This window comes from Kosakonia oryziphila, assembly GCF_900094795.1.
Taxonomy (GTDB): Bacteria; Pseudomonadota; Gammaproteobacteria; order Enterobacterales; family Enterobacteriaceae; genus Kosakonia; species Kosakonia oryziphila.
The window spans coordinates 1-99930 of record NZ_FMBC01000012.1; the positions used below are offsets into that span (position 1 = coordinate 1).

The 99930-nt window shown below is 52.5% G+C and carries 80 protein-coding genes and 2 pseudogenes; 43 read left to right on the top strand and 39 right to left on the bottom strand.

The genetic code is table 11. The annotated features are described in order from the left end of the window. Together GA0061070_RS07585 and GA0061070_RS07590 are read right to left on the bottom strand one after the other, a co-directional pair. A pseudogene (locus tag GA0061070_RS07585) lies at positions 1-284 on the bottom strand (transposase); the annotation flags it as partial. A 219-nt stretch (positions 285-503) separates the two neighbouring features. Then, a complete protein-coding gene (locus GA0061070_RS07590; protein ID WP_090134999.1) occupies positions 504-3617 on the bottom strand; it encodes a multidrug efflux RND transporter permease subunit in 3114 nt (1037 codons plus the stop codon). 934 nt (positions 3618-4551) lie between these two features. Here GA0061070_RS07590 and GA0061070_RS07600 point away from each other — a divergent pair. Then, positions 4552-5256: a response regulator gene (locus tag GA0061070_RS07600; protein WP_090135004.1), complete on the top strand. Its 705-nt coding sequence runs from the start codon at positions 4552-4554 to the stop codon at positions 5254-5256. Further along, a complete protein-coding gene (locus tag GA0061070_RS07605) occupies positions 5253-6323 on the top strand; it encodes an ATP-binding protein (RefSeq protein WP_090135006.1) in 1071 nt (356 codons plus the stop codon). The genes GA0061070_RS07600 and GA0061070_RS07605 overlap by 4 nt, the downstream gene beginning before the upstream one ends. A gap of 10 nt (positions 6324-6333) precedes the next feature. Here GA0061070_RS07605 and GA0061070_RS07610 read toward each other — a convergent pair whose 3' ends face one another. Both GA0061070_RS07610 and ptrR read right to left on the bottom strand, forming a co-directional pair. Beyond that, entirely contained in the window at positions 6334-7248 is a 915-nt protein-coding gene (locus GA0061070_RS07610; RefSeq protein WP_090135008.1) for an ATP-grasp fold amidoligase family protein, read from the bottom strand. A gap of 117 nt (positions 7249-7365) precedes the next feature. Then, positions 7366-8235, bottom strand: coding sequence for a putrescine utilization regulator PtrR (gene ptrR, locus GA0061070_RS07615; RefSeq protein ID WP_090135009.1), 870 nt, complete (start codon positions 8233-8235; stop codon positions 7366-7368). Between the two features lie 104 nt (positions 8236-8339). Here ptrR and sad point away from each other — a divergent pair, with 104 nt between their 5' ends. From sad to GA0061070_RS07665, 10 genes and pseudogenes are all read left to right on the top strand, one after another. Beyond that, positions 8340-9728 (top strand): succinate-semialdehyde dehydrogenase, encoded by a 1389-nt coding sequence (gene sad / locus GA0061070_RS07620; RefSeq protein WP_090135010.1) that lies wholly within the window; start codon positions 8340-8342, stop codon positions 9726-9728. A gap of 100 nt (positions 9729-9828) precedes the next feature. Further along, positions 9829-11418, top strand: coding sequence for a methyl-accepting chemotaxis protein (locus GA0061070_RS07625; protein ID WP_090135012.1), 1590 nt, complete (start codon positions 9829-9831; stop codon positions 11416-11418). A gap of 79 nt (positions 11419-11497) precedes the next feature. Next, the gene (gene glsB / locus GA0061070_RS07630) at positions 11498-12412 is read left to right on the top strand and encodes a glutaminase B (RefSeq protein ID WP_090135014.1); all 915 of its coding nucleotides are present in this window, start codon (positions 11498-11500) and stop codon (positions 12410-12412) included. Then, positions 12412-12774, top strand: coding sequence for a DUF4186 domain-containing protein (locus GA0061070_RS07635; RefSeq protein ID WP_090135016.1), 363 nt, complete (start codon positions 12412-12414; stop codon positions 12772-12774). The genes glsB and GA0061070_RS07635 overlap by 1 nt, the downstream gene beginning before the upstream one ends. An 83-nt stretch (positions 12775-12857) precedes the next feature. Beyond that, a pseudogene (locus GA0061070_RS07640) lies at positions 12858-14300 on the top strand (sensor domain-containing diguanylate cyclase). A 188-nt stretch (positions 14301-14488) separates the two neighbouring features. Further along, positions 14489-15481: a sensor domain-containing diguanylate cyclase gene (locus GA0061070_RS07645; RefSeq protein ID WP_090135134.1), complete on the top strand. Its 993-nt coding sequence runs from the start codon at positions 14489-14491 to the stop codon at positions 15479-15481. A 104-nt stretch (positions 15482-15585) separates the two neighbouring features. Continuing rightward, entirely contained in the window at positions 15586-16557 is a 972-nt protein-coding gene (locus tag GA0061070_RS07650; RefSeq protein WP_090135018.1) for a sensor domain-containing diguanylate cyclase, read from the top strand. Between the two features lie 79 nt (positions 16558-16636). After that, positions 16637-17161: a GNAT family N-acetyltransferase gene (locus GA0061070_RS07655; RefSeq protein WP_090135020.1), complete on the top strand. Its 525-nt coding sequence runs from the start codon at positions 16637-16639 to the stop codon at positions 17159-17161. Positions 17162-17276: 115 nt separating this feature from the next. Next, positions 17277-18728 carry a tagaturonate reductase gene (locus GA0061070_RS07660; RefSeq protein WP_090135022.1) on the top strand — a complete coding sequence of 484 codons (1452 nt, stop codon included), beginning with the start codon at positions 17277-17279 and terminating at the stop codon, positions 18726-18728. Positions 18729-18959: 231 nt separating this feature from the next. Further along, positions 18960-19874, top strand: a complete 915-nt coding sequence (locus tag GA0061070_RS07665; protein WP_090135024.1) for a bestrophin family protein — start codon at positions 18960-18962, stop codon at positions 19872-19874. 129 nt (positions 19875-20003) lie between these two features. Here the strand turns inward: GA0061070_RS07665 and pdxR are convergent, their stop codons facing one another. Further along, a complete protein-coding gene (pdxR, locus tag GA0061070_RS07670) occupies positions 20004-21461 on the bottom strand; it encodes a MocR-like pyridoxine biosynthesis transcription factor PdxR (RefSeq protein ID WP_244153058.1) in 1458 nt (485 codons plus the stop codon). Between the two features lie 91 nt (positions 21462-21552). Between pdxR and GA0061070_RS07675 the strand changes: the two genes are divergently transcribed. Beyond that, positions 21553-22032, top strand: a complete 480-nt coding sequence (locus GA0061070_RS07675; protein ID WP_090135026.1) for a carboxymuconolactone decarboxylase family protein — start codon at positions 21553-21555, stop codon at positions 22030-22032. 43 nt (positions 22033-22075) lie between these two features. Here the strand turns inward: GA0061070_RS07675 and GA0061070_RS07680 are convergent, their stop codons facing one another. The 6 genes from GA0061070_RS07680 to nifL form a co-directional block, all read right to left on the bottom strand. Continuing rightward, complete coding sequence (locus GA0061070_RS07680) at positions 22076-23641, bottom strand: methyl-accepting chemotaxis protein (RefSeq protein WP_090135027.1); 1566 nt, start codon at positions 23639-23641, stop codon at positions 22076-22078. A 260-nt stretch (positions 23642-23901) separates the two neighbouring features. Beyond that, positions 23902-25140 carry an EAL and HDOD domain-containing protein gene (locus GA0061070_RS07685; RefSeq protein WP_090135029.1) on the bottom strand — a complete coding sequence of 413 codons (1239 nt, stop codon included), beginning with the start codon at positions 25138-25140 and terminating at the stop codon, positions 23902-23904. A gap of 188 nt (positions 25141-25328) precedes the next feature. Further along, positions 25329-25838 (bottom strand): nitrogen fixation protein NifQ, encoded by a 510-nt coding sequence (locus tag GA0061070_RS07690; RefSeq protein ID WP_090135136.1) that lies wholly within the window; start codon positions 25836-25838, stop codon positions 25329-25331. Beyond that, entirely contained in the window at positions 25838-27244 is a 1407-nt protein-coding gene (gene nifB, locus GA0061070_RS07695; protein ID WP_090135030.1) for a nitrogenase cofactor biosynthesis protein NifB, read from the bottom strand. The genes GA0061070_RS07690 and nifB overlap by 1 nt, the downstream gene beginning before the upstream one ends. A gap of 166 nt (positions 27245-27410) precedes the next feature. Next, the gene (nifA, locus tag GA0061070_RS07700; protein ID WP_090135032.1) at positions 27411-28985 is read right to left on the bottom strand and encodes a nif-specific transcriptional activator NifA; all 1575 of its coding nucleotides are present in this window, start codon (positions 28983-28985) and stop codon (positions 27411-27413) included. After that, a complete protein-coding gene (nifL, locus tag GA0061070_RS07705) occupies positions 28982-30469 on the bottom strand; it encodes a nitrogen fixation negative regulator NifL (protein WP_090135034.1) in 1488 nt (495 codons plus the stop codon). The genes nifA and nifL overlap by 4 nt, the downstream gene beginning before the upstream one ends. A gap of 357 nt (positions 30470-30826) precedes the next feature. Here nifL and GA0061070_RS07710 point away from each other — a divergent pair, with 357 nt between their 5' ends. Further along, positions 30827-31357 (top strand): flavodoxin, encoded by a 531-nt coding sequence (locus GA0061070_RS07710; RefSeq protein ID WP_090135036.1) that lies wholly within the window; start codon positions 30827-30829, stop codon positions 31355-31357. A 111-nt stretch (positions 31358-31468) separates the two neighbouring features. On the opposite strand, the gene nifM is transcribed toward GA0061070_RS07710, so the two are convergent. The 14 genes from nifM to nifH form a co-directional block, all read right to left on the bottom strand. Continuing rightward, positions 31469-32263, bottom strand: a complete 795-nt coding sequence (gene nifM / locus GA0061070_RS07715) for a nitrogen fixation protein NifM (protein ID WP_090135038.1) — start codon at positions 32261-32263, stop codon at positions 31469-31471. Next, the gene (locus GA0061070_RS07720; protein WP_090135040.1) at positions 32260-32703 is read right to left on the bottom strand and encodes a nitrogen fixation protein NifZ; all 444 of its coding nucleotides are present in this window, start codon (positions 32701-32703) and stop codon (positions 32260-32262) included. Before GA0061070_RS07720 ends, nifM begins: the two co-directional genes overlap by 4 nt. Beyond that, entirely contained in the window at positions 32700-32960 is a 261-nt protein-coding gene (locus GA0061070_RS07725; RefSeq protein ID WP_090135042.1) for a nitrogenase-stabilizing/protective protein NifW, read from the bottom strand. The genes GA0061070_RS07720 and GA0061070_RS07725 overlap by 4 nt, the downstream gene beginning before the upstream one ends. Continuing rightward, positions 32960-34099: a homocitrate synthase gene (gene nifV, locus GA0061070_RS07730; RefSeq protein ID WP_090135044.1), complete on the bottom strand. Its 1140-nt coding sequence runs from the start codon at positions 34097-34099 to the stop codon at positions 32960-32962. Before nifV ends, GA0061070_RS07725 begins: the two co-directional genes overlap by 1 nt. Before the next feature lie 10 nt (positions 34100-34109). Beyond that, the gene (nifS, locus tag GA0061070_RS07735) at positions 34110-35312 is read right to left on the bottom strand and encodes a cysteine desulfurase NifS (RefSeq protein WP_090135046.1); all 1203 of its coding nucleotides are present in this window, start codon (positions 35310-35312) and stop codon (positions 34110-34112) included. A gap of 16 nt (positions 35313-35328) precedes the next feature. Beyond that, positions 35329-36168: a Fe-S cluster assembly protein NifU gene (nifU, locus tag GA0061070_RS07740; RefSeq protein ID WP_090135048.1), complete on the bottom strand. Its 840-nt coding sequence runs from the start codon at positions 36166-36168 to the stop codon at positions 35329-35331. A 207-nt stretch (positions 36169-36375) separates the two neighbouring features. Beyond that, positions 36376-36840 carry a NifB/NifX family molybdenum-iron cluster-binding protein gene (locus tag GA0061070_RS07750; protein WP_090135052.1) on the bottom strand — a complete coding sequence of 155 codons (465 nt, stop codon included), beginning with the start codon at positions 36838-36840 and terminating at the stop codon, positions 36376-36378. Further along, entirely contained in the window at positions 36827-38212 is a 1386-nt protein-coding gene (gene nifN, locus GA0061070_RS07755; protein WP_090135054.1) for a nitrogenase iron-molybdenum cofactor biosynthesis protein NifN, read from the bottom strand. The genes GA0061070_RS07750 and nifN overlap by 14 nt, the downstream gene beginning before the upstream one ends. A 10-nt stretch (positions 38213-38222) precedes the next feature. Then, the gene (gene nifE, locus GA0061070_RS07760; protein ID WP_090135056.1) at positions 38223-39596 is read right to left on the bottom strand and encodes a nitrogenase iron-molybdenum cofactor biosynthesis protein NifE; all 1374 of its coding nucleotides are present in this window, start codon (positions 39594-39596) and stop codon (positions 38223-38225) included. Between the two features lie 156 nt (positions 39597-39752). Next, positions 39753-40415, bottom strand: a complete 663-nt coding sequence (locus tag GA0061070_RS07765) for a NifB/NifX family molybdenum-iron cluster-binding protein (RefSeq protein ID WP_090135058.1) — start codon at positions 40413-40415, stop codon at positions 39753-39755. 11 nt (positions 40416-40426) lie between these two features. Further along, the gene (gene nifT / locus GA0061070_RS07770; protein WP_090135060.1) at positions 40427-40645 is read right to left on the bottom strand and encodes a putative nitrogen fixation protein NifT; all 219 of its coding nucleotides are present in this window, start codon (positions 40643-40645) and stop codon (positions 40427-40429) included. A 41-nt stretch (positions 40646-40686) separates the two neighbouring features. Then, entirely contained in the window at positions 40687-42249 is a 1563-nt protein-coding gene (gene nifK / locus GA0061070_RS07775) for a nitrogenase molybdenum-iron protein subunit beta (protein WP_090135061.1), read from the bottom strand. A gap of 55 nt (positions 42250-42304) precedes the next feature. Next, positions 42305-43753, bottom strand: coding sequence for a nitrogenase molybdenum-iron protein alpha chain (gene nifD, locus GA0061070_RS07780; protein ID WP_074779463.1), 1449 nt, complete (start codon positions 43751-43753; stop codon positions 42305-42307). 27 nt (positions 43754-43780) lie between these two features. Next, positions 43781-44662: a nitrogenase iron protein gene (gene nifH / locus GA0061070_RS07785; RefSeq protein ID WP_090135063.1), complete on the bottom strand. Its 882-nt coding sequence runs from the start codon at positions 44660-44662 to the stop codon at positions 43781-43783. A gap of 386 nt (positions 44663-45048) precedes the next feature. Between nifH and nifJ the strand changes: the two genes are divergently transcribed. After that, the gene (nifJ, locus tag GA0061070_RS07790) at positions 45049-48561 is read left to right on the top strand and encodes a pyruvate:ferredoxin (flavodoxin) oxidoreductase (protein WP_090135064.1); all 3513 of its coding nucleotides are present in this window, start codon (positions 45049-45051) and stop codon (positions 48559-48561) included. 187 nt (positions 48562-48748) lie between these two features. Beyond that, on the top strand, positions 48749-49588 hold the full coding sequence (locus tag GA0061070_RS07795) for an HAD family hydrolase (protein ID WP_090135066.1): 840 nt from the start codon (positions 48749-48751) through the stop codon (positions 49586-49588). A 91-nt stretch (positions 49589-49679) separates the two neighbouring features. Here the strand turns inward: GA0061070_RS07795 and GA0061070_RS07800 are convergent, their stop codons facing one another. Then, positions 49680-51152, bottom strand: coding sequence for an amidase (locus GA0061070_RS07800; protein WP_090135067.1), 1473 nt, complete (start codon positions 51150-51152; stop codon positions 49680-49682). A 14-nt stretch (positions 51153-51166) separates the two neighbouring features. Continuing rightward, on the bottom strand, positions 51167-52486 hold the full coding sequence (locus GA0061070_RS07805; protein WP_090135068.1) for an MFS transporter: 1320 nt from the start codon (positions 52484-52486) through the stop codon (positions 51167-51169). Between the two features lie 489 nt (positions 52487-52975). Between GA0061070_RS07805 and GA0061070_RS07810 the strand changes: the two genes are divergently transcribed. Both GA0061070_RS07810 and GA0061070_RS07815 read left to right on the top strand, forming a co-directional pair. Then, the gene (locus GA0061070_RS07810) at positions 52976-53887 is read left to right on the top strand and encodes a LysR family transcriptional regulator (protein ID WP_090135070.1); all 912 of its coding nucleotides are present in this window, start codon (positions 52976-52978) and stop codon (positions 53885-53887) included. 27 nt (positions 53888-53914) lie between these two features. Continuing rightward, positions 53915-54412: a cupin domain-containing protein gene (locus GA0061070_RS07815; RefSeq protein WP_090135072.1), complete on the top strand. Its 498-nt coding sequence runs from the start codon at positions 53915-53917 to the stop codon at positions 54410-54412. A 379-nt stretch (positions 54413-54791) separates the two neighbouring features. On the opposite strand, the gene GA0061070_RS07820 is transcribed toward GA0061070_RS07815, so the two are convergent. Then, positions 54792-55682, bottom strand: a complete 891-nt coding sequence (locus GA0061070_RS07820) for a LysR family transcriptional regulator (protein WP_090135073.1) — start codon at positions 55680-55682, stop codon at positions 54792-54794. A 97-nt stretch (positions 55683-55779) separates the two neighbouring features. Here GA0061070_RS07820 and GA0061070_RS07825 point away from each other — a divergent pair, with 97 nt between their 5' ends. Continuing rightward, positions 55780-56604, top strand: a complete 825-nt coding sequence (locus GA0061070_RS07825) for an SDR family oxidoreductase (protein ID WP_090135074.1) — start codon at positions 55780-55782, stop codon at positions 56602-56604. A 106-nt stretch (positions 56605-56710) separates the two neighbouring features. On the opposite strand, the gene GA0061070_RS25800 is transcribed toward GA0061070_RS07825, so the two are convergent. Further along, the gene (locus tag GA0061070_RS25800; RefSeq protein WP_279616070.1) at positions 56711-56836 is read right to left on the bottom strand and encodes a hypothetical protein; all 126 of its coding nucleotides are present in this window, start codon (positions 56834-56836) and stop codon (positions 56711-56713) included. Positions 56837-56880: 44 nt separating this feature from the next. Here GA0061070_RS25800 and bla point away from each other — a divergent pair, with 44 nt between their 5' ends. The 7 genes from bla (at position 56881) to glgX (ending at position 69008) form a co-directional block, all read left to right on the top strand. After that, positions 56881-57750, top strand: coding sequence for a class A beta-lactamase (gene bla, locus GA0061070_RS07830; RefSeq protein WP_090135076.1), 870 nt, complete (start codon positions 56881-56883; stop codon positions 57748-57750). 161 nt (positions 57751-57911) lie between these two features. Beyond that, positions 57912-60962 carry a formate dehydrogenase-N subunit alpha gene (gene fdnG / locus GA0061070_RS07835; RefSeq protein ID WP_090135078.1) on the top strand — a complete coding sequence of 1017 codons (3051 nt, stop codon included), beginning with the start codon at positions 57912-57914 and terminating at the stop codon, positions 60960-60962. Between the two features lie 12 nt (positions 60963-60974). Then, the gene (fdxH, locus tag GA0061070_RS07840; RefSeq protein WP_090135080.1) at positions 60975-61856 is read left to right on the top strand and encodes a formate dehydrogenase subunit beta; all 882 of its coding nucleotides are present in this window, start codon (positions 60975-60977) and stop codon (positions 61854-61856) included. Further along, a complete protein-coding gene (fdnI, locus tag GA0061070_RS07845; RefSeq protein ID WP_425256042.1) occupies positions 61849-62481 on the top strand; it encodes a formate dehydrogenase-N subunit gamma in 633 nt (210 codons plus the stop codon). Before fdxH ends, fdnI begins: the two co-directional genes overlap by 8 nt. A gap of 117 nt (positions 62482-62598) precedes the next feature. Beyond that, a complete protein-coding gene (gene treZ / locus GA0061070_RS07850; RefSeq protein ID WP_090135084.1) occupies positions 62599-64380 on the top strand; it encodes a malto-oligosyltrehalose trehalohydrolase in 1782 nt (593 codons plus the stop codon). Beyond that, entirely contained in the window at positions 64377-66887 is a 2511-nt protein-coding gene (treY, locus tag GA0061070_RS07855; protein ID WP_090135086.1) for a malto-oligosyltrehalose synthase, read from the top strand. The genes treZ and treY overlap by 4 nt, the downstream gene beginning before the upstream one ends. Before the next feature lie 54 nt (positions 66888-66941). Beyond that, on the top strand, positions 66942-69008 hold the full coding sequence (gene glgX, locus GA0061070_RS07860) for a glycogen debranching protein GlgX (RefSeq protein WP_090135088.1): 2067 nt from the start codon (positions 66942-66944) through the stop codon (positions 69006-69008). 42 nt (positions 69009-69050) lie between these two features. Here glgX and tehA read toward each other — a convergent pair whose 3' ends face one another. Continuing rightward, entirely contained in the window at positions 69051-70004 is a 954-nt protein-coding gene (gene tehA / locus GA0061070_RS07865; protein WP_090135090.1) for a dicarboxylate transporter/tellurite-resistance protein TehA, read from the bottom strand. 218 nt (positions 70005-70222) lie between these two features. Between tehA and yahO the strand changes: the two genes are divergently transcribed. The 3 genes from yahO to GA0061070_RS07880 all read left to right on the top strand — a co-directional run bounded on the left by yahO (position 70223) and on the right by GA0061070_RS07880 (position 72096). Further along, positions 70223-70498: a DUF1471 family periplasmic protein YahO gene (gene yahO, locus GA0061070_RS07870; RefSeq protein ID WP_090135093.1), complete on the top strand. Its 276-nt coding sequence runs from the start codon at positions 70223-70225 to the stop codon at positions 70496-70498. A 582-nt stretch (positions 70499-71080) separates the two neighbouring features. Then, positions 71081-71530, top strand: coding sequence for a hypothetical protein (locus tag GA0061070_RS07875; protein WP_090135095.1), 450 nt, complete (start codon positions 71081-71083; stop codon positions 71528-71530). 5 nt (positions 71531-71535) lie between these two features. Continuing rightward, complete coding sequence (locus tag GA0061070_RS07880; protein WP_090135097.1) at positions 71536-72096, top strand: RNA polymerase sigma factor; 561 nt, start codon at positions 71536-71538, stop codon at positions 72094-72096. 69 nt (positions 72097-72165) lie between these two features. On the opposite strand, the gene GA0061070_RS07885 is transcribed toward GA0061070_RS07880, so the two are convergent. From GA0061070_RS07885 to lysC, 3 genes are all read right to left on the bottom strand, one after another. Then, complete coding sequence (locus tag GA0061070_RS07885; RefSeq protein WP_090135098.1) at positions 72166-73464, bottom strand: glycoside hydrolase family 10-like protein; 1299 nt, start codon at positions 73462-73464, stop codon at positions 72166-72168. A 4-nt stretch (positions 73465-73468) separates the two neighbouring features. Continuing rightward, positions 73469-73759 (bottom strand): VF530 family protein, encoded by a 291-nt coding sequence (locus GA0061070_RS07890; protein ID WP_090135099.1) that lies wholly within the window; start codon positions 73757-73759, stop codon positions 73469-73471. A gap of 250 nt (positions 73760-74009) precedes the next feature. Continuing rightward, a complete protein-coding gene (gene lysC, locus GA0061070_RS07895; RefSeq protein WP_090135101.1) occupies positions 74010-75371 on the bottom strand; it encodes a lysine-sensitive aspartokinase 3 in 1362 nt (453 codons plus the stop codon). Positions 75372-76059: 688 nt separating this feature from the next. Here lysC and GA0061070_RS07900 point away from each other — a divergent pair. Both GA0061070_RS07900 and GA0061070_RS07905 read left to right on the top strand, forming a co-directional pair. Beyond that, positions 76060-77442 (top strand): diaminobutyrate--2-oxoglutarate transaminase, encoded by a 1383-nt coding sequence (locus GA0061070_RS07900; RefSeq protein ID WP_208598162.1) that lies wholly within the window; start codon positions 76060-76062, stop codon positions 77440-77442. Positions 77443-77455: 13 nt separating this feature from the next. Continuing rightward, positions 77456-78919, top strand: coding sequence for a pyridoxal phosphate-dependent decarboxylase family protein (locus tag GA0061070_RS07905; RefSeq protein WP_090135104.1), 1464 nt, complete (start codon positions 77456-77458; stop codon positions 78917-78919). 126 nt (positions 78920-79045) lie between these two features. On the opposite strand, the gene GA0061070_RS07910 is transcribed toward GA0061070_RS07905, so the two are convergent. Beyond that, positions 79046-80080, bottom strand: a complete 1035-nt coding sequence (locus GA0061070_RS07910) for a HoxN/HupN/NixA family nickel/cobalt transporter (protein ID WP_090135106.1) — start codon at positions 80078-80080, stop codon at positions 79046-79048. A gap of 182 nt (positions 80081-80262) precedes the next feature. On the opposite strand from GA0061070_RS07910, the gene GA0061070_RS07915 reads away from it, so the two are divergent. Next, entirely contained in the window at positions 80263-81219 is a 957-nt protein-coding gene (locus tag GA0061070_RS07915) for a D-2-hydroxyacid dehydrogenase family protein (RefSeq protein WP_090135108.1), read from the top strand. A gap of 11 nt (positions 81220-81230) precedes the next feature. Here GA0061070_RS07915 and GA0061070_RS07920 read toward each other — a convergent pair whose 3' ends face one another. Further along, positions 81231-81779: a winged helix DNA-binding protein gene (locus GA0061070_RS07920; protein WP_090135110.1), complete on the bottom strand. Its 549-nt coding sequence runs from the start codon at positions 81777-81779 to the stop codon at positions 81231-81233. A gap of 252 nt (positions 81780-82031) precedes the next feature. Here GA0061070_RS07920 and GA0061070_RS07925 point away from each other — a divergent pair, with 252 nt between their 5' ends. The 3 genes from GA0061070_RS07925 to GA0061070_RS07935 are packed head-to-tail and all read left to right on the top strand — an operon-like array spanning position 82032 to position 84759. Then, positions 82032-82754: a DUF969 domain-containing protein gene (locus GA0061070_RS07925; RefSeq protein ID WP_090135111.1), complete on the top strand. Its 723-nt coding sequence runs from the start codon at positions 82032-82034 to the stop codon at positions 82752-82754. Continuing rightward, positions 82751-83737, top strand: a complete 987-nt coding sequence (locus tag GA0061070_RS07930) for a DUF979 domain-containing protein (protein ID WP_090135113.1) — start codon at positions 82751-82753, stop codon at positions 83735-83737. The genes GA0061070_RS07925 and GA0061070_RS07930 overlap by 4 nt, the downstream gene beginning before the upstream one ends. Before the next feature lie 26 nt (positions 83738-83763). Continuing rightward, a complete protein-coding gene (locus GA0061070_RS07935) occupies positions 83764-84759 on the top strand; it encodes a DUF2891 domain-containing protein (protein ID WP_090135115.1) in 996 nt (331 codons plus the stop codon). Between the two features lie 58 nt (positions 84760-84817). Here GA0061070_RS07935 and GA0061070_RS07940 read toward each other — a convergent pair whose 3' ends face one another. The 4 genes from GA0061070_RS07940 to GA0061070_RS07955 form a co-directional block, all read right to left on the bottom strand. Beyond that, positions 84818-85468 carry a response regulator gene (locus GA0061070_RS07940; RefSeq protein WP_090135117.1) on the bottom strand — a complete coding sequence of 217 codons (651 nt, stop codon included), beginning with the start codon at positions 85466-85468 and terminating at the stop codon, positions 84818-84820. A gap of 10 nt (positions 85469-85478) precedes the next feature. Further along, complete coding sequence (locus GA0061070_RS07945; protein ID WP_167353552.1) at positions 85479-88673, bottom strand: response regulator; 3195 nt, start codon at positions 88671-88673, stop codon at positions 85479-85481. A gap of 65 nt (positions 88674-88738) precedes the next feature. Next, positions 88739-89965, bottom strand: coding sequence for an EAL domain-containing response regulator (locus tag GA0061070_RS07950; RefSeq protein ID WP_090135121.1), 1227 nt, complete (start codon positions 89963-89965; stop codon positions 88739-88741). Positions 89966-89969: 4 nt separating this feature from the next. Continuing rightward, positions 89970-92783 (bottom strand): ATP-binding protein, encoded by a 2814-nt coding sequence (locus GA0061070_RS07955; RefSeq protein WP_090135123.1) that lies wholly within the window; start codon positions 92781-92783, stop codon positions 89970-89972. A 399-nt stretch (positions 92784-93182) separates the two neighbouring features. On the opposite strand from GA0061070_RS07955, the gene GA0061070_RS07960 reads away from it, so the two are divergent. From GA0061070_RS07960 to GA0061070_RS25320, 8 genes are all read left to right on the top strand, one after another. Next, complete coding sequence (locus GA0061070_RS07960; protein ID WP_090135125.1) at positions 93183-93725, top strand: fimbrial protein; 543 nt, start codon at positions 93183-93185, stop codon at positions 93723-93725. A gap of 356 nt (positions 93726-94081) precedes the next feature. After that, on the top strand, positions 94082-96523 hold the full coding sequence (locus tag GA0061070_RS07965; protein WP_244153060.1) for an outer membrane usher protein: 2442 nt from the start codon (positions 94082-94084) through the stop codon (positions 96521-96523). Positions 96524-96622: 99 nt separating this feature from the next. Then, entirely contained in the window at positions 96623-97384 is a 762-nt protein-coding gene (locus GA0061070_RS07970; protein WP_090135128.1) for a fimbria/pilus periplasmic chaperone, read from the top strand. Positions 97385-97465: 81 nt separating this feature from the next. After that, positions 97466-97984, top strand: a complete 519-nt coding sequence (locus GA0061070_RS07975) for a fimbrial protein (RefSeq protein WP_167353553.1) — start codon at positions 97466-97468, stop codon at positions 97982-97984. Continuing rightward, the gene (locus tag GA0061070_RS07980) at positions 97981-98463 is read left to right on the top strand and encodes a fimbrial protein (protein ID WP_244153061.1); all 483 of its coding nucleotides are present in this window, start codon (positions 97981-97983) and stop codon (positions 98461-98463) included. Before GA0061070_RS07975 ends, GA0061070_RS07980 begins: the two co-directional genes overlap by 4 nt. 10 nt (positions 98464-98473) lie before the next feature. Next, a complete protein-coding gene (locus GA0061070_RS07985; protein WP_090135131.1) occupies positions 98474-98944 on the top strand; it encodes a fimbrial protein in 471 nt (156 codons plus the stop codon). Positions 98945-98954: 10 nt separating this feature from the next. Continuing rightward, positions 98955-99500 carry a fimbrial protein gene (locus GA0061070_RS07990; protein WP_090135133.1) on the top strand — a complete coding sequence of 182 codons (546 nt, stop codon included), beginning with the start codon at positions 98955-98957 and terminating at the stop codon, positions 99498-99500. Positions 99501-99562: 62 nt separating this feature from the next. Next, the coding region (locus GA0061070_RS25320) for a hypothetical protein (protein ID WP_208598161.1) at positions 99563-99930 on the top strand (368 nt) is incomplete at its 3' end.

Here is a 99930-nt window from a genome sequence, read left to right on the forward strand (position 1 = left end):
GTACCTCAGTCGGACAGCTTTGCGAAGTACGCCGCGGCTTTTTTTAATATGTCCCGTTCGTCAGTAACCCGCTTCAACTCCTTCTGGAGTCGGCGGATCTCGGCCTGAGCATCTGACTGTTCTTTGTTAGTGGATGAGTCCGGACCGTACTTCTTTATCCAGGCGTAAAGGCTGTGGGTGGTGATATCGAGACGTGTTGCAACGCTGGAAACAGAATGACCGCGATCAATAACCTGTTTGACTGCTTCAATTTTAAACTCTTCGGGATAACGTTTACCGCTCATGGGCACCTCTCTTTAAGTCATCTTAAATGACTCTGAGGTGTCTGTTAAACCCGTGGCGATTCAGTGCTGCCGCATCTTTTTCCTTAAAAGGGCGAATAACTAATCTTTGGGTGGTAATCATGTTCACGATGAGCTCAATTCAATATTAATAACTTCAGTGCTGATGTCGTGCCAGCAAGTCGCGAGATACTCAGAGCTGGCTGTTAAGCAGCACAGATATTAGTCGTTGTGTTTTTTTTGACTCTGTTTTCGCATTCCTGTAAATCGGGTAATTACCACGAAAAATACCGGAACAAAGAAAATTGCCAGTAGCGTTCCGCTAATCATCCCGCCGAAAACGCCAGTACCGATAGCATGCTGAGTGCTGTCACTGGCCCCAGAGGCAAGCATCAGCGGAACAACGCCTAATGTGAACGCCAGCGATGTCATGAGTATTGGACGCAAACGTTGCTTCGCCGCAGCCAATGTCGCATCAATAAGGTTCTTTCCCTCATTCATCAATTGCCTCGCAAACTCAATAATAAGAATCGCATTCTTGGCGGAAAGGCCTATCAGGGTTATCAACCCCACTTTGAAAAAAACGTCGTTAGTCATACTGGCCAAAGTGACGGCCAGTACGGCACCGAGGAGCCCCAGAGGAACAACAAGCATCACCGCGAAGGGAATGGACCAGCTTTCATACAGCGCGGCAAGTACCATAAAAACCACAAGAATCGACAGGACAATGAGCCCAGGGAGCTGTGAAGCGGACTCCTTTTCCTGTAGTGAACTCCCCGCCCATTCACCTGAAAATTCCGACGGTAAACGCGCTGCCAATTTTTCTATTGCCGCCATTGCGGTACCCGTAGACTCCCCCTGAGCAGCACTTCCGGTTATACGTATGGCAGGATATCCCTGATAGCGAGTGAACTGTTGCGGGACGACATTCCACGACAGGGTCACAAAAGTGGATAAAGGAAGCATCTGACCCTGACGATTCCTGACCGATAGAGCCAGTAAATGCTTTGGTTGCATTCGATACGGGGCATCAGCCTGAACGATAACCTGTTGAACCCGGCCATTATTGGTATAGTCATTGACATAATTGGAACCCGTAGCGACTGAAATGGTTTGATTAATCTCATCAAACGACACGCCCATCGATTCTGCTTTTTCCCTGTCTATATTGAGGGTAAGAGTCGGCCCTTCACCGAGTCCATCAATATAGACATCGGCCAATTGATGATTCTGATTTGCTTGCGCAACAAGGTCATCTGCCGCTTTTTTTAGCGCCTGATAACCTTTACCGCCCCTATCCTGTAAATAATAAGTGAACCCGGATGAGGTTCCCATATCAGAAATCGCTGGTGGCAGCAGGCTCATCGTGACTGCGTCGGGTACGCTCGCCATTGTGGACTGAATATGGTTAGCTTCATCCTGTGCAGTCGTCCCTTCGCGTTGCTTCCAGCCCTTTAGCGTGGTGAAAGCCATCGCCGTGTTCTGACCTGAGCCCGAAAAACCAAATCCCAGAATCATAATATTACTGTTCACCGCCTGACGAAGGGCTATTTCATCTTCAAATTTTTCGACAACCTTAAGCGTTCGCTGCATTGTGGCATCGGAAGGGAGTTGGATGGACGACATAAAATATCCCTGATCTTCATCGGGTAAAAATGACGAGGGCAAGGAAAACAGGCCGGCATACAGCGCGAGGCATAAAGCGGCATAGATCATCATCATACGGCCGGTACGCTTAAGAACAAATCCCAGGCTGGAGGCGTAAAACGCAGTCAGGCGATGAAAATGGGTATTAAACCACACGGAAAATGTTCTGCCTTTACTCTGATGACGGCGGTGAGGCTTGAGTATAGTGGCACAAAGCGCAGGGGTTAATGTTAGAGCCAGAAATGCCGAGAGTAAAATAGACACTGCCATCGAAATACAGAACTGTCGGTAAATAATACCTACAGACCCGCTGGCAAAAGCCATTGGAATAAATACTGCGGTAAGCACCAGCGTAATACCAATAATTGCTGGCGTAATTTCATCCATTGCTTCTCTCGTTGCATCCTGTGCAGACAGATTTTTTTCTTCGATCAAGCGTTCTACATTCTCGACGACAACAATGGCATCGTCGACGATAATTCCGATGGCCAGCACCATGCCGAACATGGTCAGAATATTAATGGAATAACCACTTAATAACATAATCGTAAAGGTGCCCAATAGCGCCACAGGGGCCACAATCGCAGGAATAAGCGTACAGCGAATCTTGTGAAGAAATAGCAGCATAACGAGGAAGACCAGCACCATTGCTTCTACAAATGTCTCAATCACTTTCAGGATAGAAAACTTAACAAACGGTGCTGTGTCAAAAGGAACGGTAAATTCCATACCTTCAGGAAGTACACCTGATAGCTCTGCCAGTCGTGAGCGGATACCCGATGCTGTGTTAATAGCATTTGCCCCTGGAGAAAGCTGAATCGCAGCGGCCGTTGCGGGCACGCCATTTTCACGAATTCCAAATGCATAACTTTGTAACCCGGATTCTACACGAGCAATATCAGCCAGCCTCAGACGGGCACCGGAAGTTTCTGATTTAATCGTGATATTGCGAAAGGCCTCAACCGAAGAGAGCTGCCCTTTGACAGTTATCGGGTAAGTCACCCGCTGCCCGTTGACTGCGGGTTCGTCTCCCGTTCTGCCCGGTGAGACAATCACGTTTTGTTGACTGACAGCGGTTAATACATCAGTAACAGACAGCCCATAGCCGTGTAGCTTCATCGGGTCCAGCCATATGCGGAGTGCCTTTTCTCCGCCAAAAAGTTGGACCTTCCCTACACCGGATACGCGTCGGAGTTCATCCGTCACATTTCTGGCAAAATAATCGCTTAAATCAGCCTCCTGATACTTTCCGTTTCGGGATTTTAATCCCACCATCATCAAAAAACCGGAATTGGCCGCTTCAACATTTATCCCATTTTGTCGTACAGCCTGTGGCAAGCGAGGCTCCACAATCTTAATTTGGTTTTGCAGATCCATCTGTGCGAGTTTGATATCGGTTCCGGGTTTGAAGGTTACCGTAATTGATGCCATACCGGTGGTGTCACTGGCGGATTCAAAATAGAGTAAATTGTCCACGCCAGATATCTCACGCTCAATCAGTGATACGACGGAGGTGTTCATTACATCCGGGCTGGCGCCTGGGTAACTGAGCGAAATAATAATCCCTGGCGGCGCCACAGCAGGATATTGTGCTATCGGTAAACGAGGAATAGATAACATTCCTGTCAGGACAATAAACAGAGCGACAACCCATGCGAAAATAGGACGTTCAATGAAAAAATGCGGCATCAGATGTACTTCCAGTCAGCATACAAAGGGGCAAAAAAATCAACATGGATCATCAGCAAAGCGGGTTTTATTGTCAGTTGAGGCCCGCTTAACGATCTCCCTGAGTTGGGCGGATTCCTCAAGGCGTTGCGGGCATCATTCAGGCTCATCGCAACCCCATATTGAAAACATACCGCAGGAATTAATATAAATTGATATCTAAGACATTCTCATAAACAAACATATGGGCAAACTACAAAAAAATAATAAGGCGAAACACTCATAATAAAATACAAAGTCGTATATGTCCGGCATGGCCATTAGGTATGAGTTAAAAAATATAACACACGTTGCAAATATTGATAATAACCATAGCGTTATCTCAACAAGAACTCTAAGTACTCCTGATTCTTTTTGAACAAGAATGGCTACCGCGGCGGTAATTATAAAAATAAATATTAATGGTGATGAGAGTTGCGTCGATGCTACGCTCTCACCAATAGAATGTACGAGGATGAGCCAGACATATAATAACCCCCATGATATTAAGGAGAATAAGATCGCGCTTATGATATTTTCACAGCGGTTTTTCCTCATCTCCACTATTCACCTCAAAATGATACAGTAACCATACCGCATGGTTGCGCCTTTCGCCACTGACCCTTGATTTATGTGACAAATCATTATGTCGCTGATCCCGCCATTAGCTGGTTAACGATTATCGTCCTGGTTTGTTGCTTGTTTATTCACGTATTATGTAGGTAGTGTGGAGATGCTTTAAATTAAACGTTAATCACCATGAAACTTTATTTTGACTTGTATTGTAAGATAAGCTTATGCATTAATATCCTTTGGTCATGGCTTGTTCAGGTTGGACTCAATCATGTGCGCACAAGTATGACAGACGATACCTTAAAGGTATAATAAATATATTATCGGTGCTATGGAGAATAAAATGAACAAAAGCAATATGATCATTGTCGCTGAAGACGATAATGAGATAGCTTCTATACTGATCGCCTATTTACATAAGGCAGGAATGAAAACACTAAGAGCTGAGGATGGTGAGCAGGCGATCGAACTGACCCGCCGGCATAAACCTGACCTTGTCTTACTGGATAATCACCTGCCTGTGTATGATGGCTGGTACGTTCTGACTGAACTGCGAAAAGAGACCAATGTACCTGTCATCATGGTTACAGCACTGGACCAGGACGTTGATAAACTGATGGGCTTACGGCTCGGCGCCGACGATTATGTTATAAAACCCTTTAATCCATCAGAGGTTATCGCCAGAGTTGAGGCAGTGCTCCGCAGAACCAAAGGGAACGCAGATGCTACACATTCAAAGCCATTAAGAACGCCTTTTCTGACAATTTACCCGGATGAATTCTATGTGGAAATCACTGTCGCAAGTGAGAACGCTACGCCCACGTTGACCACCACTGAATTTAAACTTCTGAGCTATCTGGCGAGAAACCCGAGAAAAGTGTGTTCACGTGAAGAGCTACTTGACGCCTGCCTGCCCGAGGGAGATTCCCTTGATCGCACTGTTGATAGCCACATGAGTAAGCTTCGGAAAAAGCTTGAGCATGCCGGACTTAAAGGTGTTCCTGAAAGTATCAGAGGTCTTGGTTACCGATTGGGGGAGAATAAGTGAATAAAGACGCGATCCTGAGTCGTCAGATATTGACTTATATGCTGTCGCTTACTTTTATTATTATTGGTATCTCGATACTGGGCTCTTACTTATTCTATAGTTTTTTAATTGATTATCTGCCAGGCGGAGCCATTGCAGGAAATGAAGAAAGTATGACCTTGCTGGATTGGTTGTGGATCCTGATAGTTTCAATAATCAGTCTGGTTGTATCACTCTTTTTTGCAGTTAAACTGTCTGGCAGAATTTTAAACCCTTTAAATGCTGTCGCTTATAGCCTGAAACAAATTTCTCAGGGAAATCTTGATGCAAGAGCGTCTGGTGGCAGCTCTCAGTTAGGAGAGGTGAACAATCTTGTAAACGATTTCAATGAAATGGCAGAAAAACTACAGACTTTGGATATCCAGCGGAATTTATGGAATGCGGCAATCGCGCATGAACTCCGAACGCCGGTTACCATTCTACGAGGGAGATTACAAGGGCTGGTTGACGGTGTTTTTGCGCCAGAACCTGCTTTATTCCGAAACCTGCTCAAACAGACCGAAGGCCTGACAAATTTAATTGAGGATCTTCGTGTCGTAAGCTCTTCTGGAGGGGCCGGGTATACGCTAATGCTCAGTGAGGTTGATCTCAAAGTCATCATCACCAACGCCCTTGAAAACTTTTTACCTGAATTTCAAGCCAAAGAATTTATCCTTACCACAGACATTAAGCATCAACATTGCATCTGCGACCCTTTGCGTATAATTCAGTGTCTGACAGTTCTCTTTGATAATGCTCTGAAATATTCTTCACCGAAAGCATTGTCAATTAAGAATGGTATGTCGGCGAGCGGAAATTTTATTATCGTTCAGGATAAGGGGCCTGGGATCCCTGAAGAGTTTCAGCGTTTTTTATTTCAGCCTTTTCAGCGAGAAGAATATGCTAAAAATAATAATCCTGACGGGTGTGGCTTAGGGTTATCGGTCGTCAAAGCCATTATGCACGCCCATGGAGGAAGTGCAAGCTATCACTTAACCCGAGAAAATCACTCTGTGTTTAAACTATTCTGGCCTGCCCGACAACTCTGATCAAACAGGCTCAACTGAGCCTGTTTTTGGATAAGGATAAATCCCACATCTCTCCTAATTTGGCATCCCAGAAAGCAGGCGTAATTTTGAGTTTACCTCTTCTCGGGCTTAATGTAATTTCACTAAAATAGATCTCTTTTCCTTTAAGCATAAGATCGACACGGCAATAGTCTATTTCTTTTGCCAGTTCCTGAGCGCCAGTGATGGCATCGTAAAATGATTCTGGTTCCGGAACTGGTTCTGGCGTATTTGGATGCTCCATCTGGAATGGCTGTAACTTCCATGACCTGTCATAGGTATTGATAAATTCATTGTCACTGTCATCCGTGAAATCCGCTTCAATAAAACAGGCAACACCATGAAAACAGTGTATTCTTAATATTTCCGGCGTAGTACTTTTATCCTTTCCTGAAAATAAATCGACATAGTTTTCGCAGAGAATAACTGGTTTAATATTCTTATATTGCCATTCTCTGGTTGTATAATACATGTTCTTTTTAAGAGAAAACTTTAGTTTCTTTAATGCGTTAGAGAAATTGAATTTATTCCTGTCGGTACATATCACGGAACTGCCACTATCATGATTACACTTCAAGACAAATTGAACAGGTAGTGCGTTAACATCGATATCATCAACTCGATTATAAACACCAATCAAAGGAACCGTTTTGACCAGCTTCGTTCTTTGCTGTACATATTCTCTGACAGCCAGTTTATCAGCAAGGAGTGTATAAAATGAATTATGATCAAATACGAGGCGATGACAAATTTTCTCACTTAGTGTTAATGGATTTTTTAAGTCGGAGTGCGTCCCGGTTACTTTATTTAGCCGGGTAGTATGAAAAGTGAGGTCTGATATAACAAGGCTTCGACATTTCCTGAAAAAATACTCAATATGTTTAATATGATAATTTGTGTTGTTCATATTTCCTCCTGTAAGAAGGCAGATTCTTACAGAGGATTATTTATTTATGTTGCACAGATAATGGAGAGTATATGGAGCGGCAAACCTTTATTGAGGGGAGGGCCGCGTTTTATGTTTTCATTGATCCTGTGAATCGGTGTTAAGTAATTCAATAAACGCGTCGAGATGGCGGGTTTTCGCACCGCGCCGCCACACCAGCCAGGTGGTGAGCCAGCGCCAGTTCTCCGCCAGCGGCCAGGCTTCCACCTGGTGATGGCCGGGCATGCTTTCCAGCATGCTTCGCGGGATCAACGCCAGCCCGGCACCAGCAATCACGCAGGCCAGCATGCCGTGGTAAGACTCCATTTCATGGATTTTGCCCGGCGTTGCACGATCGGCCTGGAACCAGCTCTCAAAATGGCGGCGGTAGGAGCAGTTGGCGCGAAAAGCATAAATGCTGGCGCCGTTGACCTGCGAGGCGTGGATAATTGTTTCATGGCCGACCGGAGCGACGATCATCATCTCTTCACGGTAGACCGGAATACCTTCCAGCCCCGGATGCATAATCGGTCCGTCAACAAACGCGGCGCTGAGTTGCCCCTCCAGCACGCCGTCGATCATCGTACCGGAAGGGCCGGTGGCAAGATCGAACTGAATACGTGGGTAGCGCTGGTTATACTTCGCCAGCGTCGCCGGAATACGCACGGCGGCGGTGCTTTCCAGCGAGCCGAGTGAGAACAACCCTTGCGGTTCGTCGCCTGCCACCACCATGCGTGCTTCATCGACCAGCGCCAGAATTTGCTGGCTGTAACGCAAAAAACTGTGCCCGGCGGGCGAAAGCCGCAGGCGTTGGTTTTCGCGGATAAAGAGATCGACGCCAAGATCGGACTCCAGTTGGCGAATGCGCGTGGTGAGGTTTGATGGTACACGATGTACCTTTTGCGCCGCCTGGGTAATGCTGCCGGTCTGCGCCACTGCGTTAAACATCTCAAGCTGTGTTAAGTCCATACCATTCTCTCATCGTGAATACTGGAGTTAATATTATTCAGTTTTAAGGAATAGCAAATTCAACCACTATTGAGCAAGTCCTGAACACCTTTATGGGAGACGTTATGTCAATTTCCGCGACAACACATGCGATTTCAGTCAATCCGACCACCGGGGAAACCCTGCGCGCGACGCCGTGGGCGAGCCGCGAAGCGGTGGATGCCGCACTTGAGCTGGCCGCCAGCGGTTATCGCCAGTGGCGACAGGTCGCCGTTACTGAGCGTGCGCAAAAGCTGCGCGATCTCGGCGTGGCACTCAGATCGCGAGGTGAAGAGATGGCGCAGATGATTAGCCAGGAAATGGGCAAACCCATATTGCAGGCTCGTGGCGAAGTGAATAAATCCGCTGCGCTGTGCGACTGGTATGCCGATCATGGCCCGGCGATGCTCGGCAGCGAAGCAACGCGGGTAGAAGAGAATTGCGCCACGATTGAGTATCGTCCACTGGGGCCGATTCTGGCGGTAATGCCGTGGAACTTCCCATTGTGGCAGGTGTTGCGCGGTGCAGTACCCATTTTACTGGCGGGCAACAGCTACCTGCTGAAACATGCGCCAAACGTGCTGGGCTGCGCGCAATTGATCGCGGAGATTTTCGTTCAGGCCGGGATCCCGCACGGGGTATTTGGCTGGGTGAATGCCAGCAATGAGGGCGTCAGCCAGGCGATTAACGATCCACGCATTGCCGCCGTCACCGTGACCGGCAGCGTTCGCGCCGGAGCAGCAATTGGTGCCCAGGCTGGCGCGGCGCTGAAAAAATGCGTGCTGGAACTCGGTGGCTCCGATCCCTTTATTGTGCTCAACGATGCTGATGTGGATCTGGCAGTGAAAGCGGCGGTGGCCGGGCGTTATCAGAACACAGGGCAGGTTTGTGCGGCGGCCAAACGTTTTATCATTGAAGAGGGCATTGCGCAGGCGTTTACCGACAAATTCGTTGCTGCGGTTGCCGCGCTGAAACAGGGCGCGCCGGACGTCGAAGAGAACTACCTTGGCCCGATGGCGCGTTTTGATCTGCGTGATGAACTGCATGCGCAGGTTCAGGCCAGCATTCAACAGGGCGCGAAGCTGGTGCTCGGTGGGGAAAAGGTAGCGGGCAAAGGCAACTACTACCCGGCCACGGTACTGACGCAGGTAACGCCAGCGATGACGGCATTCCGCCAGGAGCTGTTTGGCCCGGTTGCCGCCATCAGCATTGCACGCGATGCTGAGCATGCGCTGCAACTGGCAAATGACAGTGATTTCGGTTTGTCGGCCACGATATTTACCGCAGATTTTGCGCGGGCGCAGCGGTTTGCTGAGCGCCTGGAGTGCGGTGGGGTGTTTATCAATGGTTTCAGCGCCAGCGATGCCCGCGTAGCCTTTGGCGGCGTGAAGAAAAGCGGTTTTGGCCGCGAGTTGTCGCACTTCGGTCTGCATGAGTTTTGCAATATCCAGACCGTGTGGAAAGACCGGCTGTAAAGTAAACGCGCCCCGGCGGGGCGCATCTCCTCTGGCTGTAATGGAAGCGTCATGATCCTTTTGTAGACTCACGGCAACTTTGTGGTTACAGAAGAATATCATGAGTTTAATGCAAATTTTCCGCCGTATTTTTCGGCGTATTGCTCCACGACAGTTTGGTTTGTTGGCCGGAATTTTTTGCATCATCGGTCTCTTTTCCGCGCTACAAATCACCTCATCCATCGTCCTTTCTGCATCGTTACACGATGCGCAAACCAGCGAACAACGAAACCAGCAGGCGCATCTGCAACAAGTACGGGTCGATGAAGCCCGTATCGCGCTGCTGACTGCAAGCGATCTGCTGAACCGCGCGGGCGTCTATTTTATGCAGGATAAAGAAACCGGTTCAGATGGCAGTTGGCACAGCCTGATGGATGAAACCAAAAAAGCGCTCGACGATTCACAAAAAGCCTGGCAGGCCTGGCTGGCGCTCAATCCACCGAAAGACGAGGGGTTGATTAATAGCTACCAGATGTTTTATAGCGCGCTGAAAGAGCAGGCGGACGGACTGGTAAAAACCCAGGCGATTGATGCGTTTTTCGCCGTACCGGCGCAGGCGTTTCAGGCCGATTTTAACGACAATTACGCCCGCTTCCAGCAGGCCAGCGAAATGCGTGCGGAGCAGGGTAGACAGGCGCTAATGTCGACGCTTGCGCAGTTGCAGCATGTATTCATGCTGGTTCCGGCATTGCTGCTGGTGATTGCTGTGTTGGTGTGGTTTGCCATGTCGCGCTGGGTCATTACGCCGCTGCGCAGGCTGATTGCCCATATCAATGTGCTTGCCGCCGGGGATTTGGGGACGCCGTTGCCATCGGTACAGTGTTTTAACCGCGAAATTGATCAACTGGGCGTGAGTATCGGCACTATGCAACAGGGATTGCAACAACTGGTGATGCAGGTCAGTGATGCCACCGCTTCAATGGTTGAAACCATTGGCAGCCTGGCAGAAGGCAACCAGTCGCTGTATCAACAGTCGGCGAAGCAGGCGCAGGAACTGACTGATGTGACGGAACATATCGCCACGCTGGAGTCGCATGTGGAGGGCAACAGCGGTTTTGCCGAGCAGGCCCGTCAACAAGCGGATGAAGCGCGTAAAGTGGCGGAGGGTGGTGACCGGATGATGGATACGGTGACGCAGTCGATGCGTGAAATCGTCGAGCGTTCGGCAGAGATGCGCAACATTGTGTCGATGATTGATGGTGTCGCTTTCCAGACCAATATTCTGGCGCTGAATGCCGCTATCGAAGCGGCTCATGCCGGTAATCACGGCCGCGGTTTTGCGGTGGTGGCGAAAGAGGTCGGGCTGCTGGCGCGCAAAAGCAGCCACTCCACGCAAACCATTCAGCAATTGATCAACCACTCATTGCAGGGTATTAACGACGGCACTGCTGCCGTCAGTCGCCTGGAAGATAACCTGCAAAAGGTTACCGGGCTGGTAGGGCATTTAAGCGCAGTGCTGAGTGAAATATCGGCCGCTACGCTGAGCCAGGGGGAAAGCATCCACAAGATGACACGCCGCCTGCACACACTGAACAGCGTCTCCCGCCGTACCGATGAACTGGTCTCGACCGCCACGCAGGCTTCTGAGCAGTTGCATCATGATTCTCATCAGCTACTGCAAGCGGTTGCGCGTTTTCGTCTTCCGGCCTGACGCCGCCGGGTAGCTCTGTTATACTCGCAGGCCATTTTTGGCCTGTCGGTAAGGGGTTAACTTGGCAACGGTAACGGTGATGGGAAATGAGGTTCTGGAAGCGGTGCTTGCGCAGGTTCGTCCGCTGCTGGGGAAAGGTAAGGTCGCCGACTATATTCCGGCGCTGGCCTCGATCAGCGGCAACAAACTGGGCGTGGCGGTCAGCACCGTTAACGGCGAACATTTCCGCGCGGGAGATGCCAACGAGCGTTTCTCCATTCAGTCGATCTCTAAAGTACTGAGTCTGGTGGTGGCGATGAATCACTACGCAGAAGAGGAGATCTGGCAGCGGGTTGGTAAAGATCCCTCCGGACATCCATTTAATTCTCTGGTGCAACTGGAGATGGAGCAGGGCAAACCGCGTAACCCGTTTATCAATGCCGGGGCGCTGGTGGTCTGCGACATGCTGCAAAGCCGTCTCAGCGCGCCGCGCCAGCGGATGCTGGAAGTGGTGCGCAAGCTCTCCGGCGTGCCCGATATCACCTACGACAGCGCGGTGGCCCGCTCCGAGCTGGAACACTCGGCACGCAATAACGCCATCGCCTGGCTGATGAAATCCTTTGGCAACTTCCATAATGATGTCCCGACGGTTTTACAAAACTATTTTCACTACTGCGCACTCAAAATGAGTTGTGCGGAGCTGACACAAACCTTCTTGTTTCTCGCCAACGGTGGCCATGCTGCGCATATTGCTTCCCCGGTGATTTCCGCGTTACAGGCGCGTCAGGTAAATGCGCTGATGGCAACCAGTGGCATGTATCAGAATGCAGGAGAATTTGCCTGGCGCGTCGGTTTACCAGCGAAATCAGGCGTTGGTGGTGGTATTGTTGCGGTTGTGCCGCAAGAAATGGTGATTGCCGTCTGGAGCCCGGAGCTGGACGCGGCGGGAAACTCGCTGGCCGGTGTCGCGGTGCTGGAGGCGTTAACGCAAAAACTGGGGAGATCTGTCTACTGATGGCTGATTTAACACCGTTGTTTGCGCGTCTGGGGCGTTCCACGTTTCGCTCCCGGTTTCGCCTTGGTGTGAAAGAGCGGCAATATTGTGTGGATAAAGGCGCGGAAGTGATTGCCCGCCACGCGGCAGAGTTCGTCGCGCAGCGGCTGTCACCCGCCAAACCGCAAAATGATGGTAAGCAGACACCCATGCGCGGCCATCCGGTATTTATAGCCCAGCACGCAACAGCTACCTGCTGTCGCGGCTGTCTGGAAAAGTGGCACCATATTGCGTGCGGTCAACCATTAACAGAAATGCAACAAAAGTACATTGTTGACGTTATTTATCAGTGGCTGATTATTCAGATGAATTCGCCGCGCTAAGTGCGATCGCGCCAGCGCGCCTCCGCAGGAGGTTAAACATGTTATCGAACGTGTCTCCTGCCTGTGATATGGATTGAGATTTGATGCGTGCATTTTTTTCCTCCCCTTTCCGCCTGTTGCGGGAGGAGGCTCCGCTCACTAACGCGGTAGTTATTTTTATCCTGACCACACTGTTCTATTTTCTCGGCGCGATGATGCGCCTTGTCGAAGAGTTGTCGCTGTTCTGGCCGCTCAATGCGGTGATGGCCGGGGTGTTTGCCCGCTACGCTTTTCTCCGCCGCTGGCACTACTACCTTATTAGCTACGCCGCGATGCTGGTTTACGATGCGATTACCACCAACTGGGGTATGGCCTCGCTTATCATCAACTTCTCCAACATGGTGTTTATTATCACCATGGCGCAACTTATTGGCGCAAAACGACGCCAGATGCTTAAGACGCCTGAACCGACCAGTGTCCTGAAGTTGTTTGGTTATTGTCTGCTGGTTGCACTGTTGTGCGGTTTGGTCGGCGCGATAGGGGCCGTTGGCATTAACGGCGAAGGGTTCTGGCCGTTGCTGGCCGACTGGTCTGGCGAACAGTTCTCTACGGGCGTACTGATCCTGCCGGGTGTGCTGACCATGAGGTGGCCGCGCAAGCCACCGCAATTCTCCCTGCAACGAGGCATTCCGGTTGTCACTGTTGTCGTCTCGGCGATTGCGTCGGTAGTGATCGGCGGGGCAGGCAGTCTGGCGTTTCCATTACCGACATTGATCTGGTGCGCGGTACGCTATTCCCTGCCGTTTACCTGTTTGATCACGCTATTAACCGGTGCTGCGGAAATTATCCTCGTCTCCAGCCATGTGATTGATATCTCGATCGCTTCGCCAATGGAGATCCCGCATATGCTCTCTGCACGCCTGGGGATTGCCACCATGGCTATCTGCCCGGTGATTGTCTCCGTCAGCGTCGGGGCGGTTAATCGCCTTATGCGCTAGGTCTCTCTACGTGCGAATTTCGATTTTCTCACCCGCGTTTATTCACGTTCGGGGCTGTATGAAGTACTGAACCACAAGGACAAACGTTTTGCTGATAAGCATGTGTCAGTGATGCTGTTGGATATTGATTATTTTAAAAGCGTGAATGACAGCTACGGCCATGAGTGTGGCGACCAGGTACTTGCCTCCTTTGCCCGGCAGATAAAGCAGGTGCTGGGCGATCGCGGGGTGGTAGCGCGCATGGGGGGCGAAGAGTTTGTAGTGGTGGCGACCACACGTGATCCGCAAGAGGGTGTGCAACTGGCGGAAATGCTGCGTCTTTCGGTGGCGAACCATTCTTTCCAGTGGCGGCAGCAGACACTGCATTTGACGGTCAGTATCGGTATCAGCAGCGGCAAAACCAATGCCTGGCAGTTAACGGAGATGTTTAATTCGTTGTTGGCGATCGCTGATGAAAATCTCTACCGGTCGAAAAAACAGGGGAGAAATCGCACTACCCAGAACGAGGTTGCGGAGAAACCCTCCGCGACTTCGTTGCGTGATAATTAACGCTGCATTCTGAACCCACGATTAATACCAGAAATGGATTAATATTTTTAAGTTATTAAATTACTTGCTACTCATTTTTAAGGTTAATACTATTGACTTCTGTACGCAGCGGGATGTAACGCGACATGATCGAGCCGGACAAGTTGAATAAAAATGAGCGTGTTGTTGGCAGTCGTTATGTCAGGCGAATGTATCTGATGCGTATTCTGGGAACACTGCTGTGTTTTTTCCCTATTCTTTCTGTTCTGCTCGAATTACAGCGTCCGCTGTGGTGTATTCTCTTGCTGGCTGCGAATGCCTTTCTCTGGCCGACTCTTGCTTTCCTGCGCGCGCGCAAAGCGCAACTGCCGCTACAAATTGAGCATCAGAACCTGGTGATCGATGCGGGCGCGGGAGGTTTGTGGATCGCACTTATGGCGGTGAATCCGCTGCCTTCAGTGGTGATTGCTACCATTCTGCTTAGCGATCGTTTATCGGCAGGCGGTTTTGTTTTGATGCGCAAAGCGGCACTGGCGCTACTGTCGGTATTTATTCTGAGCTGGATTGTGCTTGGTACCCCGTTCGATATGCTGGTCACCCAGCGTACAATGTTCGCCACATTGCCGCTGATTGGTATTTATATGCTGGCGCTGAGTGCACTGACCAACAGCATGGCGGTGAAATTGCGGATGAAAAGCCGCGAGCTGGAGCACATCGCGATGATGGATCCGCTACTTGATATCGCGAACCGCCGCCTGCTGGAAAAACGTATCCAGTATGAACTGGACAAATTGCGCACCACGCCAGGCCACTCATCGCTGATGTTTATCGATATTGATAATTTCAAAGAAGTCAATGACCGGTTTGGTCACAAAGTCGGCGATGCTCTGCTGGTAGCGGTGTCAAAGATTTTGCATATCTCCACCCGTAAAATAGACACGCCCGCGCGCCTGGGCGGCGATGAGTTTGTGATCCTCTTGCCGGACATGCCGCAGGAAGAGGCGCATACCATCGCAACGCGCATTATGGATGCGGCAGCAGTGATGACTGTCGTGCAGGATTATGACTTTAAATGCACTTTAAGCATTGGCATTGCCCGCGCACTTCCGGGCATGAATGACGTAACTGACTGGTTAAAAGCGGCGGATGACGCGCTGTACCAGGCAAAAAGACTGGGTAAAAACCAGATCTACTCCCACTGACAAACGTGCCGAATAGGCTAAGCTTTACGCTGTATCCTGCGAATTGATCGACACTTTTTTCTGTTTGCGGAAACGGCCCGAAAAAATAAAGAGATCGACATCCTATGCAAATACCTGCTACTCCCGTGGATGAAGAACAACGTCTTGCTTCACTACACAATTCCGGGCTGCTTGAAGGTTGTGTCTCCGAGCGGCTTGACCGCCTGACCCGGCTAGCTAAACGCATGTTTAACGTGCAGGCAGCGATGATTACGCTATTGGACAAAGATACCCTGTATTTTAAATCCTGCGATGGCTACCCCCGTGAAGAAACGATACCCCGAAAAATTTCCTTTTGCGGCCATACCATTTTGCACCCGGAACCGTTGATCATCCTGGATAGCTCTCGTGATGAACGCTTTGCCGATAATCCACTGGTTATCGGTGACAAACCGATCCGTTTTTATGCCGGGTATCCGCTGCGTCTGCCGGATGGCGCGGTGGTGGGATCGTTTTGTCTGATCGACAAAGAGCCGCGTGAATTGAGCAATGCTGATCTGGATAGCCTGAAAGATTTCGCCACTATCGCCGAAGATGAATTCGCGGTGATGAGCGCTGCCACTACCGATGAGCTAACCGGGCTGTTTAACCGTCGCGGTTTTGACAGCCTGGCGAAGTTTGCCATTTACGGCGCTCGCCGTCGGGCTGAGCCGCTAACGCTGGCGTGGATCGAGCTGGATAACTTCAACGAGATTAATGATTCCTGGGGGTATGACGAAGGCGATGAAGCGCTGAAAGCGATGGCTTCGGTGATGACCGACAGCCTGCGTGAAGCCGATCTGCGGGTGCGTTACGGCAGTGCCGAATTCGCCATTGTCTTTTCCGACACCGGTGAGCAGGGGGCGTGGATCGCTATGCAGCATCTGGTCGAACAGGTTGAGGCGTGGAATCAGACTTCCGGAAAAGCGTGGAAGCTGCACTTTTCCTGGGGCGTGAGTGAGTTTGATCACAACGGCAATGGCGAGCTGAGCCCATGGATTAAAGACGCGGTTCAGAAAATGCGCGCCATGAAAACATCTAACAACCACGTCCGGTAAAACATCACAAAAACCTATAGCTTCGACCTTGTGTAGCTAACAGGCAAATAAGATAGTGGCTGTTTTATAAGGAATTAAAATGACCACTTATCAAATCCACGCTATCACGAGCGAGATGTTTGCTTCCCACATCGATTCCCTTTGCGAGGTGCTGGAAAACTGTGTTTCCGGCGGCGCTTCCGTCAGTTTTATGCACCCGCTGTCGCGGGAAAAATCCCGGCAATTCTGGTCTGCTGTTGCGGCGAGCGTCGCGCGAGGCGAACGTATTGTGCTGGTGGCGCAGGACGGGCAGGGAGAAATTGTCGGCACCGTGCAGATGGTGCTCGCTCAACCGGAAAACCAACCGCATCGCGCGGATGTCGCTAAATTACTGGTTCACGAAAAAGCGCGCCGTCAGGGGCTGGCGAATCGTTTGATGGCAGCGCTGGAGCATGCCGCGCGCGAAAACGGGAAAACGGTGCTGGTACTGGACACCGCCACTGGTAGCGGAGCGGAATATTTCTACCAACAATCTGGCTGGCAACGCGCTGGTGAGATCCCACGCTATGCGCTGATGCCGGACGGAAATGTGACGGGCACGACAATTTTTTACAAGTTTATCTAATTTGGTCTAATAAGACGGCCCATTTTGATCAAAACAGGGTTCCATGGTTTAAAAGTCTGGTAAGTTATTACACCAATTTACAAAGGTTGTATGACTAATCAAATAGGAGCCCACTGTGAACACTTTAAATCGTCGCAACTTTCCCGGTGCTGAATACCCTGAACGCATTATTCAGTTCGGCGAAGGGAATTTCTTGCGCGCTTTTGTTGACTGGCAAATCGATCTGCTGAACGAGCACACCGACCTTGACGCCGGTGTGGTGGTCGTTCGCCCGATCCAGAGTGATTTCCCGCCGTCTCTGAGTACGCAGGATGGCCTCTATACCACGATTATTCGCGGCCTGAACGAGCAGGGCGAAGCGGTGAGCGATGCGCGTCTTATCCGCTCTGTTAACCGCGAAATCAGTGTCTATGGTCAGTACGATGAGTTCCTGAAACTGGCACACAACCCGAATATCCGTTTTGTGTTCTCCAACACCACGGAAGCCGGTATCAGCTACCATGCGGGCGATAAATTCGACGATGCGCCGGCCGTCAGTTATCCGGCAAAACTGACCCGTCTGCTGTTCGAACGCTTCCGCCACTTCGCTGGCGCGGCCGATAAAGGCTGGGTGATCATTCCGTGTGAACTGATTGATTACAACGGCGACGCGCTGCATGAACTGGTCGTGCGTTATGCGCAGGAGTGGGCGCTGGGTGCAGAATTCCTCCAGTGGCTGGATGCGGCGAACGATTTCTGTTCCACGCTGGTTGACCGTATCGTAACCGGTTATCCGCGTGATGAAGTGGCGAAACTGGAAGCTGAGCTGGGCTACCGCGATAGCTTCCTCGACACCGCAGAGCACTTCTATCTGTTTGTGATTCAGGGGCCGAAATCACTGGCCTCCGAACTGCGTCTCGATAAACTGCCGCTTAACGTCCTGATTGTTGACGACATTAAGCCGTACAAAGAGCGTAAAGTGGCGATCCTCAACGGCGCCCATACCGCGCTGGTACCGGTGGCATTCCAGGCTGGTCTGGATACCGTCGGTGAAGCGATGAACGACAGTGAAATCTGTGCGTTTGTTGAAAAAGCGATTTATGAAGAGATCATTCCGGTGCTCGATCTGCCGCGCGATGAGCTGGAATCGTTCGCCAGCGCCGTGACCGGGCGTTTTCGCAACCCTTACATCAAACATCAGTTGCTGTCGATTGCGCTGAACGGCATGACCAAATTCCGTACCCGTATTCTGCCGCAGTTGCTGGCAGGGCAGAAAGCGACCGGTAAACTGCCTGCACGTCTGACTTTCGCTCTTGCCGCGCTGATTGCATTCTACCGCGCTGAGCGTAATGGGCAGCCGTATCCGGTACAGGACGATGCGCACTGGATCGAACGCTACCAGCAGTTGTGGAGCCAGCACGGCGATCGCCAGATCAGCACCAGCGAACTGGTGAAAACCGTGTTGTCCGTCAGTGAACACTGGGAACAGGATCTGAGCAAAGTCACAGGCCTGGTAGAACAGGTGTCGCTGGATCTGGATGCGATTCTGCTGCGTGGCATGCGTGAAGCGGTAAAACCGCTGTGTTAAGCGGCCAACGCTGAACAGGAGAACCCGGTTGCGGCCGGGTTTTTATGCCGAACGTTTTACTTCATATTAGTTACAACATACTTTATTATGGTTGTATAACAGGTTTCAGTAACTTCTGTGCCAATTAGTGTCAGCCAGGTTGCCTCTTCGTCACAATTTATTAGCAAACTTGCAACTGTGATTGCGATCACGTTTAATAGCGAAGCTATCCCTTTTGCCTGCAACTAAACCATGATCGTTCGACCACAACAACACTGGCTTCCCCGTCTTTTCGTCTGGCACGGCTCAGTACTGCCGAAAATCAGTTCACGTCTGTTCATGAACTTCCTGCTCTCCATCGCCGTGGTGTTGATGCTTCCCTGGTATACCTCGCTGGGCATCAAACTGACCGTCGCGCCATTCAGCATTCTCGGCGTGGCTATCGCCATCTTTCTTGGGTTTCGCAATAACGCCTGTTATTCGCGCTACAGCGAAGCGCGTGTACTGTGGGGACAATTGATGATTGCCTCACGCTCATTGCTGCGGGAAGTAAAAACCACGTTACCGAATGAAAGTGATATCACGCATTTTATTCGTCTTCAGGTGGCTTTTGCTCACAGCCTGCGCATGACGCTGCGGCGTAAATCGCAGGCGGAAACGCTGGCGAAATATTTAACGGTTGAAGAGTTGCAGGTGGTGCTGGAGGTGCATTCGCCCACGAACCGCATCCTGCTGATCATGGCGGAGTGGTTGGGAGAGCGTCGTGCGCAGGGGACGCTTTCTGACATCTTATTCCAGAGCATTACCCAGCGGCTACATGATATGTCCGTGGTACTTTCCGGCTGCGAGCGCATTTTTACCACACCGCTGCCTTTTGCTTATTCACTGATTCTGCACCGCACGGTCTATCTGTTCTGCATTATGTTGCCGTTTGCGCTGGTGGTGGATTTGCACTACATGACGCCGTTTGTTTCCGTGCTGATCTCTTACACATTTATCTCGCTGGATACGCTGGCGGAAGAGCTGGAAGAGCCGTTTGGCTTCGAGGATAACGATCTGCCGCTGGATGCGATTTGCAATGCTATCGAGATCGATCTGCTGCAAATGCAGGGCGAAAAAACGTTACCGCACAAAATGACCGCAGACAAAAATTATCAATTAACCTAATCTTTAGGACTTGAGAGTAAGACACATTACGCATTTTTGAGCTTTAATGACATTACTCACCGTAAAGAGGGACGCGCGATGGAAAACTCAGACAGAACGATATCGCTGGCCGTAACGTTGGTTGTCAGCTTATCTCTTCTCGCTACGGCGTGGGATCTCTCCTTCGTTAGTAGTTTGCCCTGAACTTCTACTGCTCGCCAGCAGCGCCCGCGTTTCTGTAGCCGGGCGCTGCAATAACGCTTCTGCTTCCGCATACGATCGCACATTGGTATAGCCAATAATCAGGCCATAACGTTTGCTGGTTTGGTTATACCAACGCGATAGCGGACTGACCTGCAAATCATGGCACTGCCAGATCTCCGCCAGTGCCACATCCTGCGTGCTGGTACGTAAAAACGCGATGATATGCATGCCCCCATCGCTAACTTCCACGTTGAACAGGTGCGGATAAATGTTCTCCAGCGCGGTCAGCATGTGCTTTCTGCGTTGCGAGTAGAGTGTGCGCATTTTTTTCAGATGTTGATAAAAATGGCCTTCGCCAAGAAAGGCGGCGAGAATTTTTTGTGTCAGTACTGGCTGGCCGCTTTCGGTCAGCGCGGCGGTTTCGTGGAAACGGGCGAGCGCAGCGCGGGGTAACACAAGGTAGCCAATGCGCAGGGCGGGCATCACCGTCTTGCTAAATGTCCCCATATAGATGACCCGATCATCTCTATCGAGGCTCTTCATCGCCGGCAGGACTTTCCGGGTGTAGTGGAACTCGCCGTCATAATCATCTTCGATGATCCAACTCTCATTCTGGCTGGCCCACTTCAGCAACTGGTGTTTGCGCGGCAGTGACAACGTAACTGCAAGCGGGCTTTGATGTGACGGTGTCACAAAGAGCAGATGAGCATCATTATGATAACGCAGTAAATAATCGACATTCACGCCTTGATCATCAACCGGCACAAAGTGCAGGTTGGCGGCGGCGCGTTTCAGCGCCTGCTGACCAAAAAAGTAACCAGGATCTTCGAATAGCACCTTGTCACGTTCTGTCGCCAGCGTATTAAGGATCAGGCGCAGGTTATTGCTGTAACCACTGGTAATAAAAACCTGCTCTGCGGAGCAGGATAACCCGCGCGAGACATTCACATAATGGGCGATGGCTTCACGCAGCGGCGTATAACCCACCAACGGGGGATTGGTCATCTCCAGCGGCTGCATGGATCGTACCGCTTTGCCGCACAGCAGCAGCCATTTCTTGTAAGGGAAGGCATCCAGCGACGGAATACCGAGGCGCAAGAATCCTTGCTGATCGCGCAACACTTCCATCATAGCGCGTGGTTTTTCTTCGACAATGGATTGCTTCGACGCCGGTTTCTGCGCTGGCAGAATCAGATCCGGGTTCACCCGCGTACCGCGAGCGCCCTGGCTAATAAGGTAACCTTCGCCAATCAGAATTGCCCATGCGGTTTCGACGGTTTTACGCGCCACACCTAATTCGCTGGCCAGCACGCGCACAGAGGGAACTTTGTCGCCAGGCTTCAGTAACCCGCTGACAATACTATGGCGATACTGCTCATAAATGCTCTTATAGCCGGGCTTCATGTCCTACCTTTATTTTATGGTTTTGCATCTTTTTACTATGGCATAAGGCAGTAATATAACCCCGGTCGAACCACTCTACGAGGTAAAAAACATGAGCTCCCGCATCAATCTTTTCCAGACCGTTCCGGCGTTGGTCAAAACCCTGTCCGATGCCAGCCAGGCATCGCATAACAGCAGCCTGGATATTACCCTTAAAAATCTGGTCGATATTCGGGCATCACAGCTCAATGGCTGCGCTTTTTGTCTGGATATGCATGTGAAACAGGCCAAACTCCACGGTGAGCGCGAACTGCGTCTCTACCATGTGGCTATCTGGCGTGAGTCGCCGCTGTTCACCGCAAAAGAGAAAGCAGCACTGGCGCTGAGCGAAGCACTCACTCAGCCGGGTGTCGATGGCGTACCGGATGCGTTGTACCGCGAAGCGCGTGAGCATTTCAGTGAAGTGGAATTGTCTGAACTGACATTTGCGATCGCCATTATCAATGCCTGGAATCGCCTGATGATTGCGTCACGCACGCTGCCGGGCGCGCTGGATAAGGCCTATGGCCTTGATCGTGCGCATCTGGAGTGATCCAACGAATAAGCAGGCCCGGCGGGCGGGCCTGTAAGCGGTTTTAGCGTGCCAACTGGAAGTAACGTACTGAATCGCGCAGGCCTTCGCTCTGCTCGGTCATCGACTGCGCGGCAACGGCTGCCTGTTCCACCAACGTAGCGTTCTGCTGAGTAACCTGATCCATCTGATCGATGGCGACGCTGATCTCTTTAATGCCCTGATGCTGTTCGGTTGAGGCGGCCGAAATCTCCGCAACAATATCCGTCACCTTGTTCACCGAGGTGACAATCTCTTCCATCGCCCGGCTGGCAGTGTCAGCGTAGCGCGAGCCATCGGTGATTTTCTCCACCGTTCCCTCGATTAGTTGCTTGATCTCTTTTGCGGCCTCGGCGCTTTTCTGCGCCAGGTTGCGTACTTCACCGGCGACCACGGCAAAGCCTTTACCCTGTTCTCCGGCGCGGGCGGCTTCAACGGCGGCGTTCAGCGCCAGAATGTTAGTCTGGAAAGCGATACCTTCAATGACGGAAATAATGTCGACAATTTTCTGCGAGCTGGCTGAAATTTCATGCATGCGTTTCAGCATGTCATCCACCTCTTTACCGCCTTTGACTGCGGTCTGCGAGGTCTGACGCGCCAGGTCGCTCGCTTTACGGGCGTTTTCCGCGTTACTCTTCACGTTCTCCGTGATTTGCTGCATGTTCGACGACGTTTGTACCAGCGAGGCGGCCTGTTCTTCGGTACGCTGTGACAAATCGTTGTTGCCTTCGGAGATTTCGCTGGCGGCGTGGGAAATGGATTCACTGCCGTCGATAATACCGTTAATGATCCCGGCCAGTCGGGCATTCATAAAGTGGATGGTCGCCAGCAGGCTCTGGGTATCGTTGTCGCGCAGTTTGACCTGCGTACCCAGATTCCCTGCGGCAATTTCTTTCATGATCGACACCGCATAAGCCGGTTCGCCGCCAAGCTGGCGCGCCAGGTTACGCGAGATAAACAGGGCTATCACGGCGGTTGCAATCAGCGCCAGCAGCAGTAAACCGCTCAGCATATAGATCGCCTGTTTATAAGCCGCCTGAGAGGCTTCACCGGCAGCATTGCCGAGTGCGACTTCCATATCCACCAGCGTGGCCAGGTCTTTCATCAACTGCGTGCGGTATTTCGCCGACACGGCGCCGCTGATTTTGGCGGCTTCTGCGGCGTTGCCGCTTTTCATCTCTTCGATGACTTTGGCGTTGACTTCGATGAAGTTTTTAAAGTTGTCGACAACCGTGGAGAAGAGGGTGCGCATCTCTTGTGGATCGTGCGCCGAGATATTGGCGTAAGCCTGCTGCGCGCGCAGGAACGTTTCCTGGTTTTGCAGCAATTCGCCGCGATGCTGCTCCAGCGATTCCGGCGTTGTCGAGGCAATGTACTGAACCTGCTGTAAGCGCATTTCAGCTAACACACCACGCATTTCAAGGGTATAGCGCACACCCGGCGTGCGATTTTTGCGGAACTGATCAATATGATCGTTGCTCATATTGAGCTGATAAATGGACACAATGCCCAACAGTAACATCATAACAATGAGGATAGAGAAACCGATGAGCAACTTAGTCAATACGGTGGCTTGTGCTAATTTTTTCATGTTTCAACGCTGCGTGAAAAGGGATGTAGTATTAATAACGGCAGTTTTGGGGATTTTATTGATTTATTTATCTGATCAATATCACAATTTACTCAGATTATTATGCAAAAACTCACATCGCAAAGCGTAATTTAGGATAAAGCCATTTTGACTATTAATAATATAACTAACTTGTATTCGTATGAAGTGAAATAATGTTTCACACAATAGTGGTGTGCAGGAGTTGATTATTTTACGCACGCTGAAAAAAAAGGTGAAAATTAATGCGACAGGCTTAATGGTAGCTCATCTGCCCACTTTGTCGCCTGGTTCATTAACTCTACGATGGCGGAATCGGTCAAGCCGATTTTGTGGGTGATGTCACTTACTTCTTCCCATTTTCTCAGCTCGAAAAGACGCGCGAGCTGCACAAACGGATAGAGTTTACCGCTCTCTTTTTCCAGTGCGGTTGCAACCTCCGGCGATACAGCGATTTGGCTCATTAACTCTCCGAGCGGCAAGCCGAGGATCACATCCAGCAGTGAAAACAGACCGACCATAAATGCATCATTGCTGAGACTGGCGGCGGAAGTTCGTTCTGCAACCAGTTCACAGAATTTAGCGCGAATCAGGCTCAGATAATAAATTTCCGTAGTGGTTACGTTGTCGAAGGAGGTCAGACAGGCCATCAATACGAAGCGCCGCATTCCATTAATGCCAAGGTAGACCACAATATCTCGCAGCGACTGGTTACGGAAACCGCATATGCCACGGGTGTTATAGAGGATATTTTGCGCATAGCGCATAATTTTAAACGACAACGTGACATCACGTTTTAACAATTCTTCAATTTTATTAAGGTTTGGCGATTCAACGTTCACTTCCTGCATTAATTTCAGGGCAAATGCCTGGTTTTGTACCAGTTTATTCCGTTTGGTGACCACCGGTTTGCTGAAAAAATAACCCTGGAAAAGATGAAAACCCAATTTTTTATAGGATTCATATTCATCATAGGTTTCCACTTTTTCTGCCAGTAATACGGCATGACGTAACGACTCGCTGTGAGTGCGAATATAATGGTCGATTTCCTCGCGTGGGCTTTTCCTTATATCAAATTTAATCACGTCAATATAGGGAATAAAGGCATCCCACTCGTTACCAGGGCTGAAATCATCCAGCGCGATGCGAAAGCCCTGGGTATGCATACGTTTTACCGCTTCCAGCAATGAGCGATCCGGGCTGGCATCTTCGAGTATTTCAATCACCACGCGATTCTTTGGCAGCGTCTCCGCCAGCCCCTGAACCAGTAACTGGTAGGGGAAATTGACATATACGGTACTGTTGTCGTTTTTACGCCCTACTGGAGCGCTAAGAAATTGCTCTTCAATCAGTTGAGTCGTGGCCTGCTCGGCGGAAACATCCGGGAATCGGTTATCCATACTGTTCCTGAAGAGCAGTTCATAACCGACGGTATTCAGTAGGTTATCAAAAATCGCCTGTCTGGCTACAAAAGAGTACATTTGCCACCTCGCGTACCTGCGTACTGCTTATCTTCGTTATGCCACTATATAAGTAACAGTACAGGATCCATGTGATTGTTGCAGGATATTTCACTTTAACTATTAAAAAATAGAGGGCAACAAATAATAAATGCGCGGCAGGAGTGGCCCGTTTCACTTAAGGTTAGCGGGCCGCGTGAAATATATATTCAGGAAGGGGCAAAACAGAACACGCGTTCGCAGCAGGCATCGCAACTTGGGGAACGGCAAATAAGTTCGCCAGCGGAATGCAGACAGCGCTGACGATAAAAAAACTTTTTCCAGCGCATATTTTCGCTGTTCATTTCTACCAGCAGTGGAAAACAGTCGCTCATTAACTCGCGCAACTCCTGACGCGAGCTTAGCCCCAGATCCTGCCACAGATGATTAAATGCCAGTGAAACGCTGGCGATAATGTTGTGCATCGGCGCCGCGCCTGGTGCCATATAGCTCGCCAGCCACTGCGCCAGTTGTTGCTGTTCATCGCTGCGGGTGGCATTCAACTCGGTCATCAGCTTTTGCCGCAGCAAACAATCGGCGGGCATAGGCTGCGAGGGGGGATCGAACTGCGCTTGCAGGGCATCCCACTCGGTTGCCCGCAGGCCCATCATCAGCGGATAACAGCCTTCTCCGTGTGCATAGAGCCACAGCAAACGCCGCAGCCAGTCGTGAACAGGCATCATGCCACCCCCTGTGACGCCGGATCGGACGGCGTAGTTTTACGCCATAGTTGCCACCAGCCGGTCAGCGCCTCGTTAACCGGTTGCCAGGCGTGATCGACGCAAGGTTGAATGCCGCGCGCTTCCAGTTTTTGCCACGGTGCGTAGCCAATACGGGCGCAGAATACCGCTTTCACATCGGCCAGCAGATCGAGAACTGCCGTCATCCGCGCGTCGCTTTCCTGCGGTTCACAGTTGTCGCTTCTCTGACAAAATTTCGGCGTAAAGCGCTCATTGACCAGCACAGCGCCCGCTGCCGACAGGCTGTAAATGCGAAAACGATCGGCATGACCAAAGTGGCAATCAATCGCATCGCCACGCGTGGAGGCGACCGCCACCAGGCAGGCATCTGGCTCTTCCGATTCGCCGCGCGTGGCAATGCTGGCATGTAACTGCGCCCGGCGGTAAAGCGTCGGCAACCACGGCTGCGGGGACTCTTCAACCGGCGTCAGAGCAAACTGCTGGCTGCGATCCTCGCCGAGCATACCAATCGCGTCAGCACGGCACTGCTGGCAGTGCGTCATCTGCGGCATCACTTCGCCGCAACGCTCGCGCACCTGGGCTATCATCTGTGCATTCGGTTCCGGCTGCCCATTCAGGCCGAATACCGTACCGTGCTCCGGCCGGGCGATCAGCGGCATAATATTGTGAATAAAGGCCCCGCTGGCGCGCAGTTCACGGCTGACATCGCTTAGGGCACCATCGTTGATGCCGGGGATCAATACCGAGTTGATCTTCACCAGCACACCTTTAGCCGTCAGGCAACGCACACCTTCAAGCTGGCGGGCAATCAGGATCTCGCCGGCTTCACGCCCGCTGTAGCGTTCACCATCAAGCCACAGCCAGGCGTAAATTTGCGCCGCGATATCCGCATCCAATGTATTAATCGTCACCGTGACATGGTCAACACCAACATTCACCAGTCTCTCTACCGCATCCGGTAGCATCAGCCCGTTGGTTGAGAGGCAAAGTTTCAGGTCGGGGAGCTGTTCGCGCACCATTTCCAGGGTGGTGAAGGTGCGTTGAATATTGGCCAGTGGGTCACCAGGCCCGGCGATGCCAACCACTGACAATTGTGGGATCACTGCGGCTACATGGCGCACTTTGGCTACCGCCTGTTCTGGCGTCAGCAGAGATGACGACACGCCGGGGCGCGACTCATTACTGCAATCAAATTTGCGGTTGCAGTAGTTACATTGCAGGTTACAGGCAGGCGCGACCGGCAGATGCATACGGGCATAGCGGTGATGACCGTTTTGCGAGTAGCAGGGGTGCGACGCGACCTTACCGGCAACAACATCAGATAAAGGTTCGCGCTGCCCGGTGTGACAGCGTGAACCGCCAGCGGCGGATAAGCAGGAAGTCATGGGCGTACCTTGGTTGTGTGGTCATAACCTCTTGCTGCAAAACCTGTACCGCTTATTATTTCTGTAACTTGCTGAAAATTAATGTTTTAAATTCACCGTGCCGTCGTTTGTTTGTCGAGTTTGTGGCGTTTGGCTGACAATGTGTTGAATGTCACAAAAGCCTGCATTACATTCTCGGCATGGTAATGTCCATCGTCTGAATACGGTAAGCCACCTGGCGCGGGGTCATTCCCAGCAAACGTGCTGCTTTTGCCTGTACCCAACCGGCTTTCTCCAGCGCGGCGATCAATCTTTGTCGCTCGTCGAGGTTCTGATCGAGCCAGCTCTCTTCGTGTAGTGTGCTGGGTTGCGGCGGTTTTGGCAGATTCTCCCGGTGGTGAAACAAAATCACGTCGCGATCGATCAGCCCGCTTTCCGACATTACAGCCGATCGCTCAAGGCAGTTTTCCAGTTCACGCACGTTTCCGGGCCAGCTATAGCTCATCAACAAACGGATTGCGCCATCGCTGATGCGCAGCGTGCGGTTCTGGTTTTGCGCGATTTTACGCACCAGAAAGTGTGCCAGCTCGGCAATGTCCTCCTGCCGCTCGCGGAGCGGGGGCAGGGAGATCGGCATCACATTGAGGCGATAGTAGAGATCTTCGCGAAAATTCCCCAGCCGAACTTCCTCTTCCAGATTGCGGTTGGTGGCGGCAATGATCCGTACGTTCACCTGCAGCGTTTCATCTCCACCGACGCGTTCCATTTCGCCTTCCTGCAAGATACGCAGCAGTTTCGCCTGAAACGAGGCGCTACTTTCGCCGATCTCATCAAGAAACAGCGTACCGCCATCCGCCAGTTCAAAGCGGCCCTTGCGCTGGCGTACCGCACCCGTAAACGCCCCTTTTTCATGGCCGAAGAGTTCACTCTCCAGCAGCGTATCAGGCAGAGCCGCACAGTTGAATTTTACAAACGGCGCGGCGGCGCGCGGTGAATTGTGGTGGATAGCATTGGCAATCAGCTCTTTACCGGTTCCGCTTTCGCCACGCACCAGCACGGTGGTGTCCCAGCGCGATACCTGGCGAATAATTTCCAGCGTCTGGCGCATGGCCGCGCTTTTACCGACCATATTTTCAAAGCCAAACGATCGCGACGGCGAGCACCCTCGCTGGCTGGCGATCTGCGTGGCGGCTGCACGAGGTGAGGGCGAGACGCTGGGCGGTGTCATCAGGCGGACGGTTTGCGCCACCAGATTGGCGACGGTTTCCAGAAAACGCGTGCAGGCAGGCAGCCGCTCCTCGTAGCGGGCCATTGGCTGGGCGGCCAGCACACCGATAGGCTGTGAGTTTGGGCCCATCAGCGGCACGGCAATAAACGGCAGGCTGTAATCATATAATCCAAGGCGATCGAGAAAACGCTGATCGTCGGAGACACAGGGCAGCACAAGAGATTGCCCCTGCGACAACACCGTGCCGACCAGCCCTTCACCCGGACGGTAGCGAATCTGCGAACTGCCGGGAATAAGCTGTTGATCGGCCTCCTGCAAGGCTTCAATGGTAAGGATCGTTTGTTGGCTGTCGTACAGGCAGATCATCCCGTGCTGCATAAAGGCATCATTGTGCAGCACGCATAGCACTTCCTGTAGCGTCTGCCCGACCTCCGTCGCCCGGCTTAACACCACGCTGATACGCTGCATGGCGGTAAACTGCTGGGAGAGGTCAAAGCGCCAGACGGTGGTACCCGACTCGGTTCGCTGAGTCATAGTGAGCCTCCGGTCAATGAATGAAATAACGGGAAACGCAGGGTCAGGCAGGTGCCTCCCTGAGGTCGGGAGGTCAGTTCTATTGCGCCGCGATGGTGGGCGACCAGTGTCTGGATCAACCGCAGCTCCATGCCTTTACCGGGAGCATTGAGTGCATCGGGGGAATGGGTATAGCGCACCTGAATCAGCGGCACATTGTCATTTAAATAGAACGACAGCCAGCCGCTCTCTTCGCGGGCGTAAAGCTGAGTCTGCACCGTGAAATCACGTAGCTCAGCGGCAATATCCAGGGTTCTGTCGAGCCACAGGCTCAGGCAGGCAAGCAGTTGTGTTCGCTGGCCAAAGCCCACCAGATCGGGGGATTCCAGCTCAATTTGCAGGTTTTCGCCCTGGTTATATCGGGTGTGATACAGGGCGCGCAGGTCGTCAAGGAAAGGCTGAAGTGGCCAAACTGCCGGGCTTTCCAGCTCCAGCGACGGACGGCAGCGTTGCAGCCGCGCCATCGCTTCTTCGCCTTCACGCCAGGCGGCATCCAGCGCCAGATTGCTGTGATCGTCGCCATTTAAACGGCGCGCGGCGGCCAGCATATTGATCGGGCAATTGAGTTGCACCAGCGCGGCGTCCAGCGATTCGCGGATCGCCGCCAGCAATTTACCGCTAGTTATCTGCTGTTTCAGACGATCAAGGCGCCCCTGTTCCTGTTGTTGCTGGTGCTGGGTATTGTCGGTGATCACCACCAGCGTGCGCGGCACGGCGCTATCAATAAAGTAGCGGCCCGCTTCTTCACTGACGCCCGGCAGCGCCCAACTGGTGACGGACAACCAGCGCACGCTGCCACGCAGCGCTACTGGCAGCACCTGGCCCTGAGCCAGTTCCGCCTTACGGGCGGAAAAATTGAGTTCGGTGAGCAGCTCTTTACCACCGCAATCGGCGCAAAAGGTTTTGTAGACGAGGTTATCCATTACCACCTGATCGCGTTCATCAACCACCACAACTGCCGCCGGAATGTTATTCAACACGGCTTCGGTTAGCGTCATATGATTGCGCAGCCGCTGTTCCAGTGCGTAGCTGGCGCTGATGTCGCGCTGCATTGCCAGGTAATGTTCGAGTTTGCCGAACGCATTAAACAGCGGGGTGATGTCGATTTCCACCAGAAACAGGCTGCCGTCGCGGCGACGATTGATCAGTTGCCCGCGCCACGGACGATGTTGCAGCAGGGTGTGCCACATATCCTGATAGATTTCACGCGGCGTCTGTTTACTGGCAAGCAGGCGCGGGTTTTGCTGCAACAACTCTTCCAGCTCATACCCCGACTGGCGGCAAAATGCGGGGTTGGCGTACAGAATATGGGCATTGGCATCGGTCAGTGAAATCGCGACGGGAGCCTGTTCAACCATGGTGAAAAACAACCCGGGATGCTGTTGTGAGAGCACCCCGGCGATCTCGGCGGGCGCTGCGGCGTCCATCATCATATTCAGGGTCATCACAAACTCCTGTGGTCAACATGGGAATGTCGCAGTTATGACAATTTGTGCCACCTGTCGACTTTCATCCGAACATAAACGGACGCTCATTAACCATGCAAAGGATACGCCTTTGACCTCTGTTACTCGCCGTAAGATTGATCCAGATCCCTGTTTGCCGCCGATTTTTAGTCTTTTGCCCTCTGGCTGTGCGCAGCAGAGGCCATTCTGGCGGATAAAAAAGCGCCGCTCTGGTGCATAACGGGCCAATACAGTGCAGCCATTGCCCGGCAAAAAAACTGGCACAGCCTTCGCAATATCTCCGGTGATAGCCGCCTGTTCATGGCGGATTTACACTTTTTCTCACAGGAGCACGCGATGGCTAACATTGGAATTTTCTTCGGTACTGATACGGGCAAAACCCGCAAGATTGCCAAAATGATCCACAAAAAACTGGGTGCGGCGGCCGATGCGCCGGTGAATATCAACCGTACCGATCTTGACACGTTTCTTTCTTATCCGGTGCTGCTGCTGGGGACACCAACGCTCGGCGACGGGCAACTACCGGGGCTGAATGCTGGCTGTGAGGAAGCGTCATGGGGAGAGTTTGTCGCCCAGCTTGATAGCAACAGCCTGAGCGGTAAAACCGTGGCGTTGTTTGGTCTTGGCGACCAGGTGGGCTACCCGGATAACTTCGTCAGTGGCCTGCGCGCGCTGTATGACGTGCTGAAAAACAGCGGCGCGCAGATTGTTGGCCACTGGCCGAATGAAGGCTATGAATTCAACGCCTCATCGGCGCTGGAGGCGGATAAATTTGTCGGCTTAGTGATCGATCAGGACAACCAGTATGACCTGACCGACGAGCGGGTGGATGCCTGGCTGGAAACCCTTAAACCGGTATTTTTGTAAGCGATATGGCCGGGTAACGCTGTATTTACCCGGCAACAACCACAGGTTAGACAGGAAGGCTTGATAAGTGTTCGCACCATCCGGCGGTGCATGTTGAGGATTACGGTGAAATTATCCCGCCACCACGCTGCGGGTTAACGCCGCCAGCCACTGTCGCTGGTACTGCTGCTGATGTTGACCAATCAAATAACGTCTCGCTTTTTCCAGCGCTTCTTCCTGCGGCATCGGTGCGGCGTCACGGATCGCTTCGCACCACAACAGATGCCAGCCGAGGCGGGTTTCGATGGGCGCGCTGAGGCCATTTTCCGCGAGCGCAAACAGTGCGGCGTCGAGTTCTGGATAGAGCAGCCCTTGGCTTATCCAGCCGAGACGTCCGCCCTCCAGTGCGCTGGGGCAGTGAGAGTAGCGCTGCGACAGCCGGGCAAAAGCCTGGCGCGAGGCGCTAATGTCCTGATGAAAGCGGCGGATCTGGCGCTGCACTGCGGCATCGTCGTTATCGACCGTCAGCAACAGGTGAGATGTCAGCCGCTGCGGCGGGCGCATAAACTGCGCCTGATGTTGCTGATACCACGCCAGCACCTGTAAATCGTCCGGCAGCGGGGCGCGTCTGGCAACATCGGCGAACTGCCACTCCATACGGGCATGATGCCGGATCACCGTTTGCCGCTCGCCAGCAGAAAAATGCCCGTCATCCAGCCAGCTTGCCAGCGAGGTCGCGACACTTTGCAGTAGGCTATCCGGCAGAGCTTCACCGACAGCAACTTCCACCACCGCCTGTTCCAGTTGGCACTGGCGGGTAAAGGCGTCGTCGAAAGCAGTTTGCTGATCGGCAGGAATGTGTTCCGGTTCGCACTGCCAGCGCGTTATCGCCAGCCGCCGCCGGGCGAAGCGTTGCCACGGTGTCATACATCGGTCTCCAGCAGGATGATGGCGCTGGCGGGTACCTGGAACCAGCGCCCGGAAAACGTGACGGTGTAACTATCGCCGCTTTCGCCCTGGTCCGTTCCTTCGATGCAACCATGCTCTCCGGCGGCGATTACCACTTCGCCATTCACTGACAGCGCGTGGCGGCAGGCAACCCGATCGCCATACTGAAACTGCCCGGCGTGCCACGGAACAGAAAGCGGCAGCAGTTCCTGCTCGCGGCAGCCAACCACTAAATCATCATCAAGAAAATGCACCTGATAGATAATCTGATCCATCAAAAACGTGCCCCATTCGCGGACAAAACCCGTACTGCCGCGACGAACCAGCAGGTCGCCGCGCGCAAAGCCGCGCATGGTGCCGTCATTGCGAATGGCGCGGGTAACGCGCACCTCTTCGCCAAAATCGAATTTTTGTCTCATGGGGTCTGCTCCGGAAGGTAGTGCTGATAGCTCTCCGTCAGCAACCTGCGCGCCAGCAGCCACGGGGCACGGGGTGCCTCTTCAAGCAGATTGCGCAGCGGTACGTTTTGCCGCAATCGTTGGTGAAACTCCCGTAACACCGGCAGACAGCAGTGGCGCAGCACCAGCGGGTCATACGGCACGCTGAAAAACTCAAAAAAGGATTCGGCGCTATCGAGTTCATCCACGCCGGGGATTTGATAAAACCACTCCATCATCAGCCCCTCGCAAAATGTGCAGATTCCCCGCACAGCGCATCGTAGAGTGCCACCAGTTCATCCTCTTTTGGTGTGCGTTTCCAGCGTTCAGCAAAGCGGCGGATCGCCGGCAGCAGCAGATCGATTTGCAGGGTATCGAGGTGATATCCCATGCGGGCGAAGACGCCATCCACCGCCTGGCGGCCGGAGTGTTTGCCCAGCACCAGCCGGTACTCACGACCCATCAGCGCCGGATCAATCGCCTGATAGCTTTCGCGATCGCGCAGCAGCGCCGCGACATGAACGCCAGATTCATGGGTGAACACCTGCGAACCTACCAGTGGTTGCTGCGGGTCAATCGCCCGCTGTGCCGCGTTGGCCACGGTCTGGCACAGAGACGGCAGGCGTGTAAAATCAACGCCACAATCCCGTTGCAGACAGCGGCTCAGGCTCAGCGCAACGGTTTCCAGTGCGGCATTGCCTGCGCGTTCGCCCAGTCCCAGCACTGTAGTGTTGACGCTGGTGGCTCCGGCACGTACTGCCGCCAGCGTATTGGCGGTCGCCAGCCCCAGATCATTGTGCGCGTGCATTTCGATTTCACCCGGCCAGTATTCGCCAAGCGCCTGGATGCGTACGGTGGTGGTAAAGGGATCGAGCAGGCCGAGAGTGTCGGCAAAACGTAGCCGTTTCGCTCCCGCCTCGCGGGCGATATCGGCAATCTGGTTCAACGTCTGATCGCTGGCGCGCGAGGCATCTTCACAGCCGACACAAACCTGCATTCCCAGCGTCCGCGCTTGCGCAATCAGCGTACCCAGTTTATCGAGCAACTGCGGTAGCGGCTCGCGAAGCTTGTACTGGCGTAGCTTATCTGAAGCGGGCAGAGAGATATCCACCCAGTCCATACCAAGATCGGCGCTCTGGCGGATCTCGTCGCTGTTCATCCGACACCAGGACATCAGCGTTGCGGCGGGCAAATGCTGGCGTACCTGTAAAATACGCTGGCGCTCCTCGTCGCCCATCGCTGGCGTGCCGATTTCGAGCGCGGTTATGCCCGCGGCAAACAACGCCTCGGCGATGGCGATTTTCTCGCTGGCAAGAAAAGCGACACCGGGGCTCTGTTCACCGTCGCGCAGGGTAGTGTCGTTGATAAGCACGTTCATGCGCGCCGCCTTAGCCGTATAACGGCGCAAATGCCGAATCAGCCACCACGGTTTTTCCCTCCTGCCAGTAGGGCGAGAGCATCCGCAGACGGGCAATAATCGTTGGCAGTGTGTCGATTACGTAGTCGATCTCTTTCTCACGCGTATAGCGCGACAGCGAGAAACGAATCGTACCGTGCGCGGCAGTGTAAGGAATGTTCATCGCCCGCATAACATGCGAAGGCTCCAGCGAACCGGAGGTACAGGCGCTACCACTCGACGCCGCAATTCCCATCTGATTCAGCAGCAATAAAATGGCTTCCCCTTCGATAAACTCAAACGCCAGATTGGTGGTGCCCGGTACGCGCGGCTGATTGCCACCCATCACCATTACGGAAGGCACCTGCGCTATGAGGCCTTTTTCCAGTCGATCGCGCAGTTGCGCCAGCGAGGAGGCACCCGGCAGATGGATTTGCGCCAGTTCGCAGGCCGCGCCCATGCCGACAATCCCGGCGATGTTTTCTGTCCCGGCACGGCGACCTCTCTCCTGATGGCCGCCGCGCAGCAGCGGACGAAAACGTGTCCCGCGCCGCAGATAGAGGCAGCCTATGCCTTTCGGCCCGTGCAGTTTGTGTGCCGAACAGGAGAGCATATCGATCTGTGTACGGCCAATATCCAGCGGAATTTTTCCGACCACCTGCACGGCATCACAGTGGAACAGCGCACCGTATTCCTGTGCCATGGCCGCCATTTCAATCACCGGAAACAGCACGCCGGTTTCGTTGTTCGCCCACATCACACTGACCACCGCTACCTGCGGGCTTAGCGCCTGGCGGTACTGCGCCATATCCAGTGCACCGTCGGCATTAACGCCAATGCGGTGGATCAGATAACCCTGGCGCTCCAGGTGTTCGCAAACGGCAAGCGTGGCCGGGTGTTCCACCGCTGTGGTAATAATTTCCCGGCGCTCCGGCATCAGTTCAACACAGGCGAGCAGCGCCGTTGACGTGGCTTCGGTGGCACAGGAGGTGAAAATAATCTCGCTGGCATGGTCGGCACCAAGCAGGTCGGCAACCTGCTGGTGCGCACGCTCAAGGGCCGCGCGGGAAGGTGTGCCGAAATCATGAATCGAAGACGGGTTACCATAATGCTCGGTCAGGAAGGGCATCATCGCTTCCAGTACCATCGGATCGATTCGCGTGGTGGCGTTGTTATCCAGATAAACCTGTTTCATGTTCTTCCCCTCTCTGTTAATACGCTGCGGCTTCGGCGGCCACGACTTCCATATAACAGCCGGTGCGTTCCATCAGTTTTTGCTGTAACCAGGCGAGCGTCATGTCGGTCATCATGCAGCCGCTACAACTGCCGGAGAGACTGACCGTGACTTTGTGGTTTGCCACACTGAGCAGCGCCATATCGCCACCATCGGCCTGAACATGCGGGCGCAGTTCGGTAATGGCATCAACCACTTCCTGCCAGTGCGGATCTTTGGTTGTCGCAACCGGCGCGGCGACCTGCGGGTGCTGTGCGAGAATATCGGCCAGCGCCAGTTCGATTTTTTCATGGCACGAGGTACAACCGCCGCCGGCTTTGGTGTAGTTGATCACCTCTTCCAGCGTAGTCAGCCCGTTGCTCAGCACCGCGCGGCGAATCTGTCCTTCATCCACGCCAAAGCACTTACAAATCAGTGCGCCTTCTTCGTGCTCATCTTCCAGCGTCTCGCCGCGGTAGTTAGCGATGGCAGCGCGCAGCGCTTCCTGGCCCATGACTGAGCAGTGCATTTTTTGCGGCGGTAAACCGTCAAGATAATCGGCAATCTGTTGGTTGGTGACCTGTTCGGCCTGCGCCAGTGTGCGGCCGATAATCAGTTCCGTTAAGGCGGAAGAAGAGGCAATCGCACTGCCGCAGCCAAAGGTCTGAAACCCGGCCTCAAGAATGGTTTCATCTTGCGGATCCACTCGCAGCATCAGCCGTAACGCATCGCCACAGCTTAACGATCCCACATCACCCACGGCGTTGGCGTTTTCCACCACCCGTGCGTTACGGGGATTAAAAAAATGATCTTTCACTTTCTCGGAGTAATTCCACATGCTTTTGGCTCCCAGTATGTATGACGGAACGCGCCGGAGCGCATTACACCGCGTCAATCAACAGCGTGTAATAGGGGGGAAGCAAAAGCAGTACCAGAAAGTTAATTCTTTATATTTCAATGAGATGATTTTGTTGTCTGACATAAAACTGCGAACTATGTCGCAGTTTTATGTTGGCTTTGTCACAGAGCTGACACAGAAAAGGAATTAGCGCTTATCCTCTTCCTGCCACTCATCCTCCTGCAGCAGGCGGGCAAAGCGATCGGGATTGCGGCTGCGCTCACTTCTTCGCTGCTCTTTGTCGTACCAGTAGTGTTGGATCTCCTGCAACAGCCCGACAATCGGCGTATCAGCCGGAACGCGCACCGCGCGTACGCCGACCTGCAAAAGCTGGCGAAAAACCGTCTCACCGATCGCGACACAGTAGAGCGTCACGCAATCCTCCAGCGCGCTAATCCGGCTGGTCAGCTTCTCCTGTTGATGACCGGGCAGTACCGTGAAATCCACCACCCGCAGCAGGGTAACGTCATCCTCTTTGACGCCGTACACCACCAGCCGCGGCGTGGCGCCGAAATGCTGATCGACATGGTGGTAATCCGAACTGGCAAAGGCCACTCTCATCGACCATTCGCTGTCGCAGATGGTGCTGAATTGTCGGTTAACATGTTGCATAGTCACCTTCCGAAGATGCGGGTTCGTAAAAACGCTGACGCAGCGGGGAGTGATAAGCGGCAAGATGATGGTGGCGATCGCGCTGCGCGTTTGCCAGCTCAAACAAGGTGTCGCGCATTCCGGCGTAACCCTGGCGCACGCGGCGAAATTCGCCCAGGCGGTCGAACAGGGGGAAACCGGCGCGCACCAGCGGAATGCCGAACTGCCCGGCCAAATCAGCGGCGTGAGAATTGGACACCAGCAGCGATGCAGGCGTTTCGCACAACAGATCCTGCATATCTTCCAGATCGCCGATGATGACTTTTTCAACCGGCAGATCCTGCAACCCTTTCTGACTCACTGGTGCCACCACCGGGCCGGGAACCATGCCCATATCGCGGGCGAAATCACACCAAGCGGCGAGCAGATCGCCCTCGGCAGCCAGCGCAACAGGTACGCCCTGCAACCACATATGACAATCGATCATCGCATCCTGCAACTGCCCGCGCTGGCGCTCGATCCACGCCGGAACGTCGCGCCCGGAGAGGCGTTTCAGTTGATGAATAAACGTATCGCACTGGCTCATGGTCATCAGGTGCGGCAGCGTGACCACTTCCGCGTGGCTGCGCTGCGCCAGCAACTGAGCTGCGCGGGAGAGGGAAACGCCAATGGCGAAAGTGCCGAGGCTCTGTCCCATCTGCTCAATCAGCCGCAGGCTGCTGCCGCCCTGAGTAATCGGCGAGAAATCCCCACTGGCGAGATGACCGTCCAGCGACTGGGAGAGATCCGGCACAATCACCGGTTGCAGGCCAAATGCCTCGACATAACTGCGCAGCAGCTCCACGTCGCCCGGCGTCAGCAAATGGCTGAGCAGCAAGTTCACGCGGCGATTGCGCACACCCGGCTGCGGCTTTTCCGGCACCCACTGTTCAACCATGCTCTCCAGTACCGCGCTGTAGCCATTTTCCAGGCTGCCATAAAAATCCGGCGTGTTAACGGTCAGCAGCGCCACCCCTTTATGGCGCGGAAATTCATCGCGGAACTGACGCACCACGCGCGAAATATCGCTGCCCTGGGCCTCGGAAAGGCCAGTGCTCAGCAGCACAATCGCTTTCGGGTTGTTACGTGAGCACAGCACATTCAGCGCAGTGAAGATGTTCTCATCGGCACCCATAATGGTGGATGTCGGGTCCATTGCTGTCGATTGCAGCGGGATCGGGTCGTGAAAATGCTGAATAAAAAAGACCTTCGCGAAGGCGCTACACCCCTGGGCACCATGAACCAGTGGAATGCTCTGTTCAAAGCCCATACTTGCCAGAATCGCGCCCAGCGGTTGCCCACTTTTTACCGGGCTGACGGCCAGCGGTTTTTTACTGCGGATAATTTCTGCCATTGCGGGCTCCTTATTGCCACGGGGCGCGGGAATGGGTTTGCGACCAGACCGGGCTTTCCATAGTCAGGCAGAGCTGTTCGGCCAGCGTGACAATGCCGCGGTAGCCAGCAAAGGCGTGCTCGCGCTCCTGATTAATATCGAGGAACGGCAGACGCGCCTTGTAGGCGGTATACATATTGCGTCCCCCGGCGATCATCATGTCCGCCTGATAGCGGTAAACCACGTCCAGCAGCGAGCGGGCGTTACCTTCATCAAGCATCAGCGCGTCGGCACCCATCAATTCGCGGATGCGCTGTTTATCCTCTTCGGTGGATTTGCGTGTGCCGGTCGCCACCACTTCCATACCCAAGTCCTGGAGTGCTGAGACCACTGACCAGGATTTCACGCCGCCGGTATAGAGCAGCGCTTTGCGCCCGCGCAGGCGCTCGCGTAGCGGGGCCAGTGCCTGCTCTGTTTGTTGTTCTTCACGGGCAATGAGCTGTTCGGTGCGCTGCATCAGATCGCGGTCTCCGGTCAGCGTCGCCAGTTGACGCAGGGCGTCAGAAGTGGCACGTACGCCATAAAAACTGCCTTCAAACCACGGCGTGCCGTAGCGCTGTTGCAGCGAGCGGGCAACGTTGATCAGCGCTCTGGAACAGACCAGCATATTGACCTGCGCCCGGTGCAGCGTCTGGATTTCACTGAAGCGCCCGTCGCCGGAAAGGCTACCGAGCACGCGAATACCCAGTTCATCGAGCAGCGGCTGGATGTGCCAGAACTCCCCGGCAATATTGAATTCGCCAATCAGCCCGATATCGTGTCGGTGCGCCGGGGCAAAAGGGGTATCTTCCGGCCACGGCGCGGGTTCACGCCCGCCAATCACCTTTTTCACCATTACTTCACCGGCCAGCCGGTTGCCGAGATTTTTGCTGCCGTAAAAACCGGCGACATCAACAGCAATCACCGGTACGCCGATGGCGGTTTCTGCCGCCTGACAGACGGCCTCGATATCGTCACCCTCCATCGCGGGTACGCAGGTGTTATAGATAAAAACGGCGGCCGGGTGGTAACGGTTGACGATATGACGCACAGCATGGAACAGGCGGCGCTCGCCGCGCCCCATGATCACATCCTGTTCGCTCAGGTCGGTGGTAAAACCCAATCGGTTGATCGCCGGGCCAGAGCTGAAACTGCCCCGGTTATCCCATGAGCTACCGGTACAACCAATGGGGCCGTGTACCAAGTGGGCAACATCGGAGAGTGGCAGCAGGGTGATCTGCGCACCGTCAAAGGCGCAGCCGCCCGCTGTTGCGCCGGGTTTCGGCGCGCTACAGCCGGATTTCTGTTTATGGTTGTGCTCGCAGGCAGGTTCATCGAGCAAAGCCAGGATCTCGTTCCCCTTCATCTTCACCTCATCATCTGGTTGGGTTGTAGCAGAAGGTGCAATTCGCGAGCCAGTAATGAGTGATTGATTTTTAAGAGAAAAAAAGTGTCGGTTTTGCAACAAAGCAGACAATTGGCGCAATGTTCACGCAAAAAAAATCCCCCGAAGGGGATGGATTCAGAACACCCGTTCTTCCAGCGGGTTGGCGCGCTCAAGGCGTTTTGCCAGCCACGGCGGCAACTGCCCGTTGAGGAGCGTTTTGATGGCGTCGCATTGCGAGGTGATGGTCTGGCCGGGGGCAACTTTCATCGGATGGATATTGTGGCGGATCAGGCGGGCAGCGGCGGGGCCGCCAACGGCTTCGCAAAACAGCAGATGGCAATCGCTGAGCAGTTGCGCGCGGCTCTCGTTGGGCTCTTTGTCCTCGGGGCTGGCGGCGTAGCGGCGTAAGTCATACAGCCAGCCGCCCTGGTCATCAAAGGCATAAATAAAAAAAAGCCGCCCCTGACCAAAATGGCCATTGATTGCCAGCCCATCCTGCGAGCAGAAAGCGACAATCAACTGCGGGCGGCGCGCCGCGTGGTTGCTCACCCGCAAATGGGCGGGTAGTTCGCCGTTCAGGCACGCTTTCACCCGCGCCCAGCGACCGGCGGACATTAATGCTTCCTCATGAGGAAAGCGCTGCTCCAGATGGCGTTGATCCAGCGAGGCCAGCAATTCCGGCGTCAGCACCTCATCACAGTCGCCGGTCAGCCACGCCATTATTTGCGCAGGTTGCAGTTCCGGCAGCGCCTGGAACAGCGCCAGCATCCGCCAGAAAAGGGTATCGTTGTCGGACATGGCTTATCTCCTTATAGCAGGGCGTCACGGGTGGCGCGCAGACTAATGGGAAATGAGGGCCGTCCCGGTTGCAGATTGACGTAATAGCGGCGACCACCCTCAAGAGAAATTGCACCGCCCCAGCGTTCCGGGGAGTCGTGCTCAACGTCCAGGATTTTCGCTTCCAGATCCTGTTTGGCGATATAACAGTAGAGATCCGCGCCGCGCTGGCGAATAGTAACGACCGGCATAGTGCCTCCCTGAGCCCCGCGCAAGGCGGGGCTGTGATGGTTTAACGGATAAGATCGAAGCTGTAGTCAGTTTTGCCGAGCTTGATGGTCTCTCTGTCGACTTTCTCCAGCACCGCATTGACCAGCGTGGTGAGGATACTCATGGCCCCCTCGTAACCCCAGGTAGTCTGGCGGTGCAGATGATGGCGATCGAACAGTGGGAACCCCAGGCGGATCAGCGGCACTTCAAACTGCTCACCCTTCGCCAGCGTATCGCGCTGGATAAACTTGGCGTAGGAGTTGCCGATCATAAAGTCCGGCTGACGGGTAAACATCAGCGAGCGGAAATGCCACAGATCGCAGTTGATAAAGACTTCGCTCTCTTTCCCGTATGGCGAGGCGTCGAGCATTTTCTTCATCGCTTTTTGCCAGCGTTTGCTGCCGTTATGACACAGGATAACCGTCGGTTCGCAGCCCAGTTCCAGCAGGAAGCGGGTCAGTCCCATGACAAAATCCGGGTCGCCAAACAGGCCGAATTTCTTGCCGTGTAGCCAGGTATGGGAGTCGAGCATCATATCCACCAGCCGTCCACGTTCCAGCGCTAAGCTATCCGGAATGGCTTTGCCGGTTAACTGGCTTACTGTCATCAGCAGTTCATCTGTTCCGGCCAGCCCCATCGGGATTTGCACCTCGGTGGCGGGTTGGTTCCAGCTTTCCTGCACCACTTTTTTGCTTTTCACCAGTTGCCAGGGTTGCAGCAGCAGGGTATCGATAGCGTCAGGCGCTTCGCGCATCTCCTGCTGGGTCGTGCCGCCAGCGTACATGTGATAATGCCCGTCTGCTGGCGTATCCAGCACTTCGGAGGGATCGGAAAGCAGGCTGCACGGCACCTCCATTTGCGCCATCATGCGTTTCAGTACGCGGAAATTGCCGAGATAAGTTTCAAATCCGCTGACCAGATTGATACGCGGTAACTTGCCCGGTTGCCCGCTGTAATCGGCAGTAAAAGTACGGGCGAAGCCCTCAAACATATTGTCCCAGCCGGTGATATGACTGCCGATAAAGCTTGGTGTGTGCGCGTAAGGCACCTGGATTGCCGCGTCGACAAAGCCATCTTTTTTGGCGTTAGCAATAAACGCCTGGAGATCGTCGCCGATGACTTCCGCCATACAGGTGGTAGAGACGGCAATGATTTCCGGTTTGTAGAGGGCACTGGCGTTCTGCAACCCGGTGTTCAGGTTGTTGTTGCCGCCGAATACTGCCGCATCTTCCGTCATCGAGTCAGAAACACAGGCAATCGGCTCTTTAAAGTGACGGTTAAAATAGGTGCGGAAATAGGCTACGCACCCCTGGGAGCCGTGAACATACGGCAGCGTATTGGCAAAGCCCAGCGCGCAAAGTACCGCGCCCAGCGGCTGGCAGGCTTTGGCCGGATCGATTGTCAGCGCTTCGCGTTGAAAGTTAAGCGCTTCATACTCTGCCGTGGTGGTCCATTGAAAGACCTCCTGCACGCGCGCCGGATCGTGGGCCTCTTCCAGTTGCCGTTTATCTTTAAACAGCATCTGGTACGCACCCTGTTCAAACAGCGGATGACAGTTTTGAATTTTCTCAGCACTTTGGCTCATGGTGTTCTCCTCCCGCGCCACAAATCGGTGAACAGACGGGATAGCAGGATTAAAATCAGGCGGATTTCAGCCACGGCGCGGTCAACTGGCCCCACGCGGGGTTGTTGATCGTCATATCCATATCGCGGGCGAAGATGGCAAAGCCGTCATAACCGTGATAGGGGCCGGAGTAATCCCAGGAGTGCATCTGGCGAAATGGCACCCCCATTTTCTGGAAGATGTACTTTTCTTTAATGCCGGAGCCGATCAGATCCGGCTTCAGCGCTTTGACAAAGGCTTCCAGTTCATAACTGCTGGCATCATCGAACAGCAAAGTGCCTTCTTTCAGATCCGGCAGGGTGCGGTCATAGTCATCGTTATGGGCAAATTCATAACCCGCAGCGATAATTTCCATCCCCAAATCTTCATAAGCACCAATCACATGACGAGGACGTAAGCCGCCCATATAAAGCAGTACTTTGCGGCCTTCCAGACGCGGACGGTATTTGGCGATGATGGCGTCGTTCTGCGCCTGATATTTGGCGATCACCGCTTCGGCGTTGGCGCGAATGGTGTCATCAAACATATCGGCGATTTTGCGCAACGACTCGGCGACTTTGGTCGGGCCGAAGAAGTTGTACTCCATCCACGGAATACCGTGTTTCTCCTCCATATGGCGGGAGATGTAGTTCATTGAGCGGTAGCAGTGCACAAGGTTGAGTTTGACGAACGGCGTGTTCTCCATCTCAACCAGCGTGCCGTCGCCGGACCACTGCGCCACCACGCGCAGGCCCATCTCTTCGAGCAAAATGCGCGACGCCCAGGCATCGCCACCGATGTTGTAATCACCGATGATCGCCACGTCATAAGGGCCAGCCTCAAACGGCTTACCTTCGCGGTTATCCAGTACCCAGTCGCGGATCACGTCGTTGGCGATGTGGTGGCCGAGTGACTGGGAAACGCCGCGAAAGCCTTCGCATCGCACCGGAATGACCGGTTTATTGATGGCTTTGCGGCTGGCGTTAGCGACGGCTTCAATGTCGTCGCCAATCAGGCCTACCGGGCATTCGGACTGAATGGAGATCCCTTTGGTCAGCGGGAACAGCGTCTCCATCTCTTCAATCAGTTTGGTCAGTTTTTTATCGCCGCCAAACACGATATCGCGCTCCTGAAAATCGGAGGTGAAGTTGAGCGTACCGAAACTATCGACACCACTGACGCCGGTGTAGTAGTTACGTCGCCCGGCGCGGGAGTATTGACCGCAGCCGACCGGGCCGTGGGAGATATGGGCCATATCTTTGATCGGCCCGAATACCACCCCTTTAGAACCGGCGTAAGAGCAACCGCGTACGGTCATCACGCCGGGCTGCGACTTACGGTTGGAGATGATGCATTTCCCGACGCTTTCCATCTCCGGGTCGCTCACCATCATGTGCTTTCTGCGTTCTTTGCGCGTTTTTTCCGGAAAGATCTCCAGCACTTCCTGGATGATCTCCAGATTACGTTCGCCAGTTGCATTGCTCATAGTCGTCTTCCTGTTGGCGGGCGTGCATCAAGCCGCGTTTTCTTCGGCGGCGGTTTTACCGATAATGCTGGTGTCTTCCACATCCATAATGCCGAATTCCATCAACAGCGCTTCCAGTTCGTCCATGGTGATGGGCGTTGGCACGACCATTTTGGTGTTGTTGACGATCTTGTTCGCCAGCGTGCGGTATTCGTTGGCCTGGTTGCATTTCGGATCGTACTCAATCACCGTCATACGGCGGATTTCAGCGCGCTGCACAATGTTGTCGCGCGGAACGAAGTGGATCATCTGGGTGCCGAGTTTTTCCGCCAGCGCCATGATCAACTCATCTTCGCGGTCGGTCTGGCGAGAGTTACAGATCAGCCCGCCAAGGCGCACCTTGCCGGATTTAGCGTATTTCACGATGCCTTTAGAGATGTTGTTGGCGGCGTACATCGCCATCATTTCGCCGGAGCAGACGATGTAGATCTCCTGGGCTTTGTTTTCGCGAATCGGCATGGCGAACCCCCCGCACACCACGTCGCCCAGCACGTCGTAAAAGACGAAATCGAGGTCGGGAACATAGGCGCCTTCTTCTTCCAGGAAGTTGATGGCGGTAATCACCCCGCGACCAGCACAGCCAACGCCTGGCTCCGGGCCGCCGGATTCTGCGCAGCGCACGTCGCCGTAGCCGATTTGCAGCACATCTTCCAGTTCCAGGTCTTCCACGGAGCCGACTTCAGCCGCCATCTCCATAATGGTGTTCTGTGCTTTCGCATGCAGGATCAGACGGGTGGAGTCTGCTTTCGGGTCGCAGCCGACGATCATCACTTTCTTGCCCATCTCCGCCAGCGCGGCGACCAGGTTTTGCGTGGTGGTGGATTTACCGATACCACCTTTGCCGTAAATGGCGCATTGACGCATGGTCATGGTGTTTCTCCTGTTGGTTGTGTGAATTGCTTTGTCACATTCTGTTGTGCAGGGAACATACCAGCCGTGCTATTTTATTTAATTTATTGATTTTTAATGATTTTGTATTTTCTCTGCCGCAAAAGTAGAGACAAAGAGTAAACAATCGCCTTACCAATTGTTCGAAACAGAACAATTCCGCACATCGTTTCTATACCTCTGGAGACAACCCACGGCGGTGCGACACTTTGTCGGCAGTTCAACAGGATGTCGTGTCTGCTGTCTTGTTTCATGCAACCGTTTTGTCGTTATTTCCTTTAATGCTTTGTTTATAAAGAGATAAATGAGCTGGCACAGGCTGTGCAACGGCGTCAGGGAGATGACCTCTTACAGTCGAGGAATGTGCAATGTCCGGAAAGATGAAAACAATGGATGGCAACGCGGCAGCGGCGTGGATTTCGTATGCCTTTACTGATGTCGCCGCGATTTACCCCATTACCCCTTCAACGCCGATGGCGGAAAACGTCGATCAGTGGGCGGCTGATGGTAAGAAAAACCTGTTTGGCCAGCCGGTGCGTTTAATGGAGATGCAGTCGGAAGCTGGTGCGGCTGGTGCCGTACACGGCGCGTTGCAGGCCGGGGCGCTGACCACCACCTATACCGCTTCGCAGGGGCTGCTGTTAATGATCCCCAATCTGTACAAAATCGCCGGTGAGCTGCTGCCCGGCGTGTTTCACGTCAGCGCCCGCGCGCTGGCAACCAACTCGCTGAATATTTTCGGCGATCATCAGGATGTGATGGCGGTTCGTCAGAGCGGCTGTGCATTGCTGGCGGAGAGCAACGTACAGCAGGTGATGGATCTCTCGGCGGTAGCACACCTCTCCGCCATTAAAGGCCGCGTACCGTTTATTAACTTCTTTGATGGTTTTCGTACTTCTCATGAGATCCAGAAAATCGAAGTACTGGAGTATGACAAGCTGGCGCCGTTGCTGGATACCGACGCGCTGAACCACTTCCGGCGTAACGCCCTGAACCCGGATCATCCGGTGATCCGTGGTACCGCGCAAAACCCCGATATCTATTTTCAGGAGCGGGAAGCGGCCAACCGCTACTACGATGCGCTACCGGAGATCGTCGAAAACTATATGGCGGAAATCTATCGCCTGACAGGTCGTGAATACCACCTGTTTGATTACTACGGCGCAGAAGATGCCGATCACATCATTGTGGCGATGGGCTCGGTATGCGACACCATTTCCGAAGTGGTGGATGCGCTGATCGACAGCGGTGAAAAGGTCGGGCTGGTGACGGTGCATCTGTTCCGGCCTTTTTCACTGTCGCACTTCTTCGCCAAAATCCCTCCAACCGTCAAACGTATTGCGGTACTCGATCGCACCAAAGAGCCGGGTGCACAGGCGGAACCACTGTGCCTGGATGTGAAAAACGCGTTTTATCACCAGCATAACGCGCCGCTGATCGTCGGCGGTCGCTATGCGCTGGGCGGTAAAGATGTGCTGCCGGGACATATTGTCTCGGTGTTTGAGAACCTGAAAAAACCGCTGCCGAAAGATGGCTTCACGGTGGGGATCTTCGACGACGTCACGCACACGTCGCTGCCGGTGCCTTCTCATGATGTCCATGTTTCCCGCGAGGGGATCACCGCCTGTAAATTCTGGGGGCTGGGTTCTGACGGTACGGTCAGCGCCAACAAGAGCGCCATCAAGATCATCGGCGATAAAACGCCGATGTATGCGCAGGCCTACTTTGCCTACGATTCGAAAAAATCCGGCGGCATTACCGTTTCGCACCTGCGTTTTGGTGAGCGGCCCATTACCTCGCCGTACCTGATCCACCGCGCGGATTTTATCGCCTGCTCGCAGCAATCCTATGTCGATAAGTACGATCTGCTGGAGGGGCTGAACCCCGGCGGCACATTCCTGTTGAACTGCACCTGGTTTGGTGAAGAGCTGGAAGCACGCTTACCAAACAGTATGAAGCGCTATATCGCCCGCGAAGGGATCCGTTTTTACACCCTCAATGCAGTAGATATCGCCCGTAAGCTGGGGCTGGGTGGACGCTTTAACATGCTGATGCAGTCAGCATTCTTCAAACTGGCGGGGATTATTGATCCGCAAGCGGCATCCGGCTATCTGAAGCAGGCAGTCGAGAAATCCTACGGCAGTAAAGGGCAAAAAGTGGTGGATATGAACAATGCCGCCATTGATCTGGGGATGGAAGCCATCCAGGAAGTGATGGTGCCGGAACGCTGGGCGACGCTGGAAGATGAGGCGGTGGAAGAGATGCGGATGGTGCCGGATTTTATCCGCGACATCCTCGAGCCGATGAACCGGCAGAATGGCGACAAACTGCCGGTCAGCGCTTTTGTCGGTATGGAGGACGGGACATTCCCGACGGGAACCGCAGCGTGGGAGAAACGTGGCATTGCGTTGCAGGTGCCGGTGTGGAACCCCGAAGGCTGTACCCAGTGCAATCAGTGCGCCTTTATCTGCCCGCATGCTGCTATTCGTCCGGCGCTGTTGAGTCAGGAAGAGCGCGATGCTGCACCGGTAGCGTTGCTGAGCAAAGCGGCGCAGGGGGCGAAAGATTACGACTATCATCTGGCCATTTCGCCACTTGATTGTTCCGGCTGTGGCAACTGTGCCGATATCTGCCCGGCGAAGGGAAAAGCCCTGCCGATGCAGCCGCTGGAGAGCCAGTTAGCGATGCAACCGGTGTGGGATTATGCGCTGGCTCTGTCGCCAAAAAGCAATCCGTTCAACAAAACCACGGTCAAAGGCAGCCAGTTTGAAACCCCGTTGCTGGAGTTTTCCGGTGCCTGTGCGGGCTGCGGCGAAACCCCGTATGCGCGTCTGGTGACGCAGTTGTTTGGCGATCGCATGATGATCGCCAACGCCACGGGGTGCTCGTCAATCTGGGGGGCCAGCGCGCCGTCAATTCCCTGGACTACCAACCATAAAGGGCAAGGCCCGGCGTGGGCTAACTCGTTGTTCGAAGATAACGCCGAGTTTGGTCTGGGGATGATGCTCGGCGGACGTGCGGTACGCGAACAGCTCGCCAGCGATGCAATGGATGCACTGACCGCACCGCACAGCGAGGCGTTACAACAGGCGTTGCGCCAGTGGCTGGAGAGTAAAGATCGAGGTGAAGGCACGCGCGAGCGCGGCGAGCAACTGAGTGCGCTGCTGGCGCAAGAGAAAGGCGATGATCCGCTGCTGAACCGCATGTACCAGAACCGCGACTATTTCGCTAAACGTTCGCAGTGGATTTTTGGTGGCGACGGTTGGGCGTATGACATCGGTTTTGGCGGCCTCGATCATGTGCTGGCCTCCGGCGAGGATGTGAATATCCTGGTGTTTGATACCGAGGTGTACTCCAACACCGGCGGGCAGTCGTCGAAATCGACGCCAGTTGCGGCGATTGCCAAGTTCGCTGCCGAAGGCAAACGGACACGCAAGAAGGATCTCGGCATGATGGCGGTGAGCTACGGCAATGTGTATGTCGCGCAGGTGGCGATGGGCGCGGATAAAGCCCAGACGCTGCGGGCTATTGCCGAAGCGGAAGCGTGGCCAGGCCCGTCGCTGGTTATTGCTTATGCGGCCTGTATCAACCACGGTCTGAAGGCCGGGATGGGATGCAGTATGCGCGAAGCAAAACGCGCAGTGGACTCCGGTTACTGGCATCTGTGGCGCTATAACCCGCAACTGATGGCGAAGGGCAAGAATCCGTTTATTCTTGACTCCGACGAGCCGGAGGAGAGTTTCCGCGACTTCCTGATGGGCGAGGTGCGTTATGCCTCGCTGGGCCGCACCGCGCCGGAGCTGGCGGATCAACTCTTCGAGCAAACCGAACAGGATGCGAAGCAGCGTTTCGCGCAGTATCAGCGAATGGCGGGAGAGTAAACGGTAATTTTTACCCGGTAATGCTACGTTTAGCGGTGATTTGGATTACGGAGAGACGCCATGCGTATTCACGCATGGCGTTATTTTTTGTTCCGGTATATCTGCACCACGACGAGAATATTAAAACACATACACCGCTGCTATCCTGTGGTCGACAATACTTTCATTGGCTTATAAGGAACGTATTATGAAGTGTGCATTGGTTTATGATTTTGATGGCACTTTGGCTGACGGAGATTGTGCGCAACACGGCCTTATGCCTGCTTTGGGAATCAATAATGTTGGTGCATTCTGGCAGGAGGTAAAGCAGCGCGCAGCAGAAAATGATGGAGATGAAATTCTTTCTTATCTTGGGCTATTGGTTGAAAAAGCGGCCCGGACAAATCCAGATGAACTAAGCATTCATAATCTCAAAAAACATGGTAAATCCATTCCGCTCTATCCTGGGGTTGCTGATTGGTTTGACCGGATTAACAAATATGCCGTTGACAATGGGCTGGATCTCTACCATTACATTATCTCCAGCGGGCTTGATGCGATGATTCGCGGAACGGAAATTGGTGATAAGTTTCGCATGATTTTCGCCTGTAAATATCACTACTCCGCAGATGGCACTTCAGCGACCTGGCCTGCTCAGGCGATTAATTACACGACAAAAACACAGTTTCTTTTTCGGATAAACAAAGGGATTGATAACTCCTGGGATAATGAGGCGGTAAATAGATTTATCGAGCCTGAACTGCGAGAGATACCGTTTCAGCGAATGATTTATTTTGGCGATGGCGATACGGATATTCCCTCCATGAAAATGGTGCGTTATCAGGGCGGTGTCTCACTTGCCGTTTTTGACCAGGATAAATGGAAGACAGCAAAAACGCAGGGAAAAGTTGAAAAACTGATAGCAGAGGAACGCGCCAATTATGTTGTACCTGCCATTTATGAAGAGGGTAGCCAGTTAGATGTCACGGTGAAAGGGCTACTGCAATTGTTTAAGCGTAAGTACGCAAACAAAGCGTTGAGTAAATAATCATGATCGGTGTGACATTGGGTAAAGCTACTGCCTGATAAGCGTAATGCCATCAGGCAGGGTGTTGATCCACCAATCAGCCAGACCGCATTCACCGGCTCACATGCACCTGCGGTACATTGTTGCGGATAAAGCTGCCGCCGAGCGCGCGTTCAAGCTGGGCAGCAAGCTGTAGCAACTGACCATCGTTGGCCTGGCGGGTTTGAAAATGCATACCCAGCGGAATGCCGGACTGCTGCCAGGCGAGCGGGATCGAGATCCCGGCGGTGCCGGTCAGGCTGGCGAGCGGGGTGTAAGAAAAGATATCCCACAGGTTGTAGAACCAGTCCATCACGTCCGGGTTATCGCTCAGCGTCAGGTATTTTTTCTCGCCCAGCAGCGGCGTCGGTTTGGAGAATGTCGGCGTCAGGATCATATCCCACTGCTGGAAAAAACGCCCCAAATCGCGCGATACGGTGTTAAAGGCATCCTGCATTTTCCAGCGTTCGCTGTAGGACATATCAATGCCTTTTTGCCAGAGACGAATGTTGATCGGCTCCACCAGCGCCTCCGGCGGTGAACTCAGCCCTTTTTTCTCCAGCAGACGCTGAATAAACTGCGCAAAATTACTGATATAGCAGGTGGTTTGCGCCTCAAACGCCTGCGCGAAATCAACCTGCGGCGTCACCCATTCAACATGGTGGCCCAGCTCTTTCAGAAAACGCGCGGTGCGCTCTAGCTCGCTGACAAAATGAGCATCGGAACGGTAATTGCCCCACTCGTGGGAAACGGCAATACGCAGCGGCACAGGATCGTGCTTAATCATCTCGCTGTACGGCTGTTTGCTTTCCCAGTAGGGCATAAACTCGCCCGGCGCGCCGCCCCGGCAACTGTCGATAAACCGCGCCGTGTCGCGAACGCTGCGGCTGACGCAGCCCTGCGTGGAAACAAACCCGGTGATATCGGAAAGCGCCGGAGCGATGGATAACACGCCGCGCGAGCTTTTTAACCCAATCAGCCCGTGGGAACCCGCCGGGATGCGAATCGAGCCGCCGCCGTCGGTGGCATGCGCCAGCGGTACGATTCCCGCCGCGACTGACGCACAAGAACCGGCCGACGATCCGAAAGTGGTATAGGCCGGGTCCCATGGATTACGGGTCACATAAACTTCCGGGTTTTCCACCGAGCCGCAAACGCCAAACTCCGGGGTGGTGGTGCGGCCAATAATGTTCAACCCGGCGGCGCGGATTTGCGTGGTGAGAAACGCATCTTCTGCCGGGCGGTTGCCCTGCATAAATTTCGAACCTTGCTCCTGTAGCCGGTTTTTTATGCCGGGGCCGAGATCTTTCATCAGAAACGGCACGCCGCGAAACGGGCCATCGAGCCGCGTGCCGTCGGTCTGCGGCGCGGCGATTGCATCATCAAACAGTTCCACCACGGAACCGATTTGTGGGTTGATCAGGCTGACGGCGGCCTGCGCCTGCTGTGCTAGTTCGGCGGCGCTGATCTCACCTTGCTGCACCCGTTCTGCCAGCGCAGTGGCATCGTGTGATGCCCATTCTTGCCAGTTCATGACGGTTTTCATGGTTTCCTCCTTGATTACTGAACGGTGGTGCGACGACCCGCCAGCGCAGGCTGCGGAGCTTTACGCTCTTTCAGCATGACGGTGGCGGCCAGACTGAGAATATTGGCGGCAATCAGGTAGTAACCGGGAGAAACCGGGTTGCCGGTTACTTTGATCAGCCATGAAAAGACAATCTGCGCGGTACCGCCAAACAGCGTAATGCCAAAGGCAAAGGCGATAGAAAAGCCGGTGGAGCGCACATATTTCGGGAAGTTTTCGCACAGCACGACGAGCACGCCGGAACCGCTGATGCATTGCAGAGCGGCAAAGACGGTGATCACGCTGTAGAACACCATTTCGCTGCGCCAGGTGTTGATGATCTCAAGCCCCGGCAGCAGCAACAGCAACAGGATCAGGCGCGGGGCGATGATGGTCATCTTTCTGCCAACGCGATCCGCCATCCAGCCGCCGATCAGCGAAAAGACCACCACGCAGACGCCAATCAAAATCGTGGACGCCATGGCGCTGCCCGGCGTAAACGCCAGTTCGTTGAGCGCGTAAGTGGTCATGTAGTTGAGGAAATATTGGGTGATGGTGCTGCCGGAGAGGATAAAAATCCCGGTCAGAACCAGCCCGCGATAGTTCTTCACCACTTCACCGAGCAGGCTGCCGGTGGAGTGGCTGGCCTCGCTATTGTCAGACTGATAATTCTCGCGCAGATTGCGGCGCAGGTAGATAGCGATAGGCAGGATCAACAATCCGAAAGCGAACGGTACGCGCCAGCCCCAGGCGGCGAGATAGTGCGGTGACAACAATACCGTGAGCGTATAGCCAATCACGCCCGCGCTGATGCCTGCCAGACCTTGGGCGACAATCTGCCAGCTGGTGTAGAAGGCGCGTTTGCCCTCAGGGGCGGCTTCCATAATAAACGTGGTTGCCGGGCCAGCTTCGCCGCCCCAGGCCAGCCCCTGCAACATGCGCACCAGTACCAGTAAAACCGGCGCGGCCATGCCAATGGTTTCATATCCCGGCAGGAAGACTAAGCCGCCGGTGCCGATGGTCATAAATACCATGGTTAATAACATTGCCGGTTTGCGCCCAACGCGGTCGGCGTAGCTGCCAATAAAAATGGCGCCCAGCGGCCGGACAATAAAGCCGATGCCAAATACCGAAACGGACAATAACAAACTGGTAAACGGATTATCCGAAGGAAAGAAAACATGGCCGATCATCACCGCAAAGGTGGCGTAAGCGCTGAAATCAAAAAACTCGACGGCGGCGCCCAGTACAACGGCGATCACTTCTTTACGCGTCGCTTTTGGCGGCGTGGCTGCGGGATTTGTTTCGTTTGCCATAAACAGTCTTCCTCAGGGGTTGAGACGAATTAACAACATGGCGGAGATATAACAAGCACAGATAATGTTCACTATCACAATCGTGCAGGAGCAGTGCGTAAAAAATGTGTTCACTGAAGGGCGGGCAATATAAATAAGAAAATAGTATTACCTTCTCTAATTTTTTGAATTGTCTTATTTTTTTTGTTTTTATCCGGCGATCTGTATTGACTGATAAAAAATAACGCTCCCGACTCTGCACTTAAACAGTGCTTTCATTTCGTTAGCAGTGCGTAAATATTTTTTGCAAAACTTATAGCATCCTGATGATTATTAAACCGTTTTTTCTCTCTGCAAGATAAAAACCAATCCTGTTTTTGCACGATTATTGTTCGTCGCGCCTGTTTACAGTGCAGCGGCGAGGAAAAATAAAGGATAGCCCCGCTGATTTGTCAATCTCAACACCGGCGTAATAAGGTGAAAAGGGTGAAATAACGGCAGGGGGAAAATATGCAATTACGCGCGCTGCGCTATTTTAGCCAGGTGGCGAAATCCACTTCGTTGCGTGATGCCGCCGATAAATTGTTTGTCGCGCCGGGTGCCGTCACGCGGCAAATCGATATTCTGGAACACCACTATGGCGCGCAGCTGATCGAGCGCACGCCGCGCGGTATCAAACTGACGCGGGAAGGGGAATTTCTCGCCCAGGCCGTGGATGCCACCTTACGCGAACTGGATGCGGTGAAAGCGCGCATCTCAAGTACGCAAAGCGTGGTGTCCGGCACGGTGCGTATCTGCGCGGCAGAGAGCCTGATCGCCGCGTTTATCGCGCCGGTTATCTGCACCTTCCGCCAGCGTTATCCTGCGGTTTCGTTTGACATTGATATTGGCAGTGCGCCGCATGTCGCCGAACAATTAATCAGCGGTCATGCTGATGTGGCACTGGCGTTTTATATGCCGGTCAGCGCGGAGCTGCAGGTGACGCACTACTGTGCGTTGCAGCACAAAGTATTGATGGCGGCGCACCATCCGCTGGCGAAGAAAAGCCTGCTGACGCTCACCGATCTTGCCCGTCATCCGCTGGCTATTCCGCCTGCCAGCTATGCGGTGCGGCAATTGCTCGAATCCGCCGCCCGGAGGGAGAATCTGCATTTTGATTTGTGTTATATCGCCAGTTCGCTGGAAGTGCAAAAAGCGCTGGCGCGACAAGGACTGGCGCTGTTGATCCTGCCGCAACTGAACGTTAACGACACCACCGGACACGAGGATTTTGTTGCCGTGCCGCTGGCGGATCCGCTGATGGGCACGGTGAAAGTGGATCTCTGCCTGCCGCGCCAGCGCACGCTGTCGATGGCGACGCGCATCTTCCATCAAATGTTGGCTGAACAAATTGACAGGCAGAATGGGTCGTTCCAATACTGAGGTGTCACCTTATTTCAGGAACTGTTTATGAGTGCGAAGACCGCCATACCGTTTGTCATCCGCAACTTTAATTCCATTGAGATGGAACATTTTGTCCGCCCGCCGCTTTATGAATCTCTGGGCGGTTCGCTGACCAAAGGCACTGCCGCCAGCAAGCTCGGTGCGTCAATCGATACGTTGCCGCCGGGTAAACGCGGCTGCCCGTTTCACCTGCATCATGCGCAGGAGGAGATGTTTATCGTGCTGAATGGGCGCGGCACACTGCGCATTGGTGATGAGGAGCGCGCCATTGAAGAGGGCGATGTGATCTGTATTCCACCGGGAAAAGCATGGCCGCACCAGATTATTAACACCTCCGATCAGCCGCTGCTCTATCTCTCGATCAGCACAATGGAAAGCCCGGAAATTTGCGAATACCCCGATGCTGATAAATTCCTCGCCAGAGTGCGTATCAACGGCAAAGACGATTTTCGCCGGGTTGATTTTCGTGGCGAGGGGGTGGATTACTGGGAAGGGGAAAAGTGAGATAAACGCCGGAGGTTTTGCCCCGGCGCGCTATTTAACGCATCTCTGCATATCTTTTTTATTTTAATAAGAGAGATAATATATCTTCCGTGTTTGAATATTATTAACGCCTTTCCCTATTATATCCACGCTGATCTGCTGTACATGAAAAATATTATATGTGGCGACGGCTTATTCGTGCCGGAAACCATCCGCGAGATGCCGCTAATATGATAGGCAGTAAATTTTGTTATAAGCAGGGCAAACAGAAAAGAAGCATCCAGCTCTTCAGTATCCGTTTAAATGAAGTAAACCGTGTTTTTTTATGATTGAAGAAAAAGAGCGGATTGTGAAAATACTCAATATTGGCGTCACTCCTTCGGTTAAGTCAAAAAAGTAGTTACGCCACGGCACGTATTGCGGCAATAAACGCCTTGAGCGTCGCCGGAACATGACGGTGGCTGGCGTAATAAAGACACAATCCCGCAATTGGCGGACACCACGCTTTAAGAACCTGCACCGCCAGCCCGTCGTCCAGCGCCTGGCGGGCATACGGCTCCGGCACATAGGCGATGCCCAGCCCCAGCACAACCGCTTCCACCATCAGCGCACTGTTATCCAGACACAGCGTGCCGGGTACATTCAGCGTTAACGGCTTATTGTCGCGCATAAACTCCCAGCGATAGCGTTTGCCGCCCGGCAGACGCTGCGCGATGCATCGGTGCTGCAATAAATCTTCCGGCGTTTGCGGTGTTCCTGCCTGTTCAAGGTAACCGGGCGCAGCAACGGTAATAAAACGGATGTCGCCGCCAAACGGCACGGCAATCATGTCGCGCGGCACCGCTTCGGCCAGCCGGACTCCGGCGTCGAAACCGGTAGCCACGATATCCACCAGACGGCCATCGGTGACCAGATCCAACTCCACCTGCGGATGCGCCCGTAAAAAATCCGCCACTACATGCCGTAACAGCCAGCGTGCGCCGCCTTCATTGGCGTTGATGCGCAGCGTACCGTGCAGCTCCTGCGGCTGGAAACGGGTGCTGTCGAGCACATCGTCCAGCGCACCCAGCAGCGGATCGAGCCGTTGCAGAAAATCCGCACCTTGCTGGGTAAGCGACACACTGCGGGTCGTGCGGTGCAACAACCGGACGCCCAGTCGGGTTTCCAGCGCGCGCATGGCGTGGCTAAGCGCCGAGCGGGAAACACCCAGTTCTCCCGCTGCCTGCTGAAAACTCTGCAAACGGGCCACAAGAAGAAACGCTTTCAAATCGTTGAGGCTGACATTTTTCATTGTTGAATTTTTTGCACGACTTCATGCCGATTGGTGAGGCTTATTCTAGCACTGGCGACGGTATAGGCTACAGATCCACTCACTTCAGGAGGTCACTATGTTGACATGGCTGATTACCGGCGCGTCTTCCGGGCTTGGGCTGGCAATGACGCAAAAATTACTGGCGCGCGGCGATCGTGTTGCGGCCTGTGTTCGTCGTGCTGATGCGCTGAGCGATCTTCAGGCGCAGTATGGCGGGCAGCTGTACCTTTGCCGTTTTGACATGACAGATACCGCCGCGATGCGCGGCGAAATTGAGCGCGCCTTCAGCACGCTCGGCAGAATTGATCGGGTGGTGAGCAATGCCGGTTACGGGCTGTTTGGCGCGGCGGAAGAGGTCAGTGATGCACAGATCGAACGACAAATCGCCACCAATCTGATTGGTTCAATTCAACTGGTGCGCGCGGTGCTGCCGTGGCTAAGAACGCAGGGCGGCGGGCGAATTGTGCAGGTTTCCTCTGAAGGCGGGCAGGTGACCTATCCCAATTTCAGCCTGTACCACACCAGTAAATGGGGTATTGAAGGTTTTCTTGAGTCGCTGGCGCAGGAGGTAAAACCTTTTGCAATTGATGTGGTGATTGCCGAACCCGGACCGACACAAACCGGTTTTGGCGGCGGCCTCGATCATGCACAGCCGATGACAATCTACGATGCCACGCCCGCAGGCGACGTGCGGCGCGGTATTGCCAACGGTGATTTTGCCATTACCGGCGATGCGGATCGCACGGTAGAGGCGATTATCGCCGTCACCGACCGGCAAAACCCGCCTCAGCGGGTGCCGCTCGGCAGTATCGCTTACGATCATTTAGTGGCGACGCTGGGCGCACGGCTGGCTGAAATTGAAGGCCAGCGTGAGTTGGCGTACTCCGCAGACCGTACATAAATTAGCGCATCGACAAAAGTGGTTTTGTTACCTGGCCCGGCAGGCGGTAAAACGCGATTGCCTGGGATGTGGAACCTGCGGTGGCTGTAGGCGCCGGTAATCGGGATCAGAGCCGAGGCATTGACCAGGCCAGTAACATTCTGACGCGCAGCATACCCGATGTGCCGGGTTCGGCGCACAGCGTGGTTAAAGGTTCTTCGAACGCGCGGTAGCGTAATGCTGTATTATTCATCTCTTCCTTCAATGTATCGCTTCGCATAGTCAGGGATTCTATCTATGTTTTTCTCAACGAAATCAATCTGTTCTCTGTTGCTGATTTTTCTGCCATTGGTGCATGCCGCTGCCATGGACTCTGCCCGGCTGGCCAATGTTGTACATTTACAGGAACAGCAGCTTGGCGCGCGCATTGGCGTAGCCGTGCTGGATACCGCCAGCAGTAAAACGGTGAGTTACCGTGGGGACGAGCGTTTTCCGCTCAACAGCACTCACAAAGCGCTGCTGTGCGGTGCATTACTCAGCAAGGTGGATAAAGGCGAGCTGGCGCTGACGGAAAGCACGCAATTCCCGCGTTCAGCACTGGTGGAGTACTCGCCGATAACGGAAAAATTTGTTGCCCCGGCGCGCATCAACTGGCAACAACTGTGCAGTGCGGCGGTCAGCTACAGCGACAACACAGCGGCGAATCTGCTGGCGCAAAAGCTTGGCGGCCCGGCGGCCATTACCCAGTATCTGCAAACGTTAGGTGACAGTGTCACGCGTCTGGATCGCGTTGAACCTGAGTTGAACAGTGCGGTTCCCGGCGACGAGCGAGATACCACCACGCCGCTGGCCGTCAGCCGTACACTGCAAAAATTGACGCTTGGAACAGCGTTGAAGCCCGGTTCACGCGCGCAGTTAATTCAGTGGATGCGTGAGGATAAGGTCGCCGATGCTTTATTACGTTCGACGCTGCCTGCCGGTTGGACCATTGCCGATAAAACGGGTGCCGGGGATTTTGGTTCGCGTTCAATTATTAGCGTGGTATGGCCGAAAAATAGTACTCCTCGTATCGTAGTTATTTATATAACGAATACAAAAGCGACGTCAAAGCAGAGTAATGCGGCCATCGCCAGCCTCGGGAAAGAGATATTTTCCGCGATCAAATAACCCGCCGACAGCGGGATAAATAACCGCTGTCCTTTTAAGTTAAATTTCCGCTTGCCCCGAAAAAATCGCAAAAATAACCATAAATGGATAATGGTTAAGTGGTGAGAATATCCTTATAATCTCCGTCCCTTTTCATGTCTTAAGTTTAAGCTGGAGGACACATGGAGCTCAACCGGAGGCAGTTCTTTCGGATCTGCGCGGGCGGTATGGCAGGAACGACTGTCGCATCTCTCGGATTCTTATCATCTTTTTCCGTTCATGCGGAAACACGTCAATATAAACTCTTAAAAGCAAAAGAGACGCGAAATAACTGCACTTACTGCTCAGTCGGTTGTGGAATGCTGATGTACAGTCTTGGCGATAGTGCAAAAAACGTTCAGCAGAGTATTTATCATATTGAAGGCGATCCGGATCACCCGGTTAGCCGCGGCTCTCTGTGCCCAAAAGGTGCAGGGGTGCTGGACTATATTCACAGCGAAACACGTTTACGTTACCCGGAATATCGCGCGCCGGGATCAGATAAATGGCAGCGCATTTCCTGGGATGATGCCATCGATCGTATTGCGCGATTAATGAAAAAAGATCGCGACGCCAATTTTATTGAGAAAAACGCGCAGGGGCTGACAGTCAATCGCTGGACCACGACAGCCATGCTGTGCTCTTCGGCGGCCAGCAATGAAACCGGTATTCTCGACGGTAAATTCACCCGCTCGCTGGGGATGGTGGCGATTGATTGCCAGGCACGCTTGTGCCACGGCCCGACCGTTTCGGCGCTGGCGCCGACCTTTGGTCGCGGCGCGATGACCAACAACTGGGTGGACATTAAAAACGCCAACGTGGTGCTGATCATGGGCGGGAATGCCGCCGAAGCGCACCCGGTCGGTTTTAAATGGGTGGTGGAAGCGCAAACCAAAAATGACGCTACCGTTCTGGTGGTCGATCCGCGTTTTAACCGCAGCGCGGTAGTGGCGGACTTTTATGCGCCGATCCGCGCCGGTTCCGATACCGCGTTTCTGCTTGGCGTAATCCGCTACTTGCTTGAACACGACCAGGTTCAGCACGAGTATGTGCGCCACTACACCAACGCCGGGTTGATTGTTCGTGAGGATTATGCCTTCAACGACGGTCTGTTCAGCGGCTATGACGCCAACAAACGCCAGTATGACAAATCAAGCTGGTTCTATCAGCTCGATGCCCAGGGCAATGCGCTGCGCGATGATACCTTCAGCCATCCGCGTTGTGTATGGAATCTGCTGAAAGCCCACGTTGATCGCTACACGCCGGAAATGGTCAGCCGTCTGTGCGGCACCACGGTGGAGGATTTCACCCATATTTGCGGCGTTCTTGCCAGCACCAGCAAACCGGATCGCACGGCCACCATTCTCTATGCACTGGGCTGGACGCACCATTCCGCCGGGGCGCAGATTATTCGCGCTGCCGCAATGCTGCAACTGCTGCTCGGCAACATCGGTATGGCGGGAGGTGGGGTAAATGCCTTGCGCGGTCACTCCAACATTCAGGGCTATACCGATCTTGGCCTGCTGTCGATCAATCTGCCGGGATATATGCCGCTGCCGTCGGAAAAACAGCCGGATTACCAGACCTATATTTCGCAAATTACGCCGCCATCGCTGGGTGTGAATGAAGTCAACTACTGGCAAAACACATCAAAGTTTTTCGTCAGCATGATGAAAAGCTTCTGGGGCGAACATGCCACGGCAGACAACAACTGGGGCTACGACTGGTTGCCGAAATGGGACCGTCTGTACGATGTGATGACCCAGGCCGAGATGATGCAGGAAGGCAAAATCAACGGTTATATCGTACAGGGATTCAACCCGCTGGCCGCCTTCCCGGATAAAAACAAATCCTCACGCGCGCTGGCAAAACTGAAATACATGGTGGTTATCGATCCTCTGGCGACCGAATCCTCCTCCTTCTGGCAGAACCACGGCGAGATGAACGATGTTAACCCGGCTGATATTCAGACCGAAGTGTTCCGTCTGCCATCCTCCTGCTTTGCCGAAGAAGATGGTTCGATTGTCAACTCCAGCCGCTGGTTGCAGTGGCACTGGGCCGCCGCCGAGCCGCCGGGTGAAGCGCTGCACGATGCCAAAATCCTCGGACGGCTGTTTATGCGCCTGCGCGAGCTGTACCAGCAGGAAGGCGGAGCAAACCCCGCACCGCTGCTGAATGTCAGTTGGGATTATGCCGACCCGTACGATCCGCAACCGGAAGAGATTGCCCGCGAAGCCAATGGCAAAGCGCTGCGCGATCTGTACGACGACAACGGCGTGCTGATCGCCAAAAAAGGGGAACAGTTAAGCAGCTTTGCCCAGTTACGCGCGGACGGTTCCACCAGCAGCTACTGCTGGGTCTACTGCGGTAGCTGGACGGCGAAAGGCAATCAGATGGCGAACCGCGATAACAGCGATCCCTACGGTCTGGGTTGTACGCCGGGCTGGGCGTGGTCGTGGCCTGCCAACCGCCGTATTCTCTACAACCGCGCTTCCGCCGATCCGTCCGGGAAACCGTGGGATGCCAAACGAGCACTGCCGCACTGGGACGGCCAGCGCTGGACGGGAATGGACGTGGCTGACTATAGCCAGGCCGCGCCGGACAGCAATGTTGGGCCATTTATCATGAACCCCGAAGGCGTGGGGCGTCTGTTCTCGCTAGACAAAATGAATGACGGCCCGTTCCCGGAACATTACGAGCCGATTGAGTCGCCGATTGGTAGCAACCCGCTACACCCGGCGGTGGTTTCCAGCCCGGTGGTACGCATCTTTGAAGCCGATAAAGCCAATATGGGCAAAGTTGATGACTTCCCGTATGTCGCCACGACGTATTCGATCACCGAGCTGTTCCGTCACTGGACAAAACACGCGCGGCTGAACGCCATTGCCCAACCGGATCAGTTTATTGAGATTGGTGAAGCGCTGGCGCAGGAGAAGGGGATTGTGGCCGGTGATGTGGTGAAAGTCAGCTCCAGACGTGGCTATATCAAAGCCAAGGCAGTGGTCACCAGGCGCTTACAGACGCTAACCATCGACGGCAAGCGCATCAATACCGTGGGCATTCCGTGTCATTGGGGGTTTGAAGGGGCAACGCGCAAAGGCTTCCTCGCCAATACGCTGACGCAGTCGGTCGGCGATGCCAACTCGCAAACGCCGGAATACAAGGCGTTTTTAGTGAACATTGAGAAGGCGTAAGGAAGCGAAGCGATGTCCATGCAATCACAAGACATTATCAAACGTTCAGCCACCAATGGCTTTACGCCACCACCACAGGCGCGGGATTTCCGCGCGGAAGTGGCAAAACTGATCGACGTCTCCACCTGTATCGGCTGTAAAGGCTGCCAGGTAGCCTGCTCGGAGTGGAACGATATTCGCGACGAGGTGGGTTACTGCGCCGGGGTTTACGATAATCCGCTTGATTTAAGCGCGAAATCCTGGACGGTGATGCGTTTCAGCGAAACCACGCAGAACGGCAAGCTGGAGTGGCTGATCCGCAAGGATGGCTGTATGCACTGCGCCGATCCTGGCTGCCTGAAAGCCTGCCCGTCGGCGGGGGCGATTATTCAGTACGCTAACGGCATCGTCGATTTTCAGTCTGAGCACTGTATCGGCTGCGGTTACTGCATTGCCGGTTGTCCGTTCAATGTGCCGCGCCTCAACCCGCAGGATAACCGGGTTTACAAATGCACGCTCTGTGTCGATCGCGTCAGCGTCGGCCAGGAGCCTGCCTGCGTGAAAACCTGTCCGACCGGGGCGATTCACTTTGGCACCAAGGCCGAGATGCTGGAGTTGGGCGAGGCGCGCGTGGTGCAACTGCAAAAACGCGGCTATCACCAGGCGGGCGTCTACAATCCGCAGGGCGTTGGTGGTACGCATGTGATGTATGTGCTGCAACATGCCGACCAGCCGGAGTTGTATCACCATCTGCCCAACGAACCGAAGATCGATGTTCCGGTAAATTTATGGAAGGGTATCCTCAAGCCGCTCGCCGCCGCCGGGTTTATCGCCACCTTTGCCGGTCTGCTGTTCCATTACATTGGCATCGGGCCGAACAAAGAGACGGATGACGAGGAGAATGATGATGAGTAAGATCCTGCGCACCAAATTTATCGATCGGGCGTGTCACTGGACGGTAGTTACCTGCTTTTTCCTCGTGGCGGTTTCCGGCGTTGCACTGTTCTTTCCTTCGCTGCAATGGCTGACGCAAACCTTTGGCACGCCGCAGATGGGGCGCATCCTGCACCCGTTCTTTGGTGTGTTTATCTTCCTGATCCTGATGGTGATGTTCGTGCGTTTTGTACATCACAACATCCCTGATAAACAGGATCTGCCGTGGATCAAAGGGATCGTGGAGGTGCTGAAGGGCAACGAGCATAAAGTGGCGGATGTCGGCAAATACAACGCCGGGCAGAAGATGATGTTCTGGACCATCATGAGCATGATTACGCTTCTGCTGACAACCGGCATTGTCATCTGGCGACCGTGGTTTGCTCACTATTTTCCGATTCCGCTGATCCGCTGGTGTTTGCTATTCCACGCCACCTCGGCCGTGGTGCTGATCCTTGCCATCCTGGTGCATATCTATATGGCGTTCTGGGTGAAAGGGTCGATCACCGGCATGATTGAAGGCAAAGTGAGCCGTCGCTGGGCGAAGAAACATCACCCGCGCTGGTATCGCGAAGTGGAGGCTGCTGAGAAGAAACAACAGCCATAATCCCGCCTGGCCGGAGGCAATCCGTTCTCCGGCCACACTCTCTCTGGCCGCCGCTCCGCTGGCTTTTCCGAATATCGTCTATGATTGTTTCTCGTGACATCGTGGAGAGGAGAAGGCATGGCGTCGAAATCTTTTGCGAAAAGCTGGGGCGCCGATGACATCGGCGAAGGCACGGTGCGCTTCCGTTTGTGGGCAACAGGCCAGCAGAGTATCACGCTGCGGCTTGGCGCTAACGATATTGCGATGCAGCCTGTCGGCAAAGGCTGGTTTGAAACCACGGTTCCAGGCCTTGTACCCGGAACCCCTTATCAATATGTGCTGTCAGATGGTAGAGCCATTCCCGATCCCGCCTCGCGCGCGCAGCAGAGGGATGTGAATGGCCCGTCGCTGGTGATCGATCCCACCCACTACCGCTGGCAACATGTCCACTGGCAAGGCCGTCGCTGGGAAGAGGCGGTTTACTACGAACTGCATATCGGCACCTTCACCCCACAGGGGACCTTTCAGGCGGCCATTGAAAAACTGCCGTACCTGGCGGAACTCGGCATCACGGTGATTGAAGTGATGCCAGTTGCACAGTTTGGCGGCGATCGCGGCTGGGGTTATGACGGCGTCTTGCTCTACGCGCCGCATGCGGCCTATGGTTCGCCGGATGATTTCAAAGCGTTTGTCGATGCTGCGCACGGCTATGGCCTTGCGGTGGTGCTAGATATTGTGCTCAACCACTTCGGCCCGGAAGGCAACTATCTGCCGCTGCTGTCGCCGGATTTTTTCCACCCGGAACGTGAAACGCCATGGGGCGCTGGCATTGCTTATGAAGTGGACGCCGTACGGCGCTATATCGCGGAAGCGCCGCTCTACTGGCTGACTGAGTTTCATCTTGATGGCCTGCGGTTTGATGCTATCGATCAAATCAAGGACAGCGCGGAAAAACCACTGCTGGTGGAGATCGCCGAACGCATTCGCGCAGCGATCCCTGATCGCGCCGTGCATCTCACCACCGAAGATTGCCGCAATATTATTGCCCTGCATCCGCGCGGCAGCGCGGGCGAGATCCCGCTGTTTAGCGGCGAGTGGAACGACGATGTGCATAACGTTGCCCATGTGTTAGCCACAGGTGAAACGCACGCTTACTATCAGGATTTTGCCGATAACCCCGAGCAATTGCTGGCGCGGGCGCTGGCGGAAGGGTTCGCTTATCAGGGTGAAATTTCGCCACAGAGCGGTGAAGTGCGCGGCGTTGATAGCCGCGGACAGCCGCCCACCGCGTTTGTCGATTTTATTCAGAACCACGATCAGGTTGGCAACCGGGCGCAGGGCGAAAGGCTGCTGAGCCTGGCCGGGGCAGATCGTACCCGCGCGCTGCTGGCGATGCTGCTGTTGTCGCCGCATATTCCGCTGCTGTTTATGGGTGAAGAGTATGGCGAAACGCAGCCGTTTCTCTTTTTTACCGATTTCCACGGTGATCTGGCACAAGCCGTGCGCGAAGGCAGGACGAAAGAGTTCGCGGGCCATGCCGGACATAGCAAAATGGTGCCTGATCCGAATGATCCGACAACGTTTGAGCGCTCGAAGCTGAACTGGCAGAAACTGCACAGCGCAGAGGGCAAAGTATGGCTGGCGCTGACCAGGCAACTGCTGGCGCTGCGTCAGCAATATATTGTGCCGCTGCTGGCGAAGGCGGGCGGTTATCAGGGTGAGGTGCTGGCTACCGCGCCCGGTTTTCTTGCCGTCTGCTGGCGCTTCCCGCAAGGAACGCTCTCGCTGGCGCTGAATCTGGGCGACACGCCGCAGCCGCTGCCAGTGATGCCCGGTAACACACTGTTTGCCTTGTCGCAGGCGCAACCTGAGTTAGCGCCCAATGCCATTGTCGTTCGTCTTGCCGGGAGAGAAGTATGAACACGCCCACCGCAACGTACCGTATTCAGTTTCGTAATGGCATGACCTTTGAGCGGGCTATTGCCCGCATTCCCTATCTTAAACGGCTGGGGATCAGCCATCTTTATGCTTCGCCGATTTTTACCGCTACCCGCGGCTCGACGCATGGTTACGACGTGACGGACGCCAATGAGATCGATCCGGCGCTGGGCGGTCGCGACGCGTTTATGCGCCTGGCGGCGGCGCTGAAGGGCGCCGGGATGGGGTTAATTCTCGATATCGTACCCAATCATATGGCCGCCTCGCCAGAAAACCCGTGGTGGCGCGATGTTATTGCGCAGGGGCAGAACAGCCCGTACGCTCGCCATTTTGATATTGACTGGTCGCGACCGCTAACACTGCCTTTCCTCGGCGACGATTTCGCCACGGTGGTGGAAAAGGGCGAACTCACCGTTCAGGCCGATCCGCAAACCGGCCATCCCGTTTTTGTCTATTTCGATAGCGTTTACCCACTGGTGGCGGAAAGCTGGCAGGGGCGAGAAACAGAGGTGCTGGCGCTACGCGAAAGCAGCGATCTGATTGCGCTGCATGAGCTTCAGCCGTGGCGCTTAACTTGCTGGCGTACGGCGGCAAGCGATCTGTCGTACCGCCGTTTTTTTGAGATTACCGGGCTGGTTGGCGTACGGGTTGAAGATGAGGCGGTATTTGATGACAGCCATCGCCTGATTCTCGAACTGGTGAACCGCGGTGTCGTTGACGGTCTGCGCGTCGATCATGTTGATGGGCTGGCCGATCCGCTGGGATATCTGCACCGTTTGCGCCACAAGGCCGGGCCGCAGTGCTATATCACGGTGGAAAAAATTCTCGGTAAAGGGGAGCAATTGCCCGCCGACTGGCCAGTTTCCGGTACCACCGGCTATGAGTTTATCGCCGCACTGTCAGATGTGCTGGTGGACGATGAGCAGCTCGACGTTCTGCGTAGAGCCTGGCATCAGGTGACGGGTAACGCCGTCGATATGCACGCAGAGTTGCGGGCCGCGAAGCGGTTAATGGTTGATCGCAATTTTGCCGGGGAGTTCAACGCGCTGGTACGGCTGGCGGTGGAAATTGGCTACGCGGAAATTCCGGTTCCGCAGGCCAAAGCGCTGCGCCAGGCGCTGCGGGAATTGCTGATTGCTTTTCCGGTCTATCGCACCTATGGCACCGGGCAAGGCTTGACGCCCGCCGACGCTGAGCGGCTGGCAAAGGTGGTCGAGTGGGTCAGCCGTAGCGAACATGCGCCGGACCCGGCGGCACTGGATTTTATCACCCGCATCCTGTGTGGCGACGTGGCGAAAAGCATGCTGCATCAGGCCGCGCATTTCCGCACCCGTTTCCAGCAACTGACCGGGCCGCTGATGGCGAAATCGGTGGAGGATACGCTGTTCTTTCGCCAGAACATGGATCTGGCGCTCAATGAAGTGGGTGCAGAACCGTTACCGCGCACCTTCTCATTGCAGCGTTTTCACCGCGAGATGCAGACGCGGCTTGAGCAGCAGCCGGACGCGTTGTCGGCGACCTCCACGCACGATACCAAACGCGGAGAAGATGCCCGCGCCCGGCTCTATACGCTGACCGAAGCGCCACAGCAGTGGGCGGATTGCGTGACGCGCTGGCGTCATCTCAACCGCGAAAAAGTGGTGCTGCTCAACGATGGCCCGGCACCAAGACCGGCAGTGGCCTGGATGATCTATCAGGCGCTGGCGGGCGTCTGGCCAGCCACATTACAGGCGGATGATGCACAAGGGTTACAGGCGCTGGAGACGCGGTTTATTGCGTTTCTGGAGAAGGCGCTGCGTGAAGCGAAGCAGCGCACCGACTGGATCGAAACCAACGACGCCTACGAAAACGCGGTACTCGATTATGCCCGCCATCTGCTTTCCCCGGAGAATCAGGCGTTCTTGCAGGATTTTACCGCCGCTTTACAACCATTTATTCGCGCCGGGCTGGTCAACAGTCTGACGCAGACCTTAATCAAATTGGCCGCGCCGGGCGTACCGGATATCTACCAGGGCAGCGAAGCGCTGAACTTCAGCCTGGTCGACCCGGATAATCGGCTGGAGCCGGATTATGAGGAGCTGGAACGGCTGCTGAGTGATGAAGAGCAGGCCGATCCGCATTCGCAGGAGAGCTGGACCAGCGGGCAACTGAAACAGTTTTTTATCGCCCGGCTGTTGCAGTTGCGCCAGCAGAAACCCCACCTTTTTCAGCGCGGCGACTATCTGCCGCTGACCACCTCCGGCCCGCAGGCGGACAACATTATTGCGTTTGCCCGCCAGGATAACGACGCGGCATTAATTGTGCTGGCGCCGCGTCTATTGTTTGGCGCGCAGGAGGGTAGCCTTGCCGGTGCAGTGGTTTCGCTGCCTGCGGGGCTGGCGAACCGTCGCTGGCGCGATCTTCTCAGCGGAGAAGAATTTGCGTTGAGCGACAGCGTCCATTTGCGTTCTATCGGCGGCTACACCTTCGCGGCACTGGTGAGTGCGTAAAGCGGTATGCAGCATTGTGATATCAGCTAACACTGTTTAAACAGAGAGGGAAGTATGTCTGATTTTTACATTACGGCAGGGCACGGCCAGCAATTGGGGGCAAATTTTGATGGCGAGGGCGTCAACTTCGCGCTTTTTTCAGCGCACGCCGAACGCGTAGAACTCTGTTTGTACGATGCCTCGGGCAAGACAGAGATCGCCAGGCTGACACTACCGGAAAACACGCATGAGGTCTGGCATGGTTATGTGCCCGGTCTGCAACCTGGCGCGCTGTACGGCTATCGTGTATATGGCCCGTTCGATCCGGAAAATGGTCACCGTTTTAACCCAAATAAACTGCTGCTTGATCCCTACGCGCGCGAGCTTGTCGGTGATATCGAGTGGAATGCGGCGCACTTTGCCTATGATCTTAACCATGAAGATAAAGATCTGACCTTTGACGAACAGGACAGCGCCCCCTTTACACCAAAATGCCGGGTTATCGATACGCAGGAATTTGACTGGCAGGATCAGAACCGCCCGAAAATAGCCTGGCCACACGCGGTGATCTACGAAACCCATGTCAAAGGTTTTACCCAGCTTAACCCGGCGCTGCCTGCGGAACTACGCGGCACTTTTGAAGGCATGGGACACAAGGCGACCGTTGACTATATTCGCAGCCTTGGCATAACCAGCGTTGAACTGTTGCCGGTGCACTGGTTCCCGGACGATCAGCATTTGCTGGATAAAGGGCTGCGCAACTTCTGGGGTTACAACACGCTCGGTTTCTTTGCGCCAGCCTCGCGCTATTACGGCCCGCGCGGTATCCAGGGTTTCCGCGAGATGGTACGGGCGTTTCACGATGCCGGGATCGAAGTGATCCTCGATGTGGTTTATAACCATACGGCGGAAGGCAACGAGCTTGGCCCGACGCTCTCTTTCAAGGGAATTGATAACTTCTCTTACTACCGCACATTGCCCGATCAACACCGTTACTACATCAACGATACCGGTACCGGCAACACGGTGAATACCTCGCACCCGCGCGTGTTGCAGATGGTGATGGATTCCCTGCGTTACTGGGCGGAATCGATGCATATCGACGGCTTCCGTTTCGACCTCGGCACCATTCTTGGGCGCGAACCGGAAGGGTTTGATCAGCGTGGCGGATTTTTCGATGCCATGACGCAGGACCCGGTATTGTCGAAACTGAAACTGATCGGTGAGCCGTGGGATATCGGCCCTGGCGGTTATCAGGTCGGCGGTTTCCCGCCGGGGTGGGCGGAGTGGAACGACAAATACCGCGATACGCTGCGCGAATACTGGAAGGGCGATAATGTCTCGACGGATTTCGCTGCGCGGCTGCTCGGCTCCGGCGATCTGTACGATCAGCGTGGCCGTCGCCCGTGGGCAAGCATCAACTTTATTACTGCACATGATGGTTTCACGCTGCGCGATTTGGTGTCGTATAACGACAAACACAATGAGGCCAACGGCGAAGACAATAACGACGGGCATAACGACAACCGGTCATACAATTATGGCGTGGAAGGGCCAACGGACGATGAAGGTATTCTCGCGGTACGCACCCGCCAGCAGCGGAACTTCCTCACCACGTTGCTGTTCTCGCATGGTACGCCGATGATCCTCGCGGGTGATGAGTTTGGCCGCAGTCAGCAGGGGAATAACAATGGCTACTGCCAGGACAGCGAAATTTCCTGGATCCACTGGAATGACGTTCAGGGCGAGGGCGAGGCGCTGCGTGAATTTACCCGTCAGCTAATTGCACTGCGTGCGTCACAGCCACTGTTGCGGCGGGAAAACTGGCGCGACGGGATGGAGATAGCCTGGTTTAATGCCGGCGGCGGTTTCCAGAAACCAGAGCAGTGGGAAGAAGGAACGACACTGGGCGTGCATATCGGACGCGCTGATTTGCAGAGTGAGGAAGGGATCTGGCACGACGTGTTGATGCTGTTCAACCCGTTCGAAGGGACGGTGCCGTTTCGTATTCCACAGTTTGGCGAAGGTGGCTGGGTGCTGGAGTTGTCAACTTCTGAGAAGGTCAAGCCCGGCGTTGTGATCACGCGCGAGAAGGATTTTGAACTCGATGGCCGCAGCATTGTGCTGTTCCGGCGGCCTTAAACCTCAGGGCGTCAGCGGCATAAGCGGCTGACGCCCAACCGTTTAGCTTCGAACGAGCAGTTTTCCTTGCAGCAGCAGGGAAAACGTTTTGACAATCAGCAGACCAATCACCAGATTGGCGGCAATAAACAGCGGGAATGACATCCAGTAGAGTGCGCCGCCGGGCGCGGCATGTCCCAGCCGGATAGCGGTGGTGGCGAGGGAGGCCACGCCGAAGGAGAAACTCCAGAAAGACGGGTTAAATGGCTGGGCGCTATACCATGGGATCAGACGGATCATAAACAGCATTTGCAGCAATCCGTAACCGAACAGCAATTTCGCGAACACATCAACCTGGCCGCCATTGACGCTGAGCCATGCGCTACAGGCGACAAACGCGGGCGCCATTTGAATGCCAAGGGACGTGCGCACCGCTGGGGACATCTCATCCAGGTTGCGCAGGCGGCTGAGGATCGCCGGTTCAAGGCTCAGCCAGGAGAAAAGCCCGGCGCCGAGAAACAGCATCCCGACATCATTAAAACCCAACGCGCCGCAGGCCATGGCACTGATAAAGTTATTGGCGACGGTCGGCAGATAAAGCCCTGGTGTGGTGGCTTCTTTCGGATGGGTACCGCGCCATAATCCGGCCGTCTGCCAGGTGGCATAGGTAAGCTGGCAGGTGACGGCGAGCAGAAAAAGCGCCAGTGCCAGCGGGTAGCTCCAGGGTGTCAGACCGATCGCCACCAGCATGGAGGTGGCGGGTAGCAGGCTGACAAAACTGCTTTTTAGTGGGTGGGTAACCTCTTCGATCAGCGTGCCGGAGTGGCGCAACAGGCGGGTGATAAAGGCCAGAGTCAGCAGCACCCAGATAACGGTGGCCAGAATAATCAGCGTATTCGCAGGCCACAGTGTGACCGGCCAGAAAGTGGCGGCAATACGCCAGGAAAAGCCCAGCCCGATAATACCGAGCACAATGCCAAAATAACCAGCGGGAAGGTTGAGGTGTGTATTTTTCATCACCAGGCTCCTGAATATACTACGGAATAAATTGCTGGGTATTGTATATGATATTTAAAATGCATGTTTTATTTATTTACCTGGCTTAGTGGATTAAATACGTCCATTAAGTGGTCATATTGTAATCTCTTATTCTTCGACTATTGTTATAGGGTAAATGATCGAGGTGCTTTTCTGTTATTTACAACGTTCTCATAAACGATATGGAGAGTTCGGTGATGAACAAAAAAAGTTTAGTGATTATTAGCGCGGTAACGTTATTAGCCAGTAATGCCTGGGCCGCGAAACTGATGGAAAGGGCAGACTTTGACAAAGTCTCTTTGCAATATGAAAAAGTCGGTACGATCTCGACGGAAAATGAGATGGCACCGATGGATGCCCGTCGTGAGCTGAGTAAGTTGGCCGACGAGAAGGGCGGCGATGTTTACGTGATCACTTCAGATCAGTCCAAGAAAAAAATCCATGCTACCGCCGATGTGTACAAGAAAAAATAAATGCATGATACAGCCCCCGGCATACCGGGGGTTTTTTCGTCATCGTGTTTTTTGCTTGTTTGGTAAATTTTATATCGCTCATAATTTCCTTGATTTCAGGAGTTTTTTAGAAAACGTTTAGCGGCCATCAAGAATAAGGAAGCTCCGGAATGCATTGTTCCTGTTAACTTTTATAAAACACGGTACAGTGATGTTCATAAGGATGTTTACAATAATTTCTGATTTTCATTGGGACGACTGAAAATTAAATATTTGGTCTGTGACCCGGAGAAAGCCGCCAGGTTATTGCATCATGAGTTACAAAAGAAAAAACCACCAAAAAAACTCATGGCGAATTATTTCCATATTTTATTTCCATCCATATCGTAGACTGTGCGCTGCCAGCGCTCGTCCGGTCGGTTAGGGAACGTCACCACAGAAGCGCATCATACCTTGAATGGCGCACTCTTACGATCCCCTGGGGCCATACCAAAGAGTGTCTTTGCTTCGCATTTTTTTCATTTTTTTAAGCAATATTTTTACTGCTCATCCGTCTACTTCATCGCAAGCAGTTATTCACTACTATGATGGAGTAATAAAATAATGAGAGACTTTGATATGCATGGACACATGCGTGAACACGGTTTTGGACGCCATCGCATGATGAAACATGTGATTCTCGGTGTGGCGCTGGTGGCCATCCTGGGGCTGCTGGTGATGTCGCTGTGGAATGCGCTGCTGCCTGCCATTCTTGGGGTAAAAAGCATTGGCTTCTGGCAGGCGTTGGGCGTGCTGGTGCTGTGCCGCATTTTGTTCGGCGGTCTGGGTTTTCGCCCGGGGATGTTTGGCATGGCGCGGGCGCATCGCCGCATGCATGAGCGTTGGATGCAGATGACGCCGGAACAGCGTGAAGAGTTTATTCGCCATCGTCGCGACGGCTTTGGTCGTCATGGGCATCGTGGCCATTGCGGCTGGCGCGGACATCGCGATGAGCAGGCGGAAGATCGCGCTCAGCCTGACGATAATCGTCCAAAAGCACCGGACGCAGAGTGAATACAATGAAAGCCGGTGTGGCGGGGGAATCACTGCTGATGGCAGCGCTTAATGCCTGCCGATCACGGCTGAAAGCTTTTATTCGTGGTCGCACTGCGGTTCGGGACGATGCTGACGACATCCTGCAAGAAGTGACATATCAACTGATGCAGGTGGAGCAGCCGGTGGAAAATGTCGCGGCCTGGTTGTTCCGCGCGGCGCGCAATGAAATGACCGATCGGGCGCGCAAAAAACGGGAACTGCCGTTATCCGGCTTTTTCACTGACGACGAGGGAGATGTCGCCGAAGATGAACTGGCGGAAACGCTGTTCGGTGTGCCGCAAACCCCGGAAGAGGAGTACCTGAAAACGCTGCTGTGGGAAGAACTGGAGCAGGCGCTGGCCGAACTGCCGTCCGCACAGCGCGAGGTGTTCGAGAAAACAGAGCTTTACGGCTACAGCTATAAAGAACTGGCGGAGGAGAATGGCGTCAGCCAGCAGGCGTTACTTTCCCGCAAACACAAGGCCGTACTGTATCTACGTTCGCGCTTGCGCAGCGTTTACGAGGCGCTGACGGAAGAGCCATGAAGCCCGGAGCAATATTTTGCCAGCCAGCAACGCCTCTTTATGCACACGTCTCCTTAACCCACGGGGGGATTATTCCCCCCAGCGCTCCCGTAAATAGTTGACCGCCTGCTGTGTCTGCGGCCGGTTCAGGTAGTCTTCGCGAAACAAAATAGTGCCGTTAATCTGCGGCAGCGATTCGTTTAAATCGAGTTGTTTTTTCAGCTCCGGTACGCCGCCGTTAACCATCCAGTCCGGCTCCATCTTCGACGGTTCACCCACTTTATACAGTGCGATGCCGATATACAGGCGTGTATGGGTGGGTTTGACGACATCGGCCCACCATTTTGCCAGCACGTCATAGCGCGCAGCGCTACGCGAGAAGGGCCAGTAAATTTGCGGGGCGATATAATCCAGTAATCCTTGCTGCACCCAGCGACGGGTATCGGCGAAGGATTCATCGTAAGCCGCTGCGCCGCGCGTGTCGGATCCGGCCGCATCGAAGGAGCGGTTGCGCCATACACCGGCAGGGCTGACGCCAAATTCTACGCCCGGTTTCAGTTGTTTAATGGTGCGGGAAACCTGCTCAATCAGCAGCAGGGTGTTATTGCGCCGCCAGTCTGCTTTGGAACTAAAACCCTTGCCATATTGCTGGAAGGTCTGGTTGTCATTCAGTTGCGAACCGGGCGTTTCGGTATAGAAATAGTCATCAAACTGCACGCCATCGACAGGGTAATGGGTCACCACTTCGGCCACGCTGCTGGTTATCCAGTCGCGCACATCCGGAATGCCAGGATCGAGCACCAACCGGTCACCAGCGGTGCGGATCCAGTCGCGATGCAGAACAAATACGCTGGCCGGGGGCAATGAGAGCGTGCGATTAAGTGCCGCGATGGTCGCTGGCTGCGTGTTAACCGACACACGGTAGGGGTTAAACCAGGCATGCACTTTCATGCCGCGTTTGTGTGCTTCATCAAGCACAAACTGCAACGGATCGTAGCCGGGATCCTGACCAATCGTACCAGTCAGTACATCGGACCACGGCAAAATTTTAGAGGGCCACAGCGCGGTGCCGTCCGGTTTCACCTGGAAAAAGATGGTATTAATGCCAAGGTTTTTGAGTTTATCCAGTTTCTCTACCAGCGCCTGCTGTTGCATGCGAATGCGCGTATCGGCGCTGCTGACATTCACCGAGTTGACTGGCGGCCAGTCGAGGCGAGAAACCGTCGCCAGCCAGACACCGCGGACCGGCTGGGAATTTTTATTCGTCGCAGGCAACGGCTGTTTCGTCACTGGCGGTAGCGGAGTGACAAGAGATTTAGGCGGTTTGGAGGAACAACTGACCAGCAAAAGCGCAGTAGCAAAAAGGACGACTGACTTTTTAAGGGACATCTTATTAGCTCTTATTGATGATTCGACTGCGGGTCCACGGGTTAAAGGTGGGCTCATCCTTGTTGATCGGGGCGGAGTCATCCAGGGAATCCAGATACAGCGCCTCGACTTCTGCGCGCGCCCAGGGCGTCCGGCGCAGAAACTTCAGACTGGATTTAACGCTCGGTTCGTTTTTAAAGCAATTAATATTGATGCGCTTACCCAGTTCATTCCAGCCGTAACGGGCGACCAGCGCGTTGATTTGCATCTCCAGAGTGACGCCATGCAGGGGATCTTTTGACGTGTGAGCAGCCATGTGAAGTCCGGTAATTTCTGCTTTTCAACAGGTGAAATAAGTTGTGGGGAAGGGTACAAGAAAGCCGGTAAAGCGGCAATGCCCGACGACCCGTTCCGCGGCATCGTTTACAGGCCGGGTTTGCTGAACCCCGGATGATCATTCGTGCGGCGCACCAGCGTCCAGTGGAGCAGGCGTCCGGATCGCTTAAGCGTGCCTTATTTTTCGTGCTGGCAGAGCGGGTTGTCTGCCAGCACGACGCAATCGTCGTTTATTCAAACAGACGGTGATGTAAGGCTTTTACGGCGTCGTCTGCGGCGTCTGCGGGCAGCAGGAAACCGAGGCTGTGACGTGACACGCCGTGGCAAATCAGCCGCACAGGGTGTTTTTCCAGCCCAGCGAATACCTCGTGGCAGACGCCTTCAGCCTGCGACAGCGAATTACCGATCAGGCTGACTAAAGCAAGGCCGGTTTCCACTTCCACCCGGCAATGGGATGACAGCTCGGTGAGCAGAGAGGTGGTCAGCAGCCTGGATTCACCGGAGGTAGCGCTGGCAGCGTTCAGGATCAGCGCGATACTGGTTTCTGAGGTGGTGATGGAATCGACCGCCACATCATGGCGCGCCAGCAGCGCGAAGGTATCCGCTAAAAAGCGACATGCAGACTGCCCCTGCTCGCAATGTAATTTCATCAGCGTCTGCTGACGGCGAACGGCCAGCGCGCGGTAACGCGGCGGGTTTTCGGTATCGCGGCAGACCAGCGTGCCACCGGCGGAAGGGTATTTACTTGAACCGACAAAGACCGGGATATTTTTGCGCATTGCCGGTAGCAGTGTCGCCGGATGCAGCACTTTTGCGCCAAAGGTCGCCATTTCGCTGGCTTCAGAAAATGAGATCTGCCCGATGCGCTGCGCCCGGGAGACGAGCCGTGGGTCGGTCGTGTAGATCCCGGCCACATCGGTCCAGATATCCACGCGTGCAGCGTGCAGCGCTTCACCCAGCAGCGAGGCGGTATAATCACTGCCGCCTCGGCCCAGCGTCGTGGTCTGACCGTTCGCCTCGCGACCGATAAACCCCTGCGTGACCACTAACGCCTGCTCGGTACGAGGACGCAGCCGTCTTTCAACACGTTCTGCCGTGGCATCCAGCACCGGTTCTGCGCAACCAAAGCAGTCAGTGGTGCGAATAACTTTGCGGGCATCGAACCACTCGGTCTCGACATCGCGCTCGCGCAGCACCTCGACAAACAGCAGGCTGGACATCAATTCGCCGTGGCTGACCAGCGCGTCGCTGAGCGCGGCCGAACGCATAGTAAAGGCTTCTTCCGCCAGGCGGCTGATGTTGTCGAGAAGGTGATCGATCTCCTGGCGAATGGCATCCTGCTGTTTCAGGCGGGAGATAATGTTGTACTGAATGGTGCGCAGGGTTTCGATTTTGTCCAGGCGTTCGCGGCTATCCAGACCGGCAGAAAGCTCGACTAAAATATTGGTCACGCCCGCAGACGCAGACAGAACAACCAGACGGACATCTTTATCGGCAAGAACGATGGTGGCGCTACGGCTCATCGCGTCAAAGTCAGCAACACTGGTGCCGCCGAATTTGGCAACGACGATGTGTGGAAAAGTGCGAGTCATAACAATCTCATATCAGGGCGCCATGAATTCATGGCAAGAAAATTTTCATTCTCGGCATAAGGTGAAATAACCAGTCCGGCTGTCCGGTGGTATTTGCCTTACGAAATGTCCGCCCGCGAACATTTCTGATGACAACCCAGGATTTGCTCCCGTTGTCGATAACCGGTATTGCCTGTCACGGGTTATCGGGTAATGCGCTTTATGGCTTAAATCGTTGACTTCCTGTTTACAGTGCGCCGCACTTTGTTCAATGTTTAGCCGCACAGGGAAATTTGGAGCGGGCATATTAAGTGATTTGCCCGGCTGAATCGATATTTTCCTTACGTTTTATGCACCAGAACTGAAAAATAACGCGTTAGCCGTTAATTTTCGCCGTTATTAATGGTGATAGTGTGCTTTACAGGATAAAAAGTCAGCACGCAGAGCGCTTATTCCAGGTCTTTAATCCTTTGTTGGCGCTCCGCTTTGGTATTTGTAACAGAATTGCTTACAATTGGAGTAACGCAAATTCTGCGCAGGCATAATTTTTGTTATTGATTTTAAAGAAAATTTTTGATAAATGCCTTTAAAAATAAAAGATTGAGTCCGGCGTTAAAAAAACATATATTAGCCGCGTTTTTTTCAAGCTAATCCCATAAACCATTATTCAATCAGGGTGAAACATCGCGCTGGTTGTAGGAGTGATATGATGACGGATAAAGTCCGTATTGATACTTTGAATGCAAATTCATTACCTCAGAACAATGAAACCTTCCTGGCACGACAAGCCGAGTTTGAATCCAATGTAAGGAGCTATCCGCGTAAATTGCCTCTGGCAATTGCTAAAGCGCAGGGCGTCTGGATCACCGATGTCGAAAATAATCAATACCTTGACTGCCTCGCAGGTGCAGGAACCATGGCTCTGGGTCATAACCATCCTGAAGTTCTGCAAAGCATCCAAAGTGTCATTACCAGTGGCTTACCGTTACATACACTGGATCTGACCACGCCGTTAAAAGATGAGTTCTCCGCTTATCTGTTGTCACTGCTGCCGGGCCAGGGCAAAGAGTATTGCCTGCAATTCACCGGGCCTTCCGGTGCGGATGCGGTTGAAGCCGCGCTGAAACTGGCGAAAAAAGTGACCGGCCGTTCCGGCGTGATCAGCTTCTCCGGCGGCTATCATGGTATGACCCATGGCGCACTGGCGGTAACCGGTAACTTGTCACCGAAAGAAGCGGTTAACGGCATGATGCCGGAAGTGCAGTTTATGCCTTACCCGAACGAATACCGCTGCCCGCTGGGTATCGGCGGCGAAGCTGGCGTGAAAGCATTAACCTACTACTTTGAAAACCTGATCAACGATGTTGAAAGCGGCGTGCGTAAACCGGCTGCGGTGATCCTCGAAGCCGTGCAGGGCGAGGGCGGCGTGAACCCGGCGCCGGTCGAGTGGTTACAGCGCATCCGTAAAGTGACGCAGGAACATGGCATTGTCCTGATCATTGACGAAGTGCAGGCGGGCTTTGCCCGTACCGGTAAACTGTTTGCCTTCGAGCACGCCGGTATCGAGCCGGATATCATTGTGATGTCTAAAGCTGTTGGCGGCGGTTTGCCGCTGGCCGTGCTGGGTATCAAAAAACAGTTCGACGCATGGGCGCCGGGTCACCACACAGGAACGTTCCGCGGCAACCAACTGGCGATGGCGACCGGTCTGACGACGCTGAAAATCCTGAAAGACGACCATATTGCCGACAAAGTGGCAGCGCAGGGTGTCTGGCTGAAAGAAAAACTGGCTGAGCTGCAAAAACGTTTCCCGGTTATCGGTCACGTGCGCGGTCTGGGTCTGATGATTGGCATTGAAATCGTCAAGCCGAATGAAGCGCAGGATCATATGGGCTGCTACCCGGCTGACGGTGAGCTTTCTGCGCTGCTACAGAAAAAATGTTTCGAAAATGGTCTGATTCTGGAGCGTGGCGGCCGTAACGGTTGCGTGTTGCGTCTACTGCCATCGCTGCTGATCAGTAATGACGAGCTGGAAATCTTCCTCGACAAGTTTGAGAACGCGTTGTTGGCAGCCGGCGTTAAGCCTGTTTAATCGGAGCAATTGAATGTCTGATGTAAATCCGATTCTTTCAGGTTCTGCGCAAAGTATTGCCGCCTATCAGGACGCCATTGAGCAGAGCACAAAAGCAGTTGTGCAGTGGCTGAAACAACCTGAGATGTATCAGGGCAAAACGGTTGAGCAGTTGCGTGAGCGCATCAATTTAGAATTTACCTCTCAGGGCCTGGGTAACCAGGCCGCGATTGAGCGCGCCGTTGAGTACTTCCTGAAAGATAGTCTTTCTGTGCATCACCCGCAGTGTGTTGCGCATCTGCACTGCCCGAGCCTGGTGATCAGCCAGGCGGCGGAAGTGTTGATCAACGCCACTAACCAGAGCATGGACTCGTGGGATCAAAGCCCTTCAGCCACTATCATTGAGATCAAGCTGATTGAATGGTTGCGCGCCCAGGTGGGTTACCAGCCGGGCGATGCCGGGGTTTTCACCAGCGGCGGCACCCAGAGCAACCTGATGGGGTTGATGCTGGCTCGCGATGCGTTTTTTGCGCGCCAGGGCCACTCTGTTCAGCAGGATGGGTTAACAGGCGATCTGAGCAAAATCAAAGTATTATGCTCTGAAAATGCCCACTTCTCCGTGCAGAAAAATATGGCGCTGATGGGGCTGGGTTATCGCTCCGTAACGCTGGTTAAGACGGATGCGTTCTCCCGTATGGATCTCAACGATCTGGCGGCGAAGCTGGCGCAGGCGAAAGCGAACGGCGAACAGGTTCTGGCGATCGTTGCGACCGCTGGCACTACCGACGCCGGGGCTATCGATCCGTTAGCGGAGATTGCTGCGCTGGCGGCAGAATACCAGACCTGGATGCACGTGGATGCAGCCTGGGGCGGCGCGCTGCTGCTGTCAGAGAAATTCCGTCATTACCTGAACGGCCTTGAGTTAGCGGATTCCGTAACGCTTGATTTCCACAAGCAGTTCTTCCAGACCATTAGCTGTGGCGCGTTCTTGCTGAAAGATCCACGTCACTATCAACTGATGCGTTACCAGGCGGCTTACCTGAACTCGGACTTTGACGAAGAGCACGGTGTACCGAACCTGGTATCGAAATCACTGCAAACCACCCGTCGTTTCGATGCGCTGAAACTGTGGATGGGCCTTGAAGCGCTGGGTAAAAAGCAGTACGCCGAAATCATTGATAATGGCGTAATGCTGGCGCAGCAGGTGGCAGAATTTGTCGCGCAGGAGCCGCAACTGGAGCTGGTGATGCAACCGCAGCTTGCCAGTGTGTTGTTCCGTTTCCGTCCGCAAAGCGATGATATGTCCGCTGTTGCGTTGCTGAACCAGCGCATTGGCGATGCGTTGCTGGCCTCCGGGGCGGCTAACGTTGGGGTAACGGAAGCTGATGGCATCACCTGCCTGAAGCTGACGCTGCTGAACCCGACGGTGTGTCTACAGGACGTTAAAGTTCTGCTGGCAAGCGTAAAAGCCTGCGGCGAGCAACTGCTTAATGCTTAATGTGTAATGCGATATTAAAAGCCGACAATATGCTGTCGGCTTTTTTTTCGGCTTTTAATTGCCCGGCATATTCCAGTGCTCGGGGTTTATCACATCGTAGACTTTCTGATGGGTGAAATTTTCTGTTTACAGCGGCGTTTGTTGATCCGTAAAAAGGGTATCGTAACCCTTCCACCGGTAGTTAAGTACAGAAAGCAGCCAGCAGAGAATAAACAATCCGATCACGAAGAACCCGGCATTACTCAGGTTATCGTTCATCACGGTGATGATATCCCAGAATTTGCCATGTAAATCAAGCTTATCCATAATTAATCCCAGCGCTTCGCTGCCGCCAATAAATAACGCGACAATAACCGATGTGCCGGTGATGGTCATATTATAATAGAGTTTACGTTGCGGCTTGCTGAATGCCCAGCCATAGGCTTCGACCATCAGGATATTATCCAGAGTATCGATTAACGCCATACCGCTGGTAAAGAGAGCCGGAAAGACCAGAATAGACCACACCGACATACCATTTGACGCTCCGGCGGTGGAAATACCCAGTACGCCAATTTCAGTGGCGGTATCAAACCCCAGGCCGAATAAGAAACCAACAAGGTACATATGCCAGCTTTGTGACACCAGGCGGAATGTCCGGTGAAAGATCCAGCTCATTATTCCGCCGGATGCAATGGTTTCTTCGGGAAGTGATTTGTCGCCGTTTTTGAATTGCCGGAAAGTGCGCCAGACGTTACTGAGAATAAGTAAATTCACCAGCGCGATAATAATCAGAAAAAAAGCCGATACGCTGGTGCCAATCACGCCGCCGGTTTTATGCAACCACGCCATGTGATGGCGAAACGCCGTGGCGGTTGCCGCAATGGCAATGGTAGCGAGGATAACAATCGTGGAGTGCCCCAGTGAAAACCAAGTGCCGACGCTGCACGATCTTTTCCCGTGCTGCATCATTTTACGCGTGACATTATCGATGGCGGCGATGTGGTCGGCATCCACCGCATGGCGTAAGCCGTAGCACCATGCCAGCAGGCTTGCCGCCATCAGCGAGGCGCTGTCGCCAAAGGTAAAAAATGCCCAGCCCCAGGCTGCGATATTCATCAGCAGCAGCATAAGGATCAACAGGCAAGCGCGTGGATTCCTGAAGAGTAAAGCGGAAAACATTTAAGGCCTCAAAGGGTTGCGTAGTTATGCGGCCAGAATATTTTGTAGTATTGCTCGGGTGGGTATGTTGATATCGATCTATCCAGTGGCAATTCGCCCATTCCGGCAATAAAGGAACAGGCGAGATAAGAGCCCGCTGTGACGGGCAGGAAAGCGTCAGACGCTTAATCGAGAGGGCAAAAATGGCTATTCAGGTGTTAATTCCGGACGACTATCAGCTCGCTACGCAACAGCTCCGTTTTCTGCGGCAGAATGATCAATTCCATTGTTCTGCGCTCGGCGATTTAAGCAAAGAGCCGCAGGCAGAGAGCGCGTTGTTCAGCGCCCAGGCATTAATCCTTATCCGGGAAAGAACCGTTGTTGATGAAGCATTTTTGCGCCGCACACCGAATCTGAAGTTAATTAGTCAAACCGGTAAGCTGGCAAGAAATGTGGATATTGACGTCTGCACGCGAGCTGGTGTCGCCATCGTCGAAGGTGTCGGTTCTCCAGTGGCTCCCGCTGAATTAACGTGGCTATTGATTATGGCATCCAGAAGAAAACTCGTCTCTTCGGTGAACGCCATGAAAGAGGGGCGCTGGCAAACGGAAATCGGATCGGCGGTGAATAAGCAGGTTTTAGGGATCCTCGGATACGGCAAAATCGGTAAGCGAATTGCCAGCTATGCGCAAGCATTTGATATGCAGGTTCAGGTATGGGGAAGCGAACGAGCCAGACAAGAGGCTCATGCCGCCGGGCTGCGGGTAGCGGAAAATCGCGAGCACTTTTTTGCAACCTCCGATGTGATTACAGTGCATCAGCGTTTGGTGGCGCAAACGGAAGGTAATATTACGTCTGCCGACCTCGCGCTGATGAAAACGGATGCGTTATTCGTTAATACCAGCCGTGCAGAACTGGTGGCCGAAGGCGCGCTTTATCACGCGCTATGCCAGGGGCGCCCAGGATATGCCGCGCTGGACGTCTACGAACAAGAGCCTGTATACAATACGCATAACCCTTATCTGGAAATGCCGAATGTGCTCTGTACGCCGCATCTGGGTTATGTGGAAGCAACCAGCTACGAGTTATATTTCAAAACGGCTTTCGATAACGTGGTGCGTTTCTTTGCCGGTGACACCTCGCAGGTGATAAATCGCTGACTCACTCAGTTTCACAGCGACGCGGCGGTGCGGGCGGCCGTATCGTAAAGGGATGAGATAGTGCGTAAAAGCTGCGCCGTTTCACCAATGGATTGTCCCGGGATCCCGCTTTCCGCATGGATACTTATCAGGCAGGCTTCACGCACATCGCGGTATTTCATGCATAACGCTTTTCCTTCCGCAGTCGTGGAGAAAAAGAGTTCCTTTCCGGCTTTTTCGCTCGTCACGTAGCCTGCTTTGATCAGCTTTTTCAGGGCGTAGGTCACTACATGCGTATCTTCTACGTTCAGGACGAAACAAATATCTGCCAGCTTTTTTTTGCGATTGCGATGATTCACATGATGCAGAAGTGAGACATCAAAAGCCCCCATATCAGGTTCACCTGCCGCAGTCATACAGCGCACCATCCATTTGTTGAAGGCGTTGCTGGTCATGATCAATGCGTACTCCAGCTCCGATAATTCAGCGCAGCGTTCGGAAACCAGATGGCGTGAAGAGACGATACGGGCATCCGCAATATCGTCGCTATTTGTTGATGTGGCGCTTTTTTTTGAGTTCATAACGTTCCTTACAGGAGGGGACTCTTAGGCAAAAATGTAAACTGAAAGCGATAAAATAAGAACATTTTATTGATAAATCGTTTACATATTTTTGCGGTTCAGATATAGCTTTTCATACCGGTTCTGCAAACACCGCAGGGCTGTCGCAATACACAACATCGCTCGCCGCAATGCACCTCGCTTCGTTTGAATACGAAGTATTAAAAAAATCGCCATCGGCGCGCAACGCTCACTTTAGATAGGGTAAACGTTATGGACGGTTCTACACTGCTACCACTTATCGGCATACCGATAGTGGTTATTGGTTTTGCACTGCGCTTCAACCCGCTGTTGGTGGTCGTTGTGGCAGGACTGAGTACCGGGTTGTTAGTGGGAATGGATTTCGGGATGCTGCTGGAAACCTTTGGCGAAAAGTTCGTCAACAGCCGCTCGTTGGCCACCTTTATTTTGATTCTGCCCGTTATCGGGCTGCTGGAGTATTATGGCCTGAAGGAGCGTGCGCAGGCCTGGGTGGCAAAGATTGCCAGTGCAACATCGGCACGTATTTTGATGCTCTATTTTGTCGCGCGTGAGGGAACGGCGGCGCTGGGGTTAATGTCGCTTGGTGGGCATGCACAAACGGTTCGTCCACTGCTGGCACCAATGGCCGAAGGCGCAGCGTTAAATGAATATGGCGAATTACCCCAGCATATCCGCGACAAAATCAAAGCGCATGCTGCTGCCTGTGACAACATTGCGGTCTTCTTTGGTGAAGATATCTTTATCGCCTTCGGTGCGGTGTTACTGATCGATGCTTTCCTGAAGGAAAACGGTATTCAGGGAATTGAACCGCTGCATATCGGCTTATGGGCCATTCCCACCGCGCTTTCGGCATTGATTATTCATATGACGCGCTTGCTGCGTCTGGATGCCAGCATCCGTCGCGACGTGATGGCATGGAAAGCAGAGCAGGGCACGCAGGAGATCGTTCAATGATGACGTTGATGACCATTAACCGCGTTTATTACCTGATCGGTTTTGTCGTGATGCTGCTGGTTGTCATGACATTACGGGATCGCGGCAACCCTAAGCGCTTTACGACGGCGCTGTTCTGGTTTTTGTTCGGCGGGATTTTCTTGTTTGGCGATCTGATGGTTCAGGAACTGGGCAAATCGCTGGCCTACCGAATTATTGGCGGTTGCGTTATTGCCATCGCCTTACTTGCAGGGTTTGGCCTGGTTGGAAAAGGACATTACAAAATGTCTACCGAGGCTGAGCGCATTGCCTCCTCGAATCGCCTGAAAAACTGGCTTTTCTTGCCGGCGCTGATGATCCCGGTCGTGACAGTAATCGGTACGTTATTCCTGAAAGGCGTTGCTGTTGGTGGCGTTTATCTGCTCGACCAGAAACAACTCACGCTGGCTGCTTTATGCGTCGCCTGTGTCGCAGCGATCCTGACGGGCTGGTGGCTGACACGCGGAACGCCGCTGCATGCCATTCGCCAGTCCCGACGTCTGGTGGATACCATTGGCTGGGCGGTGATCCTGCCGCAAATGCTCGCCATGCTGGGCGGCGTATTTGTGGTGGCCGATACGGGGCAGTCGGTACAAAAGGTGGTGAGCCTGTTTGTGAACCCGGATAACCGCTTCATGCTGGTGGTGATTTACTGCATTGGCATGGCGCTTTTCACCATGATTATGGGCAACGCTTTCGCCGCTTTTCCGGTATTGAGTGCCGGTATCGCCTTGCCATTCCTGATTAACGTGCATCACGGAAATCCGGCTCCTTTGCTGGCAATTGGTATGTACGCAGGATATTGCGGCACGCTGATGACGCCGATGGCCGCGAATTTTAATATTGTCCCCGCCGCGTTGCTGGAACTGAAAGATAAATATCAGGTCATTAAGATTCAGATCCCGACGGCGTTAACCCTGCTGGCGGTTAACGTGTTCTTAATGTATTTCCTCGTATTTCGCTAAGTGCGGCAATGACTTAAGGAGCAGTTATGCAATTAACTCAACATCAGGCTGAAGCCTTTGCCCGTATGCCGTTAACTTATTTACGTCAGGAATACCCGAATCACATTATGCATTTGCTTAATGATGATGGGGATGTCTTACCGCCGCGGGAACTGCATCCCATCTTTTACGGCTGCTTTGACTGGCATTCAGCAGTACATGGTTACTGGCTGTTGCTGCGCTGCGTGCGCCTCTACCCGGACTTGACATGCAGAGAGGAGATCACTGCGCTTTTTGATGAGCACCTGACGCAAGAGAAGGTGGCGCAGGAACTGGCCTATTTTAACGCGCCGTTTCGGGCCTCGTTTGAGCGCCCATATGGCTACGGCTGGCTACTGGCACTGGCTCAGGAGCTAAAGCACTCTTCGCTGCCGCAGGCGCAAGGCTGGCATCAGATGCTGGAACCTTTAACCCTGGATATTCGCGACCGGCTGGTGGATTATCTTAGCAAGTTGACGTATCCCATTCGTGTCGGTACGCATTACAACACGGCGTTTGCGCTGGCACTGGCGCTGGATTATGCCCGCGCGCTTGCGGATCGGCCATTGGAACAGGCTATTCTGGCGGCCGCAAACCGCTATTACCTGGCTGACACCCGGTATCCTGCGCACTATGAGCCAGGCGGCGATGAGTATATTTCAGGCGCGCTGACTGAAGCACTGTTAATGAGTAAAGTTGTCACAAACTTTCCGGCCTGGTTCGATGGATTCTTACCGGATGTGGCGTCGATTGCGGCGCTAATGGACCCGGCGGAAGTCAGTGACCGTACCGATCCCAAAATTGCCCATCTTGACGGGCTAAACCTCAGTCGCGCCTGGTGTATGAAACATATCACGAAGGCGTTACCGGAAAATCATCCCGGACAGAAAGCATTAACCGATGCCGTGAAGCGCCATCTTGCGGCCAGCGTGGAACATGTGGTGGGGAGCCATTATAGCGGCGGCCACTGGCTGGCCAGTTTTGCACTGCTGGCGCTGGAGTAAAGGGAAGGGGGAAGGTGGGTGCAGTGCGATTATACTGCACCCAAATTACACAGCCTGTTCAGACAAAAATATTATTTTCCACACAATAACGAATTAATTCCTGGTTGTTATCAACATTTAGTTTTCTCATCGCCGCATTTTTTTGGATGCTAACTGTCTTGGCGCTGCGATTCAATTTTTCAGCGATTTGAGATATTGATTCACCGGCAACAAAATGACGTAACACTTCATATTCTCTGGGCGACAGGTTATTAATGCGATCACGCAAAGTTGTCTCATGCTCGTCAACACCCATATTGGTTTTAAACGATGGAGGATAATATCTTGTGTTTGCACGTACTGCCATAAGTGCTGATAAAACCTCACTAAGATTATCTTGTTTAAAGATGACTCCCGTCACACCTGCATCGTAGAGTGCAGACACTATCATCTGATTTGAAATCATAGTCAGGACGAGAATTTTCACATCCGGGAATGTACGTAAAAGATACGCAATAAGCTTCATGCCATCAGTATATACATCATCCTTTGGCATGCTGTAATCTGTGATAATAACGTCTGGTTTTTGCTTGCGAACATTATTGATTAGTTCGGATGATGTTGAAAAGGTAGCATCGACCTGTACACCAGGCACCTGATCAAGATAATCTTTCATGCCTGCCAGGACAACCTGATGGTCGTCCAACAGAACAACATGTAATGCTTTCATTTTTTCCTCGTTAAATTGATTCTGCTTCAATACGACAAAGCAGATTATTAATTTCATTTGCTACCGCAATAACCCAGGCCAAACAGGTTTCATCCAGGCCTGATGATTTTATTTGTAACTCCAGTAGCTCAATTCTCGATGACATTTCCCGTTGTTTTGCCAATGTCAGAGCTCCACGCATTCTGTGTAGTATCATTAAAATATCTTCGCAATTGTTTTGCGCTATACTGGATTCTAATATTTTCCAATCTTCCCACATGCTTTGCAAAAATAACCGCCGATGTTTCGTAAGAATATTAGGTTCTTGTGGTTCAACTGCGGGAACGTCGCTTTGAGAGGCATCTTGTTCGTATGAAGAATACTGACACAACAGTGAAACTAGTTCACGTAACTCAATAGGTTTTACTAACCAACCGTTCATCCCGGATTCAACACATCTCTGCTCCTCGTCTCGCATGGCATTAGCGGTAACACCTATAATTGGCTGGCTCGCGCCTTCCGATCTGAGTTTTCGGGCCAATTCATAACCGTTCATATAAGGCATGTTTACATCGGTAAGCACCATGTCATATGGAGTTATATCCCAGAGAGCTAATGCTTCTTCGCCATCCTCTGCCAGAGTGACTTCACATCCAAGCTGTTCCAGTTGTTCCTTCAACGTAATTCGGTTAAGCGGGTGATCTTCCGCAACTAATACGCGCAGATGAAAACGGTGTATATCCGCTTTTGGAGGATGAATCGCAGCTTTATCATGTATCAAATGGTCAATACCAAATCCTATGCTACTGATACTATATGCATCAATTTCTGACGTTCCAGTCTCACCGGATAAGAAAAGAGCCAGATATCGCCCATTCCAGTCGACGGTTTCATTATGCGGTCTATGTAGTATATCCAGCATGATTGACGATTCATCAGATATTTTTGGTATAGTGTCAACCGCAGTGGTATTTGCTCCCCAACTATTTAACCAGCCGCAGATATTTGCGGTTAATTCAGGATGGGGAGTCCGTACCCAGATCTTTGCGTGATTAAGTTCAGGTTCAACGGGTTCCTCATCCGTTACAGTGACGAGGTTTAATTCAAAGAAAAACTTACTACCCAGCATGGATTCACTTTTGAGCTGAATTTTGGTGTTCATCAACTCTGCCAGGCGTGCACAGATTGAAAGCCCCAGGCCTGCGCCGCCCAGAATATGGTGTTCCGTGCTGGCAAGATAGAATGGCGTAAAGAGTTTTTCCTGCCTTTCCTTACTGATGCCCACGCCACTGTCACATACTTCAAGTGACAAGTGCGCTTCAGATGAAGAGTTATTTAACAAATTCAAGCGCACGATAACAAAACCAGTTTCGGTAAACTTAATAGCATTACTGATAAGGTTACTAAGAATTTGACGTAGCCTTGTCGGGTCGCCAATAACTTTGTGCGGAATATCGGTAGCAATAACTGAAAAAAGCAGCAATCCTTTACGGTATGCCATACCTGCATAAGCACCGGTACAGCTCTGAATCAACTCTCGAGGGTTGAACGTTGTTTGCTCCAATTGGAGTTGTCCTGCTTCTATCTTACTAATGTCCAGAATATCACTAATAATCTGTAATAGTATCTGGGAAGCATCTTCAATACGATCAACATACTGACGTTGTCGGTGGGTCAGTTGAGTCAGGGAAAGTAGTTCCAGAGTCCCGAGAGCACCATATAGTGGAGTGCGAATTTCATGACTCATTGTGGCCAAAAATGTAGATTTTGCTTCATTAGCCTCTTCTGCCGCTTTTCTGGCTTTGAGAAGGTTACGCTCAATTTGCGCATGGGAACTCACATCCGCAAATATACAAAGAATGACGTCCTGTTGCATATAGCGTGTCGGCGCATACGCAACATAAAGTGTTCTTTCCGGTGATATATCAAGCCGATCGATGGTTCCATCTTTAACAGTGTGCTTAATCTGTTTAAGAAGGGCGGTCATCGCTTTGGTTTTTGGTAGCGGTTCACCAGCCGTGGCCCCCATTAATTCCAGGGCAAGAGGATTTGCAAATACCACGTGACCATTATCACGGGCTATAATGCATAGAGCCATGGGCGCGGTTTGAATTAAGGTTCTGTTGAATGCTTCGCTTTCAAGTATATCTCGTTGTGCTTGCTGAGCTGGTTTTATCACTCGGCTATTATACCAGCGCATATATAATGTGCTACCAAGTATGCTAATTATTATTATCAGCAATGTGCCAAGCGGCAACCAAAGATTATTCCTGAAAAAGCTGGAATAACTCAACAGATAGACACCTGTCCAGTTATCAGTTTTATCTGTAACTTTTAATACCAATCCATTAAGAGTGTAATTTAGCCCCGGATTTAGTAGCTTCGGTGGTTCATTTTCACCTATCAACAGCCCATGTTCACGATGGGATACCCATGCTTTTCCCTTGTATTGAAGCCAGAATACATGTTTAGGCGCAGGGTTAAATTTTCGTTCCAGTACACCCGTCTGCGAACGATTCAATAGCGTTGCTGCATAGAGACAGGAGGGCTTGAGCGATGTGCCCTTCCATACAGTCGGGGGAAAACCAGCGGGAATAAGGCCGATAACCTGATCAGGTAAAGACGGTGTTCTAAACCAAATAATTTTATCTGCTCTTCCATTATTCTGGCAGTTTTCTGGGTTAATACTTTGCAATTTTTGACGCACTGCATTGGTAATGGAGAGATATAATTTAATGCTGATCGATTCAGAATCTTCATTTGTATTTACAGCGGGAACTCCAAGGCTAAAACTGTCGTTTTCATTAACAAAGAAAACGGTGGCCGCAGGAAAATAGGAGGTAGCCCAGAAAGATGAATAGAATGCCGAAAGGTAGCCACCTAGTGAAAAAATTTTGCTGGATAACCTGGCACAGTCAACCTCACCCTGGCAAGCCAGGGTAAAGGGCAGGTCAACCTCTGTTTCTCGTCCTTCATACAAATGAAATTTACTGTCAACGGGCAAAGAAACTTCATGAAAACTTGTAACCCGCAGTAAAGGAATTATAGCAAGTCGACCATTTTGCTTTTGCAACTGGTGTAAAAAAAGTTCTTGCTCATTGAGATAACCAATTAATGTCGAAAAATCGAGTGTGAAACGTCGCTGCTCCTGCTCAATGACACGCTTGGCACCCAGGTACATACCGACCGCAAGCAGTATTGCTATTGGTAATAAAATGAAGAACAACAAGTGTTGCCTGCGTGTACTGTGAGTAATTCTACTGAAAGGCGTCCCTTGCATAGTGATGCCACCTAAAAAGTGGAGGAAGAATGAAAATACATTTCACTGGTCTTTGAGGACAACAACTCCCCAAAATCTTCTGCACTGACTGCAGAAGAGATCAAGAACCCTTGTGCACAATCACACCCAATACACCGCATAAACTGCAAGTCACGCATGGTTTCAACACCTTCAACGGTAACGGTTAAACCTAGTTGTTTACCTAGTTGTACTGAGGCAATCAGCGCGGTCTCTCGAACGTCATCACCAGCAAAACCATTTATAAACGCCTTATCAATCTTCACTTCAGTGAATGGGGAAGAGATAAGGTTATACATTGAGTTATAGCCGCGACCGAAGTCATCCTGAGCCAACCCGAACCCTTTTAATCGTAAGTTGCTGATTCCCATATAATAATTTAAAGGCTGAGAAATTGCCTCATCTTCCAGCAGCTCAAAACATATATTCGCTGGATCGACTTCACGTGCAATGACTTGCTGAAATAATTCTTCAGGAAGTTGATCATCATCAAATAGAGGCACTGGAAGATTGACGGATACCGGCACACAGTATCCATTGTGTTGCCAGTACGTATGTGCATCAAGGGCATCATTCAAAATTTTAAATAACAGCTTTTTTTGGAGCTTATAAAGACGTATTGCATCAAGAAACGAACCCGCCAGCATAAAGCCATACTCCGAATGCTCCCAACGAGCCAAAGCTTCTGCACCAATAATTTTTCCACTATTTAACTCTATTTTGGGTTGGAACCACGCCTTTATGCTCCCTTCTTTTAAGCTATTTTCAACCATATTTTGATCAAATACATGATAGGGATTCTCATATATATGCCTCCTGGGAGGAATGCCCACTTTTCTTGAACAGATTTGCAGCGTCAGGCGCTTAAGTGCTTCATCGTCATAAGGTTTCTTGAGAGTTCCAATAACAGCAAGGCCATGCTCTTTGGCAACCAGACTAATACTATTCATTAGACCTCGTGAATGTGTGCTGGTCAGGACAAGCATGGTATTCATCTGTCGTTTAGTGATTTCCCTGATAAACTGCAATCCATCCATATATGGCATGCTTATATCAATGATCGCCAAATGAAAATGATTATTTTCTAGTAAGTTTATTGTTCCAGTAGCACTACTGGCAATACGGATATCAAAGAGGCCAGTCGCATGCAGCATTGTATATAATTTCATTATATCTTGCGAATGTTCATCCATTATCAACACTTTGAAGTTTGATTGCATAAAATTAACTCCTGCTTTTATTAATATTATGTAATAAAGTACGTAACTGTGATAACGAAAGAGGTTTACGCAAAAGGTAGTCCATTTCCACGGCTTTTTCCCTTTCTTTTTGCTCTTGGTCAGTATTACCAGACAGACCAATTATCTGCCCTTTGTATCCTTTATTACGCAACTTGTACGCGACCGTATACCCGTCCAGAAAAGGCATCTGCAAATCAGTTATCACAGCGTCAAATCTCAAGGTGTCAACTACATTAATTGCTTCTATTCCATTTTTGGCAAGCACAACAATATTCCCAAGTAACTCCAGTTGGTCACGTAAAATGATGCGACTGATAGGACTATCATCAACAACCAGCACTCTTAAGCGAAAGTTATCTGACATTAGTGAAGGTGCAATCTCTGACACCTGCTCATAATTTTGCTGTATGGATTGCACTAATCTCCCAATGCCAATTACGCTGTAAGCACCGGTGATTAAGTTATTATTTTCAAGTTTTTTTTCATAAATGAGCGTTGGAGGCAATGCAATTATTCGCCTGCAATTCAAATCTAATGTTTGTGTCGATGGTGGCCAGGTTTGGATCAATAGCCCTACCGGAACGTCACGGTTTGTGGCGCTGCAGTAGGGTATAGCCTTGGCTCCCCACCGACGTAACCACTTACAGAGGTTATAAACGATTTCTCGTACCGCGCCATCAACATATACTGGCACAGGCAACAGGCCAGGCCATGAGGGTAGGTTGTCATCATAAGCAAAAGGTAATTCAACCTCAAATGCAAAGCGGGTACCCAGACCTGGTTCGCTGATGGCCCATAACTTACCTCCCATGAGTTGCGCAAGACGAGAGCATATTGATAATCCAAGACCTGAACCAGATACCGGATCAGTGAATTTATTTCCTGACCGAAAATAGGGATCAAATAATTTTGGTAAATGATCTGAGGCAATTCCAATACCAGTATCAATAACATTAAAAACGAGACGAACCTTTTTTTCAAAAGATTGAACAACATTTACTCGTAGTATGATATGTCCTGAAAGTGTAAATTTAACTGCATTATTAACAAGGTTATCCAATATTTGACGTACCCGTGTGACATCCCCCGACACATAATGAGGAACTTTGGTATCTGAGATAGTATAAATTTTCAGACCTTTATTCTCTGCCTTCGCGGCATAAGTCTCTATTACTAACTCTGCAAGCTCCATAGGCGAAAAAGGCTTTTTTTCAAGCGTAAGCCGACCAGCCTCAATAGTGGATAGATCAAGACTGTCATTAACTATTCGAAGTAAACTTGAGGACGACAACAAAAGTGTTTTCATATATTCACTCTGTTGCCCATTTAAGCCGCTAAGTGAAAATAATTCCAACGTTCCCATTATACCATAAAGAGGTGTGCGTATTTCATGACTCATTGTTGTAAGAAATAATGTTTTCGCCTTATTAGCCGACTCCGCTGCTTTTTTTGCCTCAACCAAAGATCTTTCGACATCTTTCAATCGGGAAATATCATTTAGTACACAGAGAAACGCAACCTCTCCGCCCCAGAAGGTCTGCGCGTAACTAAGTTGAATTGCTCGCCCGTCTTGCAAAACAAACTCAACCATTATTGATGGTTTTTTATTTTCAGCAATGCGCGTAAACCATGATTCGTCGCTTTTAATCCAGGCTTGTGCTAGCTCATTAAAAAATATGAGTTCTCCATCTCTTTTGCGTACCATCGCTAAACCTACCGGTGCTGTTTCAACCAGCTTTCTGTTCAGCGCTTCGCTATCTACTAATGCTGAGAACTGACTTAAGGCCGGTTGTAAAACTTTTCGCGATAAATAACAAAAACTTAAGATAATTAATACAGTTAGTATTGTGACAATAATAATTACTGTCTGAAAAACCGGCAGGTTAATTCTTATTAACTCGGAAACGGGTACAAAGTACACCAAATTCCAACCGCCTTGCCCGATGTTTCTTTGCAACACTAAATAATCAGGAATTAAACGCCCCCCAGCCACACCGAATGGATCGGCAATAAAATGGCCAAGGTCATTTCTATTCAGTCCAGATATATTTAGCAGTCGTCCTTGCGGATCTATAAAGTCATATTTCCCCCCCTGAAGCGTTGACAGGTCAATGCTGGATTTTAAATCGGAAAAAGTGAGACCCAACCAACCAGTTTTTTGCGTAGATGCTTCCACTGGAGTAAAAAGGTAAAGTCGTTCCTCTTTATTGCTACTGGAACTAAACCAGACGATTGGCAATTTCCCATCATGTCCTATTTCCCATTTTTGAGTTGACAAGAACTCTATAATCTCATGCTCTACTTCTACCGGCATTTTCGGTGCGTTATCTTGATGATGAGTTGGTAATATTGTGATTGTTTTCCCGGTTTCTACAGATGTGTAAATAAGTTGTACATTTTTTAATTCCAGCCTTTTCTGATCCTTGAGAGTGACCATGACACCATAGTTATTATTAAGGCTATCACTATTGAGCCGCAGTAATGACAGCTCCGGAGAATTAAAAGATTTTGTCTCATTTTTAGAGTGAAAACTATCCGGCACTAAAATAGTGGCAGATGCCATTGATTGCAATAAGTATTCGCGTTCATAAAAGAAATGCTGAGCGTTATAAGCAGCACCATTCATCTGACGACGAAAATCTGAGATGGTATTGTTAAAAGAGTAATAAACATAAATAAATGATGCACCAAAAATACAACAAAATAGTGCAGTTGCAAAAAGACAAAGTAACAGTCTTGAAAGACGAGGAGCCTGCAATGAGGAATGTGCTATAGCAATGTTTTTTTCTTTATACATTGGTAAAGGATACAATAAAAATGCATCTGCTGTACATAAGGAAAACCTTATAATTATAAGCACGGGGTTGCAGGTAATATAGTTTCACTTATGTGCAAGTTTAAGGTTTGACTTATTTACACCAGATTTAACTGAAGGAATAATTGCGGCCGTAAGTTTATGGTTCTAATGTCGCCACGAATTGCTAATGCCACCACCAGATGTGTAAGTCGCAAACAGAAATGTTAATGAGTTATTGTAATTTGTTGGCGTTATTTAATTATAAGACGATATTTTTTGATGACATTATTTAGATGTGCTCAAAGGAAACGTCTTAGGGAAATTTTTAACCATAACTGCAAGATACAGCATCTTTTTTTGATTCAGTAAGAAAAACCTTTATTTATAGGAACAGATTTCATGAACGCTAAAGCAATTGCAATTATTATTGGTATGTCTCTGATAGCTAGCAACGCTTACGCAGCTAACGAAGGTGCAGGAAAAATCACTTTCACGGGTTCAATCATTGATGCCCCTTGCTCTATCGAGCCAGGCTCATTGGAGCAGGTCATCCCATTAGGCGCTATTTCTAGTCTTGCTCTGGCAGATAATGGTAACACTGGTGTATCTCAACCCGAACCTTTCAGCATTGAACTGAAAGACTGCGTTATTACTACTGCAGGTACTAAAGATAAGGTATCTGTAACTTTCACTGGTGCTGCTTCTTCATATGACCCTACCAGCCTGGGTTTGATTGGTACTGCGGAAGGTGCTTACATTCTTATTTCTCAGGCAGACGGTGCAAAAGTGACGTTGAATACCCCAACTTCGGTTCAAACTGTGACTAATGGCACCAACAATACTCTAAGCTTTACTGCGGCGCTGAAAGGTGGCGGAGCAAGTGCTGAGATTAAACCGGGTAGTTTCCAGGTTCCAACTAACTTCGTACTATCCTACCAGTAAGTTTATTTGTAGTGCTAAACAACCTGCGGCAGTTCTGCCGTAGGTTGTTTTCTAAAGTTATAGAATTGTTTTATTAAGCACTAAGAAGTGTTTCAACTGATGTATTTTATGATGTTTTTATTTTGATTTTCTGAATTTTTTATTTGCTGAGATATCGAAAATATAAAGAAGCAGTATGGGGAGAGATCTTAATTCTGTGTACCTTCAACAGACTTGAAAACCCATGGATTACTACCCAGCAATACAGTTCAGAATTAATTATAACAAAAGAGGCTTTATTCATGGTGCGTTATTTTTCTCGCGCCCTGTTTTCCATCTTGTGCCAAGTCAGTCTGGGCAGCAGTATATTGCTCGGTATGCTGGGCCTGGCCCGGGCAGAAGATATCCAGTTCAATACGGATGTCTTGGATCTCAAGGATCGTGACAATATTGATTTAGGCCAGTTTTCGCATAAAGGTTTTATTTTACCTGGGACTTATGAACTTGCTCTCAGCCTGAATAACAGGGTGCAACAAGCGCGTCCGATTACATTTCTGGCACCTGACGATGACCCGAAAGGTAGTCAGGCGTGTCTGAGTAAAGAGATAGTGGAGCAGTTTGGTTTGACCGCAGGTGCACAACGGGGGTTGATGTGGTGGCATCAAGACCAGTGCCTTGATCTGACCAGCTTGAATGGGCTTCAGGTCCGGGCGGATCTTGGTAACAGCACTCTGTATATCAGTATCCCGCAGGTATTTCTGGAATACAGTAATGCAAACTGGGATCCACCATCACGTTGGGAAGAAGGGCTACCGGGCATTATTCTGGATTACAACCTGAATACTCAGGTTCAGCGACAGAACAAGGAAGGTGCTCAGAATTACACCCTCAGCGGTAACGGGGTGACAGGGGCAAATCTGGGACCGTGGCGTCTGCGCGCCAGTTGGCAGTCCAGAATCGACCACAAGAACAATTCGGCAAACGAGAATACCCGCAGTTTTGACTGGACGCAGTTCACATCCTACCGTGCGATCACATCGCTGCGCGCCAGGCTGACACTGGGAGAAGATTTTCTGCATTCCGACATTTTCGACAGCTTTCGCTTCACTGGGGGCAGTCTGGTCTCAGACGACAATATGTTGCCTCCAAACTTGCGTGGTTATGCGCCAGAGGTCACTGGTGTAGCACGTAGTAATGCCAAAGTAGTAATAACTCAGCAAGGTAGAGTACTCAAGGAAGTACTGGTCGCATCCGGGCCATTCCGTATCCAGGATCTGGATAGTGCGGTATCTGGTGCACTGGATGTACAGGTTGAAGAGGCCGATGGCAGCGTGCAGCGCTTCCAGGTGGATACATCCACCATTCCATACCTGACAAGACCAGGGCAGGTGCGTTTCAAGTTGGCGACGGGTCGCCCAACTGACGGACAACATAAAGTTATTGGGCCAACATTTGCTACGGGTGAGTTCTCATGGGGCGTAAGCAATGGTTGGTCAATGTACGGTGGTGGGTTAGGTGGCAATGACTATTCAGCCCTGTCACTTGGTATTGGCCGTGATTTGATGGTGTTAGGCGCTTTATCTGCGGACATAACCCGCTCTAAGGCCTGGCTACCATCGCAAGGAACTCAACAGGGAGATTCCTACCGCCTGAGTTATTCGAAGCGCTTTGATGATACCAATAGCCAGGTAACCTTTGCTGGTTACCGCTTCTCCGACAGTGGTTTTATGTCGATGGCTGATTATCTGAGTGCTAAAGATAACCCCAATGGCAATGGGATAAGTACTGGCCGTAGCAAGGAAATGTATACCCTGTCCTTCAGCCAGCAGTTCGAGTCTTTGGCGATGAGTGGCTACCTGAACTACAGCCATCAGACTTACTGGAACCAGGGGGCCAGTGACCGTTATGACCTGACGGTTGCACGGTATTTTGATATTGGTCACTTTCGTAACATTAACCTGTCTTTGACGGCATACCGTAACAAATTCAGCAACATAAGGGATGACGGCATGTATCTGTCACTGTCGATGCCATGGGGAAGCAGCGGCATGATGGGCTATAACGGTTCTTACACTGGAGGTGCCAATACCCACTCGATCAACTACTCCGATCGCGTTGGTGATACCGACAACTATACGGTCCGGGCAGGTATGTCGAATAGCGATGCCGACTTCAGCGGCTATTACTCACACCGCGGGACGTTGGCACAGATGAATGGCATGGCCAGTTACCGTTCGGGGCAGTATAGCTCAGTTGGGTTGTCCATGTCGGGCGGCGCCACCCTAACAGGTGAAGGTGGCGCATTACATCGCGTATCCCGGATGGGCGGGACACGAATGTTGATCGATACCGATGGTGTTGCAGGTGTCCCCGTGGGTGGCTATGGCAACACAGTTAACTCCAACATCTTCGGCAAAGCGGTGGTGGCGGATGTAAACAGTTATCACCGCAGCAGTGTACGTATCGACGTTGACAAACTGGCGGATAACGCCCAGGCAACCGACTCAGTACAGCAAGGTTCGTTGACCGAAGGAGCCATTGGTTATCGCCATTTTGAAGTGGTAGCGGGGGAGAAGGCGATGGCGGTCATACGCCTGGCCGATGGTTCGGTTCCACCGTTCGGCGCCACAGTGGTGAATGCTAAGCAGCAGGAAACCGGCATAGTCAATGACGCGGGCAATGTCTACCTTAGCGGTATCAACCCGGGTGAAGTCATGACCGTGCGCTGGAACAATGCCGAGCAGTGCCGCATTACGCTGCCGAATGAAATAAAAGTGGAAATGACCACTAACATTCTGTTGCCTTGTAGAAAAGAGTAACAGTCGCAAATTAGATCTTTGAACAGTAAAAGGACCCTTCGTCTGCTGGCTTTTGAGCCTGCCGGGATGGTGTCCATTTGGAAAATGTAGGTAATGATAATGAAGAAATTTTTTGTTAAGAGTCTGCTGACTGGTGTTGCGTTAGCCATGCTGGCTACGCCTTCTCTGGCAGCTATTTCACTGGATCGGACACGCGTGGTATTTGCGGGAAATGAGAAGTCAGTCAGTCTGACCGTACGCAACCAAAACCCTGAACTGCCCTATCTTGCTCAGGGGTGGCTGGAGGATGAACACGGAGTCAAGCTTGAGGGAAACAGTGCATTTACCGTGCTACCTCCTGTACAACGAATTGAACCCAAAGGACAGACCCAGGTAAAAATCCAGGCAACTCCTGGTGCCAACTTGTTGCCGCAGGACCGTGAATCACTGTTCTACTTCAACCTGCGGGAAATACCGCCGAAAAGTGACAAATCAAACGTATTGCAGATAGCGCTGCAGACGCGCATCAAAATGTTTTATCGTCCGGCTGCGCTGGCCGAAGCAGCGGTTAAGCAGCAGGGTACTCCCTATCAGGAGCAACTGACGCTGAGTAAAAATGGCGACCAATACACCGTCCACAATCCAACGCCGTATTTTGTGACATTGATTGGTTTCAGTGCCAGGAAAGGAGGTGATGTGGTTAAAGGTTTCGAACCAGTAATGGTGCCACCTAAGGGGAGTATCAAACTGGGGGGCAGTGCAGCGGCATTAGGGGCGACTCCGGTACTGGTATATATCAATGATTACGGTGGCCAGCCTGCATTAACTTTCCGTTGTAGTGGTAACAGTTGCAAGGTTGATGTAAGCAAGCGCGACAAATAATTACTCGCTATCAATGTTATGGCAGAAGGCGCCGGGTGGGTATCCGTGAAGAAAAAACAAGGGAAAACAAGGGAAACAATCATGTTTGCTTATCGGCCTAAGGCACAGTTTGCTCACAAGAGCCTTTGGTTTATGGCTATCGGCATGCTGTTTTGTCTGACTACTGCACAAGCCAGCAACCAGCTTCCGCTAACCATCAAAGGGATTGTGATGACGGGACCTGGTTGTCTGGTGAATGGCGATACCGCGATTGATGTGAACTTTGGCAGTGCCTTGCAGACCACCAGCATTGATGGCAACAACTATGCCACGCCAGTACCGTTTTCCCTGAACTGTACCGGTAACCCATCGAACCTGCGTCTGCAATTCCAGGGGGCGGTTAGCAGCTTTGATTCCAATGTGTTGGCAACCAATTTTGCGGATTTGGGGATCAAGTTATTGAAACCGGACAACAATGTTTTAGCGCCGGGGGAATGGTTTTCCTTCAGCTATTCGGCCACACCACCTGCCATCAGTGCAGTGCCGGTTAAACGGGCAGGGGCCATTCTGCCTGGAGGGGTGTTCAACAGTACGGCAACGCTGCTGGTAGAGGTGTTATGAAAGAGAACATTGGATTATGGCACACCCTGATCCTTGCGATCGTAATGGGGAATGCATTACCGGTGCAGGCCGTGGATGTCAACTTCACCGGTACCCTGGTCGTGCCGCCGCCCTGTGTGATTAACAGCAACAACGATATCTCAGTGGATTTTGGCACCGACATGTTAACCGGGCGGATAGACGGGATTAATTACGAACAACCCATTGTTTATACACTGGATTGCACAGGTGCGACTTCCGCAACGCTGAAACTGCAATTTCAGGGGAGCGGGGCGGGGTTTGATGCCAGTGTGCTCGGTACCAGCAAAAGCACTCTGGGCTTAGAACTCCGCAATGATGGCGTAAAGTTACCGTTAAATACCTGGATCAATTTTATCGACCCGGCACGACCGGTGCTGACGGCCGTGCCGGTCAAAGGTGGCAGCTTAAGTGGCGGGACATTTACCGCAGCGTCGACATTGGTTGTGGATTATCAGTAAGGGAAGGCCAATGAAAAGAAAACGTGTCGCGTTAGCCACAGGACTGATCATGTTGGGTTTGATAACCCAATTGGGACATGCCGTGCAGGTGAATTTTCATGGCGGTCTGGTGGAGGCGCTGCCTTGTACTATCAGTAACGGTGAACTGATCGAAGTGGACTTCGGAGATAACCTGGTGATTCGCAACCTTAATGGGGTGAACTACAGTAAGCCGGTACCTTACCAGATCGACTGTAGCGCTGCCGGAATAGTTCGGATGAGCATACAGGGTACCGCCACCAGTTTTGATGATGCGGCGATTCAGACCAACATACCGGGATTGGGTATTCACATGGAGTTGACTGATGGAAGTCCGTTTTATCTGAATACGTTTATAAGTCAAATCCCGCCAATTCAGGCGGTACCAGTGGCAGATCCAGCACAGCCACCAAATCCGGGGGCATTTACTGCCCGTGCGACGTTGCTGGCCGAATATCAATAGGAGCAGTTTGATGAAGCGAGGACAGGTATTATCACGTAATGGTCTGGCATTGCTTTTGGCCAGCTCGTTTTTATTTTGCAAATCAGTGCAAGCCGTCGAGAACCTCGAATTTAAGGGAGCGCTGGTGAATGCGCCTTGTTCCCTGCGCCCGGGTGATGAGGCGATGGAGCTGAATTTTGGTCCACTGATTAATAAATACCTTTATTCCAATACGCGCACCCCAGGACAGCTTTTTTCGTTGCATCTTGATGACTGCGATACGGCTGTCGCAACGGGAGTCAAGCTGACATTCATGGGCACCGAGAGTATGCAGTTGCCAGGATTGTTGGCGCTGGATGCCAGCAGTGTGGCCCGCGGAGTAGCAGTGGGGATGGAAACGGTAGGCGGTCAGGCATTACCGCTCAATATTCAGGGCAGCACCACGGCGCTAACGCAGGGCAATATGGTAATTGCCCTACAGGCGTATGTGCAGGCAGAACCGGAGGCCAGAGCCAGCCAGGGGATAGTCGAAGGGGGATTTACGGCCACGGCAACCTTTGCTCTGGAGTACCAGTAATCAATCGTGCCTTATCTTTTCCTGTCCTGAAACCTGACAATATGTACAACATTGTGAAACGAATGAAATTACTAATTGCTTTACTCTGCCTGATGGCCACAACATCCAGTTTTGCTGCGTTCACTATTACCAGTGCACAATTCGACTACACAACAAAAGAGCTGTTCTTTACCTATACTGACGGGGTTGAACAATTCAATACTGTAAATATCAGACCGAAAACCACCTCGTGGTTTAACGTGTGTGTGACCGGTGTGAATGTTGGATGGAATGCCTTCGCCACTGATTCCTACTGCGCCTTTAGTTATAGTACTGGCTACGCAAATAATTACTATTACTGGTCTGATTTCCAGAAGGAATTAATGATAAGGACAGGACTCGGGACGGGAGGAAGCTGGAAAGGAGGGACCTCTCAGATGAACACAAACAC

Excerpts from the sequence above, each read along its gene's own strand:
- GA0061070_RS07970 (WP_090135128.1), top strand. The coding sequence starts at position 96,623 with ATGAAGAAATTTTTTGTTAAGAGTCTGCTGACTGGTGTTGCGTTAGCC.
- GA0061070_RS07990 (WP_090135133.1), top strand. The coding sequence starts at position 98,955 with ATGAAGCGAGGACAGGTATTATCACGTAATGGTCTGGCATTGCTTTTG.
- nifD (WP_074779463.1), bottom strand. The coding sequence starts at position 43,753 with ATGAGCAATGCAACTGGCGAACGTAATCTGGAGATCATCCAGGAAGTG.
- GA0061070_RS07885 (WP_090135098.1), bottom strand. The coding sequence starts at position 73,464 with ATGTCCCTTAAAAAGTCAGTCGTCCTTTTTGCTACTGCGCTTTTGCTG.
- GA0061070_RS07800 (WP_090135067.1), bottom strand. The coding sequence starts at position 51,152 with ATGAAAACCGTCATGAACTGGCAAGAATGGGCATCACACGATGCCACT.
- GA0061070_RS07665 (WP_090135024.1), top strand. The coding sequence starts at position 18,960 with ATGATCGTTCGACCACAACAACACTGGCTTCCCCGTCTTTTCGTCTGG.
- GA0061070_RS07675 (WP_090135026.1), top strand. The coding sequence starts at position 21,553 with ATGAGCTCCCGCATCAATCTTTTCCAGACCGTTCCGGCGTTGGTCAAA.
- GA0061070_RS07810 (WP_090135070.1), top strand. The coding sequence starts at position 52,976 with ATGCAATTACGCGCGCTGCGCTATTTTAGCCAGGTGGCGAAATCCACT.
- nifV (WP_090135044.1), bottom strand. The coding sequence starts at position 34,099 with ATGAACGTGCTTATCAACGACACTACCCTGCGCGACGGTGAACAGAGC.
- GA0061070_RS07900 (WP_208598162.1), top strand. The coding sequence starts at position 76,060 with ATGACGGATAAAGTCCGTATTGATACTTTGAATGCAAATTCATTACCT.
- GA0061070_RS07955 (WP_090135123.1), bottom strand. The coding sequence starts at position 92,783 with ATGTATAAAGAAAAAAACATTGCTATAGCACATTCCTCATTGCAGGCT.
- nifH (WP_090135063.1), bottom strand. The coding sequence starts at position 44,662 with ATGACCATGCGTCAATGCGCCATTTACGGCAAAGGTGGTATCGGTAAA.
- GA0061070_RS07975 (WP_167353553.1), top strand. The coding sequence starts at position 97,466 with ATGTTTGCTTATCGGCCTAAGGCACAGTTTGCTCACAAGAGCCTTTGG.
- yahO (WP_090135093.1), top strand. The coding sequence starts at position 70,223 with ATGAACAAAAAAAGTTTAGTGATTATTAGCGCGGTAACGTTATTAGCC.
- nifU (WP_090135048.1), bottom strand. The coding sequence starts at position 36,168 with ATGTGGAATTACTCCGAGAAAGTGAAAGATCATTTTTTTAATCCCCGT.
- nifL (WP_090135034.1), bottom strand. The coding sequence starts at position 30,469 with ATGACCCTGAATATGATGATGGACGCCGCAGCGCCCGCCGAGATCGCC.
- GA0061070_RS25800 (WP_279616070.1), bottom strand. The coding sequence starts at position 56,836 with ATGAATAATACAGCATTACGCTACCGCGCGTTCGAAGAACCTTTAACC.
- GA0061070_RS07950 (WP_090135121.1), bottom strand. The coding sequence starts at position 89,965 with ATGCAATCAAACTTCAAAGTGTTGATAATGGATGAACATTCGCAAGAT.
- nifE (WP_090135056.1), bottom strand. The coding sequence starts at position 39,596 with ATGAAGGGGAACGAGATCCTGGCTTTGCTCGATGAACCTGCCTGCGAG.
- GA0061070_RS07925 (WP_090135111.1), top strand. The coding sequence starts at position 82,032 with ATGGACGGTTCTACACTGCTACCACTTATCGGCATACCGATAGTGGTT.
- GA0061070_RS07805 (WP_090135068.1), bottom strand. The coding sequence starts at position 52,486 with ATGGCAAACGAAACAAATCCCGCAGCCACGCCGCCAAAAGCGACGCGT.
- GA0061070_RS07960 (WP_090135125.1), top strand. The coding sequence starts at position 93,183 with ATGAACGCTAAAGCAATTGCAATTATTATTGGTATGTCTCTGATAGCT.
- glgX (WP_090135088.1), top strand. The coding sequence starts at position 66,942 with ATGTCTGATTTTTACATTACGGCAGGGCACGGCCAGCAATTGGGGGCA.
- GA0061070_RS07820 (WP_090135073.1), bottom strand. The coding sequence starts at position 55,682 with ATGAAAAATGTCAGCCTCAACGATTTGAAAGCGTTTCTTCTTGTGGCC.
- GA0061070_RS07880 (WP_090135097.1), top strand. The coding sequence starts at position 71,536 with ATGAAAGCCGGTGTGGCGGGGGAATCACTGCTGATGGCAGCGCTTAAT.
- pdxR (WP_244153058.1), bottom strand. The coding sequence starts at position 21,461 with ATGAAGCCCGGCTATAAGAGCATTTATGAGCAGTATCGCCATAGTATT.
- GA0061070_RS07680 (WP_090135027.1), bottom strand. The coding sequence starts at position 23,641 with ATGAAAAAATTAGCACAAGCCACCGTATTGACTAAGTTGCTCATCGGT.
- GA0061070_RS07815 (WP_090135072.1), top strand. The coding sequence starts at position 53,915 with ATGAGTGCGAAGACCGCCATACCGTTTGTCATCCGCAACTTTAATTCC.
- nifT (WP_090135060.1), bottom strand. The coding sequence starts at position 40,645 with ATGCCGGTCGTTACTATTCGCCAGCGCGGCGCGGATCTCTACTGTTAT.
- GA0061070_RS07625 (WP_090135012.1), top strand. The coding sequence starts at position 9,829 with ATGAGTTTAATGCAAATTTTCCGCCGTATTTTTCGGCGTATTGCTCCA.
- treY (WP_090135086.1), top strand. The coding sequence starts at position 64,377 with ATGAACACGCCCACCGCAACGTACCGTATTCAGTTTCGTAATGGCATG.
- tehA (WP_090135090.1), bottom strand. The coding sequence starts at position 70,004 with ATGAAAAATACACACCTCAACCTTCCCGCTGGTTATTTTGGCATTGTG.
- GA0061070_RS07720 (WP_090135040.1), bottom strand. The coding sequence starts at position 32,703 with ATGAGACAAAAATTCGATTTTGGCGAAGAGGTGCGCGTTACCCGCGCC.
- fdxH (WP_090135080.1), top strand. The coding sequence starts at position 60,975 with ATGTCCATGCAATCACAAGACATTATCAAACGTTCAGCCACCAATGGC.
- nifB (WP_090135030.1), bottom strand. The coding sequence starts at position 27,244 with ATGACTTCCTGCTTATCCGCCGCTGGCGGTTCACGCTGTCACACCGGG.
- GA0061070_RS07590 (WP_090134999.1), bottom strand. The coding sequence starts at position 3,617 with ATGCCGCATTTTTTCATTGAACGTCCTATTTTCGCATGGGTTGTCGCT.
- GA0061070_RS07935 (WP_090135115.1), top strand. The coding sequence starts at position 83,764 with ATGCAATTAACTCAACATCAGGCTGAAGCCTTTGCCCGTATGCCGTTA.
- GA0061070_RS07655 (WP_090135020.1), top strand. The coding sequence starts at position 16,637 with ATGACCACTTATCAAATCCACGCTATCACGAGCGAGATGTTTGCTTCC.
- GA0061070_RS07905 (WP_090135104.1), top strand. The coding sequence starts at position 77,456 with ATGTCTGATGTAAATCCGATTCTTTCAGGTTCTGCGCAAAGTATTGCC.
- ptrR (WP_090135009.1), bottom strand. The coding sequence starts at position 8,235 with ATGGACTTAACACAGCTTGAGATGTTTAACGCAGTGGCGCAGACCGGC.
- treZ (WP_090135084.1), top strand. The coding sequence starts at position 62,599 with ATGGCGTCGAAATCTTTTGCGAAAAGCTGGGGCGCCGATGACATCGGC.
- nifS (WP_090135046.1), bottom strand. The coding sequence starts at position 35,312 with ATGAAACAGGTTTATCTGGATAACAACGCCACCACGCGAATCGATCCG.
- fdnG (WP_090135078.1), top strand. The coding sequence starts at position 57,912 with ATGGAGCTCAACCGGAGGCAGTTCTTTCGGATCTGCGCGGGCGGTATG.
- GA0061070_RS07750 (WP_090135052.1), bottom strand. The coding sequence starts at position 36,840 with ATGCAACATGTTAACCGACAATTCAGCACCATCTGCGACAGCGAATGG.
- GA0061070_RS07890 (WP_090135099.1), bottom strand. The coding sequence starts at position 73,759 with ATGGCTGCTCACACGTCAAAAGATCCCCTGCATGGCGTCACTCTGGAG.
- lysC (WP_090135101.1), bottom strand. The coding sequence starts at position 75,371 with ATGACTCGCACTTTTCCACACATCGTCGTTGCCAAATTCGGCGGCACC.
- bla (WP_090135076.1), top strand. The coding sequence starts at position 56,881 with ATGTTTTTCTCAACGAAATCAATCTGTTCTCTGTTGCTGATTTTTCTG.
- GA0061070_RS07600 (WP_090135004.1), top strand. The coding sequence starts at position 4,552 with ATGAACAAAAGCAATATGATCATTGTCGCTGAAGACGATAATGAGATA.
- GA0061070_RS07795 (WP_090135066.1), top strand. The coding sequence starts at position 48,749 with ATGAAGTGTGCATTGGTTTATGATTTTGATGGCACTTTGGCTGACGGA.
- GA0061070_RS07725 (WP_090135042.1), bottom strand. The coding sequence starts at position 32,960 with ATGATGGAGTGGTTTTATCAAATCCCCGGCGTGGATGAACTCGATAGC.
- GA0061070_RS07930 (WP_090135113.1), top strand. The coding sequence starts at position 82,751 with ATGATGACGTTGATGACCATTAACCGCGTTTATTACCTGATCGGTTTT.
- GA0061070_RS07685 (WP_090135029.1), bottom strand. The coding sequence starts at position 25,140 with ATGTACTCTTTTGTAGCCAGACAGGCGATTTTTGATAACCTACTGAAT.
- nifA (WP_090135032.1), bottom strand. The coding sequence starts at position 28,985 with ATGACTCAGCGAACCGAGTCGGGTACCACCGTCTGGCGCTTTGACCTC.
- GA0061070_RS07635 (WP_090135016.1), top strand. The coding sequence starts at position 12,412 with ATGGCTGATTTAACACCGTTGTTTGCGCGTCTGGGGCGTTCCACGTTT.
- GA0061070_RS07920 (WP_090135110.1), bottom strand. The coding sequence starts at position 81,779 with ATGAACTCAAAAAAAAGCGCCACATCAACAAATAGCGACGATATTGCG.
- GA0061070_RS07940 (WP_090135117.1), bottom strand. The coding sequence starts at position 85,468 with ATGAAAGCATTACATGTTGTTCTGTTGGACGACCATCAGGTTGTCCTG.
- GA0061070_RS07915 (WP_090135108.1), top strand. The coding sequence starts at position 80,263 with ATGGCTATTCAGGTGTTAATTCCGGACGACTATCAGCTCGCTACGCAA.
- GA0061070_RS07650 (WP_090135018.1), top strand. The coding sequence starts at position 15,586 with ATGCAAATACCTGCTACTCCCGTGGATGAAGAACAACGTCTTGCTTCA.
- nifN (WP_090135054.1), bottom strand. The coding sequence starts at position 38,212 with ATGGCAGAAATTATCCGCAGTAAAAAACCGCTGGCCGTCAGCCCGGTA.
- GA0061070_RS07710 (WP_090135036.1), top strand. The coding sequence starts at position 30,827 with ATGGCTAACATTGGAATTTTCTTCGGTACTGATACGGGCAAAACCCGC.
- GA0061070_RS07645 (WP_090135134.1), top strand. The coding sequence starts at position 14,489 with ATGTATCTGATGCGTATTCTGGGAACACTGCTGTGTTTTTTCCCTATT.
- GA0061070_RS07965 (WP_244153060.1), top strand. The coding sequence starts at position 94,082 with ATGCTGGGCCTGGCCCGGGCAGAAGATATCCAGTTCAATACGGATGTC.
- GA0061070_RS07910 (WP_090135106.1), bottom strand. The coding sequence starts at position 80,080 with ATGTTTTCCGCTTTACTCTTCAGGAATCCACGCGCTTGCCTGTTGATC.
- GA0061070_RS07765 (WP_090135058.1), bottom strand. The coding sequence starts at position 40,415 with ATGTCCGACAACGATACCCTTTTCTGGCGGATGCTGGCGCTGTTCCAG.
- glsB (WP_090135014.1), top strand. The coding sequence starts at position 11,498 with ATGGGAAATGAGGTTCTGGAAGCGGTGCTTGCGCAGGTTCGTCCGCTG.
- sad (WP_090135010.1), top strand. The coding sequence starts at position 8,340 with ATGTCAATTTCCGCGACAACACATGCGATTTCAGTCAATCCGACCACC.
- GA0061070_RS07875 (WP_090135095.1), top strand. The coding sequence starts at position 71,081 with ATGAGAGACTTTGATATGCATGGACACATGCGTGAACACGGTTTTGGA.
- nifJ (WP_090135064.1), top strand. The coding sequence starts at position 45,049 with ATGTCCGGAAAGATGAAAACAATGGATGGCAACGCGGCAGCGGCGTGG.
- GA0061070_RS07690 (WP_090135136.1), bottom strand. The coding sequence starts at position 25,838 with ATGCCTGTTCACGACTGGCTGCGGCGTTTGCTGTGGCTCTATGCACAC.
- GA0061070_RS07825 (WP_090135074.1), top strand. The coding sequence starts at position 55,780 with ATGTTGACATGGCTGATTACCGGCGCGTCTTCCGGGCTTGGGCTGGCA.
- GA0061070_RS07980 (WP_244153061.1), top strand. The coding sequence starts at position 97,981 with ATGAAAGAGAACATTGGATTATGGCACACCCTGATCCTTGCGATCGTA.
- nifM (WP_090135038.1), bottom strand. The coding sequence starts at position 32,263 with ATGACACCGTGGCAACGCTTCGCCCGGCGGCGGCTGGCGATAACGCGC.
- GA0061070_RS07985 (WP_090135131.1), top strand. The coding sequence starts at position 98,474 with ATGAAAAGAAAACGTGTCGCGTTAGCCACAGGACTGATCATGTTGGGT.
- GA0061070_RS07610 (WP_090135008.1), bottom strand. The coding sequence starts at position 7,248 with ATGAACAACACAAATTATCATATTAAACATATTGAGTATTTTTTCAGG.
- fdnI (WP_425256042.1), top strand. The coding sequence starts at position 61,849 with ATGAGTAAGATCCTGCGCACCAAATTTATCGATCGGGCGTGTCACTGG.
- nifK (WP_090135061.1), bottom strand. The coding sequence starts at position 42,249 with ATGAGCCAAAGTGCTGAGAAAATTCAAAACTGTCATCCGCTGTTTGAA.